This is a genomic window from Actinoallomurus spadix (assembly GCF_024055725.1).
GTDB classification, from domain to species: Bacteria; Actinomycetota; Actinomycetes; order Streptosporangiales; family Streptosporangiaceae; genus Actinoallomurus; species Actinoallomurus spadix.
Window position 1 is genome coordinate 57,054 of record NZ_JAMXMX010000015.1, and the last position, 114,628, is coordinate 171,681.

Consider the following 114,628-nt stretch of genomic DNA (forward strand, 5'->3'; position numbering starts at 1 on the left):
CGTCGACGGACCACTGGATGGAGTTCGGCGACCAGTCCACCGCGAAGGTGTGGAAGTCGTCGTAGAAGTGCGCGCCGCCCGGCAGGGTGTAGCCCGCGCCGATGCCGCCCGAGCCGGAGTAGCCCGGACCGTGGATGGTGCCGTGCACGGTGCCCGGTTCGGAGCCGATGTTCTCCATGATGTCGATCTCGCCGCTGTTGGGCCAGCCGACGCTGCCGATGTCGTTGCCGAGCATCCAGAAGGCGGGCCACATGCCCTGGCCGCGCGGGATCTTCATCCGGCTCTCGAAGTGGCCGTACGCCTGGGTGAAGGTGGCCGCCGTGGACAGGCGCGCGGACGTGTACTGGCAGGTGCCGTACCAGCAGTTGTAGTTGCCGGGGTTGTCCTTTCGCGCGGTGATGACCAGGTGACCCTGGCCGTCGAGCGCGGCGTTGTGCGTGCCGTTCGTGTAGTACTACCGCTCGTGGTTGTTGACGTTGTCGCCGGTCTCCGGGCGCCACTTGCCGGCGTCGACGGCCGCGCCGGCGGGCCCGTCGAAGTCGTCGGTGAAGGTGGCGGTCGCGGCGGCCGCGGCGGGGAGGATCGTGCCGTGGGTGCCGTTGCCGGCGACCACGGTCGCGGCGCTGCCGAGGCCGGCGAGCGCGAGGGCCGCGAGGAACAGGCGGCCGGTCCTACGTCGGCGGGGTGACGTGGACATGCTTCTCCTTTCGGGTCACAGGTGGGAACCCCGGTGCAGAGGGTCCGCTGCTGCCTCCCCCGAAGGCTTCTGACAGGAAGGCTTCCTGTCTGTAATGCGGACACTATGCTTCTTAAAACAAGGTGTCAATGAAGTCCTCGAGTGAGGACGCCCTGGTGGGGAGGCGCCTCGACCGTTGCATCGGCCGATGGGACGGGCACCCTTATGCGCGCCTTAACCGCTCCCTAAGACCGCCTGCGCCGCCGGGCGCCCCCGCATGATCGGCTCGGCTTGACGCCCCACGCCGATGGCGGTACCACCGAGCCATGTACGCCGAGGAACGCCAGCAGGAGATTCTCCAACGCACTCGCGAGGCCGGCCGGGTCGACGTCGTGACACTCGCGGAGGACTTCGGCGTCACGATGGAGACGATCCGCCGGGACCTCACCGTCCTCGAACGCGCCGGCGCGCTGCGCCGCGTGCACGGCGGCGCGATCCCGGTCGAGCGCCTGGGCTTCGAGCCCGCGCTCGCCGCCCGTGACGCGGTGCTGACCGCCGAGAAGGAGCGCATCGCCAAGGCCGCCCTCGCCGAGCTGCCCCAGGAAGGCTCGATCATCATCGACGCGGGCTCGACGACCGGGCGTCTCGTGCAGGTCCTGCCGAGCGACCGGGAGCTGACCGTCATCACCAACTCCCCGCCCCTGGCGACCGTCCTCGCCACCCGCTCCAACCTCAACGTGATCATGCTGGGCGGCCGTGTCCGCGGGCGCACCCTCGCCACGGTCGACGACTGGGCGATGCGGCCGCTGGACCGGCTCCGCGTCGACGTGGCGTTCATGGGGACGAACGGCTGCTCCGTCGAGGCCGGGCTCACCACGCCCGATCCGGCCGAGGCCGCGATGAAGGAGTCGATGATGAGGGCCGCGCGGCGCACGGTCGTCCTCGTCGACCACACGAAGGTCGGGAACGACTACCTCGCCCGGTTCGCCGCGCTGTCCGAGGTCAGCCTCCTGATCACGGACACCGGGCTGAACGCCGGACTGGCGGCCGACCTCGCCGCGGAAGGCCCCGAGGTCGTCCGCGTGTGAACCCTCGGGAAGAACCGTGAACGCCCCCGCCGTCGGCGGGGGCGTTCACGCGGCCTGATCAGGAGGAGAGCACGGCGGCGCGGGCCTCGGCGGCGTCGGCGGCGTCGAGGGCGCGCCGCGCCAGGTCCTCGCACGCGGCGCGGTCGTGCGCGGCGAGGCGGGCGCGTACGGCGGGCACGCTGCGCGCGCTCATCGACAGCTTCGTCACGCCCAGGCCCACCAGCACCGGGGCGAGGGCGGGGTCGGCGGCGGCCTCGCCGCACACCCCGACGGACCGTCCGCTGCGCCGGCCCGCCTCCGCGCAGGCGGCGATGAGCTGCAGCAGCGCCGGTTGCCACGGGTCGAGCAGGTCGGCGAGGGCGCCCGACTGCCGGTCGGCGGCGAGGGTGTACTGGCTGAGGTCGTTCGTTCCGATGCTGAGGAAGTCGGCGACCTGGAGGAGACGGTCGGCCCGCAGCGCGGCGGCCGGCACCTCCACCATCACGCCCGCGGTGCGCAGGCCGAACGCCCGGGCCCGTTCGACGAACGCGGCGGCCTCGACGGGCGTCGAGACCATGGGCGCCATGACCCAGACGTCCGCGGTCGCCTGCTCGGCGGCCCGCGCGACGGCCTCGAGCTGGGTGTCGAGGATCTCGGGCCGGTCCCGGGCGACGCGCAGGCCGCGCACGCCGAGTGCCGGGTTCGGCTCCTCGGGGAGGCCGAGGAACGGCAGCGGCTTGTCGGCGCCGGCGTCCAGCGTCCGTACGACGACGGTGCCCTCGGGGAACAGCGCGAACGCCTCGGCGTACGCGGCGACCTGCTCGTCCAGGCCCGGCGCGTCCTTGCGGCCGAGGAACAGGAACTCGGTGCGGAACAGCCCGACCCCGGCGACCCCGTCCAGGTCCGCACCCCGCAGGTCGGCCGCGGATCCGATGTTGACCATGAGGTCGACGGGATGGCCGTCCGCCGTACGGCCTGGACCGCGCCCGGCGGTGAGCCGGCTGCGCTCCTCGGCCGCCCGCGCGCGTACGCCGGCGGCCTCGTCGTCGCCGACGCCCGCGCGGACCTGGCCGCTCGTGCCGTCCACGGCGACCACCGTGCCCTCCGGGACCTCCAGGATCCCGGCGCAGCCGACCACGGCGGGCAACCCGAGCGCCCGCGCGAGGATGGCGGTGTGGCTGGTCGGCCCGCCGCGCTCGGTGACGAGGGCGAGGACGGTGCCCGTGTCGAGGCCGACCGTGTCGGCGGGCGCGAGGTCGTCGGCGACCAGGACGAACGGGTGCCCGGGGGACGGCAGGCCCGGCATCGGCCGGCCCAGCGCCGCGGCGATCGCCCGGTGCGCGATGTCGTCGAGGTCCGCGGCGCGTTCGCCGAGGTACCCGCCGAGGGAGGCGAGCAGCTCACGGTGCCGATCGAACGTGGACCGCAGGGCGTGCGCGGCGTCCTCCCCGGCCCGTACGCGCTCGGCCACCCCGTCCCGCAGGGTCGGGTCGGCGGCGATCATCGCCTGCGCGGACAGGATGTCCCGCGCCTCCCCGTCCGCGGCCTCGGAGCGGGCCCGCAGGTCGGCCTCGGCGGCCTCCAGGGCCCGTACGGCGTCGGCGAGTTCGCGTTCGGGGTCGGTGACGGGGCGAGGGTCCGGCAGGGCCGGCGGGGCCGCCATCCGCGCCACCGCCCCGGCGGACAGGCCGGGACCGACCCCGATGCCCTGCAGGGCCCGCGGCGGGGCGTCGAGGTCAGGCATCCGCCGGTTCCTCGGCGTCCAGGTCGCGGGCGAGCAGGGCGGCGAGGGCGTCGAGGGCCGCGTCGGCTCCCGGACCGTCCGCCTCGAGGGTCACCTCGGTGCCGTGCCCGACGCCGAGGGACAGTACCGCCAGCATGCTGGCGGCGGGCACGGCCGGGCCGTCGCCGACGCGGATGCGCACGGGCGTCTCCTGGTCGGCGGCGGCCTTGACGAACAGGGCCGCGGGCCTCGCGTGCAGGCCGGTGCGCGCGGCGACGGCCACGGTACGTGTGGGCATGTCCACTCCCTCGTCAGGGCTCGATGGTGACCTTGATGGCGACGCCACGGGACACGATGTCGATGCCCTCGAGGACGTCGGCCAGCGGCAGGTGGTGGGTGATCAGATCGGCGACGGGCACCGCGCCCGAGGCGATGAGATCGAGGGCGCGGGCGTTGTGGGCCGGGCTGGACCCGTTGGCGCCCACGATCGTCAGCTCCCGGTAGTGCACGAGGTTCGAGTCGCAGGAGATCACCGGGTTGTCCTTCGGCAGCCCGCCGAAGAAGCTGATCCGGCCCTGCCGCGCGGCCATCTGCAGCGCCTGCTCCTGCGCGGCGCCGGAGGCTGCGGCGGTGATGACGACGTCCGCGCCGCGGCCGTTCGTCAGCTTCAGCACCTGGTCGACGACGTCCGTGCCGGTGAGCGCGGCGTCGGGGTCGACTCGCTCGGCCGACATGGCCAGCCGTTCGGCGTTGAGGTCGACCAGGAAGACCCGCGCGGCGCCCCGGGAGCGGGCCAGCCGTACGTGCAGGCAGCCGATCGGCCCGGCGCCCATGACCACGACGTCGTCGCCCTCGCCCACGCGGGCGAGCTCCTGGCCGTTGAGCACGCAGGCGAGCGGCTCGGCCACGGACGCCTCGGCGAAGCCGACGCCGTCGGGGATGCGGTTCAGGCCGTCGACGGCGAGGACCTTGGCGGGCACGATCGTGTACTCGGCGAACCCGCCGTCGTAGTGATAGCCCATCGACTCCTGGTTCGGGCAGACGGTGCGGTGGCCCCGGCGGCACTCCTCGCACTGCCCGCACGGGATCGCCGCGATCACCTGCACCCGGTCGCCCGGGGCCCAGCCGGTCACACCCTCGCCGACCTCGGCGACCTCACCGGCGATCTCGTGCCCCATGACACGTGGCGGCCGGATGTGGTGGTGGCCGTGCTTGTAGATCTTGACGTCGGTGCCGCAGGTCGAGCAGTTGCGCACCCGGATCTTGACCTCTCCCGGGCCGGGGGATGGCTCGGGCGCCTCTTCGAGACGGATGTCCCCGGGCGCGTGGAAACGGGCGACCTTCACTGCGTGACCTCCTCTGCGTCCGGCTGCAACAGCCGGATGACCTCATCGACATCGGTGCTCTCCCGGAGGGCGCGGGCCTTGTCCGGGTCGAGCAGGATCTGGGCGAGCTCTGACAGCAACCGCACGTGCCCGTCGCCCTTCGCGGCGATGCCGACGCACAGGACGACGTGGTTGCCGTCCCAGTCGACTCCGCCGGGGAAGCGCAGGACGCACAGCGCGTCGTGGCGTACGGCGTCCTTGCCGGCGAGCGTGCCGTGCGGGATGGCGACGCCCTCGCCGACGTACGTCGAGATCGAGCGCTCGCGTTCCACCATGGCCTCGACGTACGTGGTGTCGACGGCGCCGACGTCGAGCAGCGTCCGCCCGCACTGGCGGATCGCGTCGTCGCGGTCGGCCGCCACCGCGTCGAGGCGTACGGCGGCGCGGTCGAGCAGGTCAGGCACTGATCTCGCTCCCGTCCTTGATCGCCTTGACGAGGCGGGTCACCGCCGGGTCGCCGATGAACACCTGGAACGTGATGATCGGTTTGTCCGGCGCGCCGGCCTTCGCCCGGGCGCCGAGGCCGGCGTGGCAGACCACGACGTCGGCGTCGGCGGGGATGTTGTTGACCGGGGTGTGCTCCACCGCGACCGCGTTCTTCTTCAGCTCCTTGCGGAGCTGGCTGGCGAGCATGACGCTGCTGCCCATGCCCGCGTCGCAGGCCACGACCAGCTTCTTGACGTCCTTGCCGTTCATTCGTCGTCACGCTCCCTGGGGTTCGGGGTGGGTGGTGGGCTGCGCCGTCTCCTGCGGCGTCTCGTTCACGGCTCCGTCATCGGCCTCGGCGTCGGCCTCCTTCTCGGCGAACCGCCCGAAGCCGAGGAGCAGGGAGCCGACGGCGAACGACACGCCCGCGGCGACCAGCACGCCCGCGAAGACGCCGAACCAGCCGCCCTTCGGGGTCTCCGCCGCGTACGCGAAGATGCTGCCCGGCGACGGCGTGGCGACCAGGCCGGCGCCGGTGATCATGAACGTTCCGATGCCCGCGGCGCCGCCCGCGATCGAGGCGAGGATCATACGGGGCTTCATCAGGATGTACGGGAAGTAGATCTCGTGGATCCCGCCGAGGAACTGGATGATGATCGCGGCGGGCACGCTGGGCCGCAGCGTCTTCGGCCCGAACAGCAGGTAGGCGACGAGAACGCCCAGGCCGGGGCCGGGGTTGGACTCCAGCATGAACAGGATCGACTTGCCGTGCCGGGCCGCCTCCGCGACACCGAGCGGGCCGAGCACGCCGTGGTTGACGGCGTTGTTGAGGAACAGCACCTTCGCGGGCTCGATCAGCACGGATGCGAAGGGCAGCAGGTGGTGGTTGATCAGCCACGTGACGCCGTGGCCGGCCGCGGTGGTGACGTTCCGCACGATGGGGGCGACGCCCCAGACCCCGAACAGGGCCGCGGCGCCGCCGATGATCCCGGCGGTGAAGTTGTCCACCAGCATCTCGAAGCCGGCCTTGGTCCGCTCGGCGGTGAACTCGTCGACCTTCTTCAGGACGTACGCCGCCAGCGGTCCGAGGATCATCGCGCCGAGGAACATCGGGATCTTGGCGCCGACGACGACGCCGACGGTCGCGACCGCGCCCACCACGGCGCCGCGCTGGCCGTGCACCATGCGCCCGCCGGTGTAACCGATGAGCACCGGGAGCAGCAGTGTGATGATCGGGTCGACGAGGGCCGCGAACTGCTTGTCCGGCAGCCAGCCGGTCGGGATGAACAGCGCGGTGATCAGGCCCCAGGCGATGAAGGCCCCGATGTTGGGCATCACCATCCCGGCCAGATATCCGCCCAGGCGCTGGATCTGGGCCTTGACGCCGGTACCGGTGACGGTGGGGGTGTACGCAGTGGCCATGTAGGGCCTCCTAGTGATCTGCGTGTGGATCAGGCGATGAGCGACCGGCCGAGGTCCGGACGCGTGTGGATGCGGACGATGTCGCGCCGGATGTCCTCCGGGCGCGGCATCCGGCTGGCGGGCAGGCCGACCGCTGCGGCCCCCCATGCCAGCCCTTCGGCCAGTGCCGGAGCCCCCCGTGCCCCGGCGGCCAGGAAACCGGCGAGCAGTGCGTCGCCCGCGCCGACGGTGCTGCGCGGCACGGCGACCGGCGCCTCGCCGATCGTGACTCCCTCCTCTTCGACCAGTACGGCGCCGTCCGCGCCGAGACTCGCGAGCACGGTCCCGGCGCCGCGGTCCCGCAGCTCTTCCGCCGCCTCGACGACGTCGCCGACGCTGTCGACCGGGCGTCCGACGGCCTCGGCCAGCTCCTCACGGTTGGGTTTGATGAGGAACGGCCTCGCCTCGACGGCGGCCAGGAGCGCCGGGCCGCTCGTGTCCACGGCGACCCGGACCCCGGCGGCGGTGAAGAACTCACACATCCGGGCGTAGATGCCGGTCGGCACGCCCGGTGGCACGCTGCCGCAGGTCACGACCCAGCTGGCACTCCCCATCTCGGCGAGCACCCGGTCGGCGACGGCGTCGAGCTCCTCGCGAGACAGGGGTTCGCCCGGCTCGTTGAGCTTGGTGACCACGCCGTCGGGTTCGACGACCGTGATGTTCGAACGGGTCCGGCCCGCGACCCGCACGGCGCCGAGCGGGATCCCGTCGGCCTCCAGGAGGTGGACGAGCTGGTCGCCGTCCGCCCCGCCGGCGGTCACCACCGCGACCGTCGGCACGTCGTTGGCCAGCAGCGCGCGGGAGACGTTCACTCCCTTGCCGCCCGGGTCGAGGCGCGCCGAGGTGGCACGGATCACGGTGCCGTGGACGAGGCGGTCCACCTCGATCGTGCGATCCAGGCTCGGATTGAGCGTCAGCGTGACGATCACGTGTTGGTTCACCGCCGTTTCGTCTGTGTTTCCATTTGTTTACGCCCAGATTCGTGGGCTCGTCAAGAGGTAAGCGGAAATAGGGACAGACGAAAAAGCCGCCTCCCTCCGTACGGAGGAAGGCGGCCGGGGACGGGTCCAAAAGCGGCGGCTACCAGTCGCCGGGCAGGGCGCCGCCGTACCAGCGCTCGATGAGCTGACGGGCGATCGAGACGCGACCGGGCAGCAGGACCTCCCCGGCCTCCGTCGCCGCCTTCAGCTCCTCACGGGTGTACCAGCGGGCACTGCGGATCTCCTCCTCGTCGACCCGCAGCTCCTGCCCGGGGTCCGCCGTCGCGAAGAAGCCGAGCATCAGGCTGCGCGGCAGCGGCCACGGCTGGCTGCCGAGGTACCGGCAGTCGCGCACGGTGACGCCGACCTCCTCGCGCACCTCACGGGCGACCGCCTGCTCCAGGGACTCCCCCGGCTCGACGAACCCGGCGAGGATCGACACGCGGTTCTCCGGCCACCGGACCCCGCTGGCCAGCAGGATCCGCTCCCCATCGTGCACCAACATGATCACGGCCGGGTCCGTACGCGGGAAGTGCTCCGACCCGTCCACCGTGCAGATCCGGGTGTGACCGGCCGACGCGAGGGTCGTCAGGGCCCCGCAGCGCGGGCAGTGGGTGTGCGTCGCGTGCCAGTTCTGCAGGCCGACCGCCTGGGTGAGCAGCCCGGCGTCCCGGTCGCTCAGCGCCGCCCCGGCCGTCCGCAGGTCCGCGGGCTCCGTGCCCTCGATCGCGGGCAGCGGAGCGGACACCGCGAAGTAGGCGACGCCGTCCCCGTCGGCGCCGAGCAGGTAGCGCTCGCCCTCCGGGGCCTCCTCGCGGCTCAGCAGGACGAGCGCGGGGCCCGGCCGGACCAGCGCCCTGCCCCGCTCGACCACCAGCACCCGGCTGCGCGGGTCGTCCCAGGCCGCCGCCAGCCAGGTCTCGTCACGGCGACGCTCGCCCAACCGGTCGAGCGTGCCGCGGGAGAGCGCCAGCCAGTCCAGCGACTCATAGGCTTCCGTCACGTCAGGCCCTTTCTCGGCTCGCGTCCACAGGTCTCCGGGCTCGCGTCTACAGGCTCGTGGCGAACTCGTCCAGGAGGTACGCGGCGGTCTCCGCGCCCTTGAGCAGCAGCGGCATGTCGACCTTCTCGTTCGGCGCGTGGATCTGGTCCTCGTCCAGCCCGACGCCGAGGAACACCAGCGGCGCCTCCAGGATGTCGGTCAGGTCGGCCTCCGGGCCGCTGCCGCCCTCCCGGGTGAACAGCACCTCGGTGCCGAACGCCTTCTCCATCGCGCGCTTGGCGGCCTGCACGCCCGGCGAGTCGATCGGCGAGAAGCACGGCCGGACCCCGGGCCCGGGGATGCGGACCTCAGCGCGGATACCCGGCGGGGTGCGCTCGGCGACGTACTTACGGACCGCCTCCTGCACCTGCTCGGGCTCCTGCCCGGCGACGAGCCGGAACGACACCTTGGCGTGCGCCTCACGCGGCACGATCGTCTTGCCGCCGGGGCCGGTGTGACCACCCCACATCCCGTTGATCTCCGCGGTCGGCCGCGCCCAGACACGCTCCAGGGTGGTGAATCCCTCCTCGCCGTACGCCGCGCCGCTCTCACCGGCCGTCTCGAGCCACTTGCCCTCGTCGAAGGGGAACTTGGCGAACATCGCCCGCTCGTCCTCGGTCAGCTCCACGACCCCGTCGTAGAAGCCGTCGAGCGTCACGCGGCCCCGCTCGTCGTGCAGACCGGCGAGCAGCTCCGCCATGGCGTGCAGCGGGTTGGGCACCGCGCCGCCGAACGAGCCGGAGTGCAGGTCGATCGACGGGCCGTACAGCGAGATGTCCGCCTCGGTCAGCCCCCGCATGCCGGTGCACATCGACGGCACGTCCGCGGCCCACATCGTCGTGTCGCTGACGACGATCACGTCGCAGGCCAGCCGGTCCCTGTTGGCGCGCAGCAGGTCGGCGAAGTGCGGCGAACCGGACTCCTCCTCACCCTCGATCAGCATCTTCACGGTGACCGGCGGGGCGGTGCGGCCGCTCGCCGCGAGGTACGCCCGCAGCCCGAGCGTGTGGAAGAACACCTGGCCCTTGTCGTCGGACGCGCCGCGGCCGATGAGCTGCTCACCCTTCTCGAACGGCGTGAACGGCGCGGTCTCCCACTCGTCGAGGGGCTCGACCGGCTGGACGTCATGGTGCCCGTACACAACTACCTTCGGCGCGGCCGGATCCTCGGCCGGCCACTCGGCGAACACCGCCGGCAGCCCGTCGGTCTCCCAGATCTCCACGGTCGGGAAGCCGGTCTCGCGCAGGTGGGCGGCGAGCCACTCCGCGGAGCGCCGCACGTCATCGCGCCGCCCTGGATCGCCGGAGATCGACGGAATGGCCAGCCACTCCTTCAGCGCGTCGAAGAACCCGCTCGCGTTGGCATCGATGTAGTCGCGTACGTCCATGAGCAGCCTTCTCGCAGGGGAAACATCCTCTGGCACTCTAGTCCGATGACCGTGCTCATCGATCGCCCCCTCTGGCCGGCCCGTGGTCGGCTCTGGTCGCACATGGTCAGCGACACGTCGTACGAGGAGCTGCACGCGTTCGCCGACCGGCTGGGCGTGCCGCGCCGTGCGTTCGACCGGGACCACTACGACGTGCCGGCGGAGGTGTACGACGCGGCCGTCGCCCTGGGCGCGGCACCGGTCGGCTCCCAGGAGCTGGTCGCCCGCCTGATCGCCGCGGGCCTCCGCCGTCGCAAACGGGCCCCGGCACCTCACGCGGTCATCAGCGCCGAGGATCGCCGTGCAGCACGGTCCGCGGCAGCGTCACCTGATGGCGGTCGCGCAGGACCACGGCGCGCCGTGAGCAACCACGATCCACGGCACTGACGGTCTATGAGCGGCCGAGGAGCATGAGTTCGGTCTCGAGGTTGTGGCGGGCGGCGGACTCCCAGCGGTCGCGGCCCGGGGCCGTACGGAACAGGGCCGGCGCGTCGAGCAGGGCGCGCAGGACGTCGGCGCGGCCCTGGCGGAACGCCTCGTCCGGGACCGCGGCGTACTCCTCGCGCACGGCGGCGGCGTACGCGGCGTAACGCTCCGGACCGGCGGCCAGGATCGCCAGGTCGGCGTCGTTCAGGACGGCGCCGTTGTGGTCCTCCGGGGCCGGGTCGTGCGCCGCGGTCATGCGGACCAGCCGGGCGACCTCCGCGATCGTCTCGGACGGCAGGTCGGTGTCGGCCAGCATCCGCTCGGCGAGGATCGCGCTGCGCTCCTCGTTGTCGGCGCGCAGCGGCTGGTACACCGCGTCGTGGAACCACGCCGCCAGGCGCACCGTCTCGGCGTCGTCGGCCTCCCCGGCCAGCTCGTCGACCCGGTCGAGGACCTCGGCGAGGTGCACGGCGTCGTGGTAGCGGCGATGCGGCTCCTCGTAGCGGCGGATCAGCTCGGCGCCGAGGATCTCCGGGCCGGGCCACCGGGTCAGCAGGCTCATCAGACGGCCCTCGCCGTCCAGCGCCCGCCGGTCTTGTCGATGGTGACGGGGTGGTCGAAGCACGCGCTGATCCGCTCGGTGGTCAGCACGTCGTCGGCGGTGCCGGAGGCCAGGACCTTCCCCTGGCGCAGCAGGATCGCGTGGGTGGTGCTGGCGGGCAGCTCCTCCAGGTGGTGCGTGACGAGGACGCTGGTCAGCGACGGCTGCGCGCGGCGGAGCTGGTCGATGGCGGTCAGCAGCTGCTCGCGGGCGGCGACGTCCAGGCCGGTGGCCGGCTCGTCGAGCAGGAGCAGGCGCGGCCGGGGCATGAGGGCGCGGGCGATGAGCGTGCGCCCGCGTTCGCCGTGCGAGAGGGTCGGCCAGCGGGCGTCGCGGCGGTGGTTCAGGCCGAGCAGGTCGATGAGCTCCTCGGCGTGGTCCATCTGCTCCGGGGTGGGTTTCCAGTGCGGGACCAGCTCGATCGAGCCGGTCGCGCCGGTGAGGACGACCTCGTGCACCGTGCGGCCGGACCGCAGCGGGTGGTGGGGGTTGACGTGGCCGATCCCGGCGCGCAGGTCGCGCACGTCGACCCGGCCGAGCCGGTGACCGAGGATCTCGACCTGCCCGCTCGTGGGGTGCTGGTAGGCGCCGACGAGGCTGAGCAGCGTGGACTTCCCGGCGCCGTTCGCACCGAGCAGCGCCCAGTGCTCGCCTTCGTGGACGGTGAGGGACACGTCGTCGAGCAATGCCCGGCCGTCCCGGACGAAGCGCACATCTTCCACACGGAGTACTGGAGTCATCGCCAGTCGAGCGTACGGCACCTCCCGGGCCCGCAGGGGCACGACCGCGGCGTGCGGGCTTGGGCGACACGCGCGGACCTGGGCGACACGCGCGGGCGCGGCTGTTGCGTCCGGAGGCCGGCCACGCCACTATGGTCACTTCAATAACTTAGGTAAGCCTAACCTGACCTCATCGGGGGATGTGTGCGGCTCTACATCGTCGCGGGCAAGCGGACCGACTCCGTCGCCCACGGCTTCCTGCCCGCGGCCGCCTCGCTCGGCCTCGACGTGACGCTGCTCACCGACCGGCCGTGGCCGGAGGAGACGGTCCAGTGCGACGTCACCGACCACCGGGCGATCATCGACGAGATCTCCCGGCGCGAGACCCCCGCGGCGATCTTCTCCAACAGCGACCACCTGCAGGCGCCCACCGCGCTGGCCGCCGCGTACTTCGGGCTGCCGGGCAAGGACTGGCGGGCCGCGCTGCGCGCCAAGAACAAGGCGCTCATGCGCCGCGCGCTGGGCGGCGTCTTCGCGGTCGAGCTCCGGCCCGGCCAGGAGTCCCCAGCCCTCGACGGCGCCCCGTACCCGCTGGTCGTCAAGCCTCGTGAGGGCGTCGCCAGCGAGGACGTCTTCCTCGTGCGGGACCCGGCCGAGCTCACCGCGCGCTGCCGCGAGATCTGGCGCCGGCGGCCGGGCGCCCTCGTCGTCGAGGAGTACCTTCCCGGTGACCTGCACACCCTCGAGACGCTGAACGGCCGCGTCCTCGGCTCGTTCCGCACGACGCTGTCCCCACCGCCGCACTTCGTCGAGGAGCGTCTCGACTGGGCGCCGCCGCCCTGCGCCGGCCAGGTCCTCGATGCGCTGGAGCGGCTCGGGGTCGGCTTCGGCGCCTGCCACACCGAGTACGTCGTGCACGAGGGCCGCGCGCGGATCATCGAGGTGAACTACCGGATCATCGGCGACCACTGCGACTTCCTGCTCGGCGAGCTCCTCGGCGTGCCGATCTTCGAGTGGGTCCTCCGCGCCCACCTGGGGGAACCGGTGCCGGAGCCGCCGCCCTCCGGCGGCCACGCGGCGGTCGACTCGGTCCTCGCGGACCGGTCCGGCACGCTGACCATCGCGCCGGAGCGCCAGGAGTTCACCGACGACAGTGTCCGCGTGGCGTACTGGCCGGTCCGTACGGCCGGGGACGTCATCGCGCTCACCCGAACGAACCGCGACTATCTCGGCACGATCCGCGCGGTCGGTCCCGGCGCGGCCCGTGTCGACGCCGCGATCCGGCGGTTCCGCGCGCGGCACCGCTGGGAGATCGCCCCGTGACCGGTGCGCCGGCGATCGCGTCCCCGCGGCTGCAGGAGGGGTACCTCGCCGCGCGGGTCCTGGACGCCCTGCTGCGCGAGGACTACGGCGGGCTGTCCCGCCACGCCGACGGGGACCGGCTTACGCTGCCCGGCGGCCGGGTCGTCGCGCTCACGTCCCGGGACGGCGGGTGCGGCCGGTATCCCGGCTTCCTCGCCGAGCGGGTCGTGGCCGGCGCCGTCGGGCTGGACGAGGTGCTCGCGGCCGTACGGGCGCTGGCCGACCCGCGCGACGACGTCGCGGCGTTCGACCGCGAGTGCCGGGAGACGCTGCGGGCGCTGCGCCTGTACGGGGCGGTGCGCCCGCGGCCGTCCGGTCCCACCCGGTACGACGCGCTCGCCGCCGCCCTGGACCACCCGGTCTATCCGACCGCGCGGTGCCGCCTCGGCCTGGACGAGCGCGACCTGCTGGCGTACGCGCCCGAGTTCGGGCCGTCGTTCCGGCTCGCGTGGACCGCCGTGCCCGGATCCCACCGCCACGGCGACCGCCCCGGCTGGTGGCCCGCCCCCGGCGACCTCGGACTGCCCGCCGGGCACGACGTGTTCCCCGTGCATCCGCTGACCGCCCGCCTCGTCCGCACCGTGCCGGGCCCGGCCGTGACCGTACGGCCGACGCTGTCGATGCGGACGGTCGCCGTCGACGCCCGCGAGCACCTGAAGCTCCCGCTGCCGACCAGCACGCTCGGCCTGCGCAACCGCAGGGTCATCGTGCCCGGCACGCTCGCCGACGGCGCGCTCGTCGAACGCCTGCTGCGCGCGATCGCGGACCGGGAACGCGCGCCGGTGCTGCTCGCCGACGAGCAGACGTACGGCCACGCGGACGACCCGCTGCTCGGATACCTCGTGCGCCGGCTGCCCGCCGACGGCGTCCCGGTCGCGGCGCTGCTCGCCCGGACGCCGGACGGACCGTACGTCATCGAGGAGCTGACCGACGACGTCGCGGAGTTCTTCGGGGCGTACCTCGCCGTCCTGTTCGACTGGAACGTCCTCCTGCTGGCGAGGTACGGCATCGCGCTGGAGGCCCACCAGCAGAACGTCTCGATCGTGCCCGGCGACCCGCCGCACCTGCTGATCAAGGACAACGACGGGGCGCTCATCGACCTGGGACGGCTCGCCCGCGTGCTGGGCCGGGCGCCGGACCCGGCGGAGTTCGCCGACCCGCGGCTCCTCACGACAGACCCGGAGGCCCTGGCCCGCGTGTTCGTCACGATCACCGTGCACCTGTGCGCCGGGGCGCTCGCCTTCGGGCTCGCCGAACGCGGCCTGCTCGACCTGGACACGGGACTGGGCCTCGTCCGCGACCGGCTCGCCGCCGCGCTCGACGCGTACGACGACGGCTTCCTGCGGGCGCGCACCCTCGACGCGGACCGCCTGCCCGTCAAGGCCATGGTCACCGCCGGAACGCTGGTCGACAAACAGCGCACCGGCGCCCAGGACATCAACAAGCACTACGGCCCGCCGGGCCCGAACTACCTCAAGAGGTCGACCACGTGACATCCCTCGCCCCCGCCGCGCCCTCCCTCGGAGGGCGGGTCGACCCGGACGCGGCCACGGCCCTCGCCCTGCTGAACTGCGCGGTGCGCGAACTCTGCGCGCCCGAGCAGCAGGTGCGGGTCGCCGGCGGGCACCTCGTGGCCCGCCTGCCCCGCGCCGGCGTCACGCTGCGCGCTCGCCTGCGCCGCCCTCCGCTGCTGAGCTTCCGCCTGGCCGGGCCGATCGAGGAACTCCGCGACCGCTGGACGGTCGTGGACTGGCGGCGGATCACCGCTCTGATCGCCGGCGAGCTGGAGCTGACGACCGGGGCGGCGAATCCCGAGTTCGCCGCGCAGGTGGCCGCCAGCCGCGACGCCATGGAGCTGATCGGCCGGCGCCGCCGGGCGGACGACGCGGACCCGTTCCTGGCGTCGGAACGCTCACTCGTCGCCGGGCACCGGTTCCACCCCTCCCCCAAGGCCCGGCAGGGCGCCGACTGGCCCGCGTACGCCCCGGAGCTCGGTGCCCGGTTCCCGCTGCGCTGGCTGGCCGTCCGGGCGGACGCGGTCGCCGAGGAGGGCGACGTCTCCGTCCTGGACCGGCTCGGCCCGCCCGTCCGCGCCGGGTACCGCGTCCTGCCCGCGCACCCGTGGCAGCTGGACCTGCTCCGCCCGGAGTCCGACGCGATCGTCGACCTGGGACCGTACGGCCCGGAGGCGGCCCCGACGTCCTCCGTCCGCACCGTGTACGTGCCGGACGCGTTCTTGAAGTTCAGCCTCGACGTCCGCATCACCAACTGCGTGCGCAAGAACGCCTGGTACGAGCTGTCCGGCGCGGTCGCGCTGACACGGGCGCTGCGGCCGGTGTTCGAGGAGCTGGCCGGTGACCTGCTCGCCGAACCCGGCTACCGGACCGTGTCCGTCGGCGGCACGCGCCTGCGCGAGGGCCTCGGCGTCATCGTCCGCGAGGGCGTCCGCGGCCTGCCCGGCACTCCCCTGCTGGCCGCCGCCATCGCCGATCCGGACGGCGACAGCCCGGCGGCCGTCTCCCGGCTCCTCGGTGACGACGCCACGCCCGAGCGGGTCCTGGCCTGGTGGGACGCCTACGCCGGGCACGTGGTGCCGCCGGTCCTGCACGCCTACCTGCGGCACGGCGTCGTCCTCGAACCGCACCTGCAGAACGTCCTCATCGCCGTCGACGACGAGGGCACGCCGGTGCGCGCGGTGTTCCGGGACCTGGAGGGCACCAAGCTGCTGCCCGGGCCGTGGACGGCGTTCCTCGCGGACCTGCCCGATCCGGTGGCGCGCGCCCTCACGCACGACCCGGAGCGCGGCTGGAACCGCGTCGTCTACTGCCTGTTCGTCAACCACCTGGCCGAGGTCGCCGCCGCCGTCGCGGACCGGTACCCCTTGCTCGAACCCGCGCTGTGGCGGATCGTCCGGCGGCACGTGGCCCGCTGCGCCGAGGAGACGCCGGCGGACACGGACGGCGCCGCGCGGCTGCGTGCCCTGCTGGCCGGGGTTCCGCTGCCGGCCAAGGCGAACCTGCGCACCCGGTGGGCGCGGGACCCCGACCGGCAGGCGGCCTACGTCCCGGTGCCCAACCCGCTCGCCGAGGATCTCGCGTGACCCGCCGGCCGTCCGAAGACGGCGCGCCGCCGGAGGCGGTGTGCGAGGCCCCGCCGGAAACAGGACGCGAGGCTCCGCCGGAAGCGGTGCGGGACGCCCTGCCGGAGGCGGTGCGGGAGCGCGCCCTGGCGGTGGCGCCGCCGGCCTACGTCTACGACCTGGCCGGGCTTCGGGCCCACGCCGCGGCCGTCCGGGCCGCGATCCCGGTGGAGCTCTACTACGCGGCGAAGGCCAACCCCGATCCGCGCCTGCTGGACGCGCTCGCGCCGCACGTCGACGGTGTCGAGGTCTCCTCCGGAGGCGAACTCGCCCATGTACGGGCGGTGCTGCCCGGGGTCCGGACGGCGTTCGGCGGTCCGGGCAAGACGGACGAGGAGCTGGCGGCGGCCGTCGGCGGCCGCCCGCCGGTCCACCGGCTGCACGTGGAGAGCCCGCATGAGCTGCGGCGTCTCGCCGCGCTACGCCGGGAGACGGACGTGCTGTTGCGGATCAACCTGCCGGTCGCGATCAGCGGCGCCGCCCTGCGGATGAGCGGCCCGTTCGGCATGGACTCCGAAGCCCTCGGCGCCTGCCTGGACCTCCTGGAGCGGGCGCCCTGGATCCGGCTGCGCGGCCTGCACGCGCACCTGGCGTCCGGACTGGCCGCCGGGCCGCTGCTGGAGGTCGCCGCCCAGGTCCTGGGCTGGGCGCGGACCTGGATGGAGGGGCCGGAGGAGGTCACCCTGGGCGGCGGCATGGCCGTCGACTACCGCGGCCCCGGCGCCCGTTTCGACTGGGCGGCGTACGGCGCGGGGCTGGCGTCGCTGCGCCGGCCCGGGGAGACGCTGCGGATCGAGCCCGGCCGCGCGCTGACCGCGTACTGCGGGTGGTACGTCACGGACGTACTGGACGTGAAGCGGTCGCACGGCGAGTGGTACGCGGTGCTGCGCGGTGGCACCCACCACCTGCGCACCCCGGTGACGAAGGGCCACGACCAGCCGTTCACCGTGCTGCGCTCGGGGGGCGGCGGGCCGGTGGCGAGCGGTCCGGTGACGCTGGTCGGGCAGTTGTGCACGCCGAAGGACGTGTTCGCCCGGCAGGTGCCGGTCGACCGCCTCGCCGTCGGTGACGTGGTGGCCTTCGCCCTCGCCGGCGCGTACGCCTGGAACATCTCCCACCACGATTTCCTCATGCACCCGAAACCGGCCTTCGCCTACGTCGACCATTGATCTCGGCGGAGATATCCTCGGAGGATATCGAGCCCCCCGGCATTCAACGATGCTCGTCGTTTCAGGGGGCGATATGCGGTCGATATGCCTGTGCATGATCGTGAAAGACGAGGCGAAGGTCATCGAACGCTGCCTTCGCTCCGTACGCGACCTCATCGACTATTGGGTCATCTCCGACACCGGGTCGACCGACGGGACGCAAGAACTGATCCGGGAAGCGCTCGCCGGAATCCCAGGCGAGCTACTTCAGGAAGAATGGGTCGACTTCGGGCACAACCGCACGCTGAACATCAAGCAGGCGTTCGGCAAGGCCGACTATCTGCTCCTCATCGACGCGGACATGGTCGTACGGCGAGACGGCGACCTTCCGGAACTGACCGCCGATTCCTACATGGTGCGTCATTCCGGCGAAATGGAGTACCGCATCAAGCGACTCGTCAGAGGTGACATCGCATGGCGCTACGTCGGCTCGACGCACGAGTACCTGACGACCGACGACCGGGACCACGCCGTCAACCTCGACGCCCTGATCATCGACCATTTCGCCGACGGTGGTTCGCGCGGCGACAAGTTCGAGCGGGACGCGCGCCTGCTCCGCGCGGAGCTCGACCGGGATCCCGGCAATTCGCGGGCAGTCTTCTACCTCGCGCAGACGATGCGTGATCTCGGGGACGTGCGGGAGGCGCTCGACCTCTACGAACGGCGCGCGCGGATGGGCGACTGGCCGGAGGAGGTCTACTACTCCCTGTTCCAGACCGGCGTCCTCCGGGCCGAGCTAGACGACTGGCCCGGGGCCATGGACGCCCTCGTCCGAGCGTGGGAGTTCCGGCCGCAGCGACTGGAGGCGTGCTACGAACTGGCCTCGCGCCTGCGCCAGATGGACCGCCACCATGCGGCGTACGCCTTCGCCCGCGCCGGCCTGGATCGCCGCGAGCCCGACGACTGGCTGTTCGTCCAGCCGTGGGTCTACCGCTGGGGGCTGCTGTTCGAGTACTCCATCGCGGCGTACTGGGTGGGCGACCCGCGGGGCTCACTGGACGCGTGCGACCGCCTGCTGGCCATGCCGGAGCTCCCCGACGCCTTCAGGGAGCAGACCCGCGTCAACCGCGAGTTCGCCGTCCGCGCCCTCGCCCGGACGCGCCACCCGGCGTAGTGACCACCCGGACGCACCACCGGGCGTAGTGACCACCCCGGACCGGCCGACGGGACGACGGCCGCCTGCGCCGGGGATTCCGCGACGATAATGTCGCCAATGGCCGGGCTTCAGGCCGGCGCCGGATCGGAGCGGCCGTCTTTATCCTGCGCACCGGAAGCGTCGACGTGGACGACGACTTTCACACTGACACACGCTCCCCCGTTGCCACTCCAACTGCTGGTGCGCCACTGCGCCCTTAGCACTTCTGCCGTTACCATTCAATCTCCAAGCATGGACTCGGCTACCCAGAAGGCGACCAAAATGGCGCGCAGGCAAATGTCATCGCATATGACGCATCTTCGACTTGATCGTAACATGTCCTTATTTCGCGCCACCCGAATCACGCCAAGCGGCTGTCCGTAACAAGAGAACGACCCGCGTACATCCATCCGGATGCACGCGGGTCGGCGGCGAACTGCCATGGGAGCCTAGGCGATGATCAGGTAGATATCGCAGTTGGCGCGTATGTACTTGCCACCGGAGATCGTCGCGGGGTGGGCATCTCCCAGGACACGCCGGTAGCGGGCGAGCGTGTCGGTGAAGCGGGCCTCCGCCTCGGCGTCCTCTCCCAGCGCGCGGAGGTCGAGAGCGAGGTTCAGAGCGCACGCGAGCGTGGTCGGGTGGTCGTCACCGCCCGACTGGCGCGCGTGTTCCAGCGTCTCGACGTCCCGCTGCCGTGCCGTCTCCGCGTCGCCCATCGCGAAGATGTCGCTCGCCAGGTTGATGGCGCACGCCAGGCTCCGCGGGTGCCCCAGCCCCAGCTGCCGGACTAGATCCGAGAGGATCTCCTCATTCAGTTCGCGGGCCTTGGTCACCTGCCCCATGAGCCGCAGGGCGACCGCGAGATTCAGGCCGGCGGCCAGCGTGTTGGGATGCTCCGCGCCGTAGAGCCCGACGTACTGATCACGAACGGTGCGGCCGAGCTCGACCGCGCCGGCCAGATCCCCCGCCTGCCGCAGGCTGACGGTGTGGTTGAGCGCGGCCGCCACGGAGTCCGGCGAGCCGTCGCCGTACCGGGCGCGGCTCAGCTCCAGCGCCTGCGTGGACAACCGCAGCGCCTCGTCGTGGTCGCCGGCCCGGCGCTCCATCGCCGAAAGGGCGTTCAGGTTCTCGATCGTCCCCGGGTGACTGTCGCCGTACTTCATCCGCATCCGCTGGGTGATCTGGCGTTGGAGGTCCCGGGACTCCCGGAAGCGACCGAGCTCCATGCCGTCCACCGCCATGGCGGCCAACGCGCTGAAGGTGTTGAGGTGGTCTTCGCCGAGGACGCGGCTTCTGCGCCGGTGGGTGTCCTGGTCCAGTTCCTCGGCCTCCTTGGGCTGGCCGTTGAGCCGGAGGATCATGCCGAGGAAGAACGCGTGCTCGAGCGTGAACGGGTCATCCGGCCCGAACCGCCGCCGCGCCGCGGCGTACAGCTGCTGGTTGATCTCCAGGGCCTCGCCGAACTTGCCGAGGCAGCGCAGGTCCGCGCAGATGTACCCCTGCGCCTCGAGGGATCGCTCATGGTCGTCGCCGAGGTCGGCGACGAGGATCTCGCGCGCGTGCAGGTCGTGGCGGTACGCCTCCGAGTAGTGGCCGAGCGTGCGCAGCGCCTTGCCGAGCTTGAGTTCGGCGACCAGGGTCTGCTCGTGCCGCTCGCCCAGGCGTTCCGTCCAGACCTTGAAGGTGCGCCGGGCGAGGTCCTCGTATCCCTGGTAGTCGCCCCAGCGGTACAGGAAGTCGAACAGATTGATCACGAGCTGGTGCGCCCACGGATCGTCGCACTCGATGAGCCTGGTGAACTCGACGTGGGGCAGCAGGCTGGCGTACAGCGGCCACGTGTCGGGCGACTCCGGATCGTTCGGGTCGGAGTTGGCGAGCAGCATGTGCGCGCAGTGGCGTAGTTCGGCGGTCTCCTGCGGGGTGAGCTGGTCGAGGAGCACCCGTTGGACCAGTCGATGCAGCTGGACCGTGTTGTGCCGGTGACTGATCTTCGCGAGCGCGTACTGGTTGATCGCTCGCAGGGCGCGTCCCAGCCGGATCGGGTCCGCGAGGGTCCGGACGAGCTCCTCCGGGCCGTCGATGTGCCGTCCGCCGGACAGCAGCCTGCGGGAGATCGGCTCGGGCGCGAAGAACGCGCAGACCCGCAGGAGCTGCAGGGCCGCCGGGTCGGTCTCGTGGAGCCGTTCGAGGGAGACGTTCCAGGCGGCGGCGACCGGGACGGGATAGTCCGGCGGAGCGCCCTGCGCCATCAGCTCGCTCGCCTTCTCGGAGAAGAGCTCGAGGTACTCGCCGACCGGCATGCCGGTCTCGGCGAGCCAGACGGCGGCCTGCTCGATCGCCAGTGGAAGGTCGCCCAGCGCGCTCGCGAGCTCGCCGGCGGTCTTGTCGTCGAGGTCGGGATCGCGCATCCGCAGTAGTTCGGTGCTCTCCGCCCGGTCGAAGACGTCGACCTCGAGGGTGTGGGCGACGTGGGACCAGTGCGGATTACGGGAGGTCACCAGGACCTTGCCGGGGCCGTCCGTCGGGAAGAACTGGCGCACGCTGTCGAGATCCTCGGCGTTATCGAAGATCAGCAGCCAGTTGCGGTACGGCCGGCCGATCCTGAGCGCCTCCAGCGCGGCGGGCACCGCGACGTTGACCTCACCGGCCACGGGCAGGCCGAGCTGGGCGGCGAGCTCGGTCAGAGACTGCCTGACCTGCCCCGTGCCTTCGGCGGGCACCCACCAGATGAGGTCATAGTCGGTCGTGTGGCGGTAGACGTACTCAATGGCGAGCTGCGACTTGCCGACGCCGCCCATTCCGTGCAGCGCGTGCGGCAGCACCGCGGTGGTCCCCGCCCGCAGACGCTGATGCAGATCCGTGAGCAACTCTTCACGACCGGTGAAGTTGATGTTGCGCGGCGGAACATTGCCCCAGACCGGGGGAGGTTCGTTGGGATCACGTTCCTCGGCCGGTGGGACGGTGCGGACGGACACGCTGACTCCTGGGAAGGGGGCTATGGGTTCGGAAGCGAAAGACTCCTCAAGGGGAGTCGCGACCGCGACCTCATCACTCGGCAGCGCCATGGTGTCCTCACTGAGCATGTGGTTACGGTCAGTCATTAGATCATCACTCTCGGCTTCGGCGCGAGTCACCGGGTGCGTCGCACCGTTCTGGCCGAGTTTGCGCAGCTCGTCCCCAAGCCGGAGGGCCGGCCGGAGGTAGGGACCGCTCAGCGCCTGCAGCGCCTGGCGGACAGGATCGACGAACGCCGCCGAGCCTGCCGGGACGGCCGGGACCTTGGCCTCGCCGGGCCGGCGCAGCAGTTCGGGGAGCCGCCCCAGCACGTCGACCCGGTCGGCAAGGCAGTCCGCGAGGGCCAGCAGCACCTGAGCCGTCTCGGACCGGCGGCCGGCGGCGAGCAGCTCCGCCCGGACACCCGTGCGGAAGTCATGCGTCACGGTCACCGGCCCGGTGTCCAGCCGCCCGGCCCCGACCGGCCGGAGAAGACCACTGCCGATCACCTCTGACAGGTCCGAAGGCCGGGAGGACGGCAGCATGACGGCCTGGATGTGCCGCATCACGCGCAGGTGGAGGGGCACGGCCGCGAGGTAGACCGCGAGCCTGAAGGCGCTCGGCGAGGCCGCGGCGCGGAAGCGGCGTACGAGCTCGGACGGGTCGAGCGAGTCCGGCTTGTCCTCCGTCCCCCCGCCCGCCGGCCGGTGGTCCGGCCGGCAGAGCGCCACCGCGCCCCGCCACACGGAGGTCATTCCGCTGACGAAACGGGTCCAGCGATGGAGCTGGTCGGGCGTCATCTCGATGACCGGGACCGCCGGGCCCGCCGGGCCCGCCGAGTCGGCGCGGTAACGGTGATTGGACGCGGCGGGTTCCGGTGTCCGCAACACGTCCGGGACGGGGTTCAGGCCCGTACGACGCCATTGCCGCGCCGGGAGGGGATTGACGATGGCGACCGCGGCCGAGCGGGCCCACAGGGCCACGGCCCGCTGGCCGGCTCCGTTGTGCCAGGCTTCGCCGACACCATCGCTGAGCACGAGGAGGAGCCGCCGCCCGGTCTCTCCCAGCCTGCTCAGCACGGCGGGGGCGAGCCGGGGCCCGTCCGGGGCGGAGGCCCGCAGCTCCGGGTCGGGCGCGTCCGTGTCGAACCTGTACGTGCGGATGAGACGGAACGCGGCCGTCGACTCCAGGAGACCGACGAATTCGCGCAGCTGAGGACGGTGCAGATAGGCGAACCGGCTGTCGTCCATCACGATGTCGAGGTCGAGCCATCGCTCGCCGGCCGGGCGGCATTCCGGCAGCCACAGCCCGTCCTCGGCCGCGCGTTCGGCGGTCGCGATCTCATCGATCTCGACCTCACCGCGCCGGGACTCCGTGCGGCGCTTGAGCGGGCGTAGCGCCCGGGCCAGCCCCCTCTGGTCGAGCAGGTGGGAAGGCTCGCCGAAACCGGTGGCGGGGCCGTCGCTCACCACGAGCGGCGCCGGGCCCGCGGACAGGGCCGGGACGAGCGGTTCGCGTGCCCCTGGCGGGCCTCCGGGCAGGTCATCGCTCAGCGCGGATTCGTCCGGCGGCGGGAGCGGGTCGTGTTCCGCCGCGGACTGCGGGACCGGCGGGACGGCGGGGGCCTTCGCGGGCTTCTCGTCCGGCCCCGCGTCACCACGGCGCTGGGCGGCCGCCGCCTGCTGAGCCGCGAGCCACACGGCGTCGCCCACTTCCGACCAGGAGAGCCTGTAGGGGGGTGGACTGCTCTCGCCCCCCGGCAGCACGGAGTCGGCCGGTCGGGATGTCACTCAGGCACCGCCGACTGGCTCAAGCGTTTCCAGAGCAGGTCCAGCAGTCGTTCGCCCGGGTCGCCGGCGCGGTAGGCGCCCGAGGTCGCCAGGAAGACGGCGTTCAGCAACTGGTCGGCCGCGATCTCCGGCCGAGTGCGCCGGAGGGCGACGAATCGCCCGAGCAGCTCCTCCGTCTGCGCGTCCGCCGCCTCCGCGAGGTGGGCGGTCACCATGTCGACCAGTTGCTCCTCGGTCGGCGGCCGCAGCTCGAAGCGGATGCACCGGCGCAGGAACGCGGGCGGGAACTCGCGCTCGCCGTTGCTGGTGATGATGACGACGGGGAACGCGCGGCATCGGACGAGCCCGCGCTCGACCTCCGCGGTCGCATCGCCGTCGGCGGTGTGGACCCTGACTTCGGGCCACCGGCCGCGCACCCGGACGAGCTCGGGGATGGAGTATTCACCGTCTTCGAGGACGTCCAGGAGGTCGTTGGGGAGGTCGCCGTCTCCCTTGTCCAGCTCGTCGATCAGCAGGACCCGCGGCAGCTCGAAGGGCAACAGCGCGGTGCCGAGCGGACCGAGCTGGATGTACTCGCCGATCGTCGGCTCGTCCTCACCGCGGTGGCGGTTGACCGCGGCGTCCTGGGCGCGGCCGATGGCGTCGTAGTCGTACAGCCCCGACCGTCGCGTGCTCCGGCTGCTGATCGGCCACCGGAGCACGCGGCCGAGCTTCAGCTCGCGGCTGATCCGGTAGGCGAGGCTCGACTTGCCCACCCCGGGACGACCGGTCACCAGCAACGGCCGGCGGAGGTAGATCGCCGCGTTGACCGCGTCGGCCTCCTCGGGGTCCGCGTGACGCGAAGGGCCACCGGCGAGCCGGCCGAGTCGCCGGTCCGACTCTTCGGGTTCGTCCGGCGGTGGCGGCTGAACGGGCTCTCCGGTGAACGTCCGCCACGGGGGCGGCGGGGGCAGCACATCGCTCAGGCGCACGTCGTGCAGCGGACGGCCGGTGCCGCGGTAGATCCACCACGTGGGTGTCGGGGACAAGGGCGCGTCGCCGTGCGGTTGGCCGTGCTCGGCTGCTGGCCGTACGCCAGGTGACTGGTCGGCGCCCATGAAAGAGCGACCCCTTCTATCGCGTGAGTCGTTCCGGTAGGGGATAGGTTCGCTGCATGACAGGACTCGAATATCGACAACTGACGAGACGCCCTTGCATCAGCATCCCGCGACGCCATGTGATGCGCAAGCGGATGTGCTGATTTGGAACGCTCTATTCCGTGATTCAGAGCGGTCCTCATCACCGGCCGATCGCGTCAGGGAGGTTGTATCGGGCCGTCCACATCGAGGAAGTGCCCGTGATCATCCCAGAGAAGGGAGATGTGCAGGCCGTAGGCGGAGGTCGCGCCCTCCGCGATAATCGCGTCCTGCCGCAGCCGTTTGATCTCCGGCGGCAGGCGGCGGGCATTGATGGCGCCTATCGCGGCACCGAAATCGGCCGTAGAGTCCGAATCCCGACACCACAACACCACTGGCAGACCTGCGTGCAGCGCAGTTCTCAGCTGTGATCGACCGGGATCCACTTCCGGCGACGAGTCCAGGATACAGGCGACGGCCGCGGCTTGATCAAGATAAGCGCGGAGTTTTCGGGCGTCTCCGTTGAACTCCGGTGGCGTCGGATGGATTCGGCAGTCGTGACTGGGATCCGCGAGCATCCGGGACCTGCGACGCCAGGCATGGTGCCACGACGTTTTCGAAAGTCGATCCCGGCTGCGCACGACCACTTCGAACTCCGCACCGATCGGAATCGACTGATCGTCAAGGGGATCACGGAACCACTGGTCGACGTCGAGGTTGATGAGTTCGAACGGCAGCACGAACTCGATGGTCAGGGGGTCGTTGAACCGGCTCGCCCAGTCCGAGACGGCCTCCTGTATCAGGTCGGCCACGCGATCGCGGATGTCGTCGCCCCCGCAGCCCTCCACCGTTCCGGCCGGTTCGGGACGCCACTCGGCCGGGTGGCACTGCCTCCAGTGCGTGATGACGTACTTCCCCGGCCCCTCGGTCAGCGACGGCTCGATCATGACGATCAGATGCAGCGGAAGGCCGGCGGCGGGCCACCTGCGGTCGTCACGGAGCGCCTGGAGGGAGTCGGCCGCCTCCTCCGCTCCCACGGCGCGGAGCAGCTCCGTCTGGTGGGCGATCCACGCCCGGAGGTCCTCCGCCACGCCCTTGGCCTCGGGGGCCTGGGCGAAGAGCGTCGCGAACAGGAGATGCGGCGGCGTGCCGTCGGGCCGGGCGTTCGCGTCGAGCAGGATCGAGAACGCCTCCCACGCGTCATGCAGGTGGCCGGGAGGCGTCTGGGTCCCGCCGCAGGCGATGTAGAAGATCCGTGTCAGCTGCGGGATCGTACGGCCCTCCAGCAGCCGGCGGACGGCCGTGCAGTCGGCTGCGGGCAGGACCTCCTCGACCGGGCTGACCAGGCGCCGTACGAGGGCGGTGCCCGGCAGCTCCTTGGCGACGAAATCGAGGAAACGGACCATCGCCTTCAACGCGCCCGGCCGGTCCGCGCACGCCGCCACCACGTTGTAGAGGTGGATCTTGGGATAGTCCGAGTCCCGTACGTCCAGGGGGCCGTCCAGCTCGCGCCCGATGTGATCGACCATCGCGTCGCGGTACGACCGGTCGAGCAGCACGGGAATGCTTACCAGCGCCTCGGCGATCCGAGGCACATCGACGCCGGTCACGTCGAGCCGTTCCGCAGCCACGGGGCCGCGATCTCTCGTACCCGTCTCATGGGCAGTGAGTCGCCTTCGACGAAGGTGAGCACCTCGATCAGCTCTCGCACCCCTCCCGGGTGATCGTCACAGGTGCGGACCAGGCCGAGCAGGTGGAGCCGGGCCCGCGCGTCGTACCGGACCGTCGCCGCGATGTCGCGGCGGAGCTGACCGATGACCGAGGTCCGGCCGGCGTCATCGGCGAGCGAGGGAACCGCCTCCAGCGCACGGACCAGCGCGAGGACGTCCCCCTCTCCCGCCGGCGCCACCGCTCCTCCTACCGGCGCCACCGCTCCTCCCGCCGGCGCCACCGCTCCTCCCGCCGGCACCTCCGCGCCCGAGGCGCGCAGAGCGCGCACCTCGGCCAGCACGGCGTCGGCGTTGAGCTGGGCGGCGAGCGGGGCGAGACCCGCGTTCATCGTGGCGGCGCGCTGGAGGGCCGTGATGAACAGGTCGGGGAGCACATTGAGGGCATGCGCCGGATCGAGCCCGATCTGCTCGAAATAGGATTGGCCGGATACCGCGATATCCGGGTCGGCCAGCGGGCGGAGTTGCTCGCGGATATTTTCGACGAGCGCCTCTCGGACGGAGGAACGCCCCTCGCCGCCGTCATTCACCACGACGGGCGACATCTCGAATCGTTCCACGATGGCCCTGGTGACGTGCTCACGCCGATTCGCCGGAAGCGGTGCGACGAACGTTCCGATGGCCTCGTCCATCGCCTCCGCGAGCGCCCGACGTTCAGGTGGACCGAAAATCCTTTTTGAAACCACCCGCAAAGTGCGGTCTCCGAGGAGTTGAACGAGCCAGCCGACGATCGCTTCCGTGAGCACACTCCGATTGTGCATCAGAGTCACCCGGTTAAGACGAAAATGGTCCAGGAGCCGTCTTTCGTAACGGAGGTCCCGGGAGTCGCGACCCGCCCGTCATGGCCTCGGTGCGGCCGCGGCGAAGAATTTCGCCGAAGAATCGCGCCGGACCTCAGGCCGACCTGCGGGGCGAGAGCAGCAGGCCGACGATGGCCGGCGAAGTGGCCAGAATGCCGAGGTGGTGGGCGATCACGCCCGCGCTACGTCACCCGGCGTACGCCCCCGCCGGCCGGAGCCCGGACCCGTACCGTCCGGCGTCGTGAAAGCTTCACCGTTTTCATAGGCGCTGACCTGCGTGAACGCTGACAGAGACCGGACCCGGTTGACCCTCCGGGGACGCCGTCTCCACGATGACCGGCAGACGCACCTCGATCCGCCGGCGTGATCGGGGATCCTCCGCCCCCCTTCCGGTTCATCGACGCGGCAGTACAGCAGAGTCCCTCACGGAAAGGACGGAACATGCGCGACCTCCCCTGGCGTGCCGGCCGCTGGAAAGCGGCCATCGCCACGATGGCCGTCGCCTGCGCGGCCGTCACCGCCGGTCTGGTCACCGGCGACGCCCAGGCCGGCACGCTGTCCGGCAGCCTCTATCGCGACCCGAGCTCCCAGGTCGTCCGGTGGGTCCAGGCCAACTCGGGCGACGCGCGTACCCCTGTCATCCGTGACAAGGTCGCCAGTCAGCCACAGGCCCGCTGGCTGGCGGCGTTCGATCCCGGCACGGTGACCTCCGAGGTCGCCGGCGTGGTCAACGCCGCGAGCTCCGCGAACCAGATCCCCGTGCTGGCGGTGTACGAGATCCCCAATCGCGACTGCGGCGGCGCCAGCGCCGGCGGCGCCCCCGACTACACCCAGTACCAGCAGTGGGTCTCGGCGTTCGCCCAGGGGATGGGCGGTCGTACGGTCATCGTGATCCTGGAGACCGACGCGCTCGCCCTGCAGACCTGCCTGAGCGGTTCCGAGGTGGGGGCCCGTGACCAGGCGATCTCCCAGGCCGTACAGACGATCAAACGGGCCGATTCGAACGCCAAGGTGTACCTCGACGGCGGTCACTCGGCCTGGAACTCCGCCACCGAGCAGGGAAGCCGCCTCAAGGCCGCAGGCGTCCAGTACGCCGACGGGTTCTTCACCAACGTGTCGAACTTCCAGCCGCTGTCGAACGAGGCGGCGTACGGCCGGTCGATCATCTCCTACCTGCAGTCCCAGGGCATCTCCGGCAAGCACCAGATCATCGACACCAGCCGCAACGGCGGTTCCGTCGGCGCGCAGGGCGACTGGTGCGGCGACGACAACACCGACCACCGCATCGGCGCCTACCCGACCCTCGACACCGGCGACCAGAACGTCGACGGCTACCTGTGGATCAAACCGCCGGGTGAGGCCGACGGCTGCGCCTACCCGGCCGGGAACTTCGTTCCCGACCTCGCCTACAACCTCGCCAAGGACGCTCCCAACCCGCCGACCTCGCCCGGTCCGACACCGACGACCACACCGACCCCGCCTCCGGGCGGCCGTACCTGCACGGCGACCTACCAGACGACGAGCTCCTGGCAGGGAGGCTTCCAAGGCCAGATCTCCGTCACCGCCGGAAGCTCCGCGATCAGCGGCTGGAAGCTCACCATTCCGCTGCCCGGCGGCGTCTCGATCGGCCAGCTCTGGAACGGCACCCTGACCACCAGCGGTTCCACCGCCACCGTCACGAACGTGTCGTGGAACGGCACGCTCGCGGCCGGTGCCACCGCCCAGATCGGCTTCACCGCCACCGGCACCGCCTCCTCCCTCACCCCCGCCTGCACCGCATCGTGAACGGCGCGCGGGCCCGACTCGAAGCCCACGGCGGTGACGGTCGGGTCCGCGCCGCATCGAAGGCCCGCCAGGCGGGCCCGGCCCCGTACGCAGGGGGAAGCCGCTGGTGAGCGGCCCCGGTTCGGTTAGGGTCGAGAGAAAGACAGCGCGGATCCGGCCACTGCCCCGGACGTCTCGTGACGGCGGTCACCGGCGCTGCCCGGCGGTCCGCGACGGCACCAGATCCCCGCCGAGGGAGCCTGCCATGCTCTCAGAACAGTCCCGGCCCGTCGTCGCGGCGACGCTTCCGGTGGTCGCCGAGCACATCGGTGAGATCGCCCAGCGCTTCTACGAGCACATGTTCCGAGTGCATCCCGAGCTCCTGGACGGCACCTTCAACCGGGGGAACCAGGCCAGCGGGGAGCAGCAGCTCGCACTGGCCGGTTCGGTGGCGGCGTACGCCGGCAAGCTGCTGGAGACGCCGCAGCGGACGCCGGAGCACCTGCTGTCCCGGATCGCGCACAAGCACGCGTCGCTCGGTATCCGCCCCGATCAGTACCAGATCGTCAACGACCACCTGATGTGGGCGATCGCCGACGTCCTCGGGGAGACCGTCACCCCGCAGGTCGCCGCCGCCTGGAACGAGGTCTACTGGCTGATGGCCCACAGCCTCATCCACGAGGAGCGCGGCCTGTACGGCGCCCGCGGGGTCACGCCCGAGACCGTGTGGCGGCCGTGGGAGGTCGAGAAGAAGTTCCGGGAGACCCGGGACGTCGTCACCTTCGTGGTCAAGCGGATCGACGATCGCCTGGTGAAGACCTCACTGCCCGGTCAGTACGTCACGGTCCGGATGCGGATGCCGGACGGGATCCTCCAGCCGCGCCAGTACAGCCTGACGCGGGCCGATGACGGGTGCCATCGCCAGTTCTCGGTGAAGCGGATCCAGGCCGACGACGGTAGGCCGGCCGGCGAGATGTCGACGCTCCTGCACGATGCGGTGAACGTGGGCGACGTCCTGACGATGTCGCTCCCGTATGGGAACGTCGTGCTCGACGACTCCGGACGGCCCGTCGTCTTCGCCTCGGCGGGGATCGGGATCACCCCGATGGCCGGAATGCTCTCCCACCTGGAGAAGGCCGAGTCCAGGCTGCCCATCACGATGCTTCACGCCGATTATGAAGAGGCCACCTTTCCCCTGCGCCGCCAAGTGCTCAATGACATCGTGGAGCTGCCGCACGCGGAGCTGTACGTCTGGTACGAGAAGGGCGCGCACAGCATCGAACCGGTGAACGGCGTCTTCGCCGGGATCATGGACCTGTCCGTGGTCGACCTGCCGGGCAACGCGATCTACTACCTGTGCGGTCCGATGCCGTTCATGCGGGCGCTGCGGAGTGCGCTCCTCGCGCGGGGCGTCGTACCCGGCGACATCCACTACGAGGTCTTCGGCCCCGACCTCTGGCAGGCCGACCTGGACTGACCCGTACGCCGCCGGGGGTCGCGCGTCGCGGGACGGGGCGCTCAGGGCCGGGCGTCGTCGCCGAAGTCGGGTACGCCGGCGGACAGCAGGTGCTCCGCGCCGCCTTCGAGGGCCGTGGCCGTCTCGACGGAGCGCGGGAGCATGGTCTTCTCGTAGGCGCGGACGGCGTCGTCGACGGTGGCCGCGGTCGCGAGAGCGAGGGCGAGTTCGGCGGCGTCGAGCATGGCGAGGTTGACGCCGACGCCGAGTGGGGGCATGAGGTGGGCGGCGTCGCCGAGCAGGGTCACCGTCGGGCTGTGCTCCCAGGTGTGCGGGACCGGGAGGGCGAAGATCGGACGGTCGACGTACGGCCCGTCGTTGTCAGTGATCATCTGGCGCATGCGCGGTGACCAGTGGGCGTACTCGTCGAGGAGCAGGACGCGGATGCCGTCGGTGTCGTCGGCGGTCAGGCCGCTCGCGGTGATCCAGTCGACCGGGACCCGCCGGATGACGTAGACGCGAAGGCGGTCTCCGCCGTTCCGCTGGGCGAACAGGCCGCGCTCGCCGTCACCCGCGGCGGCGCTGCCCTGACCGACCAGCTCGGCGATACCGGGATGCCGGTCCTCGACCTCGGAGAACCACGCCTCCAGGAAGCTCACCCCGGTGTACGCGGGGACGGCGGGGGACACGGCCGGGCGTACGCGGGAGAAGGCGCCGTCGGCGCCGATGACCAGGTCGGCCTCGGCGGTGGTGCCGTCGGCGAAGTGCAACCGCCGCGGCCCGTCGGCGGGCCCGCTGATCGTGTCGAGGGCACGGCCCCAGCGCACGGTGCCCGGCTGCAGGGAGCCGAGCAGCAGGTCGCGCAGCCGACCGCGGTCGATCTCCGGTTTGAAGAGCTCGTCGGCCTCCGGGACGTGGTGGAACAGGATCGTACCGGTCGGGTCCAGCTGGCGCATCTCCTGCCCTTCGGGGCGGGCCAGCTCGAAGAACTCGTCGAGCAGGCCGGCCTCGCGCAGGGCGATCTGGCCGTTGTCGGCGTGCAGGTCGAGGGTGCCGCCCTGGTCGCGCGCGCCGGGGCCCGGGTCACGGTCGTAGACGGTGACGGCCAGGCCATGCCGCTGGAGGACGCGGGCGCAGGTCAGTCCGCCGGGTCCGGCGCCGATGATGCCGATCCGGGCGTGGGCGGGTGCCGGGGAGTTCATGGTCGTGTCTCCGATCAGGGAGGAACGGATGGGTTCCTGATGGCTCCAAGCAAAGCAGACCGAGTCGAAAAGTGCAACAAGTCAACTTTCATTCCGGTACTATTGGTTGATAGGTTCTTCCCATGACGACGCCCCCCGTCGGCCGCCGCGAACGCAAGAAGGCGGCCACCCGGCAAGCGATCGCCGACGCCGCACTGCGGCTCTTCCTGGAGCGCGGGTACGAGCAGGTGAGCGTCCGCGACATCGCCGACGCGGCCGACGTGGCGACCGCCACGGTGTTCAAGCACTTCCCCGGCAAGGAGGCGCTGGTCTTCGACGAGGAGGAGGCCAGGGAGTCCGAGCTGGTCGCCGCGGTACGGCGGCGCGCCGCCCGTCAGAGCGTCCTCGACGCCCTCCGGCAGCACGTCCTCGACACCTGGCTGCCCATCGCGGCGCATCCGCAGCGGGCCGAGTTCGTCGAGCTGGTGGAGTCCACGCCGGCCCTCCGCGCGTACGCCGAACGCATGTGGACCCGCCACACCGACGCCCTCGGCGCCGCCATCGCCGACGAGATCGGCGCCGACCACGACGACCTCGCGTGCGCGGCGCTCGCTCGATTCGTCCTCGAGATCCCGGCCCTCACCCGCGGCCGACAGGACCGCCGAGCCGCCGTCGACACGGTCTTCGACATCCTCGCCCACGGCTGGGGCTCGTCCGGCTGAGGGTCACCCGAGCAGGTGCGCCGACGCGCCCCCTCGGGGTGGACGCCTACGAGGAGGTACGGACGTCGCTCGTCGCCCGGCCCGCCGAACGGAACACGCGCGGGACCGGCCGGGGCCGAGGACCGGGCCGGGACGCGCTCATCCCCGGCGCTCGGCCGAGCCCTGCGATGGGGTCGTGGCGACCGGGGCCCACAGGCGATCGGCGTCACCGGCGGCGAGACTCCCCCGATAGACGTCGATCTTGTGGTCGATGAGCTCGAGGTTGTCCTGGAGCTCCGCCAGCTTGGCGACCACGTCGGCGCGATGGGCCTCCAGCAGGGCCAGCCGTTCCGCCTCGTTACCCGGACCGGCCGCGACCAGCTCGGCGTACCGGCGGATGCCCCTGATCGGCATCCCGGTGGCACGCAGCTTCGTGCAGATCACGATCCATTTGAGGTCGAGCTCGTGATAGCGGCGGCGGCCGCCGCTCGTACGGCCGACGGGACTGACGACCAGGCCGGCGCGCTCGTAGTACCGGAGGGTGTGCACGCTGACCCCGGTGCGCCGGGCCGCCTCGGCGATGGGCACGCCGTCGGCGGGCACGGCATAGTGCCCCCGCTTCGGGCCGGCGTGCGCCGGCTGCCTCTTGACTTCGAGCACGCTCTAAATCCTAGCGTCGCGGCCATGTCCACTCCTGATTCATCCCGAGGCGCCCCCACGATCCTGATCGTCGGAGCCGGGCGCGGGCTCGGGCACGCCCTGGCGGAACAGTTCTTCGCGAGGGACTGGAACGTCATCGGCACGGTCCGGCCCGGCTCGTCGCGCACCAGGCTCCATGATCTGGCCGAGACCGCCGGCGGCCGGGTGGAGATCGAGACCCTCGACATCAACGAGCCGCCGCAGATCACGGCCCTGCGCGACCGCCTGGCGGGCAGGGCTCTCGACATCCTGTTCGTCAACGCCGGGATCACCACGGCCGAGGAGCACGTCACGATCGGAGAGGTGACGACCGAGGAGTTCACGCGCGTGATGGTCACGAACGCGCTGAGTCCGATGCGCGTCATCGAGTCGCTCCAGGACCTGGTCCCGGCCACCGGCCTCATCGGTGCCATGTCGTCCGGGCAGGGCAGCATCGGCAACAACGAGACCGGGATGCGGGAGGTCTACCGCGGCAGCAAGGCGGCGCTGAACATGTTCATGCGGAGCTTCGCGGCCCGGCAGCCCGACCCGCCACGAACGATGCTGGTCATGGCGCCCGGATGGATCCGCACGGACCTGGGCGGGCCGGACGCGCCGTTCACCATCGAGGAGACCATCCCCCGGCTGGTCGACGTCATGCTCGCCCAGAAGGGGACCCCCGGCCTGCGGTTCCTCGACCGCTTCGGCCGACCCGTCCCCTGGTGACCCGCACCCGGCCGGTGCGGTCCTCCCGACAGGCCCGGCCGCCCATGCGGCTCAAGGTCTGGTCGCGAACGTCCAGCGGTTGACGGCGAGCGCGTCGGGGCGGTCTGGTTCGGGGAGCGGGCCACGCCCGTAGCGGCGGGTGAAGTCGAACGCGGTGTGGACCGACACGTCCCAGCCCCGGGTGGCCAGATCGGCGGCGGAGTCGGGTCGCGGCTCCAGGTCGAACATGGCGAGGAGGTCGATGCCGGTCCGTTTCGCCACCGAGTAGATCGGGCTCTCGCGGACGGCCGTCGACTCGGGGCCGAGCTTGACCTCGTAGGCCAGCGCGCTCCCGTGCGGGCTCAGCGCGTCCACCGTCCCGATGAGGGAGCGCTCGGCGGCCGGGGGCAGGTAGAGCAGCAGGCCCTCGGCGATCCAGGCGGTGGCCACGGCGGGGTCGAAGCCCGCGCCGGTCAGCGCCCCGGTCCAGTCGTCACGTAGATCGGCCGCGACCGTGACGCGCTCGGTCTTCGGCGCGGCACCCAGCTCGCCCAGCACCCGATCCTTGAACGCCAGGACACCCTCCTGGTCGAGCTCGAAGACCCTGCGGCCGGGCGGCCAGTCGAGGCGGTACGCCCGCGTGTCGAGACCGGCTCCGAACAGCACCACCTGCCGGGCCCCCGCGTCCACCCGCCGCAGGACGAAGTCGTCGAAGACCCGCGTCCGTAAGCCGAAGTAGCGCCCCAGCCGGCCCCACAACGGATCGACCTCGCCGTCCGGGACCTGCTGGGGACGCACGGGCCAATCGGCGGACGCCCGTGCCGCGCGCACGAAGTGCTCGGCGTAGACGTCCTGGGCCAGGGTGTCTCGGCGGTGCGTCTCGATCGCCCGCGCCGCGGCGACCATGAGGGCGGTCAGCCCGACGCCTTCCTCCACACCGGTGATGTCGGCCATGGGGTGCTCCTCTCCGGGCCCGCCGTGCGGCCGGCGTACTCGCCATCATGCCGCGAGGCGGCGGGCCGGGCCGGTGCCCGTCACGGGCATCGGCCCGGCGCCGGCCGCGCGCCGCGCGTCAGACCAAGGTGTCACCGACGGCGTGGACGCCTCTGGCGAGGAAGTAGTCCTCGATGGCGGTCCGCCACTCGCCCGCGGAGACCTGACCGGTCCCGTACGGGTCGAATGCCCGGAAGAGCGCCTCGACGTTCTCCTCCGGGAATCCGACGGCCCGCATGCCCCGCACGAAGTCGGCGTGCTGGACGTAGCCGTCATCGTCCCGGTCGCAGATCGCGGTGAGCGCGTCGGCGTACGGCCGGACGTTCACCTCGTAGCCGGTGGGCTCGTGGAACCGTGCGTACTCCTCGTAGGTCAGCTTCCCGTCGTGGTTCTCGTCGAGGGCGCCGGCCAGGCCCTCCCAGTAGCGCCGGCATCCCGCGTGGAACGCCTGCGCCTTGGCCGAGCCCTCCGGGACGTCCAGGGCCCGGGCGACCCGGTGCGCGAGCCTGTCGAAGTCGTCGGCCTCCAGGTAGCCGTTCGAGTCCGTGTCGAGCGCGTTGAACGCGGCCTTGATCCGATCCAGCCGTGCATCCATCGGGGGAACCTCCAGGGAAGGCGTGATGCCGCGATGCGGACGGTGACACCGTAACCACCTATAGTGATCGAACACAGCCTTCCCGGATGGAGCGGCCGACATCGGCCATCGCCGCCGTACACCCCGCGGCGCGCCCCTCACCTCCGGGCAGCGGAACCACTCCCGGGCAGCGGGACCGCCGCCGCCCCTCGCGTCGGTCGTGGTCAGCGGTAGAAGACGGCGACGCCACCGTGGTGGGAGCATGCGCCCTGATGGTGGGCGGCGTACGAGTAGGTGCCGTCATTGCAGCGCGCCGTCGCGCCGGCCGGATGGCCGGGCGGCTTGGGGGCCGCCACGGGCCGCTTCGGCCGGCTCGGCGCCCGATGCGGCTTCGGCGGGTGCGGCCGGTGGGCAGGGATTCGGCCGGTGCCCGCGTGGGCCGTCGGAGTCGACGAGCCCTCCGGTGTCGAAGACGGCGGGGGCGGGAGGACCGCGGAGGGCGAGTCGGCCGGTGTCGTGGACGTGCCGGCCCAGGCGGAGGGCGTGGCCGCCCCGCCGGCGTCGGTCGCGGTCGTGCGGCATCCGCCGAGCAGCAGTGCCGCGCCGAGGATCAGGGCCGGTGTCCGATGGCGCATCGCCGTCTCCCGTCGTAGAGGACGCGAGTTGGACGGCCGCATACCGGGGTGGGTTGCCACAAACTCGGGTGGTGGCGACATACGGCCAATCGCGCGCGATACGTAACGCGGGGAACCGGTGAGCGCGCGTCAGGCGGTGGCCGAGACGTCGCGGTAGTACTGGATCTTCCCGCGAAGGTGTTTCCGCTGGGCGAGCAGCGTCTCGATCTGCCGGTCGATGCGCTCGTCGTGCGCCTCGAGGAGGGCGATGCGCTCACCGAGCGTCGCGTCGCCGCCCCGGGACAACTCGGCGTAGCGCCGCATCTCCGCGATCGGCATCCCGGTGTCCCGGAGGCAGCGCAGGATGCCGAGGAAGCCCAGGTCATCGGCGCTGAAACGGCGCCGTCCCGCGGCCGTACGGTCGATCCGGTCGAGCAGGCCGATCTTCTCGTAGTAGCGGAGCGTGTCGATGCTGAAGCCGGTCTTCTCCGCCGTCTGGGCCGGTGAATAGAACGTCACATCGTCGATGATCACACCTGGAGCGCGCTCCAGGTCAAGCTCCAGGAGTCGCCACCGGCTTGACCTGGAGCGCGCTCCAGATCGCAGAGTGTGTCGCGTCCCGATCAACCCCACGACAGGACGCGATCATGCGGCAACGGACACTCGCCGACGGAACGGCCGTCAGCGCGCTCTGCCTCGGCGCCATGTGGTTCGGCACCCGGACCGACGAGAAGACGGCGTACGCCATCCTCGACCGGTTCGTCGAGACCGGCGGCACCCTCATCGACACCGCCGACAACTACGCCTTCTGGGCCGGCGCCGGCGGGGAGAGCGAGACGGTGCTCGGCCGCTGGCTGGCCGACCGTGGCGCGCGCGACCAGGTGGTGCTCAGCACCAAAGTGGGCGCGCAGCCGACCGTCCCGGGCACGACCTGGCGGGAGAGCGGCGAGGGACTGTCGGGGCGCGAGCCCGCCGGTCAGGCGGTGGGGATCCGGTCGAGGAGGTCGGCGAGGCCGTCGGCGTCGAGGAGGTCGGCGGGACGGATCGTCCGGTTCGCCGCGACGTAGTGGAACGCGGCGCTGACCTTCTCGACCGGCACGCCGGCGAGCTGGGCCCAGGCGATGCGGTACGCGGCGAGCTGCACCGCCACGACCCGCGCCTCGTCACCGGCCGGCGGCCGGCCGGTCTTCCAGTCGACGACCTCGTACCCTCCGTCGCCGGTACGGAAGACCGCGTCCATCCGGCCACGGATCAGCCGGTCGCCGATCATCGTCTCGAACGGCACCTCGACCTCGTGGGGTTCGCGGTCGGCCCAGGCGCTGCGTTCGAACGCCACCCGCAGCGTGTCCAGCTCGTCGTCGCCTCCGGCGTCCTCGTCGGAGGCGCCGGGCAGGTCGTCGAGGTCGAGCAGCCGCTGCTGGCCCCAGCGGGACTCCAGCCAGCGGTGGAACGCGGTGCCGCGCCGGGCGTACGGGGCCGGGGGCCGGGGCAGCGGCCGGCGGATCTGGCGGGCCAGCGCCGCCGGGTCGCGGGCCAGGGTGACCAGGGAGGACACCGACAGGTGGGCGGGCAGGTCCACCGCCAGGCCGTCGGCGCCGCGGGCGCGGTCGCGTTCGGCCAGGAGCAGCTCCACGTCGCGGGCCCAGGCGGCGGCCCGGCGGCGGTCGCGCGGGGTTAGCGGGAGGTAGCCGAGCCGGACCCGGCCCTGCATGGCGTCCTCGACCATCCGGGCGCCCTCGGCCACCGCGTCGTACCGTTCGCCCTCGGGCAGGGCCGGCCAGGACGCGGTGTCCTGCTCGGCGAGCAGCGGGTTCTCCTCGTCCAGGGGCTCGTCGGCCCAGTAGCCGACCTGGCCGGCGCCGGCCTCGCACGCCTCCCGGATCTCCTCCAGGAACGGCGACGGCCGCAGCGGGCGGCTTGCGGTGCCCCAGCGGTACCCCGTCGTGATCAGCAGGTGGCGGGCCCGGGTGACCGCGACGTACGCCAGGCGGCGCTCCTCGCGCAGGTCGCGTTCGGCGGTGGCGGCGTTGAACGCCTCGACGTCGTCCTTCTGCAGGCCGATCAGCGGCGGCAGGTCCGCGCGGTCGCCGCGCAGCGGGTACGGCAGGACGCGGGCGTTCTCCGTCCAGCGGGAGGAGTTCTGCGGCTTGGCGGGGAAGACCGAGCCGGAGTTCGGGGTCTCGGTCCTCGTCGGGTTCCACACCAGGCCCGGGATGGCCACGACGTCCCACTCCAGGCCCTTGGCGGCGTGCACGGTCAGCAGCTTGACGCTGTTGGTCTCCCCGACCCGGCCCGCCTCCAGGCCGAACTCCTCCGTCTCGGCGGCCTTCAGGTAGGCGAGGAACGCGCTCAGCGTCGGGTCCTCCGCGTCGCCCGCGAAGGACGCCGCCGCGTCGACGAACGCGTCCAGGTCGGCGCGGGCGGTCACCGGGTCCAGGCCCGGCCGGGAGGCGACCTCGATGTCCAGGCCGAGGGTGCGTTCCACCTCCGTCACCAGGTCGGGCAGCGGCAGGCCGACGTGGCGGCGCAGGACGCGCAGCTCGTCGCGGAGGCGTTCGAGCCGGGCGTACCCCTCCGGGCTGAAGTTCTCCGCCGGGCCCAGGTCGTCGAGGGCGTCGACGAGGCTGCCGTGCTCGTCGTTCAGCTCCTGGACGACCTGCCGGAGCGGGTCGGCGGTCGTCGTCTCCGGCTCCTCGAAGGGGTCGGCCGGGTCCGGGTCCGCCGCGGGACCGGCGTCGGGGTGCAGGTCACGCGCTCCCTCGCGGGCGAGTTCGCGGGCACGGCGGCCGAGGGAGACCAGGTCGCGGGGGCCCAGGCGCCAGCGCGGCCCGGTGAGCAGCCGGGCCAGCGAGGCGCCGGCCGTCGGGTCGTGCACGACCCGGAGGGTCGCGACGACGTCCTGCACCTCCGGGACGGTGAGCAGCCCGCCGAGGCCCACCACCTCGACCGGGACGCCGCGCGCCTCCAGCGCCGCCCGGATCAGCGGGAACTGCGCCCGCTTACGGGCCAGGACGGCGACGTCGGACGGCTGCAGGCCGGGGCCGTGCCGGCTGGTCTTCTCCCACGGCTCCCCGTCGGGCGCGAGGTCCTTCGGCTGCCGCAGGAGGCCGGCGATGCGGTGGGCGAGCCGCTCGGCCTCGTCCTCGACCGTGTCGAGCAGCGCGCACTCGACCCGCCCGCGGCCCTGCTGCGCGGCGCCGGGCCACAGCCGGGGGACGTCCTTCGCCTCCTCCCGCAGCTCGCCCTGGATGCGGGCGGCCGCGTCGAGGACGCGTTCGCCGTTGCGGAAGCTCGTCGACAGCTGCCGCATCGGCGCGGGACGCTCGCCGTGCGGGAAGTCACGGACGAAGCCGAGGAGGTTCCCCGCGCTCGCGCCCCGCCAGCCGTAGATCGACTGGCACGGGTCGCCGACGGCCGTGACCGGGTGGCCGCCGCCGAACAGCGACTTCAGCAGCACGAGCTGCGCGTGGCTGGTGTCCTGGTACTCGTCCAGGAGCACGGCGGCATAGCGCGAACGCTCGATCTGGCCGACCTCCGGATGCTCGGCGGCGATCCGCGCGGCGAGCGCCATCTGGTCGCCGTGGTCGAGGACCTCCCGCCTCGCCTTCGCCCGCTGGTACGCCTCGACCAGCGGCAGCAGCTGCTCGCGCGTCGCCTGGGCGTCGGTGACGCGGCCCTGATGCTTCTTGGTGGGCTTCTTGACCTCCGCGACCCGCTCGCGCAGCCAGGCGCCGACCCTGCGCACGTCCTCGGGGGTGCGCAGGTGCTCCGCCAGCTCCCCCGACAGCCCGATCACGGCCTTCGTTACGGTGTCGGGTCCCCAGTCGACGGCGTCCATCGGCCCGTCGTACGCGTCGACGACCCGCGCCGCGATCTGCCAGGCCACCGCCGGGGTGACCAGCCGCATCGTCGGCTCCAGCGCCGCCCGCAGCGCGTGGTCCCCGAAGAGCCGCGCGGCGTACGCGTGGTACGTCGAGACCGTCGGCTCACCGTCGAGGATCTCCGGGTCGATGAGGTCGTCGTGCTCACGGAGCTGGTCGAGCCGCCGGCGTACGCGCTCGGCCAGCTCGGCCGCGGCCTTGCGGGTGAACGTCAGGCCCAGCACCCGCTCGGGCCGGATCAGGCCGTTCGCGACCAGCCACACGACGCGGGCCGCCATCGTCTCGCTCTTGCCGGACCCCGCCCCCGCGATGACCGCCATCGGCGCGAGCGGCGCCTCGATCACGGCGGCCTGGTCCGGCGTCGGCTCAGGAACCCCGAGCCGCTGCGCCAGCTCCTGCGGACTGATCACGGCGTCCCCTCGTCGTACGGGACGGTCACGGCGCGCCCGTCCGCGGGACGGTCACGGCGCCACCTGGCCGCCATCGTCATGTGCCGGGCAGGACCCGCGTACGGGGCAGGTCCGGCAGTGGTTGTCGTCGCGGCGCGCCTCGAACACCGGGCTCGCCATGCCCTCGGCGACGCGGTCGACGAGTCTACGCGGCCACTGCGGATCCTCGTCCGCCGACGGAGGCGGCTGCGTCTGGACGCGCACCCGCGCGGTCAGGGACGCCTTGCCGACCTGGATGAGCTCCGCGCCGCCCGGCTCGATCAGGCCCTTGTCGGCGAACGCGCCCAGCATCACGGCGAGCTGGTACACGCCGAGCTGCGGGTGGCGGGCGAGATCCTCGTCGGGCACCTTGGTGCCGGAGGTCTTGATGTCGACGATCCAGGCGCGGCCGTCGTCGTCGCGCTCCGCGCGGTCGATCCGGCCGCGGATCGTGACCCGGCCCAGATCGATGCTGAACGGCTCCTCGATCGACACCAGCTCGCGGGCGTCGGCGCGCCGGTGCCAGTCCAGGAACTTCTCGATCATCCCCTGGGCCTGTTCGCGCTGCTTGTCGGAGTACCAGGCGCTGCGGAAGTCCAGGTCGTCCCAGATCTCGTCGAGCCGCTTGTCGATGTCGGCGTCGCTCACGCCCTCGTCGGTGGCGACGAGCTCGGCCACCGCGTGGATGACCCGGCCCATCGTCGCGAACTCCCCCGCGCCGCCGTCCTCCGCGCCGACGCAGGAGGCCAGCAGCCAGCGCAGCCCGCACTTCTCGAACGTCTCGACCTGGGACGGCGACAGCACCAGCGTCTCGTCCTCCCGGAACGCCGGTCCGGGGTCGGACAGCTCCGTCAGGGGGTACCAGTCGCGCGGGTCGGCGCCCTGGACCCCGGCGCGGGCGAGCCGGGCCAGGTGCCCGGCCGCGGCCCGGCGCAGCGGCACGGGGGTCTTCGGGTCGGCGACGGCCGAGCGCAGGTCGGCGACGAGGGCGCGCAGGGACAGCCACCGGGTCCGCTCGTCGAGCTGGGCGTGCTCGGCCTCGTCGGGGACCAGCTCGCGCAGGAACCGCGACGGCCGGTCCTCGGCGTCCTCCCCGCCGACCGCGGTCACGACGAGCCGCTTCCTGGCCCGCGTCACGGCGACGTAGAACAGCCGCCGCTCCTCCTCCAGCATCTTCGCCGCCAGCGACGCGCCTGCCTCCACCCCGGTGGCTCCGCCCCACCGCCCCCCCTTATCGAGGTCGACGACGCCGGTCGCGGCCTCGATCAGCTCCTCGCTGCCCAGCAGCGAGCCACGCAGCCGCAGGTCGGGCCAGAGGCCCTCCTGCACGCCCGCGACGACGACCAGGTCCCATTCAAGGCCCTTGGACCGGTGCGCGGTGAGGATCCGCACCGCCTCCCCCTGCGGCGCCTGCTCGGCGAGGGTGTCACCGGGGATCTCCTGCGAGGCCAGGTCGTCCAGGAACACCTCCGGGCCCGCCTGCGGCAGCCGGTCGGTGAACCGCGCCGCCATGTCGAACAGCGCGACGACCGCGTCGAGGTCCCGGTCGGCCGCCGCGCCCCGGGCCCCGCCGCGGACGCTCTGCTCCAGGAGCCGGTCGGCCAGACCACTTTCCTGCCACACCGCCCACAGGACCTCCTCGGCCCCGCCACCACCCTGGACGGTCTCCCGCGCCAGGGCGATCAGCCTGGCGACGCGCTCCGCCGGTTCGCGGACCTTCGGGTGGATCAGCACCAGCTCACGCGGGTCGTTCAGCGCCCGTACGAGCAGTCCCTCGCCCTTCTCGTCCCCCGACAGCGTCGCCAGGTCGCGCAGCGCGCGGCGGAGCCGGCGCAGGCCGAGGGCGTCCGCGCCGCCCAGCGGGCCCAGCACGAGCTCCTCGGCGGCCTCCTCGTCGAGCAGGGCGGGCCGCAGCGCCGCCCGCAGCAGCACGATGAACGGCCGGGCGCCCGGCTCGTTCACCAGCGGCACCTCGTCACCCGCCACGACCACGGGCACGCCCGCGGCGGCCAGCGCGCGGCGCAGCGGCGGCACCTGCCGCACCGCGGACCGTACGAGCACCGCCATCCGCGACCAGGGGACGTTCTCCAGCAGATGGGCGCGGCGCAGCTCGTCGGCGACCAGCGCGGCCTCCTGGTTCGCGCTGTCGGCCTCGACGACCCGGACCGCCCGCGCGTCCGCGCCGTCGTCGTCGGCCGCCTCCACCGGCAGCAGCTCCCGATGCCGCCCCGCCAGCGCGCCGAGCGGCAGCCGGGCCGCGACCCGGCGGGACGCCTCCAGGATCACCGGGCCCATCCGCCGGCACGTCCGCAGTGAGACGATCGGCGCCTCCTCGCCCGTCACCGTACGGAACCGCTCGGGGAACTCCAGGATCCCGCGCACGTCCGCGCCCCGGAACCCGTAGATCGACTGGTCCGGATCACCCACGACGATCAGGTCCCGCCCGCCCCCGGCCAGCTGCTGGAGGAGGTACTCCTGGGCGGGGTCGGTGTCCTGGTACTCGTCGACCAGCACGACGTCGTACGCGGCGCGCTCCCGCCGTCGTACGTCCTCGTCCGTGAGCAGCCCGGCGGCGGCCCGGATCAGCTCCGCGTAGTCATAGGCGACGATCGGATCGACGTCGAAGCGCTGTTCGTACCGGTCCAGGAACCGTCCGGCGGCGTACCAGTCGTCCCGGTGGTGCCCGCGGCCCAGCGTCACCAGGTCATCGGGCCCGAGACCGCGCTCGACGGCCCGCAGGATGAAGTCCCGCAGCTCCTCGGCGAACCCCCGCGTCTTCAACGTCTCGTGCAGCCGCGACGGCCAGTCCCGCGCGCCGTCCGCGACCTCACCGTGGACCAGCCGGCGGACCTCCAGGAGGTGCTCCGGGCCCGACAGCAGCCGCGGCGGCTCCTCGCCGTCCAGGACCGCCTCGCGGCGCAGCAGCGCGTACGCGTACGAGTGGAACGTCAGGGCCAGCGGCGTCCGGGTGGTACGCCGCAGCCGGCCGGTGATGCGCTGCCGCAACTCCCCCGCGGCCTTCCGGCCGAACGTCAGGACCAGCACCCGCTCCGGGTCGACACCGCGGTTCTCGATCCGGTCCACGACCGTCTCGGCGATCGTCGTCGTCTTGCCCGTCCCCGGCCCGGCCAGCACGAGCAGCGGCCCGCCCGCGTGCGCGACGACCCGCCGCTGGTGCTCGTCGAGCACCGGCGGCGGCGCCTGGGCGGAACCGGCGCGCCGGACGAGACGGTAGGACGCTGATGACACATATGTGATTGCAGCAGATCATCGGGGGTGATCGTGACAGGGTTGCGCCATGTCGCCGATGTGGCAGCCGTCCATCACCGCCGCAGACCCCGATTCCAGGGCCGGAATCACGGCGGAACACGCGGACGTTCGGGGGAGGCGCCGATGATCGTGCTGGCCGTGACGGTCCTCGCGCTGGCCTGGTACGTCCTGTGCTGGCTCAGCCTGCTGTGGAGCGGCGCCCGGCGGGCCGTCGACCGGCTGTCACCGTACACCCGGTGGCTGCACGCCTGGATCCTGTCGGCCCCCGCGACGTTCACCTATGTCGCGATCTTCACCGCGTTCACGCTCGTCCAGCGGACGACGCCGCCCCACCTCATCGACGTGCTCACCCGCGTCAACAGCACCAACCTCGTCCGCCTGCACCGCGCGCCGCTCGCGGTGCTGGCCGACAGCGCCCTGTGGGTCGCGGACCGCGGCTCGGGCCTCACCCTGTACATCCTCGCGTTCGTCACCGTCGTCGCCTGGGCCGAACGGCGGTACGGCCCGCCCCGCATGATCGTCATCTTCCTCTCCGGCCACGTCCTCGGCACCCTGCTCACCGCGCTGGTCGAACTCCACGCCATCGAATCGGGCCGGGCGTCCTACCACCTCGCGCGCACCACCGACGTCGGAGTGAGCTACATGATGGTCGCCGGATGCGTCGCGGCGGTCCTGCTCATGCGCGGCTGGTGGCTCGCGGCCGGCATCACGGCGCTCGCCGTCGGCGTGGTCTGGCCGGTGATCTCCAACCACACCATCTGGGCCCTCGGTCACCTGCTGGCCGCCCTGTGCGGACTGGTCGTCGCCGCCCTCACGCGGTACCTCGGCGGAATCAGAACACCCCGTGACCTGCGCCCGTGCCTGGAGTGAGCCCGAGCCCGGTCCAGGCGATGGTGATCATTCGACGGCTGTCCGGAGTCAGCGTGCCGTCGTCGGCGCCGTAGACGCTCTATGCCGTCACCGTGGGCGCTTCGCCGTCGGCAGTGACGCTGCAATGTCCGTGATGCCTTGATGGAAGGCAACACCGGCGGCAGCGCGAGGCTGGAACCAGGCTCTGCGCAGTTACGTCTCAGAGGCGGATTGATCCCCGTTTCATAGACTTTTCCGGGAGTGGCCGGTGGCCGGTTCGAAGAAGATCCCTCGTCCCTCCGGACGTATCAGCCGTGGCAAGGCGATCGCCGCCGCAGTGGTGCTCCTGGTCGTCGCGGTGCCGACGCTCAACGGCTTCTTCGGGTCGTTCGAGCGCACCACCGGAGGCGAGGTGGCGGTCGTCCGCAACGGCGGGATGCTCGACAACAACAAGATCCGTCAGATCATCGACCCCGGGTCCGGGATGACCTGGATCGGGTGGTGGTCGCACGTCCACAAGTACCCCGCGCAGCAACGGTTCTACACGATCACCTCCGACTCCGGGCGCGGCGAGCGCGCCGGCGTGGACGTCGTGACGGTACCGAGCAGCGACGGCGTCAACATGGGCATCGAGGGCACGCTTTACTTCAACCTGAACCTCGACCACGCGACGCTGCGGAGATTCGACGACAGGTTCGGGACGCGGAAGTTCACCGGCGCGGACGGCAAGACGCGGTACGCCTATGACGGTGATGGGGGATGGTCCGGGTTCCTGGACCAGATCGTCCGGCCCGTCATCGAGAACGACCTGCGCACCCAGATCAACAGCTTCCGCTGCGCGGAGCTGGTCTCCTCCTGCGCGCTCGTGCAGAACAACGCGGGCGGTAAGCAGCAGCAGACGTCGCTGAAGGTCCAGAGCAACAACGCCAACATCGCCAAGGTGCAGAACGCCATCAACACTAGCCTCGAACAGGATCTGCAGCAGACCCTCGGGCTCCCCTTCCTGACGAACCTGCACTTCAACCTGGCCCGCATCACGCTGCCGGAGCAGGTGCAGCAGGCCGTGGACAGCGCCCAGGCGGCGTTCGCGAAGGTCACGGAGTCGCAGGCTCAGGTCGCGCAGGCCCGCGCCGAGGCGGAGGCCAACCGCGCCCGGCAGGAGGGCTACAACAAGTGCCCGACGTGCGCCGACATCGAGAAGCTGAAGGCGCTGCCCAAGGGCATCACGGTATACGCCCCGGGCAGCGACCGGGTGGCGCTCCCGACCCGATAGGAGATCCCGATGCGCGTCCTCACGCTCCCGCTCGCACTCCTCGTCGCGGCCGCGCTCGCCGTCCTCCTCGTCGCCGTGCTCAGCCGCTCCGGCCGGGCGGAACCGCCGCGCTGGGAGGCCGCCACGGAGTTGCGGGACGGCGTGACGATCGTGCTCGTACGGCAGGTCGCCGACGGGCGGGAGCTGGGCCGTCAGGTCGTCACCGAGCTACCGGCAGACGCCCCGGACTGGGAAACGCGCTACCACGAGGCGATGGCCGCCGCCCGATCCCGGGCGGCGGCCCTCCGCACCGAAGCAGACTGACCAGAAAAGCGCCTTGCGCAACCGCGAAGCAAAGTCGCGGACAGCTGCCTGGCACCTCCTCGCGTTAACGCCCTTCGAACCACCAGCCCGCCGCCGGTCCGCTGCACTCACGTCGCCGGCCCGAAGCCTCCGCGCCGCTGCCGGCCCGGCGTGCTCATGGTGGTGCTGCTGGTCGGTCTCGTTGTGGAGGTGGTCAGCCGGTCTCGGCCGCTTCGCCGGTCCAGCGGGCGAGGCGCATGTCGACGCGGTCGCCGCGCAGCGGCGTGCCCTCGGCCCGGTAGTGCTGCAGGGCTCGCCGCTCATGGCACTGCGGGGGCGAGCCGTCCGCCCGAATGACGCGCCACCAGGGCACGCCGCCGCCCCACAACGCCATCACCCGGCCGACCTGACGGGGTCCGCCCTCGCCGAGGTACTCGGCGATGTCCCCGTACGCCATGACGCGGCCCGGCGGGATCCGTTCGACGACGTCGAGAACACGTTCGGCGTAATCCGTCGGGTCACCCCGCATGGTCGTCCTCCGAACCTCGGCGGATGCGTACGCGCCGGATGTACAGCACGGTGGTCGTCAGTGCGCCGGCGAACCCGAACAGCGCGGCGACGCCCACCCAGCCGCCCAGGATGACGAGGCCCGGGGGGTGGCGTTCGACCTGGATCGGCCGCATCGGCCCGTCGTCGAAGCGGCCGGTCTTGCCGGCCGCGGTGAGCCGGTAGCCCTCCAGCCGGTCGGCGGCGGCCAGCGCCGCCGGGGCGTTGACCTCGCCGAAGCCCACCTTCTCGTCGTATCCGGCGGCCGGACGGCCCTTGGCGCTCGCGGTGATCGCCTGGGCGACCAGCGCGGGGGCCATGTTGCGATGGCGGGCGCGGATCAGGGCGACGACCCCCGAGACGAGCGCGCCGGCCTGGCTCGTGCCCTCACCGATCCAGTAGCTGTCGCCCGGTCCGGCGCCGACGACGTCCGCGCCCGGCGCTGCGATCTGGACGCTCGCGTTGCGGTCGGAGAACTTCGCCGCGACGCCCCGGCGCGTCACCGCGGCGACCGCGATGACACCGGGGAAGGCGGCCGGATAGGACAGCCGGGTCAGGCCGTCCTTGTCGACCTTCTTGTCGCCGTCGTTGCCCGCCGAGGCGACCACCACCACGCCCTTGGAGATGGCGTACGCGATGGCGGCGCGCTCTTCGCGGCCGGCGCTCGGCCCGCCGAGGGACATGTTGATCACGTCGGCGCCGTGGTCCGCCGCGTAGCGGACGGCCTTCGGCAGCGCCGAGCGGTACTCCGCCGTGGTGCGGAACGACTTGTAGCCCTTCTCCCCCGGGTCGGCGATCATCCGCAGGGACAGCAGGCGCGCCTCGGGCGCCACGCCGATCACGCCGTCGCCCGCGCCGTGCCCGTGCCCGGCGATCAGGGAGCCCATCCACGTGCCGTGGAGGCGGCCCGGGTCGTGAGCGACCGTGCGGATGAAGTCGGGGCCCGTGGTCACCACGCCGGACAGGTCGCGGTGCGATCCGTCGATTCCGGTGTCGAGGACGGCGACGGTGACGCCCTTGCCCTTGGTCGTGCGCCACGCCTGCGGGGCTCCGAGGGCGTCGAGCACCCACTGCTCCCGGTCGCGTACGGTGTCGGCCCGCGCGGCGGTGCCCGGCAGCGCCGGCAGCAGGGCGACCGTCAGCGCCAGGCCCGCCGTCAGGACGCGCCTCAGCACTTCCACTCCCGCTTCTCGGAGCAGTCGGGCTGGACCGGGAGCGCGAGGGCGCCGGCGATGTTCCGGCCGACCTCGGGGGCGAGCTGGAACCAGCCGCCGTGCGGTTTGCGCACGGCGGAGGAGGGACGGCCGTCCGTCTGCCCGGCCACGGTCATCACGACGTACGGGCCGGCGCGGTCGGCGGTGGCGAGCTGCCGCGTGGACTCGGCGAACCGGGCGGCGATGGTCTGCGGGAACGCCAGGGGGCGCAGGAACGGGCCGGCCGCGCCGGGATCCGTGGGCGCCAGGGACTCTCCGGCCAGGCTCGCGGAGCGCTCGTCGGGCAGGGCGGCGAGGCCCACGGTCAGGATGATGCCCTGGGTCTGGTCGACGTAGGTCGCCCGGAGCAGCGCCCGGCAGCCGTAACGGGAGAGGACGGCCGCGGGGACGGGGTCGATGCCGGTGCCGCAGCCCCTCTCGGGGGCGATGCCGACCAGCGCGGCGTGCTCGATTCCGCCCTGTTCGGAGGTGTACGGGACGGAGTCAGGGAAGATCTTCTCGGCGGGCCAGGTGCGCCAGCGGTCCCGGACCTCCTCGCCCGCCGCGCGGTAGAGCTCCCACGCGGTCGGCTTGCGGTGGAACTCCCAATAGACCCTGGCGGTCGACAGGGCACCGACCGCCAGGTAACCGACGGTCGTCACGATGGCCACCCCGAGCCACAGGCGACGACGCGCGTACCAGGGCACGGGCTCTGGTGGTGGCTCCTCTGGTGGGTCCCACGCCCCCCATCCGCCGGGCCCGGTCGTCGGCCAGCTCGGATCGGAGGTTCGCGCCATATCTGACAAGGTTACTGGGCGATCCGCCGCCGCCGGTGAGAACCGGGACAGGGGTGAATCTCTGTGACGCAGAGAGGCTCCGGGGTGCGTCACCCCGGAGCCTCTCACCGTCGTGGCGGGAGCTTTCGTCCGTCGTGTCGGCGCCTGGGCCGGTGCGTACGTCGGCGCCGTCACCGGCCGAGGACGTCCGTCAGTACGCCGGCTTGTCGGGCTCGATCTGGTTGATCCAGGCCAGCACGCCGCCGCCGAGGTGCGCGGCGTCGGAGAACCCGGCGTTCTTGACGATCGCGAGGCACTCGGCGCTGCGGGCGCCGGACTTGCAGTGCAGCACGACGCGCTTGTCCTGCGGCAGCCGCTCCAGAGCAGCGCCGGACAGGAACTCGCCCTTCGGGATCAGCGTGGCGCCGGGGATGTTCACGATCTCGTACTCGTTGGGCTCCCGGACGTCGACGAGGAAGATGTCGCCGTTGTCCAGCAGGTCCTTGAGCTCGGTCGCGGTGATCGTGGAGTCCTTGGTCGCGTCCGCGGCCTCCTCGGAGATCGCGCCGCAGAACGCCTCGTAGTCGTCGAGGAGCTCGGTGATCGTGGGGTTCTTACCGCACAGCGGGCACTCGGGGTCCTTGCGGACCTTGACGCTGCGGTAGTTCATCTCGAGGGCGTCGTAGATCATCAGGCGTCCGACGAGCGGCTCGCCGATGCCCGCGATCAGCTTGATCGCCTCGTTGACCTGGATGGAGCCGATCGACGCGCAGAGCACGCCGAGGACGCCGCCCTCGGCGCAGGACGGCACCATGCCGGGCGGCGGCGGCTCGGGGTAGAGGCAGCGGTAGCAGGGGCCGTGCTCGGCCCAGAACACCGACGCCTGGCCGTCGAAGCGGTAGATCGAGCCCCAGACGTACGGCTTGCCCAGCAGCACGGCGGCGTCGTTGACCATGTAGCGGGTGGCGAAGTTGTCGGTGCCGTCGACGATCAGGTCGTAGCCGCTGAAGATGTCCATGACGTTGTCGTTGGACAGCGCCTCGTTGTGGACGATGACGTCGATCAGCGGGTTGATCTCGCGGACCGACGCGGCGGCCGACTCGGCCTTCGGCCGGCCCACGTCGGACTGGCCGTGGATGATCTGGCGCTGCAGGTTGGATTCGTCGACGACGTCGAAGTCGATGATGCCGAGGGTGCCCACGCCGGCGGCGGCGAGGTAGAGCAGGGCCGGTGAGCCGAGCCCGCCCGCACCCACGCACAGCACCTTGGCGTTCTTCAGCCGCTTCTGTCCGTCCATCCCGACGTCCGGGATGATCAGGTGGCGCGAGTAGCGCCTGACCTCGTCGACGGAGAGCTCGCTGGCGGGCTCTACCAGTGGTGGCAACGACACGGTTGTCTCCTGCGCGTGCTGGAATTGTGATGCGGACGCCGTCGTCCTGGACTTCACAACTCTGTCACGCGCCCCCGCATTCCCGCTCCTGGGCCCGTCGAGCCGGTCGTCAGCCCGCGGCGGTGTCGGGCAGGCGCAGGCGGGCGTCCTCGAGCAGCGCGCGGAACTCTCGCGCGACGGTCTCGGGGCGCTCCATCTGCGCGACGTGGCCGACGTCGGGCAGGACGACCACGCGGGAGCGCTTGAACACCCGGCCGGCGCGGGCTGCCATCCGCGGGTCGACGAGCCGGTCGTGCCGGCCATAGATGACGAGGGTGGGCGCGGTGACGCGCGCGGCGTAGCGCCAGAGGGAGCGTCGCATGTACGCGGTGACGATGCCGCGCGACGACGCGATGAGCGCCTCGGCGTTGTGGGTCAGCCCGTCCCTGCGGCGGACATCCTCGACGAGCTCCATGACCCGGTCGGGGTGCAGGCCGGTCGGGTCCGCGAAGCACATCTCCAGGGTGCCCTGGACGCGTTGTTCGGCGGGCAGCGCGGCCAGCCGCCGGACCGCCCAGGGGCCGATGCCGGGCATGGTGGTGGCAAGGATGCGCGCCGGCCCGTACCTGGGCCGCAGGTCGGGCAGGGCCGGGGAGATCAGTGTGAGGGAGCGCACCAGGTCGGGGCGGGTGCCCGCGAGCCGGGTGGCGATGGCTCCGCCGAGGGAGTTGCCGAACAGGTGGACCGGTCCCCGGCCGCGCTTCTCGATGAGCCGCGCGACGATGATCGTGTGGGCGTCGACGGAGTAGTCGTGGTCCGGTGGAGGCGGGGAGTACCCGAATCCGGGCAGGTCGACGGCTTCGCCGGCGAGCTCGCCGGACAGCAGGCCCATGAGGTCGGTCCAGTTGGCCGAGGAGCCGGCGAGGCCGTGTACGAACAGCGCCGGGTCGGTGTCCTCACGGGAGGGTGACGCCGTGCGCACGAAGACCTCGCGGTCGCCCAGCCGGACCGCCTCGCCCGGCCATTGCGGAATCGGTGTGCTCATCCTGCTCGCGGCGTGGGGCCTCCGGCCGGATGGTCGGAGAGGAGCCGCCGCTGCCTCCTCTCTGCTGTACCGAACGCGGTTCCACGATAACCGCGTGGGCGCGCGCCCCGTCGACCGGGCATGATCCCGCGCGTCCGCCTTGACCTGATCTTGAGGGACGCGGGGCCCCGCACCGTCTCGGTGCGGGGCCCCGCGTGGATGCCGATCGGTCGGTCAGCGCGCCGCTTCGGGGCGCGGACGGCGGTCGTCGTGGCGGACCGCGCCGGCGCGGCCGCCGGGGCGGGACCCGCCCGGCGCGCCGCCGGAACGGGGCTCCCGGCGCGGCCGGTGGGTGTCCCGGCGTTCGCCGTCGCGGTGCTCGGGACGCCCCTCGCGGCGCTCGGCCGGGCGCCCGGAACGGTGCTCGCCGTCGAAACGGCCGTCCTGACGCGCCTCTCCGCGGCCCTCGAAGCGGCCGCCGGGACGCCGGTCGCGACGGCCGCCCGGACGCGGCCCGCGACGCGGCGCACGCGGCTCGGGCTCGGGCGGGACCGGGATACCGCTCGGCGGCTGCGCCCCGGTGATGCGGACGAGGGCGTCGTCACCGGCGGTGACCTTCGACCGCAGCGCGCGAACACCGGCGCGGCGCATCATCCGCTCGGTGTTGCGCACCTCGTTGTGGGCGACCAGCGTGGCGACGGTGCCGCGCTCGCCCGCCCGCGCGGTGCGGCCGGCGCGGTGGAGGTAGTCCTTGTGGTCGGCGGCCGGGTCGACGTGCACGACCAGGCTGACGTCGTCGACGTGGATGCCGCGGGCGGCCACGTCGGTGGCGATCAGCACCCCGACCTTGCCCTCGCGGAACTCGGCGAGGGTGCGGGTCCGGGCGGCCTGGGTCTTGCCGCCGTGCAGCGCGCCGGCGCGGACGCCGACGCGGGCGAGCTTCTTGGCCAGCGCGTCCACGCCGTGCTTGGTGCGGACGAACATGATCGTGCGGCCTTCGCGGCCGGCGACCTCGGCGATGACGTCCTGCTTGTCGGCGCGGTCGACGATGAACAGGTGGTGGTCCATGGTCTCCACCGGCGCGGCGGCCGGGGCGATCGAGTGGGTCACCGGGTCGTGCAGGTAGCGGCGGACGAGCTTGTCGACGTCGCCGTCGAGGGTGGCGGAGAACAGCAGCCGCTGGCCGTCGCCGGGGATCTGGTCGAGGAGCCGGGAGACCGCGGGGAGGAAGCCCAGGTCGCACATGTGGTCGGCCTCGTCGAGGACCGTGATCCGCACGTCCGCGAGCGAGCACTCGCCGCGCTCGATCAGATCGGTCAGCCGCCCGGGGGTGGCGACCAGCACGTCGACACCGCGGCGGAGCGCCTGGATCTGCTTGCTCATCGACATGCCGCCGACGACGATCTTGGTGTGCAGCCCGAGGCTGCGGCCCAGGGGGCCGAGGGCGTCCTGGACCTGCATGGCCAGTTCGCGGGTGGGGACGAGGATGAGCGCGCGGGGCCGCGTCGGGGCGGCCTGCTCGCCGGCGAGCCCGGCCAGCAGCGGCAGACCGAACGCGAGCGTCTTGCCCGATCCGGTCTGGCCGCGTCCGAGCACGTCACGCCCGGCGATGGCGTCGGGGACGCAGGCGACCTGGATGGGGAACGGCGCGGTGATGCCGCGGCGTTCGAGCGCCGACACGAGGGGGGTCGGCAGGCCGAGTTCAGCGAAAGTGGACAAGGTCGAAGGACCGTCAGTCAAGAAAGAACCTCTCGGAAATGGCCCGCCTCGAGAGGTGCCGCGAGGGTGGGGAACCCGCGGACTCTTAGCCGGCCGTAGGCGCGAGCGCGCCTGTACAGGAATCACTGAGCTTACAGGGGCGTCCAACGCGCCAGAGGGGATCTTCATTCCCGGCCGGGCGGGCGCGTTTCCGCCGAGCCCGTCAGGCGGTCTTGCGGGCGCCGCTCTTCGTCTTGGCCTTGGTGTCCGTGGTCTTCTTCGTGGCGGCGGTCTTCGCCTCGGGCTTGCCGCCACCGCGGCCGCCCGTGCCCCGGCCGCCCTTCGCCGCGCCGTCCTTGTGGGCCCGGGTGCCGTCCTTCGCGGAGCCGGCGGCCTTGCGGGTCTCCCCGTCGCCGCGTTCCGTACGGCCCTTCTTGGCCGCCTCGACGCTCGCCCGCAGCGCGCTGAGCAGGTCGGCGCCGGCCGGGGCCTCCTCGGCCGCCTCCGGCGTGACGACCTCCCGGCCCTCGACCTTGGCCTGGATGACCGCCTCCAGTGCCTCGCGGTACTCGTCCTTGTACTCGCCCGGGTCGAAGTCGCCCGTCATCGTGTCGATGAGCGAGGACGCCATCTGCAGCTCCTGGGGGCGGACGTCGACGTCCTCGTCCATGAACGGGAAGTCCGCCTCGCGCACCTCGTCCGGCCACAGCATCGTCTCGAGGACGAACACGCCGTCCCGTACGCGCAGGGTCCCGAGCGACTCGCGCTGCCGGAGCGCGACCTTGACCACGGCGACCTTGTCAGAGTCCTCGAGGGCGTCGCGCAGCAGGACGTACGGCTTGACGCCCTGGGCGTCCGGTTCGAGGTAGTAGGTCTTGGCGAAGTAGATCGGGTCGACCTGGTCCTCCGGCGTGAACTGCAGGACGTCGATGCGGCGGCTGGTCGACAGCGGCAGGTCGGCGAAGTCCTCGTCGGTGAGGACGACCGTGTCCCCGGTCGGCAGTTCGTACCCCTTGGCGATGTCGGAGTACGGCACCTCCTCGCCGTCGACGGTGCAGACGCGCTTGTACTTGATCCGGCCGCCGTCCTCACGGTGGACCTGATGGAACGCCACGTCACGCTGCTCGGTGGCGGAGTAGAGCTTCACCGGGATCGTGACGAGCCCGAACGAGATCGCGCCCTTCCAGATGCTGCGCATGGGGTGTCCCTACCCTCCGACCTGCCGATCTACCTGCGAGGCCGTCCGAAATGCGATAACTCGAATGTATGCGCAGGTCGCGGTGGGGCGAAGTGTCCCCCGGGTGAGCGGGCCGTACGCGCCGCACCACGGACGGACCCTGGCTCGGCCATGGGACCGTGCCGGACCGGTGAAACCACCGGGCTCCCGGGCGTCAGAAGGGAGCGGCATGGGCAGAAATGATCGTATGGGTGACCCCATGCCCTCTGATGTCCAGCCGATGCTCGCGACCCCGGGCGGGCTGCCGGACGACGCCGACCGCTGGGGCCTGGAGCTCAAGTGGGACGGCGTTCGCGCGATGGTGTACGTCTCCGGCGGGCGGGTCCGGGCGGCCGGCCGCCGCGGCCTGGACGCGACCCACCGCTATCCGGAGCTGCAGGTCCTCGCGGACCTCCTGCCCGGTCAGGCGGCGGTCGTCGACGGCGAGGTGGTGGCCTTCGACGAGCGCGGCCTGCCCAGTTTCCAGCGCCTGCAGCACCGGATGCACGTGGAGCACCCGGATCCGATGCTGGCCCGCCGCGTTCCGGTGCACTTCATCGCGTTCGACCTGCTGTATCTGGACGGCTACCTGCTGTACGACCTGCCGTACCGCGACCGGCGGGCGCTGCTGGACGAGCTGGAGCTGGCCGCCGGGCCCGTCGAGGCCCCGCCGTACCTGCCGGGCACGGCCGTGGACCAGGTCGACGAGCTGCTCGCGTACACCAGGGAGCAGGGCCTGGAGGGCCTGATCGCCAAGCGGCTCGACTCGCCGTACCGGCCCGGCCGGCGCGTTGATCACTGGCGGAAGATCAAGAACTTCCGTACGCAGGAGGTCGTCATCGGCGGCTGGAAGCCCGGGCAGGGCCGCCGGGAGGGCGGGGTCGGGTCCCTACTGCTCGGCGTCTACGACGACGGCGGCCTGCGCTTCGTCGGGCACGTCGGCACCGGGTTCACGGACGCGGCGCTGGACGACCTCCACAAGATCATCACTCCGTTGGAGCGATCCACCAGCCCGTACGCCACGGAGATCCCGCGCGAGTACGCCCGCGCCGCGCACTGGGTGGAGCCCTGGCTCGTCGGCGAGGTGGAGTTCGCCCGCTGGACCCTGGACGGGATGCTGCTGCACGCCTCCTGGCGGGGGCTCCGCCCCGACGTCGACCCCGGAGAGGTCCGCGCCGAGCCGTAGCCCGTACACGGCCGGCCGGTGGTTGAAAGCGGCGCTGCCGGGGAGATGGCCCGTGAGCAGGCCGAGCCCCCCGAGGAGAGCCGGTGAGCGACACCAAGACGAGCGTCCGGGTCGACGGCGTCCAGCTGACGCTGTCCAACCTCGACAAGGTCATGTACCCCCGGCATGGCTTCACGAAGGGCGAGGTCATCGACTACTACGCGCGGATCGCCCCGGTGCTCCTCCCCCACCTGAAGGACCGGCCGGCGACGCGCCTGCGCTACCCCGACGGCGTGGAGGGGCAGACGTTCTTCGAGAAGAACGCGCCCTCCCACACTCCCGCGTGGGTGCGCACCGCCTGCCTGCCGACGCCCGGCGGGAGCCGCGACGCGGTGAACTTCGTGATCATCGACGGGCTGCCGGCCCTGGTCTGGTGCGCGAATCTGGCCGCGCTCGAACTCCACGTGCCGCAGTGGCGGGTCGGCCCCCGGGGCGCGCAGCGTGAGCCGGACCTGCTGGTCTTCGACCTCGACCCCGGCCCGCCCGCCACGGTCGAGGAGGCCCGCGAGGTCGCCTGCCTGCTGCGCGACCTGCTCGCGGCGGACGGGCTGCGGTCGTTCCCGAAGACGAGCGGCAAGAAGGGCCTGCACCTGTACGTCCCGGTCAAGGAGACCTCCGACCGGCACACGTCCGCCTACGCCAAGGAGGCTGCGCGCAGGCTCGAGCGGGAACACCCGGACCTGGTGGTCAGCCGGATGGAGAAGAGGCTGCGCTCCGGCAAGGTCTTCGTCGACTGGAGCCAGAACAACCGGCACAAGACCACGGTCGCGCCGTACTCTTTGCGAGCCGCCGAAGAGCCCTCCGTCTCCACGCCGGTGACGTGGGACGAAGTGGACTCCGGCGCGGCGTTGTGGTTCGGACCGGACGAGGTGCGCGAGCGCGTCGAGCGGCACGGGGACCTTCTGGAGCCGCTGCTGACGCTGCGTCAGAAGCTGCCGTGAAGGCCCGCCGCGCGTACACGAAGCTGTCCGGTGCGTCACCATTACTCGGAGGGACCACAATCGTGGGCGGTGGTCACGGCGCCGGAACGTCGCCGTGAGCGCCGGTGGAGGTGACACGCGCACGGCGCGTGGAATGGGGAAGGATGATCAGGTGACGGACGACGCGCAGGACAGGCGCTATGACGTCGTCGTGCTGGGCGGAGGCTCCGGCAAGAACATCGCCGCCGACCTGGCGCGGGCGGGCCGTTCGGTCGCGCTCGTAGAGGACCGCCTGGTCGGCGGGGAGTGCCCGTATTTCGCGTGCATGCCGTCCAAGACGCTGCTGCACTCGGCGCGGCTCGGTGAGACGTGGGAGCACGCGGTCGCGCGCCGCGACGAGGTGACCCGTCACCTCGACGACGCGGCCACCGCCGCCCAGATGGCCGAGGCCGGTGTGACCGTCGTGCGCGGCCGCGGCCGGGTCGTACGGCCCGGCGTGGTCGAGGTCGAGGGCGCCGAGTACGGCTACACCGACCTGGTGGTGGCCACCGGCAGCGAGCCGGTACGGCCCTCGGTCGAGGGCATCGACGAGGTGCCCACCTGGACCAGTGACGAGGCCCTGACGCGGCCCGACCTGCCGCGCCGGCTGATCGTGCTCGGCGGCGGCGCGGTCGGCTGCGAGCTGACCCAGATCTACGCGGCGTTCGGCTCGCACGTCACTTTGGTCGAGCCGGCCGAGCGGCTGCTGTCGGCCGAGGCCCCGTTCGCAGGCGAGACGCTCGCCGACGCGCTGCGGAGGATGGGCGCCGACCTGCGGCTCGGCGTGGCTGCGACGCGCGCGGAGCGCACCGAGACGGGGCTGCGCCTGGTGCTGTCCGACGGCAACCACATCGATGCGGACCGGATCCTCATCGCGGCGGGCCGGCGCCCGCGTGTCGCGGACCTGGGGCTGGAGACGATCGGCGTCCGCGTCGACCCGGAGCGCGGCATCGCCGTCGACGCCACCTGCCACGCCGCCATGGCCTCGGAGGCCACCGACGGCACCCACGTGTGGGCGGCCGGGGACGTGACCGGCGTCGCGCCGTACACCCACACCGCGAACTACCAGGCCGCGGTGGTGGTCTCCAACGTCCTGGGCAAGCGCCGGGAGGCGGACTACCGCGCGATCCCCCGTGCCGTCTACACGACGCCCTCGGTGTACGCGGTGGGCGTCTCCCCACTGGCCGCGAGCGGGCTGGAACTGATCGCGGCGGGGTACGACCTGTCCGGGACCGCCCGTGCCGCCGTGGAGGACGACGACCGCGGCCGGGTGGAGCTGTACGCCGACCGGGCCCGGGGCGTTCTCGTGGGCGCCGCCGCGGTCGGGCTCTACGCTGAGGAATGGATGAGCGAGATCACGTTGGCGATCCGGGCCGAGACGCCGCTTCGGATCCTCACCGATGTGGTCCACGCCTTCCCGACGTACGGTGAGGCCTTCGAACCGGTCCTGCGCGAACTGGCCGAGCAGCTCTGAGACTCTCTTGGGGGAGAGACGCCATGCCCGATGACGAGATCGAATTGAGCCTCGAGGCTCCCGAGGCCGACGCCGCCGAGCAGCACGTGGCGGTGCGCGACGCCGAGGGCCCGTGGCCCACCACGTTCCCGGTCGAGGTCAACGAGGCCGACGCCGCGGAGCAGAGGTACGAGATCGACCTCGACGAGGACGACTACCGGTGACCCGCGTGGGACGCCGCTCACGCGCACGGGGACACCGCCGTCACGCCGGCGTCGCCGGGTTCCCCCGGGCCGGGGTTACCCGGTCGTAGGATGGTAGCCCTCAGCGCGCGCGGCGCCTCGGCGTCGCCCGGACAGGTGATCGGAGAACTCACGTGACCGCAACCCCGGACGCCCGCCCCCGGGGCACGAGGCTCCCGCGGCTGGCCCGCCGCCGCCAGTTGCTGGGCGCCGCCCAGGAGGTGTTCGTCGCGCAGGGCTACCACGCCGCCGCGATGGACGAGATCGCCGAACGCGCAGGCGTCAGCAAGCCCGTGCTGTACCAGCACTTCCCGGGCAAGCTCGAGCTGTACCTCGCGCTGCTGGACGAGCACGCCGAAGGGCTCGTCCAGCGGCTGCGCGGCGCGCTGGCCTCGACGCCGGACAACAAGCTGCGCGTGCAGCGGACCATCGAGGCGTTCTACGACTTCGTGGCCGGGGAGGGCGAGGCGTACCGCCTGGTCTTCGAGTCCGACCTGCGCAACGTCGCCGCCGTTCGCGCCCGGGTGGACCGCACGAACCAGCTGTGCGCCGAGATGATCGCGCAGGTCATCCAGGAGGACACCGGCGTCTCCAGCGACGAGGCGCACCTCCTGGGCATGGGGCTGGTCGGCATGGCCGAGGTCAGCGCGCGCTACTGGCTGTCGCAGCGCGGCGAGATCACCAAGGACCAGGCCGAGCACCTCATCGCGCGGCTGCAGTGGCGCGGCATCGGCGGTTTCCCGCGCACCACCTGACCTCCGCGCTCCCCTCCACCGCCCCGTCCGTGCACCGGTCCGTGCGATAGTGCCGGTAAGTCGGATCCAGCCGACCTGAGGTACGCCAGGGGCGGTCCCGCCACCGCCCCGCGACGGAGGGAAGAACGTGCAGGTACGGATCGGTGTGCAGTCGGTGCCCAAGGAGCTCGTCGTCGAGACCTCGCTGTCCGCCGACGAGGTGGAGCACGCGGTGCACGACGCGGTGGCCGAAGAAGGCGGTGTCTTCATGCTCCGCAGCAGGGACGGCGCCCGGGTGGTCGTGCCGGCGGACAAGCTCGCCTACGTCGAGATCGCCGAGTCGGAGTCCCGGAGCGTCGGCTTCGGCTCCTACTGACCCCTCCCGAAGATTCGTTCCGACTTTTTCCAAAAATTGGAATGAGTCCTTCGGAGGGGGGCATACAGACCGCGCGAATCCGAAGCGCCGGATCCGGTCCGGCAGGAGGTGGTCTGAGAAATGCTGATGACAATAATCTGGTTCATCATTATCGGTGCCATCATCGGGGCTGTCGCGCGTCTGGTCGTGCCCGGCCCGAACCCGATGGGCATCGCTCTGACGATCCTGATCGGAATCGTCGGCGCGGTGATCGGCGGTGTCATCGCGAACGCGCTCGGGGCCGGCAGCATCATCGCCTTCATCATTTCGGTCCTGGTGGCCGCCGCCGGTGTCGCGCTGATCAGCCGCGGCAAATGGGGCTCGCGTCGCGGCGTGTTCTGATCGGCCCGCCACGGACCCGTCCACACGAAACCTGACCTGACCCCCGGTGAGGCCCCCGCTCCTGAGCGGGGGCCTCACCGCGTGTCCAGGGCCGGTACGAGGCCACCCCCGGACCACGGCTCGTATGGGTTACGCACCCGGACCCGGGGCGCGTACGGAGGGTCCGCGCCCCGGACCGGGGCGCGTGTAGGGCCGCGGACCCGCGCCGGGGTCAGGAGTGGGTGGGCGCCGGCGCCACCGTCTTCGTCCCGGTCCCGGGGCGGGATGCCTTGGCCGTCGCCACGAACTCCGGACGGACGTACGTGCCCAGCTTCGCGTACGGCACGTCGAACGCCCGGCCGACGTCGGCGTGCGGGCAGCCCAGGTCGATCCAGTTACGGATCGTGAACGTGATCCCGGTCACGGTCGGGGAGATCTCGAGCCCGCGGCCCAGGTCACGGCCGGTCAGAGGGCGACCGGGGGCGCAGACGGCGCCGTTGCCCTGCGGATCGAGAACCCTCGCGAGGCCGTGTGCCCCTGCCGCCGTCCGCGCGGCGGGAAGCAGCAGGTCCGCGGTCCCCAGCGCCCGGCCCGTCGCCAGGTCCAGGATCACGGTGAATTGCGAGCTGGCGGGGATCTGCCGGTTCGCGTCACTGCTGTCGGCGAACGTGTACGTCACGGAGAGCAGTTTCGGGCCGCCGAGCCCCACCGCCGCGGCGGATTCCAGTGTGCCGGTCGGCGCGCTGCCCGCCTGGGCCGGCTGCATGACGAACGCGGTCTTGAACTCGGCGAGGGTCTTGTCGACCGGCGTCCGGAGGGCCTTGTTGATCTTGGCCTGCACCGTCTGGTCCTTCAGTCCGCTCACCTGGACGTACCGCGTGATCATGGTGCGCCCGCGGCGGAGCGTCCTGCTGGAGGCCGCGACGTTCACGGTGAGCGGCTGCGCGGCGGCCGCCGGGCGCGTCCGCCTGGCCGCCGGGTGCCCGCCCCCTCCCCGGGAGACGACGACGGCGGTCCCGGCCGATCCGACGACGACGGCGCCGGCGATCGCCACCGCCGCCTTGGCACCGGCGCTCGAGAGGAGGCCCTTCGCCGCACCCTGGGCCGCGGCGTGTCCGGCACCGCCCGCCGCGTGCGCCCCACCACCGCCGGCCCCGGCGGCTCCGCCACCGGCTCCCGTGGCCCCGCTGCCGGCCGTGGCCCCCGTTCCGCCGGCGCCACCGCCCGCCGCGCCGCTCGCGGCGGCACCGCTCCCCGCCACCGAACCACCGCCGCCACCCGCGGCGCCGCCGGCGGCGATGCCACCGGCCGGCGCGCCCGAGCCGCTCGCCAGGATCGCCGCGAGGGGGAACAGCGCGGCCAGCCCGGCAGCCGCCTCGGCCAGCCGCCGCCAACCGTCGGATTCCCAGTCCGGCCCGTAGGCGTCCGTGGCCACGTTCTCCAGCTCGGTCACGAACGCCGCCGCACCGACCGGCCGTTCGGCGGGATGCTTGGCCATCCCCCGGGCGACCAGGCCGCGTACCGCGTCCGGGAGCTCGTGGAGGGGGACCCGCGCGTTGGTGTGCTGGATCCGGTAGGTCTGGGGCGTGTCTCCCTGGAAGGGAGTATGACCGGTAACACACTCGAAGAAGACGCAGGTCGCCGCGTACACGTCGGTGGCCGGGGCCGCGGGCGCGCCCTGCCACTGCTCCGGCGCCATGTAGGGCGGCGTGCCCAGGATCTCCCCGCTCTGCCCGGATCGCAGCGCGATGCCGAAGTCGATCAGCTTGCTCTGGCCGCCGGCCTGCACCAGGACGTTCTGGGGCTTGTAGTCGCGGTGTACGACGCCGCGCTCGTGCGCGGTCCCCAGCCCGAGGAGGGAGCCCTTGAGCACCGCCAGGGCCGCCTGCGGTTCGAGGGGTGCGTCCCGGTCGAGGAGTTCGCGCAGCGCGATGCCGTCGACCGCCTCCATCACGATCGCCGCGCCGTCGCCGGACTCGACGAAGTCGTACAGGCGCGCGATGTGCGGGCTGTCGAGCTGCCGCAGTATCCGCGCCTCGGCCCGGAAGCCACCGACGAACCGCTGATCGGCGAGGAGGTCGGCGGTCAGGTATTTGACCGCCACATGCGCGCCGGACGCGTCATGCCGGGCGAGCACGACCCGTCCGAAGCCGCCCTTGCCAAGCTCACGCACTTCCGAGTAGCCGGGAAGCGCCCAATCGCCCAACTTCGTCCTCCTCCGTCAAGAGGGGGAAAGTACTGGATACGCACGGTTACTGGAAGCAACGCCACGCGCCATCTGCGATCGACGTCAGTCGCGCAGGACGACGGCCCGCATCCGCGCCTGGTGACGGTCGACGATCCGGCCGAACATCGCCGCCACGCCCTCCTCGCCGAACAGCGCCCCCACCTCGGGATTCTGCTCCGCGAGCGCGTGGGCCTGGCTCAGCGCCTCACCCACGAGGCGCCGGGCCCACAGCCCCAGCCGGGACGCCAGCCGGGCGTCGTTCTCCGCCGCCGCGCGCAACCGCTCGGTCAGAATCTCCGCGTGGCCGGAATCGGCCAAGGATTCGTGGACCACCGCACGTGTGCCGGGATCGGCCTTCTCCACGGCCTCACGGTAGAGGTCGGCCAGGATGGAGTCGGCGACGTACACCTTGGTCAGCGCCTCCATCGCGTCGGCGGGCCGCGCACGCTCGTGGAACGCGCTGATCGCGTCCTGGTAGGGCCGCATCGCCTCGTACGGGTCCGCACCGGCCTCGATCAGCCGGTCGCGCAGCAGCTCGAACTGGGCGAACGCCCCGGTCGCCAGGCCGGCGAGCACGACCTTGTCCTCGTAGGAGGCCGCCCGGCCCGCGTCCGCCGCCCGCTGCTCGAACGCGGTCAACCGAACGCACGCCAGCAGTCCGTAGAGGGCGTGTGGCCGGGCGGAAAAAGGGGGTACGGCCGAAGACATGAAATGAAATCGTACGCCGAAGCGTTGGACTAGGACGGCAGGGGCTTTTGAATCCCGCCCCGGCCAGCTACACTGCGTGTCGAACTGTGACCGGTCGCTGCAGAGCGCGACCCCATACCCGGTCACACCCTAGGAAGATTTTGTCGGCTGGTCCCTCCCGCGCGAAGGCGCGATCGCATGCGACGACCGGCGGGTGCCGCAGAGCCCTGCCGGAGACGGCGCATGAGGCGCAACCGCGAGACGGCTCGCCGCGCCACCGGTCACGGTGCGCACGCGGCGTTGAGCGGACCCGCACACTGGAGGCTGAAGGCCCTGACGACGTTTCATGAGCTCGGGATTGTCCCCGAAATAGCAGACGCCCTCGAAACAGAGGGCATTGTCGAACCGTTCCCGATCCAGCTGCTCGCGATTCCCATCGGTCTCGGCGGGCACGACATCATCGGTCAGGCACGCACGGGCACCGGCAAGACCCTGGCCTTCGGCATTCCGCTGCTGCAGCGCATCGAGCACGGCGGGAAGAAGCCGCAGGCCCTGGTCATCGTGCCGACGCGTGAGCTGGCCGTCCAGGTCACCGACGACCTGACCACCGCCGGCGGCAAGCTCGGCAGCCGGGTCCTTTCGGTGTACGGCGGCCGCGCGTACGAGCCGCAGATCGACGCCCTCAAGAACGGCGTCGAGGTCGTCGTCGGCACGCCCGGGCGACTGCTCGACCTGGTCAAGCAGAAGTACCTCGACCTGTCCCAGGTCTCGGTGCTCGTCCTGGACGAGGCCGACCGCATGCTCGACCTCGGCTTCCTGCCCGACATCGAGCGTCTCGTCGCCAAGGTGCCCGAGCGGCGTCAGACGATGCTGTTCTCGGCCACCATGCCCGGCGAGATCGTCGCGCTGTCGCGCAAGTACCTCACCCGGCCGACGAACGTACGGGCCGAGTCGCACGATGAGTCCGAGACCACTCCGCAGGTCACGCAGCACGTCTTCCAGGCACACCAGATGGACAAGCCCGAGCTGCTCGCCCGGGTCCTGCAGGCGCGCGACCGCGGCCTGACCATGGTGTTCTGCCAGACCAAGCGGGCCTGCGACCGGGTCGCCGAGGACCTCACCCGGCGTGGCTTCGCCGCCGCCGCCGTGCACGGGGACCTCGGGCAGGGGCAGCGGGAGCGCGCCCTGCGAGCCTTCCGGTCCGGCAAGATCGACGTGCTCGTCGCCACGGACGTGGCGGCGCGCGGCCTCGACGTCGACGACGTCACCCACGTCGTCAACTACGAGTGCCCGGACGCCGCCGACACCTACGTGCACCGCATCGGCCGTACCGGCCGCGCGGGCAAGGAGGGCATCGCGGTCACGCTCGTCGACTGGGCGGATCTGCAGCGCTGGAAGCTGATCAACACCGCGCTCGGCCTGGACTTTGCCGAGCCGGTCGAGACCTACTCCACCTCCGAGCACCTGTACGAGGTGCTGGACATCCCGTCCGACATCACCGGCGTCCTGCCGAAGGCGCAGCGGGACCGGGCCGGGCTGGAGGCCGAAGAGGTCGAGGACATCGGCGAGACCGGTCGCAGCCGGTCGCACGGCCGCCAGGAGGAGCCGCGCCGCCCGGCACGGCAGCGGACCCGCTCCCGGCAGCGCACGCGCAGCGGGCACCCCGTCGACGGCGACGCGGTCACGGCGGAGGAGACGGCCCGGCGGCACACGCGCCGGAAGGCGGAGCCGGCGACGCACCCCGCCGAGCCCGCGCCGACCTTCGCCGAGGTGACGGCGCAGGCGCCCGAGGTCGCCACCGACGCGCAGGAGGCTCCTACGGCCACGCAGGAGGCCCCTGCGACCACGCAGGAGGCTCCTACGACCACGCAGGAGGCTCCTACGACCACGCAGGAGGTCCCTGCGACCACGCAGGAGGCCATGGCTCCCGCACGCCGTACGCGCCGGCGCGCCGTGGAGACGGGGGACACCGTGTCGGCGACCGAGGCGAGCACCGAGGTGGTCGAGACGGTCGAGGCGGAGAAGGCTCCCGCGGCGTTCGACACGGACGACGCGGTGCCCGAGGCGCCGGCGGCACGGCCCGAGCCCGCCACGGCCCCCGTGGTGATCAGCCCGGCGGGCATCCCGATGGTGCAGTTCCTGCCGCCGCCGATCGACGTGACGGACGAGGTGCCGGAGTACGTCGAGCCGGTACGCCCGGCGGCCAGGAAGAAGCGCCGTACGCGCGGCGGAGCGCGCGAGTCCGTCTGACGGACGACCGAAGGAGGGGCGTGATCACGATCACGCCCCTTATTCATGTTCCGGCCCCGGCGCGGGGCGGATCCGTCGGTCCGCCCTCCGATCCGGGGCTCAGTCGCCGCCTTCGAGCCGTGAGATCCGGTAGTCGTCGAAGTCGACGACCGTCTGACCACCGTGCGCTCCGCTGCCGCGCATCACCACGAGACCCGTCTGCCCGACCGCCAACGGATCCTGTCCGTCCATGGCCTCGGCGGTGAGCCGGCCGTTCACCCAGAGGCGGAGGCGGACTTTCGCCCCCTGAGGCTCACACTGGATCATCAAGTGATTCGTGCTCGGCGAGCCGCCCCCGGCGACCGTGTCCCGATAGCCCCGGACCCGCGGAACCATGGCCAGCGTCCATGAGCCGGCTCTGGTCACCTCGCGGATGAAGGCTTCGTGGCCGTCCGGCCGCACCAGGAAGACGTAGCCGTCGAGGATCCGGTAGTCCGGCCCTCGGCACCCCAGGCCCATCGCGCCGTCGCCGGGTCCGGCCACGACGGCCGCGTCGACGTCCGCCTCCAGGCGGGAAGGCAGGTCCTGCGACGGGTACGGCGCGGGCTTCGAATCGTTGTCCGCCCGGCCCTCGGCCGTCATCCGGTAGCGACCCGCGACATAGGACGTGTACCTGTCGCGGTCCCAGGTCGGGGCGTCGGGCAAGAAGCTGCTGGTGTAGACGGGGACGGTCCTCGTCGCCCCTCCGAACGGCATCAGCGCGACGACCGCACCGATCGCGACGGCGGCCCCGGCGGTGGCCGCGGCGATCCAGGCGATACGCCGGGTCCTGAGGCGGTGCCGCCCCTCGTCTCCTTCCCGCGCCGGTCCGGCCGGCTCCGTACCCGCGGGCGCCCCCGTCGCGAGGAGGGTGGCGCCCGGATCGGCCGCGGCACCGGGTGACGCCTGCCCGGTCGCCTGCTCCGGCCGGGGCGCGGTCGCCGCCGGGCCGGTGCTCGGCCGACCGGACGAAAGCTCGGGAAGCCGCCCGGCCGACCGGTCCCCGGCACCCGCGTCGCCCGACGACCGCGCCGCGTCACCCGACGGCGGCACTCGGTCGGCCGGTGGCCGCGCCGGATCGGCTCGCACGTGCCCTGTCAGGCCGGACAGCAGTTCCCGTGCCGACGGGCGCCGCGCCGGGTCCTTGTCGAGCGCCCGCTCCACCAGCGGCCGTACCGCCTCGTCCAGACCGTCGAGCGACGGCTCCTCGTGCATGATCCGGTAAAGCACGGCCGGCAGTTCTCCGCCGGAGAACGGTGTGCCGCCCGTACCGGCGAAGGCCACCACGGCGCCCCAGGCGAAGATGTCGGACGCCGTCGTCGCGCGCTTCCCCTGGATGACCTCCGGGGCCATGTAGGCCGGGGTGCCGACGAGCTGCCCCGGCCGAGTCGCCTCGGTCACGCTGTCGAGGGCACGCGCGATGCCGAAGTCGATGACCCGGGGGCCCATCGGGGCCAGCAGCACGTTCGCGGGCTTGAGGTCTCGGTGCACGATCCCCGCACCGTGGATCGCGCCCAGAGCCGTCGCCACTCCGACCGCCAGATGGTCGAGGCTCGCTCCGCGCAGCGGCCCCGACTCCCGTACGAACGCGGCGAGGTCGGGCCCGGCCAGGTACTCGGTGACGATGTAGAGCGGCTCCTCGTCGGTCCGGGCGTCGATCACCGGAGCGGTGCAGAACCGGCGGACCCGGCGGGCGGCCTCCACCTCGCGGCGGAACCGATGACGGAAGGTGGGATCCTGCGCGAAGTCGACGTTGATCACCTTGACCGCCACGCGCTCGCCGGAGGCGGACTCGGCGAGGTACACCGTGCCCATCCCGCCGTGGCCGATCACCCCGAGCAGGCGGTACGGCCCCAGCTCCGCCGGATCGGTGGTGGGCAGCGGGCCGATCCGGTCGTCCGCCGACATCCTCTTCAGGCCCCCGTATCACCTCACAGCACAACGATCATGCAGACTAACGGAGACGGAGGTGCGGGCCGACGGAAACGGAGGCGTTCCTCAGCCGGCGGTGGACAGGCCGGTCTGACGGAGCCGCAGGGCGCAGCGCGGCCGGTCGGTGATGAGGACGGTCACCCGCTCGTCGCCGAGGAACCGCCGCATCCGTGACTCGTCGTTGACCGTCCAGACCATGGCCGGAATCCCCAGCCGGCCGCACATCCGCAGCACGGTGGCCCGCGCCAGCCGGCGGTGGACGGCGAGCCAGTCGGCGCCGCACTCGCGCATGCGGCGCAGCGGGTACAGCTCCTGAATCCGGGTCGGGGCCTTCATCAGCCACGAGACCTCGCGGAGGCTGCGCCCCAGCGACAGAGCGGCGGTCACCTGCGGGAACTCCCGTTTGATCCGGGCGATCGAGGAGTCCTCCAGCGTCGTCGCGACGAAGCCCTCCGGACCAAGGGTGTCGAGGGCGAGCGTGATGATCTCCGCCTCGTCGCCGACCTCCTTGAGGTCGAGGTGCCCCTTCATGCGGCCCGCGATCAGGGACATGACGTCGTGGACGCGCGGCACGCGCAGACCCGCGGCGGCGCACAGCTCCTCATAGGTCAGGCCCGCCACGGGGCGGTTCGCGACGCGTTGGTCGTGGAAGACGACGAACTCTCCGTCACAGGTGCGGCGGATGTCGAACTCGACGTACTCCGCGCCCGTCGTCAAAGCGCTCTCGTACGCCTCCCAGGTGGCGGCCCGGGCGACCTCGGATCCGCCCTTGTGGGCGGAGACGGCAGCCGTCATGCCTTGAGGGTACCTTCGCGAACCCCAGCGGATCACCAGCCAAATCGCTAAGATGGTGTCGATATTGGCATGTGCAAGTAAGCTCCTGCCAGTGAGTACGCCCCGGTTCCTCAGTCTGCCTCCCGGCGTTCGCCGCACGGACATCAACACCTCGCGCGGCACGTTCGCCGTGCTCGAGGCGCTCCCGGGCTCCGGCGTCTGCGAGCGGGGACCCGCACTGCTGGTGCCCGGCTTCACCGGCAGCAAAGAGGACTTCATCGCGGTGCTGCAGACCCTCGCGGGCGGCGGGCGCCGCGTCGTCGCGCTCGACATGCGCGGCCAGCACGAGACTCCCGGCCCGGACGATCCGGCGGCCTACACCTGCGCCGAGCTCGGCGCGGACATCGCCGCCGTCATGGAGCACTTCGACGACCAGGTGCACCTCGTCGGGCACTCCTTCGGCGGTCTCGTGACCCGCGAGGCGGTGATGACCGACCCCGCTCTGCCGGCGTCGTACACGCTGATGAGCTCGGGGCCGGCCGCGATCGGAGGGTCACGCGAGGTCGAGGCCCGCGTCCTGCTCGCCGCGCTGCCCAAGGTCGGGCTGGAACACCTGTGGGCGACCCGGATCGAGCCCGAGGTGATCACCAAGGGCGTCGCTCCGGAGATCGTGTCGTTCCTGCACCGGCGGATGTTCATGAACTCCCCCGCGGGCCTGATGGCCATGGCCCGCGAGGTCCTGTCCAGCCCGGACCGGGTGGACGACCTCGCCAAGGTCACCGAGGACGCCGACCTCCCCGTGCTCGTCCTGTACGGCGAGAACGACGACGGCTGGGAGCCCTCCGAACAGGCCGCCATGGCCGAACGCCTGAACGCCCGCAAGGTGGTCATCCCCGGCGCGGCCCACTCTCCCGCCGTCGAGGCGCCGGAGACCACCGCGAGCGCGCTGACCTCGTTCTGGAACGACGCCGAACGCGCCTGACCGCCCCCGGCCGGGACCCGTCGCGGAAAGCTCCGAGACACGCTTTGAGACAACAAACGACTGGCGTCTCATGTAACTGAGCACTTACCATGACGGCATGGAAGCGACCGTCCAGCCTCCCCAGAGCGTGACCTGGCAGGTGCACATCGACCGGTCGATGTGGGTCGGCGGGGTCCGCGGCCTCATGCTGCAGGCGCTGCACCCGATCGCCATGCGCGGAGTCTGGCAGAACAGCGATTTTCAGAACGACCCGATCGGCCGGCTCCAGCGCACGGCCGACTTCGTCGGCGTGGTCACCTGGGGGACACCCGAAGAGGCCGACCGCATCGGCCGCCGGGTCAGGGACATCCACCGGGCGCTGCGGATCAAGGACCCGGACACCGGGCGCGTCCACCGCGTCGACGACCCTGAACTCCTGCTGTGGGTGCACTGCGCGGAGGTCTCCTCCTACCTGGAGGTCGCGCGCCGCTCCGGGCTGCGGCTCACCGACCGGCAGGCCGACCGCTACCTCGCCGAGCAGCGCCGCAGCGCCACCTACGTCGGCCTGCACGAGGAGGACGTGCCGGGCAGCCTGGCGGAGATGAGGGCGTTCTTCGCGGAGATGCGCCCGCGGCTGAAGGTCACCCCGGAGGCCCGCTCCACCGTACGCTTCCTGCTGTGGCCGAGGCTGCCCGAAGAGATGCGCTGGCTGTCGGCCGGCAAGCCGATGTACGTTCCGTTCGGCGCGCTCTGCTACTACTCCCTCCCCGGCTGGGCCCGGCGGATGTACGGCATCCTGCCCGAGGTCCCGGGCCCGGTCGTGACGGCGGCGCTCAGGTCCTTCCGCCTGGCGGCCAACGCCCTCCCGGAGAAGGTCCACGATCTGACGTTCCAGCAGGCGACCAAGGACATGCTCGAAGGCGCCCGGCAGCGGCTCGCCGCCGAGGGCTATGACCTCGGCAAGGGCCTGCAAGGCCTGCGTGACCCCCGCCGCTGGCCGCGAGCCGCCGCCTGAGCCTCCTGCGCGTCCGCGAGCGTTACCAGGTCCTGACGGCCTGCTCCCGGATCGTACGATCGAGGCCGTGCGCGGCCGCCGGCCGACCCCGCCACCGGCGAACCACGGGACGGCCACCGCCCGACCCGGCCGTCGACCTGCCGTGGGCGGCTACTGGCCGACCCGGCCGTCGACGCGCTCGCGCAGGAGGTCGGCGTGGCCGTTGTGCCGGGCGTACTCCTCGATCATGTGCACCAGCAGCTCCCGCAGTGCGATGGGACCGTGGCCGGTGTCGCCGGTGACGCCGAGATCAGGGGCCTCCTCCACGAACCGCTCGGCGAACGCCACCTCGTCCCGCCAGGTTCGCCACGCCTCCGCGACGACCTCCGGGTCCGGGACCGCGCCGTTGAAGGCGCCGTCGCGGTCCGCCTCGGACCGGTAGTGCGGCGGCGCGTCCTGCCCGGCCATCACCCGCCGGAACCAGCTCCGCTCGACGTCCGCCAGGTGACGCACCAGGCCCAGCAGCGACAGATTCGAGGGCGGCACCGAGCGGCGGGCCAGGTCCGCGGCGTCGAGACCGGCGCACTTCAGCTCGAGGGTGAGGCGCTGGTCGCGCAGGTAGCCGACGAGCGTGGCGCGCTCTCCCTCGAACGAGCCCTCCGTCCGGGGATCCTCGTCCGGATGGAGGAACATGTCCGACCACCCGAAACGTCGGGCAGGCCGCTCCCCCGCGTCGTCGTCGGAAGGCTGTTCCGCAAGATTCGTCATACTCCGAGGATTCCGGATCGGTGTCCGGCCCGCGACTCCTTTGCCGACCGGACGGAGCGCGGTCCGCGACCGGCCGTCACTCCGCCAGGCCGGACCAGGGGTCGCGGGCGGGGGCGGCGGCGCGCCCCTCGGGGCAGTGCCGCGCGTAGTCGCACCAGGCGCAGAGCGCGCCGGGACGGGGCGGGAACCGCTCGTCGAAGGGCGCGTGACGGCGCTCCGGCGGCAGGATCCGGGCGTCGACCGGCCGCGCGTGCGCGCGGTACCACTCGTCCGCCTCGCCGCACTCCTCGGCGATCTGCTCGGCGCGGCGGAGGTGCCGGTCGAGGGAGTCGTCGGTGTGCTCCCATACCGCGACCTCGCCGGTCGGCAGATGGTGGAGTTCGACGAGGCGGCACCGGGTCCGCATCATCCGGTGGGCCGAGGCGGCGTACAGCGCGAGCGCCAGAGAGGCGCGGGCGTCGTCGGAGGTGAGCGGCCGGCGACCGGTCTTGTAGTCGACGACCACGAGTTCGTCACCGCGCCGGTCCAGCCGGTCCACCCGCCCCTGGACGGTGATCAGATGCGTCTTCATCGAGACCGTGCGCTCGACGCCGACCGGCTCGTCCGCCGGGTCGAGCCCGGCGGTGTAGCGCAGGACCATCTCCCGCGCGCGGTGGCGCCACTCGGTGGACTGCGTGTCGTCCCGGAAGCCGTCGGTCAGCCAGCCCCGGTCGAGCAGCCGGCCGGCCGCCTCGACGGTGCGTTCCTCGACGGGCAGCCGCCACCAGCCGGCCAGGGCGTTGTGGACGCTGGCCCCGACGCTGTTGTGCGCCCACGGCGGACCCTTGTCCGGCCGGGGCCGGTCGAGGTAGGTCATCCGGTACCGGCGTGGGCAGTCCAGCCAGGTGTTCAGCCGGGAGGGCGTGCAGGGGTAGAGCCGCCTCGGCATCCCCTCGAACCCGAGTTGCTCGGCCGCCATCGCGTCAGTCCTCGGAGCTCGGCTCCTGCGCGAGCGCGAACCAGCTCTCCCACTGGGCGTCCTCGTCGCCGACGGTGGTCTCCTCGCCCTGGCCGGGCAGCACCCGCGTGTCCTTGGGCAGCGGGCCGAGCAGCGACCCGATGGAGTTCAGCTGGTCCTGCAGGTCGTGGTACTCGTCGCCGACCCGGCCCGGCCGCCCCTTGTGCAGGGTGTCGCCGGAGAACAGCACGCCGAGCTGCTCGCTGTAGAGGCAGATGCTGCCGGGCGTGTGCCCGGGCGTGTGCATGACCTCCAGCTGCGCGCCGCCGATCTCGAAGACGCCGCCGTCCTCGATGTCGATGTCCGGCGTGAGGTCCTTCATGAACTCCGAGTCCTCGTCCTTCTTGGCGAGGGCGCGGAAGTACTGACGCCACAGCAGCCGGTCCCGCGAGTGCAGCCCGATCGGCGCCGGGTCGTCCTCGTCGGCCTCGGCGATCTCCAGGACCGCGCCGAGGTGGTGATCGCGGCCGTCGGTGCAGATGACGGCCATCACCTCACGCTCGCCGATCTCCTTGAGGATCGCCTCGGGGTCGTTGGCGGGATCGATCACGATCACCGCGTCGTCGTCCCCGACGATGTAGGTGTTGCTCTCGATGTCGTACTCGGTGTCGTCGACCGTGACCTTGCCCGACGTCACCACTTTGTCGATACGCGCGTCCACATTGGAACCTTACCGACTTCCCACGCCTGACGCGCAGCATGCGGGCCCATCCGGTCGCCGGGACCACCACCGGACCAGGCCGGTGGGACGAGAACGGCGAAACACGCGTGAAACAGGCCTGTCCTACCCTCCCGACCGGACATACGCCGCGAAGGAGCCGATCTGTGTACGTTTCAGCCGAGGACCGCTGATGGGCGAGGTGATCTGGCTCGGCGTGCTGCTCGGCGTCGGCGCGGCCCTGTCCGTCGGCCCCATCTTCGTCACCATCCTGAACGAGGCCGCCACCCGCGGCTTCGGCGCCGCGTTCCGCGTGATCCTCGGCTCCGCGACCGCCGACGTCGTCCTGCTGCTACCGGCGCTGGCCTTCGCCTGGGTCATCGCGGCCGTCGCCCGGGCCGCCTTCTGGGTGGGCCTCGCCGGCGCGGCCTTCTTCCTCTGGCTGGCCATCGGCGCCGTACGGGACGCCGTACGCCTGTGGCGTGCGGAGACGGCCCCGCGCGCCGGGGGATGGGCGTTCTGGAAGGGCGTGGCCGGCAACCTCGCCAACCCGCTGACGTGGACGTTCTGGCTCGCCACCGGTACGCCCGCGATGCTCCGCGCCGAGCATCTCGCCGGCCCGGCCGGCCTGGGCGCCTTCACCGTGACCTGGTTCGTGGTCGCCTCCGGCCTGGAGGCGGTCATCGCCCTGGTGGTGGCCCGCTCCGGCCGTCGCATCGGCCACCGGGGGCAGGGCGCCTTCACCGCCCTGTCCGGCGTCGTCTTCGTGGCCCTGGCCGGCCTGATGCTGGCCCGCTCCGCCGCCCTCTGAGCCGTGGCGGCGGTTTCGCCGCCGTCATGGCCACGTTGCCGCCGGTGTTGACGGGACGATGACCGATTCGCCGGGCCTGTTACGGCAACGCCGACGTCAAGGTGCTCGAATGCGCGGAATTCAGCCGGCCGGGGCGCGGTCCGGTCTGGCGCCGGTGGCCTGGGACAGGAGGGCCTCGTAGGACTCGGGGGCCGTCGTCTCCGCGCCGAGACGGTGGCCGGTGAGGGCGCCGTGGTCGTCGCTCGCGCCGGTCGTGACCAGGCCCAGGTCGGCCGCGAGTCCGCGCAGGTGGGCGCGGTCGGCCGCGGTGTGGTCCGGGTGGTCGGTCTCGACGCCGGCGAGGCCCGCGCCGGCGAGTCGCGCGATCTCCTCGTCGGTGAACACGTAACCGCGCCGGGACGCGCGGGGATGGGCGAGCACGGGTACGCCCCCGGCCGCGCGGACCAGCCCCACCGCGACGACGGCGTCCAGGGCGTACCGGTCGACGTACGCGCGGCCGCCCGCGCCGATCCACTCCGGTGTGAACGCCGCTTCCACGCTCGTCACCACTCCGGCCTCGACCATGGCGCGGGCGATGTGCGGCCGGCCGGGGACGGACTCTCCGGTGATCCGCTGGACCGCCTCCCACGTGACGGGCGCGCCGAGCCGGCCGAGGCGCTCGACCATGCCGCGCGCCCGGTGGGCACGGTCGTCGCGGATGCGCCGCCGCTCGGCCGCCAGCGCGGGCTCGCCCGGGTCGAACAGGTACGCCAGCAGGTGGAGGCTGCGGCCGCCGAGGCGGCAGGACAACTCCATGCCGCGGACGAGCGTCATGCCGGGCGGCAGCGCGCGTACGGCCTCGGGATGGCCGCCGACGGTGTCGTGGTCGGTCAGGGCCAGGACGCCGACGCCCGCGGCGTGGGCGCGGCGGACGACGTCGGCGGGCGGCTGGGTGCCGTCCGACACGGAGCTGTGGGAGTGCAGGTCGATGCGCACGGTCCGATCATGCACCCAGCCGGGGGCACGCCGCCCCGTACGGCAGGTCGAGGTCGGCCTCGCGCAGGTCGCTCAGGCGGAGGTCCTCCAGCATCAGCGTGCCGGCCGGGGCGGGCCAGAGCACGGCCCACAGCCAGTTGCCGCGCGCCTCGCCGGCGAACGCGGCCGTGTCGCTGCCGGGCACGGCCCACAGCGGCAGCGGGTGCCCGTCGATGTGCACCTTGGCGTCGGGCGCCGAGGTCCCGAAGCCGTCTCCGGGGTCGGGACCGGGCAGCCCGGCGTACGACGCGCCGAGGCCGATACCGGGCTCCTCGGCGATGAGGACGAGGTCGGCGGGACCGCCGACCGGCGACGGGCCGGACAGGGCGACGGCGACGGCCCGGCCTCCGCTGCGTTCGTCGCCCGCGTCGGCGAAGCCGGTGACGAGCCAGCCGAGCGGCAGTGGCCAGGGCACCCACACCGGAACCCGCGCGGTCGCGCGGACGACCTCGAGTCCCTCCGCGCAGGGCCGCCGCGGCGGGCGCAGCGGGCAGACCTCGCCGTGAACCGTGCAGGTCCAGGCGCTCGACCAGGCGTTCGGCGGGGTCACGGGCCCGCGGCACCGCGGGCAGATGGGCGCGGCCCTCATGATCAATCACGCTCCCGCCGCCCCGAGGGGGTCAGTCGCGGTTTCCGGGTGTCCTAAAAGACTATTCGGGGGCCTCAAACTTCTTCGCGCGCCGCAGTCCCGCGGCGCGGCCCTTCGCGGCGATCACCAGGGCCATCTTCCGGGACGCCTCGTCGATCATCTCGTCGCCGAGCATCGCCGCACCCCGGCCCCGCACCCTGGTCGCGTGGTCGTGCGCGTCGAGGATCAGCTCGGCGTGGTCGTAGTCGTCCTGAGACGGGGAGAAGACCTCGTTGCAGGCCTCGATCTGGGCCGGATGCAGCACCCACTTGCCGTCGAAGCCGAGCGCGGCGCTGCGCCGCGCAGCCCGCGTGAACGCCGCCACGTCGCGGACGTTGAAGTACGGCCCGTCGATGGCCTGCAGGTCACGGGCCCGGGCGGCGATCAGGATGCGCATCAGGATGTGGTGGTACGCGTCGCCCTCGGTATAGCCGGGCGGCTGCTCGCCCACGACCAGCGTCTTCATGTTGAGCGACGCCATGAGGTCGCCCGGACCGAAGATCAGCGCCTCCAGGCGGGGCGACGCGGCGGCGATCTCGTCGATGTGGGTGAGCCCCCGCGCGTCCTCGATCTGCGCCTCGATCCCGATGCGGCCCACGGGCAGGCCGGTCGCCCGCTCGATCTGGGTGAGCAGGACGTCCAGCCAGACGACGTCGCCGGGCGAGGTGACCTTCGGCAGCATCAGGCAGTCCAGGTCCGCGCCCGCGCCCTCCACCACCTCGATCACGTCGCGGTAGGCGAATCCGGTCGTCGCGTCGTTGATCCGCACGACGCGGACCCGGTCGCCCCAGCCTCCGTCACGCAGGGCCGCCACGGCGTTCGCCCGCGCCTCCGCCTTGGCCGATCGCGCGACGGCGTCCTCCAGGTCGAGGAAGAACTCATCGACCGGCAGCCCCCGCGCCTTCTCGATGAACCGCGGGTTGCTGGCGGGCACGGCGAGGGTGCTCCGGCGGGCGCGCATCGGCATGCTCCCGGATGTTATCGGCCGCCCACCCGCCGACCGGCAGGCGCTCACCCGCTCCCGCCGGCCCACCGGCCCGCAGCCCCGGAGGCGCTCACCTCCTGCCGCCGGCCCACCGGCCCGGAGGCGCTCGCCCCTCCCCCCGCCTGGGTCCGGGTTCTGACCGGGTGGCCGACACCGCTCCTGGGGAACGCCTGACCAGGTCTCTCCCGTACCGTCAGAAAGCCGGGAGGCCCACCGGTTTCACCGGTAGGACACCTCGCCGCCACGGCGATGACGCCGGCCACGGGTTTCCTCCATCCCGCCCCCACCTTCCGGGGAGCGGGATGGAGAAGGACGATGAAGCAGAACGCAAGGCGCGCGGTCACGACCGGGGCGGTCCTCAGCGCCCTCGTGGCGCTCACCGCGGGCGCGGCGAACGCCTCGGGGGGCGTCGACCGCTGGGCGTCGGTGCCCGCCACCGCCAAGGCGACCGGGGTCACGGCGCCGAACGCGCTCTCGCCCGGCCTGGCGGAGCGCGCCGTCGCGCAGGGCTCCGACCGGATCGAGAACCCCGCCGGGGACGCGGCGTACTACGGCTACCACGCGGACGGCCCGCTGCTGCCGCAGCCCGGTGCCACGCAGTCCTCCGGGCACAACGTCGAGGCCACCAAGTCCGAGCCGGACAAGAACACCTACCTGCGGCTCCGTGGCCTGCACGGCGCCGACCCGGCGTACGACTACGGCACGCACTTCCTGTTCCAGGGGCACGAGCACGGCCCCGGCCAGATCACCCGGATCAACCTGGACGCCGACGCCGCGCACCGCGTGACGCTGCTGGCCACGAAGACCACCGACGGCACGGACCTGCCCGCCTTCGACGGGTCGACGTGGAACCCGTTCGCCAAGAAGCTCCTGCTCACCTCCGAGGAGGGCGCGAAGGGCGGCGTCTGGCAGAGCGACCCCGACGTCGGCGCCAAGGTCCAGGACATCTCGAACCTCCTCGGGCGCGGCGGGTACGAGGGCATCCAGACCGACTCGGCGGGGAACCTGTGGATCGTCGAGGACGCCGGTGGCGCGACCCCCTCGGGGACCTCCGCCAAGCTGCCCAACAGCTTCGTCTACCGGTTCGTGCCCAGGGACAAGGGCGACCTGGCCAAGGGCGGCACGCTGCAGGCCCTGCAGGTGATCTCCCGGCGCAACGGGCAGCCGATCGGCTTCACGCCCGTCGACGCGGCGCACCCGGCCGGCGCGGTGTTCTCCGACGACACCAAGGACCTGCACACGTACGGCACCGTCTTCGAGACCCGCTGGGTGACGCTCCACCAGGGTGACGCCTCGAGCACGCCGTTCGACGCGAACGCCCTGGCCAAGGCGGCGAAGGCGACACCGTTCAAGCGGCCGGAGAACGGCGTGTTCCGCCCGGGCGCCGACTTCCGTGAGTTCTTCTTCAGCGAGACCGGTGACACGAACGCGACGAGCAAGGCCAACGGCGCGTACGGCGGCTGGGGCGGGATCTACCGGCTCACCCAGACCGACCCGGCCGCCGACCACGGCAAACTGACGATCTTCTACAACGGCGACCAGGAGCACACCGGGCTGGACAACATCGCGTTCGTCGACCGGGACCACGTCGCCGTGGTCGAGGACGCCGGTGACACGCTGCACTCCCAGCGCGGAGCGTTCGACTCGGCCTACCTGTTCGACCTGAACACCGACTACGCCAAGGGCCGGCAGCCCGTACGGTTCCTGGCGGAGGGCCGCGACCCGTCGGCGACGATCGACTCGGCCTGGTCGGCGCTGGGCAACGGGTTCCAGAACGACGGCGACAACGAGATCACCGGGATCCACGTCTCCGACGGCGACCCGACCGTCGCCGGGCTCCTCGGGGAGAAGAGGCCCCGCCCGTTCCACGGCGACTGGCGGATCTTCTGGACCCAGCAGCACGGCGACAACACCACCTGGGAGATCACTCAGGACTAGTCCGCGGCGGAGCGCAGGGCGCGGGACCCGCCGGACGGCGGGTCCCGCGTCGCGTGCCCGCCGTGAAAAGGTGGGGTTCATGAGCGATCCCACCACCGCGCTCGTCGAAGAGGCCACCCGGCGGTCGGGGCTGATCTGGCTGGCCCTGCCCGACCTTCCCCAGCCGCGCGCCGCCTGGCACCTCTGGCACGACGGGGCCGCTTACGTCGTGACCGGCGGCATCGAACAGCCGCTGCCGGGCCTGCCGGAGGCCGAGCGCGTCACCGTCACGGTCCGCAGCAAGGACAAGGGGGGCCGCATCGTCTCCTGGGTCGCCGCGGTGAGCGAGGCCAAGCCGCACTCGGAGGAGTGGGAGGCGGTGGTCCCGCTGCTGGCCAAGGAGCGCCTGAACGCCCCCGACGGCGAGGCGCAGACCGAACGCTGGGCGGACGAGGCGTACGTCATGCGGCTGACGCCGACCGGCGAGGTCGTCGAGGCGCCCGGGGAGATGCCCGCCGACTACGCCGCCGTACGCCCCGTGCCCAGCCCCGCGACCTCCGCCGGCCGGCCGCCGTTCATGGTCGGCGGCCGGCGCCGCCCCTCCGACCGCTGACGCCGTCCTCCGGGCGGGACGTCAGTGCCCGGAGCGGGCGATGAACGGCCGCATGGTCTGCTCGTCTCCGGTCGCGCCCACCGCCCACATCCCGCCGCCGGGAATAGGCGCCAGCGCCGCGATGGACGCCTGCCCCGGCGCGGGGAGCGGCGCGGGCGTCCAGCCGTCGCCGGTCCAGCGCCGCGCGTAGGCCTCGTACTCGACGTCCAGGGGCGACCAGGTGTCGCCGGCCGCCAGGACCGTACGACCGTCGGCCGCGACGTCGTGCAGGTCGCCGCGTTCCTCCGGCGCGTGGGTGTCGGCCCACGCGGTCCCGTCCCAGTGCAACAGCAGTGGACGGCGTATGTCGTTCCCGTCCGGAACGCGCCGGCCTATGACGGCGAGCCAGACGTCGTCACTCGCGACCGCCCGGACGCGGACGGCGTTCTTCCGCCACATGGTGTTCGCGGGCTCGGCGAACCGTTTCCAGCCGTGACCGTTCCAGTGCAGGAGCAGCAGCCGTTCGGCGTGGGTCTCGTAGCCGGTGTGGTCCGTGCCCGCGACCCAGACGTCCTGCGGTCCCCGCGCGTCGACGCCGCTGATGTCGAAATCGTCACCGAGCGCGGGAAGCGGGACGAGGCGCCACCGTGAGCCGTCCCAGTGCTGGACGAAGCCGTGATCCTTTCCTGTCGTGCCGTTCCACGCCGTTCCGGACAGCCAGACGTCGTCCGCGCCGACGGCCTTGATTCCGGTGAGGTCGGCGCCGTCCGTGCCGGGGATCGAGACGGGTGAGGTCCGTGCCCAGGTCCGGCCGTCCCAGTGCAGGACGCCGCAGTCCGCCGCCGCCCACACGTTCCCCGGCCCCGACGCGCTGACCGAGGTGAGGCGCCCCGAGTCGGGGATCGGCGCCTGACTCCATGACGCGCCGTCCCAGTGCAGGGCCAGCGACGGGAGACCGTGGTCATCGCATTGGTCGGCCTGGACGGCGGCCCGCATCCGGCCGGTGGCGGCGGACGACCCCTCCGCCGTGGCGGCGGCCGCCTTGCCGGTGACGGTGAAGCCCACGGCCCAGGCGTCGTCACGGGCCACCGCCGTGACCCCGACCAGGTTGGCCCGGCCCTGGACCGGTACGTCGTCGAGGCGCCATGGCGGCGAGGTCGCCGCCTCGGCCGCCGGGGACGCCGCCCCTGCCACGGTGGCATGCCGCAACGGGTCGCCCGACGCGACCGGTACGACCGCCGTCAGCGCGGCCGACATGATCGCCATGACGGCCACGGCGCTCCATCGAACGGACATGAGGGAATTCCTCTCTCGTAGGTGGTCCGTGTGCTCTTCCACGCCGCTACCGGCTCCCCGGCCGGTCGACGAGCTTCACGACGGGCCGGAGCCGTGAGCTCACGAGGGCCCCCGCCGGCGGGACACGGTAGTTCGCCGGGTCACCGGCCCACCGGTCCCAGGCCCTGCGCTTGGCCGGGGACAGGCCCGCCGGCGGCTGCGGGCGCTGCTTCTGGACGCCGTCGCTGACCAGCCGCCCGCCCAGGTACCGGTAGGTCCGCGGATCGAAGAGGATCTCCTCCGTGTGGGGAAGGGACAGGCCGACGGCGGGCTCCCCCACTGCGTCCGCGGCCCTGTCGGCGCGGACGCCGGGCAGTGTGGCCAGCGCCCGGTACAGAGCGGACTGCACCTTCGGTGGTGCTCCCAGCGGGGAGTTCCACAGCAGTTCGGCGGCGCCCGCGAACGCCCGCTCGTCGGCCGAGGCGGGGCCGCCCGGGGGAAGGCCCGGTGCGTCGCGGAGGGCGGCCAGCATCGCGCGTGGCTCGGTCGGCAGCCCGGCGAGCCGGCGCCACGCGCCCAGCGGCGTGGAGATCTCCGGCTCGGGGGTCGCGGGGCCGCCGACGACGATCCGCCCACCGACCCGGCTCGCGTCCTGCCGGCCGTCGAGCCGCTGCCAGCCCTCGCCGCGATAGACCGGCTCCTTCCTCTTGGGGTCGTAGCCGGCGAACCGGTAGTAGACCCACTGGCTCGGCCGGGGGGTCAGGGCCGGCTCTCGTTCCGCGCCGCTCGCGGCCTTGGAGAGGACCTCCTGCGCGGCGCTCAGGCGGATCGACGGCCGCGTCGCCGGGTCACCCGATCCGCCGCTCCCGACGGTCACCACGGCGACCGTGGCCGCCACCGCGCCCAGCGCGACGCCGGCGGCCCAGAACGGCGCGGCCCGCCGCGTACGGGGGCGTGTCCCGCGGGCGACGCGTTCGCGGCCGGCGGCGAGCACCGAGGGCGCGGGCCGGGGCTCGGTGAACATCCGTTTCACGAGTTCGAGCTCCTCCATCAGTTCTCCTTCGCGGGATTCACGTCACCGAGGGCCTTGCGCAGTTGACGCCTGGCCCGGTTGAGGCGGGAGCCGACGGTCCCGGTGGGGACGCCGAGGGCCTCGGCGACCTCCTGGTAGCCGAGACCGCCCAGCGCGGTCAGGAACAGCACGTCCCGGTCGGCCTGGGACAGTTCCCTGATGGCGTTCGCCAGCCGCGGTCCGGCCCGCTGGGCCGCCACCCGGGTTGTGACGCCGTCCTCGTCGCCGTCGGCCGCCCGCTCGGCACCGACCCGGGACATCGCCTTGAGCCGCCGGCCCTCACTGCGCCGGTGCCGGGACACGGTCTTGGTGGCGATCCCGAACAGCCAGGGCTTGACGGAACCGCGGTCGGGATCGAACGACGACCTCTTGCGGAACGCGACGAGGAACACGTCGGCGGTCAGGTCGTCGGCGTGCTCACGCCCCAGGCGCCCGGCGATGTACCGGTGGACGTCCTCGGCGTAGCGGTCGTAGAGGACGGTGAACCACTCGGGGTCGTCCCGCCCGAGGAGAACGGTCTGCTGTTTCAACAGGCATCGGCTTCCTTCGAAGGTTGCGGTCACCTGGTACTCGCCCGCAGCCGAGATTCTCTTCATCTCGCGCGCACGTCATCTCGCGCACACGTCGCGGCGGCTCGGAATCCTCGGCGCGGTCACCGGACGGACCGGCGCGTTCGCGTTCGCCGGCCGCTTGACCGGGTTCGCGGCCCGCCCCGGTGCCGCGTGCCCGTGGCCCGCCGGGGGCCGCTGCCTCCCCGACGGGTGCGCGCCATCTGCCGGCTCCCAGGGAATAGATCGGCCTTTACCTGGAGACAGGACGCGTATAGATAGCCTTCGACCTATGACCGGAACGCCGTCGCGCGTGTTCATCGCGCGCCTGGCGGGAATCGCGGTGTTCGACCCCGCCGGGGACCAGATCGGCCGGGCGCGGGACGTCGTCGTCGCGCTCCGCCCGCCGCCGCGGCCGCCGCGGGTGCTCGGCCTCGTGGTCGAGGTTCCGCCGCATCGTCTCGTCTTCCTGCCGATCACGCGGGTGACGAACATCGACGCCGGCGCGGTGATCTTCGATGGCCGGATCAACATGCGCCGGTTCGAGAAACGCGAGTCCGAGACCCTGGCGATCGGCGAGCTGCTCGACCGGACCGTCGAGCTGAAGGAGACCGGCGAGAAGGCGATCGTGCTCGACCTGGGCATGGAGCAGACCCGGACCCGCGACTGGCTGATCATGAAGGTGGCGGTGCGCCGCGTCGAGCATCCGAACGGCCGGGGCTCCCGGCTGGGCCTGCGGCGGCGGCGCGGTGAGACGTTCGTCACCGACTGGGACCAGGTCAGCGGCCTGACGATGGTCGAGGAGAAGCAGGGCGCCGCGAACCTCATCGCCGCGTTCGAGCAGATGCGCGCCCCCGACCTGGCGAACGTCGTGCACGAGCTGTCGGCGAAACGGCGCGCCGAGGTCGCCGCCGCGCTCGACGACCGGCGCCTCGCCGACGTCCTGGAGGAACTGCCGGAGGACGACCAGGTGGAGATCCTCGGTGAGCTGGGCGTCGACCGGGCCGCCGACGTGCTGGAGGAGATGGGCCCGGACGACGCGGCCGACCTGCTCGGCGAGCTGCCGGCGGAGCAGCGCGAGCAGTTGCTCGCGCTGATGCAGCCGGAGGAGGCCGCGCCGGTGCGCCGGCTGCTGACCTACGCCGACAACAGCGCGGGCGGCATGATGACCACCGATCCGGTGATCGTGTCGCCGGACGCGACCGTCGCGGAGGCCCTGGCACTGATCCGCAACGCCGACCTGAACCCCGCGCTGGCCGCGCAGGTGTACGTCTGCCGCCCGCCGACCGCCACGCCCACCGGCCGCTACCTCGGCACCGTGCACTTCCAGCGGCTGCTCCGCGAACCCCCGCCGACGCTGGTCAGCGCCATCTGCGACACCGAACTGGACCCGCTGCGGCCGTCGCGCTCGCTGGAGGCGGTCGCCAGCTATCTCGCGACGTACAACCTCGTGTCCGTTCCGATCGTCGACGAGGGCGGGCACCTGCTCGGCACCGTCACCGTCGACGACGTCCTCGATCACCTGCTGCCCGACGACTGGCGGGAGAGCGTCATGGACCCGCCGGTGGAGGAGGCCGACGAAGAGGAGGAGGCGCTGCGCCGCGCCGCCGAAGAGGACAGGGTGCCGCGCGGCGCGGCGGCATCGGGTGACGGGAGGCGGCCGTGAGCACCGCGCTCGGCCGGAACCGCGACGAGCAGCGGTTCGGGCGTCTCGACCAGCCGCGGGAGTACCGCCGTACGATCTCGCCGCGGCTGTACTACGACCCGGAGGCGTTCGGCCAGTTCTCCGAGCGGATCGCGCGGTTCCTCGGCACGGCGCGGTTCCTCGTCTACATGACGGCGTTCATCGTGCTCTGGCTCGGCTGGAACACCTTCGCCCCCGCGTTCCTGCGCTGGGATCCGTACCCGTTCATCTTCCTGACCCTGATGCTGTCACTGCAGGCGTCGTACGCCGCGCCGCTGATCCTGCTCGCGCAGAACCGGCAGGACGACCGCGACCGCGTGCAGTACGAGCAGGACCGCGCCCGCAACGAGCGGAGCGTCTCCGATACCGAGTACCTCACCCGGGAGATCGCGAGCCTGCGGATGGCGATGAACGAGGTCGCCACCCGCGACTGGATCCGCGACGAGCTGGCGCACCTGCTCAAAGAGCTCGACGGGCGCCGTCCCGGGCATGAGTGGCGCGACCACCGGTCGTCCGGTCCCGGCGAGCTGGGTTCGCCCGCCGACTGACCGGTAAATAACATGGGGGCATGGCCTCCCCCACGATCGAGCAGGTGACCGCGGCACTCGCGACGGTGAACGACCCGGAGATCCGCCGTCCGATCACCGAGCTCGACATGATCAAGGGCGTCGACGTGGCCGCCGACGGCTCCGTGACGGTCGGCGTGTACCTCACGGTCGCCGGCTGCCCGCTCCGCGACACGATCACGCGCGACGTCACCGCCGCCGTCTCCAAGATCCCCGGCGTCACCGGCGTACGCGTCGACCTGGACGTGATGAGCGAGGAGCAGCGTTCCGCCCTGCAGACGAAACTCCGCGGCGGGCAGGCTCCGAAGGAGATCCCCTTCGCCAAGCCGAACTCCCTGACCCGCGTGTACGCCGTGGCGAGCGGCAAGGGCGGCGTCGGAAAGTCCTCCGTGACGGTGAACCTCGCGGCCGCCATGGCCGCGCAGGGCCGCAAGGTGGGCGTCGTCGACGCCGACATCTACGGCCACTCCGTCCCCCGTATGCTCGGGGTGACCGGCCGGCCTACCCAGGTCGAGCAGATGATCATGCCGCCGAACTCCCACGGCGTGAAGGTCATCTCGATCGGCATGTTCACCGAGGGCAACGCGCCGGTCGTGTGGCGCGGCCCGATGCTGCACCGCGCGCTGCAGCAGTTCCTCGCCGACGTCTACTGGGGCGACCTGGACGTCCTGCTGATGGACCTGCCGCCCGGCACCGGCGACATCGCCATCTCGGTTGCCCAGCTGCTGCCCGCGGCGGAGATCCTCGTCGTGACCACGCCGCAGCAGGCCGCCGCCGAGGTCGCCGAGCGCGCGGGCGCGATCTCCGCGCAGACGCACCAGACCGTCGCCGGCGTGATCGAGAACATGTCCTACCTGCCCTGCCCGCACTGCGGCGAGCCGGTCGACGTGTTCGGCTCCGGCGGCGGGCAGACCGTCGCCGACGCGCTGACCCGGACGCTCGGCACGTCGGTGCCGCTGCTCGGCCAGGTCCCGATCGACGTGCGCCTGCGGGAGGGCGGCGACGCCGGCCTGCCGATCGTGCTCGACGACCCGGACGGCCCGGCGGCCAAGGAGCTGCGGGCCATCGCCGACCGGCTCTCGGGCCGGGCGAAGAGCCTGCGCGGCCGGCAGCTTGGGCTCAGCCCGAACCGCGCGTGACCGATTCTTAGTCCGCGTCTTCGCTTGACCGGCCGTGCGGGCGTGATTACGTGTGCCCATGGCACTTCGTTCCGCTCGTACGGCCGTCCTGGCCTTAGCGGTCGTGGCCGCCGGCTGCTCGACCGGCGGGCACGGGCGCGTCGCCGCGCCGCCTGCCGTGTCACCATCCGCTCCGGCGGCCGGCGGCGGCACGGTCTCCGCCACCCCGTCGCCCGGCTCGTCCGACGAGCTGCGGGTGATCCGGCCGCGCGGCACCCCGTCGCCCCGCCCGTACGGCCGGTGGGGCCGTCCCGTCCTGTACGACGACTTCGGCGGGGCCCGGCTGGACCCGCGTAAGTGGCAGGTCTACGACGCGCCGAACGCCCGCTCCCATCCGGGTTCGCCCGCCGGCGTGCACGTGGCGGACGGGCGCCTGCGGCTCGTCGGCGGGCTGTACGGCGGCCGGGACCAGTCCGCGGGCGTCGTCTCGCGCCTGGCCCAGACGTACGGCCGCTGGGAGGCGCGCATCCGGGCCGACCGCGGCAGCGGGTACTCCGCGACCGCCTTCCTGTGGCCGACGCGGCTCGGGTCACCGGAGTGGGCGGAGATCGACTTCGCCGAGATCATCGACGGCACCCGGCGTACGGGCGGGCTGTTCATCCACCACGGCGCGCAGGACCGGCAGCTGAGCAAGATCGCCCGCGTCGACTTCACCCGCTGGCACACGGTGGCCGTGGACTGGCTGCCGGCGAAGCTGAGGTTCTGGGTGGACGGCGAGGTCGTCTGGGACTACCAGGGGCCGTACGTCCCGAAGCAGGCGGACATGCACCTCAACCTGCGGAACGAGACGGCGGACGGGTTCCACCGGATGGCGAGCACGCCGCAGCGCGTCACCATGGAGGTCGACTGGGTGCGGGTGTTCCGCGCGCCCGCGGGCCGCCGCTGACGCCCCGGGAGCGTCCGCCCACCGCGGGTCACGGCCGTGGAGTGAGGTGGCCGCCGGGTCAGGTGGCCTCGGGGTCGTACGGCGGGCGCTCGCCGTACGGCAGGACCGAGTCGTCGCGCGCGGGCTCCCGCACGTCGAGGTCGTCGAGGTCGTCCAGCAGGTGCTTGGTCACGAACCGGCGCGGATTCAGGTCGGCGAGGTCGAAGTCCGCGAACTCCGGGCCCAGCCCCTCCTGCAGGTCCTGCTTGGCGCTGTTGGCCATCGTGCGCAGTTGCCGCAGGGCCCGCCCCGCCTGGGCCGCGACCCTGGGGAGCTGGTCCGGGCCGAAGATGATGATGGCCAGTACCACGAGGACCGCGCCCTCACCGAACCCTACGCCGAACACCAGTCCTCCATACGGTGGCCGCGGCTCGTCAGCGGAGCCGCGGATCCCAGCTTAACCGCGCCGGGATCCGCGGTCTCCACTAGTTCCCGGCCGCGAGGGTCAGCTGGACGGTCCTGCTCTGCCCGCCACGGGTGTAGACGACCGGCACCGTGTCGCCGGGCGACTTGCTGCGGATCGCGACGATCAGCTCGTCGGCACCGCCGATCGACTTGCCGGCGAAGGACGTGATGACGTCGCCCGCCTTCAGCCCGGCCTTCTCCGCCGGGCCGCCCGGCGTGATCGCGCCGCCCTTGCACTGCGTCGCCGAGTTGCTGGTCGCGATGCGCGCGCCGCTGCCCTGGTAGGACATGTCCATGCAGGCGCCGATGATCGGGTGGGTGACCTTGCCGCCCTTGATCAGCTGCTCGGCGACCCGCTTGACCTGGTTGCTCGGGATCGCGAAGCCCAGGCCGATGCTGCCGCTCTGCTGCTTCTCGCCGCCGAGGGACTGGCCGCCGAGCGTGGCGATCGCGGAGTTGACCCCGATCACGCGGCCCTGGGAGTCGACCAGCGGGCCGCCGGAGTTGCCGGGGTTGATGGCCGCGTCGGTCTGCACGGCGCTGATGTAGGCGGCCTCGCCGCCCTCACCGCTCGTGGTGACCGGACGGTTGAGCGCGCTGACGATGCCGGTGGTCACCGTGCCGGCCAGGCCGAGCGGCGAGCCGATCGCGATGACCGGGTCACCGACGGCGAGCCCCGCGGAGTCGCCGAGGAGGAGCGCCGGGCGGCCGTCGAGCGTGGTGGGCTTGATCACGGCGATGTCGGAGTTGGGGTCGCGGCCCACGATGCTCGCCGAGGTCGTCTTGCCGTCGTTGAACACCACCTGCATCGTGCCGCCCTGGGCGGCCGGCGCGACCACGTGGTTGTTGGTGACGATGTAGCCGCCGTTGACGATGAAGCCGGTGCCCGCGCCGCCCTCGGTGGCGTTCGCCACCTTGATCATTACGACGCTGGGCACGACGCGCCCGGCGATCCCGGCGACGGATCCCGGAGCGCGGTTCTTGGCCCCGGTGGACGACCCACCGCCCAGGTCGACGGCCTTGGGACCGTTGTCACGGGTGGCGACCACGCCGATGCCCGCGCCCAGGGCACCGGCGATCAGCGCGACCATCACCGCGACGGCCACGAAGACCCCCATGACCGGCCCGGAGCGTTCGCCCGGCCGGGCGGCGGGCACGGGCGCCCAGTTGGGGGCGGTCCCGCCGGGGCCACCCGGCGGCGTGCCCCAGGCGTAGGGGACGGGGGACGGCTGCGGCTGGTCGTGCGGCGTGAAGATCGGCCGGGGCGGCCCCTGCTCTCCCGGCCCGCCGGCGTACCCGGGACCCGCGGCGCCCTGACCGGTGTACGCCGGACGGCCTTCCCCGGCGTATCCCGGACCGCTCTGCTCGTAGCCCGCGGCACCGCCCTGGCCACCTTGTCCCTGAACGCCTTGTCCCTGAACGCCTTGTCCCGGACGGCCCTGGTCGAAGCCCGCCGAGCCTCCCGCGCCCCCGGAGCCCGCGAATCCGGAGCCCCCCTGGCCCGGGTATCCGGGGCCGCCCTGCTCATAACCCGGCCCGCCCTGCTCGTAGCCCGGACGGCCGTTCCGCTCGGGCGGCGTCACCGGCCCGCCCTGACCGGGGACCGCGGCCGAGCCGTACGACCGGCCCTCCTCGCCGTACGAGGACGCTCCCGGGTCCGGCGGCGCCATGCCCTCATAGCGTGGTGGACCGGACACCAGCAGCTGGTCGGTCAAGCTCAGGGTGCCGTCCTCGTCCCCGGCGTGCGGCCCGCGCACCCGGCCGTCGTCCGGCGCGGACCCCCCGGGCGCGCGGCTGTCATCCGTCATGAACAAGCTCCTTGCGTACCGCGCATGAACTTTGCTTCAGCGTTCCACACTGCCGGGCAGGGCATGTGGCGAGCATAAGCGACCCGGGCCACCGGACCATTCGGGTCATCGCGTTACCTCACCCGTGGCCACATCCACCTGAACGCCCTACAAAACGCGATCCTCACCGATCAGTCAAACGGGTTGGCCCACGATGTCAGCCGGTCCAGCCCCCGGCCGATGCGGCCCCAGAATCCCGTGTCGCCGTGCGGCAACGCGGCCACGGCCTGGTCGACGACGGGCGGCGGCGCGTCCGCGAGAAGCGTGTAGACGTAGCCGCGGCCGGCCCACACCGCCCGCTGCTGGACGGTGTCGCGGAGGTAGACCGTCCGGCCGCCGCGCGTGGTCTTGTGCCAGCTCCGCACGCTGCTCGGGTCGAGCACACCGCGCTGGACGAACACCGAGACGACCGAGAGCCCGTCGGAGTAGCTGAGGTGCACGACCGGACCGCCCGCGTCCTGCTGCCGCGCGTCGTACAGGCTCAGGTGCCCCGGCAGGGCGGACTGCACCGGCCAGCCGCGATAGCGCAGCGCGCCCAGGTCGGCGCCGGCCAGCCGATGCGTCCAGGGCGCCTCGACGGTCTGCGGCGCGGAGGCCGCCACGAACATCGTCTTCGGCGCCGACGGCCGCATCTCGGTGAAGAAGGTGAGGTTGACCGCGCGGCCCTGCTGGTCGAGGAGCTCACGGCGGAGCATGAGGCCGGTCGAGCGGTCGATGTGGAACCGGCCGGCGGCGGTCCCGTCGGCGCGGCGCGCCTCGATGATCGTGGTGGTCCGGCCGCAGACCTGGCCCTCGCCGGCCTGGACGACGGCGTAGTTGCGGGCGAGCAGGTCGAGCATCGTCGGGGTGTACCCCGTCAGGCCGCCCCGGGCCTGCTGCGAGTCGTCGGCCTCGAACATCTGGCCGCCCTGCTCCGCGGTGGTGCTCTGCACCCGCATCCGGGTGCCCTGCCCGGGCACGTGGGCGACGTTGACCAGCGATGTGGTCGACATGCCGCTGCGGCTCCAGGACGTGATGTACTGCACACCCTCGTACGCGGTGTCGCGCGCGGCCCCCTCCGCGCCCCGCAGCAGCCGCAGGGCCTCCGGGTCGGACCGCAGCCGCGCGCCGCTGGCGGTGTCGCCGGTGGTCACGAACCACAGCATCAGCAGCGCCGTGGCGAGGCCGCCCGCCAGCCACGACTGGTGCGAGGTCCGGCCGCTCACGGGTGATCGCCGGCCGTGACCTCGGGCCGCGGGTCGGTCAGCGGGACGTCCCCGGAGGTCAGGGCGTGCTCGACGGCGAACTGCTCGACGGACGGCGTGACGCGCGGCAGCGAGCCGGGGTCGGCTCCCGCGGCGAACGCCGCCGAGCCGACGCCCAGCACCGCCAGCGTGGCCGCGCCCGCGATGAGGTAGCGCCCGCGCGGCAGCCGGCGCCGGGCGGCGGCCGCGCGGCGGGGACGATTGTCGGACGGCCGGGTCCGGGCGGCGACGTCGCCGGGCCGCGCGACGGCCGGGGGGCGGGCCTGACCGGGCAGCCGGGGGACGGGTGGCGGAAGGGGGTCCCCCGGCTCGCCCATGGCCTCCAGACGGCGCAGGAGGCCCTCGGAGGGCATCGTGTCGTTCAGCGCCCGCAGGCGCTTCTTCAGGCAGCGCAGCGCCTCGGCCTCGGCGCGGCACTCCGCGCAGGCGGCGAGGTGACGGTGCGCCTTCTCGCGTTCGTGGTGCCCGAGCTCGCCGTCGACCAGCGCGGTGAGCCGCTCTCCCAGATGACCGCCGCTCATCCGGCCTCCCCGGTCGCCCGGGGCGCGGGGCCTCCGCTCCGCCCGCTCATGAGGCCTCCTCGGCCGGCGGCTCCAGGCCGGACGGCCCGGAGGAGGCGGCGGCGCGGCGCGGGCCGCGGTGCTCCAGCGCCGCGCGCAACTGGGCGCGGCCGCGGTGGATCCGGCTGCGGACGGTGCCGATCTTCACGCCGAGGGTCGCGGCGATCTCCTCGTACGACAGGCCCTCGATGTCGCACAGGACCACGGCGGCGCGGTAGTCGGGCGCGAGCGCGTCGAGGGCCGCCTGGACGTCGGCGTCGAGCTTCTTGTCGAAGTACGCCTGGGCGGGGCTGGGCTCCGGCCCGTGCAGGCGCTCGGCCGCGTCGTCGGCCAGCCCCTCGAACCGGATGCGCTGGCGCCGCCGCGCCTGGTCGAGGAAGAGGTTCGTGGTGATCCGGTGCAGCCAGCCCTCGAACGTGCCGGGCTGGTAGTTGGCCAGGGAACGGAAGACCCGGACGAAGACCTCCTGGGTGAGGTCCTCGGCGTCGTGGGGGTTGCCGGTGAGCCGGAAGGCCAGTCGGTAGACGCGCGCGGAGTGCTCCCGCACGATCTCGTCCCACGTCGGAGGAGTCCAGGCGATGCCGGGGTCGTGCACCGACACTCCCCTTTCACGTACGAGTTCTGCCACCGACATACTGCCCCGTTTCTTCCTTCCCGCCTAGCGGTAGCCACGCCCTCTGAAGAACGTGACGGTACGCGGCGGAGTTCCCCCTCCGTACTAGTGTTTGCCGTGCAGGCTCATGCGTCCCAAGGAGGAAGTCATCGACGCGGTGAAGGCCACCCTGGCCTACGTGGAGCAATACCTCCCGGAGGACGAGCCGCTGCGCGAGGCCCGGCAGCGCGGCATCGACGTCGGGGCCACCCCGATCGGCGCGGCGGGCGGCGCGGCCCTGCGGTTCCTCGCCGCCGCGATCAGCGCGCGCACGGTCGTGGAGATCGGCTCCGGCTGTGGCGTGTCCGGCATCTGGCTGCTGCGCGGGATGCGTTCCGACGGCGTGCTCACGAGTGTGGACGTCGAGCCGGAGAACCAGCGGCTGGCCCGCGAGGCGTACGCCGCCGCCGGGTTCCCGACCTCACGGGCCCGTATGATCGCGGGCCGCGCCCTGGACGTGCTGCCGCGTCTCACGGACGGCGCGTACGACATGGTGTTCTGCGACGCGGTCAAGCAGGAGTACCCCGACTATCTCGGCGAGGCGGTGCGGCTGCTGCGGCCCGGCGGCGTCGTCGCGTTCGACAACGCGCTGTGGCACGACCGGGTCGCCGACCCGGCGAACCGGGATTCCGACACGGTGGCGATCCGCAACCTCGGCCGCATGGTCCGCGACGACGACCGTCTCGTCCCGCTGCTCCTGCCGATCGGAGACGGTCTCCTCGTCGCCGTCAAGAGCCGGTGAGCTCCTCCCTCCTGTGATCGCGGTACGGGCGCGGGTCTCGGGGCAGGGGGTGGTCTCGGCCTGCGGGACGCTGGTGCTCCTCCTGGTGGCCGTGGCGTTCGCCGTCAGTGGCGCGCTGGACCTGCCCGCCGTGGGCGGTGTCGTGGCCCTGCTCGTCGGCGTGGCGGGGATCGCGCTGTTCGGCGCCCGTCTCATGGCGATCGCCGGGCGGACGGTCAGCGGGCGGCCGGTGCTGGAGGTGGACGAGCGCGGGGTGTGCCTGCCGGCGGCCTGGCCGTGGTCGCGTGGCCGGGACCGCCGGCTCTCCTGGCCGGAGGTGGCCTCGGTGGTGGTCTGGAACGAGACGCTTCCGCGCGGGCGGACGCGCTCGTTGCCGCGTGTCGCCTTCCTTCCCGTCGCGGCGCGGGCGGCGGAGTCGGGGGCCGAGCCGGGCGTGGAGTTGCTGGCGCTGCGCCTGGAGGACGTGCCCGGAACCGCGACGCTGCACTGGTCGGCGGCGTTGCCGCCGCGCGCGACGGTTCCGCTGGAGGCGGTCCTGGATGAGGTCCGCCGGCTCGGCGGCGTCCCCGTCGTGGACGCCAGGTCGTCCTGAGAATTCCGGCACTGTTTTTCCTGTTTTGCCATTAATTAAGCTGCTTTAGCTAACAAGCGGCGACATACCACCCCCGCGCGCGACGTAGGCAGCTCACCCCTTTGCAGGGTTCCTGCGAGGAAAGACCACGACAACATGCTTTCTGCTGCCCTTTCGGCAATCCCCCCGACAGTAAGGCCGAAGATGGACACCAGAAGAACGTTGCATTTTGCGGCTTTTCTCCCGCAAGCGCGGGAGGTCTCATGACCGAGCGGAGCGAGGGCATCAGTAAGCACCGCACCCTGGTCATGAGGCCGACGAAGGAGGTCTCATGACCGCCACCGCGCCCGGCCTCGACGCCCCCGCTCCGGCGTCCGGCGCGTACGACGTCGCCATCGTCGGGCTCGGCTACGTCGGACTGCCGACCGCCCTGGCCTTCCACGCCGCCGGCGCCCGGGTGCTGGGCATCGACGCGAGCCCCGAACGCCTCGCCAGGATCCGGGAGCGCCGCGTCGACCTGCTGGCTTCCGACCACGCCCGTCTGGCGACGGCGCTGGACGACAACGCCTTCTCCCTCGTCACCGACCCCTCGTACGCCTCCTGGGCCCGCGCCGTGGTGATCTGCGTGCCGACGCCGGTCACCGCCCACCTGACCCCGGACCTGTCCGCGCTGGACCGGGCCTGCGCGTCCGCGGTCCTGCACGCGGTGCCCGGGCAGGTCGTCATCCTCACCTCCACCAGCTACGTCGGCTGCACGGACGACCTGCTCGCCGGGCCGCTGCGGCGGCGCGGGCTCCAGGTGGGCCGGGACGTCTTCGTCGCCTTCAGCCCGGAGCGGATCGACCCCGGCAACGACCGGTACGCCCACGAGGTCGTCCCCCGGGTCGTCGGCGGGGCCACCCCGCAGTGCACGGCCGAGGCGGTCAAGGTCCTCGCCCACTGCACCGGCAACCTGCACGAGGTGTCCTCCGCGGGCGCCGCCGAGATGACCAAACTGTTCGAGAACACGTTCCGGGCCGTCAACATCGCCCTGGCCAACGAGGTCGCGGAGATCAGCCGGACCCTCGGCCTGGACGTCATGGAGGTCATCACCGCGGCGGCGACCAAGCCGTACGGCTTCATGCCGTTCTTCCCGGGGCCGGGGGCCGGCGGGCACTGCATCCCCTGCGACCCCCACTACCTGCTCTGGCAGCTGCGCAAGACGCGGCTCCCGACCCCCGTCGTCAGCCAGGCCATGTCCGCGATCGCCGAGCGTCCCCGGCGGGTCGTCGACCGCGTCCGCGAGGTCCTGTCCGAGGCCGGGCTGGGCCTGGCCGGCGCGCGGATCCTCCTGCTCGGCGTGAGCTACAAGCCGGACGTCGAGGACGTCCGCGAGTCCCCCGCCCTGGAGATCATCGAGGGCCTGCTGGCCGCCGGTGCCCAGGTCGCCTACCACGACCCCCTCGTACCGGAGATCCGGCTGCCGGAGGGGCGCGTCCTCGGCAGCGTGGACCCGCCCGGCGGCGAGGCCGACCTCGTCATCGCGCACACCACGCACCGGGCCCTGGACCTGTCCTGGCTACCCGAGGACCAGCTCGTCCTGGACGCGACGTACCGCCTCACCGGCGCCGGCCACCGCGTCCCCCTCTGACACCCGCCCCCCGCCGCGTCGAAGGGCGGCGGCGGCGCCGAGCCCGAGCACGGCGCCGTCCCGCCCCGTCATGCCCATCGAGCACGAGGAGACTCTTCGTGAGCACGCCACCCCTTCCGGGGGACCGAGCCCGGCCCGGGCGGCTCGCGTCCTTCGGGGCGTTCGCCGGCGTCACGGTCATCTGCCTGGTCATCGCCTGGCACGTCGGGATCAAGGTCGCGTTCCTGCGCGGTGACCCGTTCACCCCGACGTACACGATCGCGGTCAGCGGCTACGTGCTGAGCCGGTTCCTGCTGGCGGCGTTCTACCGGCCGCCGCGCGACGCGGGGATCACGCCCACGGTCGCGATCATCGTTCCCGCCTTCAACGAGGGCGAGGCGGTGGTCCGCACGATCGACTCCTGCATGGCGCTGGACTACCCGCGCGACCGGCTGGAACTGGTCGTCGTCAACGACGGGTCCAGCGACGACACGTGGGAGCACATGGTGCGCGCGGCCGCCGCCCATCCCCCGGGATCGGTGCGGTGCGTCGACCTCGGGAGCAACCAGGGCAAGCGCGCGGCCATGGCCGCCGGGATCCGCGCGACGTCGGCGGAGATCCTCGTCTTCGTCGACTCGGACTCCATGCCGGCGCCGAACGCCGTCCGCAGGCTCGTCCAGGGCTTCGCCGACCCGAAGGTCGGCGCGATCTCCGGCCTCACCTACGCGCGCAACGCCGACGCGAACACGCTCACGCGCATGCAGGCCGCGCGGTACTACGTCTCGTTCCAGCTCCTCAAGAGCGCCGAGTCCGTCCTGGGCGCGGTGACCTGCTGCTCCGGCTGCTTCGCCGCCTACCGCCGCGCGGCCGTCGAACCGCTGCTCGACGCCTGGGAGCACCAGCGGTTCCTCGGCGTGGAGTGCACGTACGGCGACGACCGGGCGCTGACCAACCGGATCATCAAGTCCGGCTGGATCACGCGGTACGACGCGCGCGCCGAGGCGTGGACCGACGTCCCGGACGCCTACCGGAAGTTCTTCCGGCAGCAGCTGCGCTGGAAGAAGTCCTGGAGCCGGGAGGGGCCGCTCCTGCTGTCGCACGTCTGGCGGAGCCGTACCCGCGCGCTGCCGTCGGTCGCCGTGCAGACGTGCGCCGGGCTGCTCAGCCCCATCGTCATCTTCCTCACGGTCATCCGGGCCGTCGTGGAGGGGCACTCGCCGCTGATCTATTTCCTCGGCCTGTATCTCGTCTCGATGGCGTACGCGTTCGTCTACCGGCTGTTGCGCAATGACGGCCTGTGGCTCTACGCCTTCATCGGAACGTTCTTCTACATCACCTTCTCCCCACAGTTGTTGTGGGCGATCGCCCGCATTCGCGACGGGAAATGGGGCACCCGTTCCGTCGACCGGCGGCGGCCCCCGGCGTACCGGATCACCCCGTCCCCGCGGACGGTGCAGGATGGCTGAGCCGACCCGGCTCGGACGAGTGGGCGCCGTCGTCAACGGCACGCTGTTCGTCGGCGCCCTCGCCCTCGTGCTCGTCGTGTGGGTCGCGATGAGCCGGCCGTTCGACCCGCCGCGGCAGGCCCCGCCGCCGGTCCACCTCGACGCGGTGACCGCGCGGACCGCCGCCGGCCTGCCCGGCTACCCCGGCTCGGTGGTCGTGCTGACGTACCACGCGGTGTCCGACGCCGACCACGCCGGCAGCACGCTGACCCGGCGGCTGTTCGGCGAGCACCTGGCCGCGCTGGCCGCCGCGGGCTACCGCACGGTCCGGCTCGCCGACGTCGAACGGCTCATCGCGCACCAGCCCGTACGGCTGCCGCCGAAGGCGCTGCTGCTGACGTTCGACGACGGGACGCTGAGCGACTGGACGACGGTCGACCCGGTGCTGGAGCGCTACCACTTCACCGCGGCCGCCTTCCTCACGACCTCGAAGATGGTGGCCGCCGGAACACCGTCGTACTACCTGTCGACCCGGCAACTGCGGGCGCTGCGCGCGACCGGCCGCTGGGAGTTCGGCTCGCACACGCACGCGCTGCACGAGCAGGTGCCGGTGCCGGGCGACCTGGCCCCGGCGCTCGTCAACCGGATCCTCGTCCACGGGAGGCAGGAGTCGCCGGAGGCGTGGCGGTCCCGGGTGCGCGCCGACCTGGCCAGGAGCCAGAAGTTCTTCCGGCGCGCCTTCGGACGGCCCGCGAGCGCGTTCTCGTACCCCTTCGGCGACACCGGCGGCATGGGCGACGCCCCCGCGCTGGCGCGGGAACTGCCCGGCCTGCTGCGCGACGCCGGGTTCGGCGTCGCCTTCGTCGGCGAGAACGTCCCGACGGAGCACGTCAACGCGGTCAGCGCACAGTCGCCCCGCTGGACGCTGGACCGCATCGGCGTCCGTGCGACGACGTCGGTCTCGGACCTGCTGGAGATGGTTCGCGGGGCGGTACCGGTCGCGCCGCCGCACGACCTGGCCGCCCTGTCCTGGATCGGCGACCTGGCCGACTGCGCCCACCGGCCCGGCGTCCTCTCCGTGCGCAGCGACGGCTACGGCACCTGCCTGCTCGGCGAGGTCAACACCAGCCAGTGGGTGGACTACACGGTGCGCACCCGCATCACCGGCGTGAACCGCCACGCCGCCGCCGTGATCGCCGTACGGGACGGCGCGGGCGCGGGCCACCGCGGCCGGCTCGAGGTCGTCGTCGGTGAGGGCTCGATCGTCGTCCGCGAGCAGGTCGGCGACGCGGCACGGGTCGTGCTCGCCAGAGCCGTCCTCCCGGCGAGCCGCGCCGGGAGGACCGTGCTCATCCGGGTGCACCGCGACACCGCGGACGTCTCCGTCGACGGGCGCCGGCTGCGGGCGGCCTTCGACCGGCGCCTCCACGAAGGCGGGACCAAGTTCGGCATCGCCGCCGAAGGCGGCCGCCGGACCGTCGTCTACTCCCGTCCGACCCTGACCCCGGACACCCGGCGCAAGAGATGAGAGAAGGACCGATGCACCACACCCCTCCCCCGGCGGCGGCGCGCCTCGCGGCGCTGTTCGCCCTGCTGTGCGCGGCGCTCGCCGTGCCCGGCGTGAGCGGCGGCACCGCCCACGCCGCGATCGGCACCGTCGTCACCCTCGGCTTCGACGACGGCGTCAAGGACCAGTTCACCAACGCCCGCCCGCTCCTGCAGGCCCACCACATGCACGGGACCTTCTACATCAACAGCGGGCAGACGAACCTCACGAACTACATGACGCAGGCCGACATCGCGGCCCTCGCCTCCGACGGCGACGAGATCGGCGGCCACACCGTCGACCACGCCGACCTGACCACCCTGTCCTCCGACGACGCCGAGCGCGAGGTCTGCAACGACCGGGTGACCCTGCTCGGCTGGGGGTTCGCGGTCAAGAACTTCGCCTACCCGTACGGCTCGGAGAACGACGCCGCCGAGCAGATCGCCCGCGACTGCGGCTACAACAGCGCCCGCTCCGTCGGCGGCGTCGTGTCGCCCGGCTCCTGCGACGGCTGCGGCTACGCCGAGACCATCCCGCCGGCCGACAAGTACAACATGCAGACACCCGACTCGATCAAGGCCGACACGAGCCTGTCCGCGCTGAAGAGCCTGGTCACGAACGCCGAACGGCACGGCGGCGGCTGGGTGCAGCTCGTCTTCCACCACGTCTGCGACGCCTGCACGGACACCTACTCGGTCAGCCCCAGCACGCTCTCGGACTTCCTCGACTGGCTCGCCCCCCGTTCGCTGATCGGCACGACGGTCAAGACGGTCGACCAGGTGATCGGCGGCGCGCAGCAGCCGCCCGTCAACGGCCCGCCGCTGAACCCGCCGACCCACGGCAACCTCGTGCAGAACCCCTCGCTGGAGTCGGCCTCGAACGGGCTGCCGGCCTGCTTCCAGTACGGCGGGTACGGCACGAACACCTACACCTGGACCCGGTCCACCGACGCGCACACCGGCTCGTACTCCCAGCAGCTCGACGTCACGGCGCTGTCCAGCGGGGACCGCAAGCTCGTCACCAAACAGGACGCGAACACCTGCGCCCCCGTCGCGACGCCGGGCCACGTCTACAACGCCTCCGCCTGGTACAAGGGCAGCTGGGCACCGGACGTGCAGGTCAAGCTGACGCTGTACTACCGGACGAGCGCGGGCACCTGGGCGTACTGGACGAGCGGCCCGGCCCTGCCCGCGACGGGCACCTGGACGAAGACCCCCGCCTTCACGACCCCGGCCGTCCCCGCCGGCGCGACCGGCCTGTCCGTCGGCGTCTCCCTCGCGGGCGTCGGCACCATCTACACCGACGACTACGACATCACCGACCCGGCGAACCCATGACCACGAACAGAAGAGTGCTCGCGGAGCTGAGCCTGGGATTCGGGCTGCTGGCGCTCGTGGCCGGCCTCGCGGTCGACGTGCTGTCCCCGCCGGGCAAGGCCGACACCGAGAAGGCCCGCACCGTCGTCACCAACGCGATGCTGCAGGCCGCGCGGACCGACAACCACTGCACGCGCGGCCGGGTCGCGCTGACCTTCGACGACGGCCCGGACATCTACACGCCGCAGATCCTGAAGGTCCTGCGCGCGTACGGAGTACGGGCGACCTTCTTCGTCATGGGCCAGAAGGCGGCCGCCCGGCCGGAACAGATCAGGGCGGAGGTGGCGGACGGTCACCTGGTGGAGAACCACAGCTGGAACCACCCGCACATGGCCGACCTCGACCAGGCGCAGATCGACTGGCAGCTGACCGCGACGCAGCGGGCGGTCACGGCGGCGGGCGCGCCGGCTCCGACACTGTTCCGCCCGCCGTTCGGCAACACGAACACCACGGTCGACGGGGAGGCGAAGCTCATCGGGCTGCGGGTGATCCGCTGGTCGATCGACACCGACGACTGGCGGGGCCGCGAGCCGGGTGACATCGCCGCGTCCGTCCTCGACCAGGTGGTGCCGGGTTCCGTCGTGCTCATGCACGACGGCGTCCGCCAGTCCGCCGCCACCGTCCAGGCGCTGCCCACGGTGATCCGCGGGCTGCGGGCCCGCGGGTTCTGCACCGCCCTCGCCACCGACTGACCGGGAAGGACGCGTCGATGCATCGGCAGAACGGGCGGAGCCGGACCGGGGTCCGGACCGCGCTGGTCCTCGCCGTGGTCGCGGTGCTCGCCGCGGGCGGCTGGGCGGTACGGGCCCGGCCGCGCCCGGCGATGTTCGCGCCGCGGCTGTCCGGCCCGGACCGGCTCGTCACGAACGAGTTCGCGCACTGGAACCCGCAGACGCCCGGCACCCGCCTCTCCCGGGACTGGGACGTCAGCAGCGGCTCGCTGTTCGTCCACCGGGGCGTCGCCTGGTCGGGGGTTCCGGACGCCTCCGCCCCGGACGCGGGCTCGACCCGGGGCACGGGATCGAGCGTGTTCCGGATGACCACGCGCCGCCGGGACTTCGAGAACGTGGCGGTGTCCCTGCGGCTGCGGAACCTGGGCCTGACCACCGCCGGGCGGGCGGCCGCGTCGGAGATCGACGGCGTGCACGTCTTCCTGCGCTGGCAGAGCCCGGAGAAGCTGTACGTGGTCTCGCTGAACCGCCGGGACGGCCTCATGGTGGTCAAGAAGAAGCTGCCCGGCGGCAACGCCAACGGCGGCACGTACTACACGCTGGGTCAGGCCCGCTACGCCGTGCCGTACGGCCGCTGGCAGGTGTTCCGCGTCCGGATCGGGACGTCCGGCGGCGGACTGGTGACGATCACGGTCACGCGGGACGGCCGCGAGGTGCTGTCGGCGACCGACGACGGCACCGAGGGAGCCGCGATCCTGAACCCCGGCGCGGTCGGCCTGCGCGGGGACAACTGCGACTTCGAGTTCACCGGCTTCCGCGTCACCCGGACCTGACCCGTCTCAGGGGCGCAGCCAGCGCAGCAAGAGGCGGACGCCGTAGCCGGTCCCGCCGCGGGTGACCTCGGCGTCATCGGAGCCGGCGCGGGCCGGCCCGGCGATGTCGAGGTGCGCCCACGCACGCCGGCCGGTGAACTCCCGCAGGAACAGCGCCGCGACGATCGAGCCCGCGCGGAAGCCGCCGCGCCCGGCGTTCGCGAGGTCCGCGACGTCGGAGTCGAGGGCCTGGCGGTAGTCGTCGGTGAGCGGCATGCGCCACAGCGGCTCCCCGGCTCCGGCTCCGGCGCCGAGCAGCGCGGCGGCGAGGGCGTCCTCGGTCGCGTACAGCGCGGCGTACCGCTGGCCGAGCGCGACCTTGGCCGCTCCGGTGAGCGTGGCGACGTCCACCAGGACGTCCGGGTCGAGTTCGGCGTCGGCGTAGGCGAGGGCGTCGGCCAGGACGAGGCGCCCCTCCGCGTCGGTGTTGAGGACCTCCGAGGTGATGCCGCCGTAGTGCCGGATGACGTCCCCGGGGCGCATCGCGGATCCGGACGGGAGGTTCTCGGCCGCCGCGATCAGCCCGGTGACCCGGACCGGCACGCGCAGCGCCCGCAGCGCGGTCATCACGCCGATGACGGCCGCGCCGCCCGCCATGTCGGTCTTCATGGCCTGCATGCTCGCGTTCGGCTTCAGCGACAGGCCGCCGGAGTCGAACGTGATGCCCTTGCCGACGAGCACGACGTGCCGGTCGGCCGGGCCCGTCTCCGGTTCGTACGCCAGCTCGATCAGGCGCGGCGGGCGCGCCGACCCGGAGCCGACGGCCACGATTCCGCCGAAGCCCCCGGCGCGCAGTTCCTCCTCGTCGCGGACGCGGACGGTCAGCCCAGAGTCGGCGGCGAGCCGCCCGGCCTGCTCGGCCAGCCATCGCGGGGTCTTCTCCAGCGACGGCGTGTTGACCAGGTCGCGGGCGGCCGCCACGGCGCGGGCGACGACGGCGCCGTGTTCGACGGCGGCACCGGCCGCGCGCTCGACCTCGATGAGCAGGGTGATGGTCTCCGCGGCCGGCCTCTTCGGCGGGCCGCCGACGCGGAAGTCGTAGGAGGCCAGCAGCAGGCCCTCCGCGAACGCCGCGAGCCCCTCGTCGCCGGCGCCGGACGGCACGGCGACGGCGACGTTCGCGTGGCCCCGCCCGCGTCTCGCGACGGCCGCGCCCGCCCGGCGCAGTGCCGACGGGGAGCCGTCCCCGACGCCGTACAGCAGCAGGTCGGTGAGGCCGTCACCCAGCCGGCACGGAGCGCCGACGAGCTCTCCCGGACCGCCCTTCGCCTCCTCGTGGGCGAGCAGGTCGGCCGCGCCCAGCGGGAACACACCGGCCACCTCGTCGGCGTAGAACGGGTCGATCTCGGGACCGGACCGGACCGGCACCGCGATGACCTCGGCGGTCGTGGCGATGTCCCGGATCGTGCCGTGGACGGTGCGAAGCTGGGTGGGAACCGGCAAGGGCCTCTCCTTCGGGAACAGCCCCGTACGAGGCGCGGGGGACGGTCCCGTACGGACAGCGAGGCCCCGGCGGACGAACGCCGGGGCCCTCGCGGAATCTCAATGATCGGGGTGACGTCGGGTCAGCCCACGACGCCCTTCAGCGCGTCCCCGAGCTCGCCTGCCTCATCCGCCGACAGTTCGACAACGAGCCGCCCGCCGCCTTCCAGCGGGACACGCATGACGATTCCGCGCCCCTCCTTGGTAACTTCGAGCGGACCATCGCCTGTCCGCGGCTTCATCGCCGCCATGCGTGCATCCCCTTCCTGCCTAGGGCCGCGTGGGGCCGCCGGGCTTCTTTGGCCGCTGACCCGTCTGCCGCATCAAGTCAACTGGTGGTGGTCCATTATCCCGTTTTCCGGGCGCTAAGTGGTAACGATCAGCTTCGAGATCATGCTGAGACCTGGCAACGGGCCGTCCCGGTGGTGTCCGGCGCTCCCGGTTCCCGGGCCGGTCGTCCCCCCCCTCCACCGTCCATTTTCTCTCTCGTGCGGCGGCGCGGCTCTTGCCCCCGGCCTCCGGGTTCGCCGAAGGTTGCCCTGGAGGATCGGACGGACCGAACCAGGGCAAAGGAGCCTGAACGTGTCGGAGAGCGTGCTGTACGACCTCGCGGACGGGGTCGCGACCATCGGCCTGAACCGCCCGGACGCGATGAACTCGCTGACCACGGAGACCAAGGAGGCGTTGCGCGCGGCGGTGGAACGGGCCCGCGACGACTCCGCCGTACGCGCGGTGATCCTGACCGGTAGCGGCCGTGCCTTCAGCGCCGGGCAGGACCTGCGGGAGCACGCCGCCAACCTGGAGGCGGGCCGCGGCCTGGCCGGCGCGATCGCCGGCCACTACAACCCGATCGTCCTGGCCCTCGCCGCCATGCCCAAGCCGGTGATCGCCGCGATCAACGGCGTCGCGGCGGGCGCGGGCCTCTCCTTCGCCCTGGCCTGCGACCTCCGCATCGCGTCGGAGAAGGCGTCGTTCGCGACGGCGTTCACCCGGATCGGGCTGGCCCCCGACAGCGGCCTGTCGTGGACGCTGCAGCGCCTCGTCGGCCGGGCCAAGGCCACGGAGCTGCTGCTGCTCGCCGAGCCGCTCCGCGCGCCCGAGGCCCTGGAACTCGGCCTCGTCAACCGCGTCGTGCCCGCCGACCGGCTCGACGCGGAGGCGCGCGAACTCGCCCGGCGGCTCGCCGCCGGGCCCACGGTCGCGTACGGCGCGGTGAAGGCCGCCCTGGACCACGCGGCCACCTCCGACCTGGCCGGGGCGCTCGCCAAGGAGGCGGAGCTGCAGGACGCCTGCGCCGCGACCGCCGACCACGCGGCCGCCACCAAGGCCTTCCTGAAGAAGGAGGAACCCGTCTTCGAAGGCCGCTGAGCCGCCTCGGCGCACCGGCCGCTGAGGCGCCTCGCCGTACAGGTCGCTCAGGCGCCTCGCCGTACAGGTCGCTCAGGCGCCTCGCCGTACAGGTCGCTGAGGCGCCTCGCCGTACGGGTCGCTGAGGCGCCTCCGCGGCTCCGGCGGGTGCGGACCCGCCCCGGGATGATCAGCGCGAACGCCGGAGTGCCGGTCGCCCGGCGAGCCGAACGCCCCTTAGCCTCGGCACGTGACCGAACGCGAATGGCTGTCCACCGAGGACTGGTACGCCTCCCTGCCCAGCGTCTACCTCGCGGCGGGCGGGCTGATCACCGACAGCTCCGGACGGGTCCTGCTCGTCAAGCCGAGCTACCGCCCCTACTGGCTCTTCCCCGGCGGCGTGGTCGAGACCAACGAGGCCCCGCACCTCGGCTGCGAACGCGAGGTCTCGGAGGAGGTCGGGCTGCGCGTGAGCGCGGGACGCCTGCTCGTCTCCGACTGGGTGCCGGCCGACGACGAGCGCCCGCGCGCGAACGTGTACTTCCTGTTCGACTGCGGCACGTACGACGCGGACGTGCCGATCCGGCTGCAGGAGGAAGAGCTCGTGGACTACGCGTTCGTGACGCCCGACGAGGGCGTGGGCATGCTCTCCTCGGCCTCCGCCGCCCGCCTCCCCGCGGCCCTGCAGGCCCGCGCGGCCGGCACGACGCGGTACCTCGCCGGATCCAGGCCCCTTGACGCGGACGTCGCGCGATGACGGCCCGCGAGAACGAGGTGTGGACCTGACAGTGTCCCTTACATACCCTTGACCGGCACGCCTGTCGATCAAGGGAGTGTCCATTGGCAACGCCGTCAGCGGTACCCGACATCCTGTCGCCCGAATTCGCCGCGGACCCGTACCCGTACTACCGGACGATGCTCGAAGAATTTCCGCTGATGAGGCAGGAGTCGAGCGGCGGCTACGTCATCTCGCGCCACGAGGACGTCCAGCGCGCCTTCCGGGACCCCGTCTTCACCACCGACAACTACGCGTGGCAACTCGAGCCCGTGCACGGGCGGACCATTCTGCAGATGAGCGGCCGGGAGCACGCCGTGCACCGCGCGCTGGTGGCACCGGCGTTCCGCGGAAATGAACTCCAGGAGAGATTCCTGCCGGTCATCGAGCGCAACTCCCGCGAACTCATCGAGCAATTCGCCACCCGGGGAACCGTCGACCTGGTGGCGGACTTCTCGACGCGTTTCCCCATCAACGTCATCGCCGACATGCTCGGCCTCGACAAGGCGGACCACGACCGGTTCCACCGGTGGTACACCTCGATCATCGCCGTCTTCGGGAACCTGGCCGGCGACCCGGAGGTCGCGGCGGACGGCGAGCGGACCCGCCGCGAACTCGGCGAGTACCTCATCCCGATCATCCAGGAGCGCCGGGCGAACCCGGGGGACGACCTGCTGTCGACGCTCTGCGCCGCCGAGATCGACAGCACCAGGATGACCGACGACGACATCCGGGCCTTCTGCAGCCTGCTGCTCGCCGCGGGCGGCGAGACCACCGACCGGGCCGTCTCCGCGCTGTTCCGCAACCTCCTCGACCACCCCGACCAGCTCGCCGCCGTACGCCGCGACCGCACGCTCATCCCGAAGGCGTTCGCCGAGACGCTCCGCTACACCCCGCCGGTCCACATGGTGATCCGCCAGGTGGCCGAGGACGTCACCCTCAGCGGCGGTACCGTGCCCGCCGGCGGCACCGTCGTCTGCGCGGTCGGCGCCGCGAACCGCGACCCGCGGCGTTTCTCGCGTCCGGACGAGTTCGACGTCTTCCGCGACGACCTGACGGCGTCGACCGCGTTCTCCGCGGCGGCCGACCACCTGGCCTTCGCGCTCGGGCGTCACTTCTGCGTGGGCGCCCTGCTGGCCAAGACGGAGGTCGAGGTGGCGGCGAACCAGTTGCTCGACGCCATGGACGACATCGCGTTCCGGGACGGCGCGGCGCCACCCGAGCAGGGGGTGTTCACCCGAGGCCTCGTGACGCTGCCCCTGACATTCCGGCCGGCGGCCGCCGGCGCCTCCCCCGCGGTGGGGGTCCCGGCCGTTCCCGCCTGATCGCCTGGAGACCTACACCGGGGTGAACCCGACCGGCAGGCCGACCAGGCCGCGCATCCAGACGGACGGTGACCACTCCAGGTCCTCCGGGTCCACCGCCAGCAGCAGGTCCGGCAGCCGGTCGAGGAGCACCTCGACGGCGGCCTGGCAGATCACCTCGGCGAGCTCCGGTGCCGGGTACGTGCACCGGTGCTCGCCGTAGCTGAACGACATCATCGCCTGGTTGCCGAGTGCGGGGGTGTCGGAGGCGGGCCGTACCCGCGGGTCGCCGTTGGCCGCCGCCAGCCCCAGGACGAGCAGGTCGCCGGCGTCGATCTGCTGCCCGCCGAGGAGGACGGGCCGGGCGGCCCACCGGCCCAGGTAGTTCTGCGTCGGCGTGTCCTCCCACAGCACCTCGTTGAGCGCGTGGCCGACGCTGCGGCGGCCGCCCGCGAGGTTCAGGGAGAACCGGTCGTCGGTCAGCATCAGCCGGATGGTGTTGCCGATCCAGTACGCCATCGGCTGCTGGGCGGCGGTCATCACCAGGACGAGGTCCGCGATGAGCTCTTCTTCCGTCAGGTTCGCCGGATCGTTCAGCATGCGCGTCACGAAATCCGGGCCCGGCTGCTCGCGCCGGTGCGCCACCAGCCGTTCCATGGTCGCGCAGATGCCCTGGTAGGCGTCGAGCGCGCCCTCGTCGCCGTTGACCGTGGTCATCATGTCCCGCAGCAGACCCGGGGTCTCCTCCTCGGGCATGCCGAAGATCCCCGCGAGGGCGAGCAGCGGCAGCGGATGCGCGTACTCGGCCATGAGTTCGGCCTCGCCCCGGCCGGCGAACGCGTCGATCAGGTCGTCCGCGATCCTCTCGGACCGGAGCCGAAGGTCGAACTGGTCGACGGCGAACAGGCCGTTGCTGATGGCACCGGCACGGCGCCGGTGCTCGTCGCCTTCGGCGAACAACGTGGAGGGCTGGTAACCGACGAAGGGCCGCAACGGCCAGTCCGGCGGGATGTCGTCCCACTGGTTCCAGCGGCGGCAGTCGCGGGCGAAGACCTCCGGGTGGCTCAGGACGTGATGGACCTCCCGATAGCCGATCACGAACCAGGCGGGGACATCCCCCTCGAGCAGGACGGGAACGACCGGGCCGTGCTCCTGCCGCATCTCGCGGTACAGCTCCGAGGGATTCCGCAGGAACCTCGGCCCGTACAACGGCAGGACGTCGGCGTGGGCGGGACAGCCGCCCGATGGGGCGGAGGCGGCGGGCACAGGTTCGGTCATGGCCTTCTTCCGCGAAGGTCAGGATCCGCCGGCGGCACGCGCCGGCGGAACATCACGGCTGGTGTCCGGGAGACTACGCGATCAAGATCCCCCAAGTGGGCAGAATCGGGTGCGAACTCGCCAAAAACGCGGTGACGCTCCGCGGAGCCGGTCACCGATCGACGGTCACCTCGAACAACCGCTGCAGCAGAGCGTGCAGCGCGGTCCGCTCATCGCCGGTCAGCCCGTCGAACATCTCCCGCTCGATGGCCTCGCCCGCGTGGCGCAGGGTCTCGAACGTGGCGTGGCCCTCCGCGGTGAGCCTGATCGCGTGACGGCGCCGGTCGGCGGGATCCCGCGTCCGCTCTATCAGGCCCCTGCGCTCCAGGAGGTCGACCACCGAGACGGCGTTGCGCGGATCCACACCGATCAGCTCGGCGAGGTGCTGCTGGTGCGTGACCTTCACGTTCTCCAAGGTGATCAGGGCACCGTAGTGATGCGGCGTCATGCCGTGCTCGGCCAGCATGCGCGCCCATCGCCGCCGCGACTCGCCGCCGAGCCGGGTCAGCAGGTAGCCCGTATCGGCGCGGAGCTCAGGCGGCGTGACCGGACCACTCTTCGCGAGTTCGTGGCTTTTGTCCGCCATGCCGATGATCATACGCTCTTGAGGACATTCATCATGATGGTCATAGTTCATGGCGATCGATAGGAGACAACGACATGCCGACGCGTTACGGTCTGCACTGACCACCTGACGAATCAGCCTTGAAGAACGCGGAGCGGACGATGGCCCCTCACCCCCCGCCGCCACCCGTCACAGGCCGACCCGCCACCGGCCGGTACGGCGGCATCGGACTGCTGCTCGCCCTCCCCGCCGCTCTCCTGACGATCGTCTGCCTGGTCGTGCCGACCGGCCAGACGATCGTGCGCAGCCTCCAGGAGTCGCGGCTCTTCGGCCGATCCCACGGTTTCGCCGGCCTCGACAATTACCTCACCCTGCTCAAGCAGGGCGACTTCTGGCACACGCTCGGCTTCTGCGTCCTGCTCGCCATCGTCCCGGTCATCGTCGCCGTACTGATCGGCCCCGCCCTGGCCGCGGCCCTGGACCAGGCTGGCACCTGGCCACGGAGGACCGGCCGCGTCCTGCTGTCCCTGCCGCTCGTCGTGTTCTCCCCGGCGGCCGTCGCCCTCGCCTGGCAGATGGGACAGACCGGCGCCGGCGGGAGCGGCGTCGCGAAGGTCTTCGGCCGGATCGACAGCCCCGGCAAGGCGTTCGGCGTCGTCCCGCTGATCACGGGCGCGGCGACGTTCGGCGTGGTGTGCGGCCTCGCGCTGCTGGTGTTCCTGCCGGTCCTGCGCGGCCGCCGCGAAGGACGGCGGGCCGCCCCGGCCATGGTCGCGGTCGCGTCGGTCGTCGCGCTCGCGGTGCTCGCGACGTGCGTGCAGGCGTTCACCTTCCCGACGGTGCTGGGCGGCGCGCGGCGCGCGACCACCCCCGTCGGCCTGGAGTACACCCTGACCTTCCGCATGGGCGATCTGGGCGTCGGTTCCGCCCAGGCCACCATCGTCGGCCTGATCCTGGCGGTCCTCGGCGTCGCCGCGACCCTCATCGCGATCAGGACGGGCCTGGGCGTCGAACTCGCTCCGGCACCCCCGCGCGGAGCACCGGAACCCGGCCGGCGACCGGACCCCGGCCGCGCGGTGCTCGGACTGCTGGCCGCGGTGGTCGTCCTGATCTTCGCCGTCCTGGCCTCCTGGCCCTGGCTCTCCGCGCTGTTCTCCGGCGGGTACGGCGGCCGGGCCCCCGCGTCCCCGGCCCGGCTGTACCTGAACACCTGGCTCCCGCCGCTGCTGGGTGCCCTCGTCTCCGTCGGCGCCGCGTTCCTGGCGGCACTGGGCATCGGCGGCCTCCGCCCGCTCGGCCGCCGCAGCGAGTGGCTCCTCCTGCCGTCCGCCCCGTGGCTGTTCGTGGGCATCGGCCCGCTCGCCGTCGCCGACTACCAGAACGAGCGAGACCTCCACCTCCTCGGGAAGTTCCCCTCCCTGATCTCACCGATCCTCGTCAGCGTCCCCGCGCTGCTCATCCTGACGCTCTTCTGCCGGAGACACGCGGCACGATGGCGGGCTCGGCGCGCCGCCGGCGCTCCGGCCGCACCGGCGTTCTTCGCGACGGTCGTGGTCCCGGCACTGCCCCTGGCCGGCCTGCTCGTCGGCGCCGTCACGCTGATCGGCGGGCAGGGCCTGCTGTGGCCGTTCCTGACCGGTGACCGTCCCGGCACCCGGACGGCGCCGATCGAGCTCATCCTCCAGATCCAGCAGACGTTCCGCGTGAACGCGAACGTCGGCCTCACCACGCCGGTCGTCGTGGTCGTCCTGGCCCTCATCGCGCTCGCCGCGCTGCAGATCCTCTACCTGGACCGGCTCGTCATCACGACCGGCCCGGACGAGGACGCCGGAGGCATGGCCCGGTTCGTCCCGCCCGCAGGCGTGTCCCGCTTCGCCCCGCCCGCGGGACCGCCCGTCCCGGCCCCGCCGTACGGCGGCGGCCCGGGCCTCCCACCGCCCTCCGGCCCGGCGTTCCCGTTCCCGCCGCCGGCCCCGCCCGCTCCTGGGGGACGGAGGACGAGCGACGACGAGATCCCGGCCGCCGCGCCAGAGGATCCGGCACCGGCGGACACGCCCGCCGCCGACCCGCCGCGGCGCCAGGACGACTGAGGCGGCTCGCCGCATGGAGCGCTGAGGCGACCCGCAAGGAGCGCTGAGGCGACCCGCACGGCCCGGTGGGCGGCGCGGAGCCCGGCGGTGCGCCTTTCCACCGGGACGGTGGCGCCTCATGCCGAAGGGCGGGACTTCCGGCCTGCCTGATGACTCCGCAGGAGGGGCAGGAAGAGTTCGTCGACGATCGACTGGATGCGCGCGGGCTCCAGCGGCTTGAGGTCCATGAGCATGTCGTGCCGCACCAGGTCGAACGGCATGGCGAGCACCCCGGCGGGAATGCGCGCCAGGTCGATCTCGCCGCGGTGGTGGGCGCGCTGGTAGATGGCCCGTTCGTGCGGGGGCGGCCGGTCGCCCATGACCTTGTCGCGGATCTGCGCGGGGGTCAGGCCGCTGTCGGCCCGCAGCCCCGAGAAGGCGGCGGCCGCGGCGATGGCGAAGAAGCCGGCGAGGGCCTCGCTCAGGGCCGTCAGCTGGGCGAGCAGGTCGCCGCGCAGGGCGCCGGTGTCGGGGACCGGGACCGGGTTGGCGTTCCGGTGATGCTCGAGCGCGGCGAGCACGAGCTGGTCCTTGTTGGCCCAGCGGCGGTAGAGCACGGCCTCGCTGGTGCGAGCGCGTACGGCGATCGACTCCATCGTCAGGCGGGCGTATCCGGCCTCGACCAGCTCGTCCCACGCGGCGGAGAGCAGGGCGGACTCGAGCTGCTTGCCGTGCCGGCGACGGCGGACGGGTTCGGACGCCTCGGTGACCACCACCTCACGATAGAAAGGCTTTCCTTTCTTGGCAACCATCCCTACGCTGACAAGAAAGGGATTCCTCTCTATCGCTGGGGATGAGATGACGGAGACGACGGACAAGAAGCCGACGCCGCGAGTGCGGAACGCGCCGACGGTGCTGATCGCCGGCGCCGGCCCGACCGGGCTGACGCTGGCCTGCGAGCTCGCCCGCAGCGGCGTCTCCTTCCGGCTGATCGAGGCCGCTCCCGGCCCGCGCCCCGGATCGCGCGGCAAGGGTGTCCAGCCGCGCACCCTCGAGGTGTTCGACGATCTCGGCATCGTCGACCGCGTGATCGCCAACGGCCGGATGGCGATGCCGATCCGTTCGACGGCGCCCGATGGCCAGGTGACGCGGACCGGCGCCGAGACGTCGCGGAACCGCCCCGACATCCCGTATCCGGCGAGCCTGATCACACCCGAATGGCGGACCGAGGAAGCGTTGCGGCTGAGGCTGGCCGAGCTCGGCGGTGCGGTCGAGTTCGGCACCGCGCTCAGCGGCTTCGAGCAGTCGGACGAGGGCGTCACGGCGGTGGTCGTCAAGGGCGGCGAGGCCGAGACGGTCACCGCGCGCCGGCTGGTCGGCTGCGACGGCGGCCACAGCATCGTCCGCAAGCGGGCCGGCATCGGCTTCGCGGGCGAGACCCGCGAGGAGGTGCGGATGATCGTCGCCGATGTCGAGGTCGACGGCCTCGATCGCGACGCCTGGCACATGTGGCGGCATGAGGAGGGCCTCGTCAGCCTCTGCCCGCTGCCCTCGACCGGCCTCTTCCAGTACCAGGCCGTCCTCGCGCCGGGACAGGATCCCGAGCTCGGCCGCGCGAATCTGCAGGCGATCCTCGATCGGCGGAGCGGCCGCACCGGCATCCGCCTCCACGGGCCGGAGTGGTCGTCGCTGTGGCGCGCCAACGTCCGCCTCGCCGACCGCTACCGCGAGGGTCGCGTGTTCCTCGCCGGCGACGCGGCGCACATCCACTCGCCCGCCGGCGGCCAGGGGATGAACACCGGCATCCAGGACGCGCACAACCTCGGCTGGAAGCTCGCGGCGGTCGCGAAGGGCGCCTCGCCGGCGCTGCTCGACACCTACGAGGCCGAGCGGCGACCGGTCGCGGCCGGCGTGCTCGCGCTCTCGAACGCGCGACTCGCGCAGGCGATCGAGCAGAAGGCCTTCCCCGCCCGCCGCGACGCGAACACCACGCAGTTGAACGTGGGCTATCGCGGCTCCACCCTGGCGCACGACGACCGCGACGAGACCGCCCCGCTCCGCGCCGGCGACCGCGCCCCCGATGCGACCGGGCTGATGACTGTGGAAGGCGAACGCCGGCTGTTCGACCTGACGCGCGGCGGGCGCTTCACGTTGCTGGCCTTCGGGGACGCGCCCGCGCTCGCAGCCCCTCCACTCGGCCTCAGGACGCTCCGCGTCGTCGGACGGCCGGCCGGCCCCGGCGACGTCGCCGACACCGGAGGCCATCTCGCCGGCGCCTACGGCGCGACCGGCCGCACCCTCGTACTGATCCGTCCCGACGGCCATGTCGCGCTGATCTCCGACGCCGGTGACGCCTCGGCGGTGTCGCGCCATCTCGCCGCGATCGGCTGAGGCGCGGCCCCACCCGCGCGGCGGCTCCCCCGGTGATCCGCGCGCCCCGCGTCGGGCGCCGGTCAGGCGCCGGGGCGGGGGCGGTCGTGGCGGGAGGCGGGTCCGAACTCCTGCTCGAGGCGGAGCAGGAGCGTGCCGAGCAGGGCGTTCAGCCGGTCGAGCTCGTCCGCGTCGAGGGCGCCGCCGAACAGGCGATGCTCCTCCACCGTGCGCCGGGCCGTGGCGGCACTCCAGAGGCGGTGGCCCTCGTCCGTCAGCCGGACCGGGCGGCTCCGGCCGTCCGTGGCGGGGGCGGGCTCGACGAGGCCGGCCCGGGTGAGGCGGTCGACGCGGACGCTGATCGTGCCGGAGGTCAGGCCGAGCGCGTCGGCCAGTTGCCGGGGCGTGCGCTCGTACGGAGGACCGGAACGCCGCAGGACCGAGAGGGCGGCCCAGTCGCCGACGGTGATCGACTCGCGGTCGGCCGCCCGCTCGAGGATCCGCTCGAAAAGCCGGGCGATCCGGCCGATCCGCTGGCGGGCGGCCTCCACGCCCGGATCCACTCCGGAGGGCATCTGCCCGATCCACTGGGGCAGCTCGGCGCCGACCGAGTCGGGGAGCGCCTCCCCGGGTTCTGCGGCCACTGGACACATCCTTGAGTCTCAAGATACTTTGCCTTGAGTTTCAAGGTATCCGATGCGAAGGATCGAGCGTGCCCGATATTCAGCACGACCCGCGCGTGTGGTTCATCACCGGCACCAGCACCGGTCTCGGACGGGCGATCGCCGACGCCGCGCTGGCCCGCGGTGAGCGTGTCGTCGCCACGGCGCGGGATCCGCAGAGCGTCAAGGACCTCGCCGAGCGGGCGCCCGGGCTCGTCCGCGCGGTCGCGCTCGACGTCACCGACCCCGCCCAGGTGACGGCCGCGGTCGGCACCGCGATCGAGGAGTTCGGCCGGATCGACGTGCTGGTCAACAACGCCGGCCACGGGCTGATCGGCGCGCTGGAGGAGTTGTCCGACGAGCAGATCGACGCGGTGCTCGCCACGAACGTGCTCGGCGTCATCGGCGTGACCCGCGCCGTACTGCCGCACATGCGGGCGCGGCGGCGGGGCCACATCGTGCAGATGTCCTCGGTCGGGGGCGCGGTCGGCAACCCCGGCCACGCCATCTACGCGACGTCCAAGTTCGCGCTGGAGGGGATGTCCGAAGCGCTGGCCGGCGAGGTCGGACCGCTGGGCATCCGGGTGACCATCGTCGAGCCCGGTCCGTTCCGTACGGACTTCGCCGGCCGGTCCATGCGGTTCGCCGACCCGATCGACGACTACCGCGACACCCCGGCCGGGGCCCTCCGGGGACGCTTCTCCGCCCAGGACGGCACCCAGCCGAACGACCCGGCCAAGGCCGCCGAAGCGATCATCAAGGCGGTGGACGACGACGACTCGCCGCTGCGCCTGCCGCTCGGCCCGGAGGCGGTCGAGCGGATCCGGCAGAAGCTGCGGCGTCAGCTCGCCGACCTGGACGCCTGGGAGCAGGTGTCGCTCGACACGCGGTACTGACCGTTCGGCATGCGGTACTGATCATTCGCCGGGCGGCCTGATCAGCGGAAGTCACCGGCGTGGCGGGCGGCCCACTCGGCGTAGGTGTGCGGCGCCCGCCCGATGAGGCCGGCCGGGGCGGGCGACACCTCGGCCATCTCTTTCGACTCCGCGCGCATCGCGATCAGGGCGTCGGCGATCTCGCGGGGCATGTGCGCGGACATGGCGGCGCGGAAGTCGTCCGGGGACAGCCCCTCGAAGCGCAGCTCGCGGCCCAGCACCTCGCCGAGCACCGCGACCCGCTGCGGGTCGGTGAGTGCCTCGGGCCCGGTCAGCAGGTACGTCCGGCCGGCGTGACCGTCGTCGAGCAGCGCGCGGGCGGCGACGGCGGCGATGTCGCGCTCGTCGATCGGCGCGGAGGCCGCGTCGTCCCCGAGCCAGCGGACGACGCCGGTGGCACGGATCTGCGGGGCCCAGTTCCGGTCGTTGCTCATGAACGCGCTGGGCCGCAGGATCGTCCACGGCAGCCCGGACTCCGTCACGGCCCGCTCGATGGCCTCGTGACGGCGCCCGATCGCGTTCGGCCGCGCGTACGCCACCGCGGAGGCGGACATCAGCACGACCTGCCGGAGCCCGGCCCGCCTCGCGGCGGCGAGGAACCCCTCCATGGCGCCGGACAGCGGGAAGAGGAATGCCCGCTCGGCCCCGCGCAGCGCGGCGGGCAGGGTCTCCGGCTCGGTCAGGTCCCCCCGCACGACCTCGACGCCGTCCGGCAGCCCGGCCTCGTCCGGCCGGCGGGTCATCGCCCGTACCCCGGCGCCCTCTGCCAGCAGTCGCTCGACCACCTGACGGCCGACGTTCCCGGTCGCTCCGGTCACGAGGATCACGGCCGGCTCCCTTCGGATGTCCGTAACGCTCCGGAGTCACCACCATAGGCACCTGGCCTCGAGAGCGGCCATGGCCGGCCTCGGGCCTGCGGGTGGCCGGGTGGGGGCAGCCCTACCGCGGAACTCCAGAGCGCGCCAGTGCGGCCGGAACCGGTTCCGAGTTGGCTTGAACCATGACACAGACGACTGCGCCGGCACCGGTCGCCCATGCGGACGCGCTCGTGAAGACGTACGGCTCCGGAGACAACGCGGTGGCCGCGTTGCGCGGCGTCTCGGCAGCGTTCGCCCGTGGCCAGTTCACCGCGATCATGGGCCCGTCCGGATCGGGCAAGTCGACGTTCCTGCACTGCCTCGCCGGGCTGGACACCGTCTCATCGGGCGCGGTCGTCATCGACGGAGTCGACATCACCACGCTGTCACGGTCCCGGCTGACGAGGCTGCGCGGCGCGAAGCTCGGCTTCGTCTTCCAGTCCTTCAACCTGCTCCCGATGCTGACCGCCGAGGAGAACATCCGGCTCACCGCGCGGATGGCCGGCCGGCGCGTGGACCGGGAGTGGTTCCGCACCCTCGTCGACGCGCTCGGGCTGCGGGACCGGCTCGGGCACCGGCCCGCCGAGCTCTCCGGCGGGCAGCAGCAGCGGGTCGCGGTCGCGCGGGCGCTCCTGACCCGGCCGGAGGTGGTGTTCGCCGACGAGCCGACCGGCAACCTCGACTCCTCCGCGGGCGGTGAGGTGCTGCGGTTCCTGCGCGCCGCCGTCGACACGTACGGCCAGACCGTCGTGATGGTGACGCACGACCCGCTCGCCGCGTCGTACGCCGACCGGGTGCTCTTCCTCGCGGACGGCCGGATCGTGCACGAACTCGCCGGCCCTACCATCGACGCCGTGCACGGCGTCATGCGGCGGATGGAGGCCTGAGCATGTGGCTGATCGCACGCCGGTCGTTCGCCCAGGACTGGGCGCGGCTGACCGCGACGGTGCTCGCCGTGCTGTTCTCGGTGGGACTGATGTCGGGATCGCTGCAGTTCGCGCTGCGGGCGCAGTCGGCCGTGTCCGGGTCGGACGCCAGCGAGTACGCCAGGGCCGACGTGCTCGTGCAGCCGCCCGGCGCCGACCCGGAGGACACGTTCGCCGTTCCCCGGGGTGAGGTGCGGCCCGGCTCGATCGCCTCCGTACCCGGCGTGGCGGCCGTCGCCGGGGACGCCGCCGTACCCGTCACGATCGTCGGCGCGCACGGCAGGCCGGTGCCGTCCCCGGCGGGCGCGGTGACGACCTTCCGCCCCTGGATCTCCGACGCGCGCCTGAGCGCCTACCACCTCGTGGCCGGCCGTGCCCCGGCCGCCGACGACGAGGTGGCCGTCGTACGGCACGTCGCGAACGCCGGGCGGCTGCGGACGGGGACCACGACGACGCTGCTGCTGCCGAAGACGTCGAGCAGGGTACGGATCGTCGGCGTCGTCACGGTCCAGGGCCGGGGATCGGTCGCGTCCGGCGACCTGATCCTGGGCACGCCCGCCGCCGTGCACGACGCGACCGGCCTTGCCGCGGGCGCGTGGCAGAGCCTGTGGGTGAAGGCGGCATCGGGGGTCCGGGCCGGAGAACTGCGAAGCCGGCTCGCCGCGCCGATGCGCCCGGCCGTCGTCCGCACGGCCGCCGACCTGCGGCACCGTCAGGCGGCCGAGCTGCAGGGCGTGGGCGCGTCCGTGGGCGGGGCGATCGGCATGCTCGCCTCCGTGGCGGTGTTCACCGGCCTGTTCGTGGTCGCGAACGCCTTCGGCACGATGGTCCGCCAGCGGACCCGGCGGCTGGCCCTCCTCGCGGCGATCGGCGCCCGGCCCCGGCAGATCAGGCGGCTCGTCCGCCTGGAGGCGCTCGTCCTCGCCGTGATCGCGTCGGCGGGCGGGCTCCTCGTCGGGTACGGCGTCTCGGACGTCCTCACCCGGCTGTTCGCCCAGGACGGTTTCGACATCTCCGCCGGTGAGGTCGACTTCGGCTGGATCGCGCTGGCCTTCCCCTTCGCGGCGGGCGTCGTCACCACGCAACTGGCGGCCTGGCGGCCCGCCCGCCGGGCGTCGAAGGTCGCGCCGATCGAGGCGCTGCGGTCCGCCACGGCGGAGGACAAGGGCCGCAAGTGGCCCCGGATCGTGGGCGCCATCGCCGTCTTCGGCGCGTCCTGGATGTTCTTCGGCCCGGTGTTCGCGGTGGCGAACGACCCGACGTCCGTCGGCGCCGACCGGACCGTGGGGATCACCATGCTCATCCTCCTCGGGTCCATGGTGTGCGTCGCCGGGCTGGCCGTGCTCGCGCCCTTCTTCGTCGGCCCGCTCGGCGGCCTGGTCGGCCGGCTCGGCATGCTCGTCAGCGGAGAGGCGGGCCGGCTCGCCCGCGCGACCATCACCCGCAGCCCGCGCCGCGTCTCCTCCGCCGCCGCCTCCCTCATGCTCGGCGTCGCGCTGGTCGCCGCGACCGGGCTGCTCATCACCTCCGTCCGCGAGCGGTCCCACGCCGCCGGCGCGCAGACCCTCGCCGCCGACCACGTCATCGCGGCGAACGGCCGTACGTCCGGCGGGACCGCTCCGCTGCCCGGCGACACGGCGGCCCGCGCCGCGCGCGCCCCCGGCGTCACCACGGCGGTCGCGCTCACGCAGACCGAGGTACGGCTCGTGTCACCGAAGATCAAGGCGTTCGACGGCGACCCCGGCACGCCGATCATGCTGACCGTCACCGGCGCGTCCGACGTACGGCCGGTGCTGCGCCTCGGCGGCCACCTCCCCGCGCTGCGGCCCGGTGAGATCGGCGTCGCGTCGGCCCTGTCGAAGGCGTACGGCCTGCGCCCGGGCCGCCGGATCGTCGTGCACGGCGCACGCGGCGACGTGACGCTCACCGTGGCCGGCCGGTACCACGACCCGTCGCACCTGTTCGCCGACGAGGCCCTCGTCGCCCCGGCCAC

The 114,628-nt window shown here is 72.6% G+C and carries 106 protein-coding genes (2 of these 106 only partly in view); 49 read left to right on the plus strand and 57 right to left on the minus strand.

Going from position 1 to position 114,628, the window contains the following annotated elements; translation table 11 throughout:
- Together NE235_RS22555 and NE235_RS22560 are read right to left on the minus strand one after the other, a co-directional pair.
- Positions 1-406, minus strand: the 5' portion of a protein-coding gene (locus tag NE235_RS22555; RefSeq protein ID WP_289849050.1) for a ricin-type beta-trefoil lectin domain protein. Its footprint begins 575 nt before the window's first position; only the first 406 of its 981 coding nucleotides appear in the window; it begins with the start codon at positions 404-406; its stop codon lies beyond the left edge, outside the window.
- 48 nt (positions 407-454) lie between these two features.
- Positions 455-697, minus strand: coding sequence for a hypothetical protein (locus NE235_RS22560; protein WP_252806158.1), 243 nt, complete (start codon positions 695-697; stop codon positions 455-457).
- A 305-nt stretch (positions 698-1,002) separates the two neighbouring features.
- On the opposite strand from NE235_RS22560, the gene NE235_RS22565 reads away from it, so the two are divergent.
- Positions 1,003-1,764 (plus strand): DeoR/GlpR family DNA-binding transcription regulator, encoded by a 762-nt coding sequence (locus tag NE235_RS22565; protein ID WP_252806160.1) that lies wholly within the window; start codon positions 1,003-1,005, stop codon positions 1,762-1,764.
- Between the two features lie 58 nt (positions 1,765-1,822).
- On the opposite strand, the gene ptsP is transcribed toward NE235_RS22565, so the two are convergent.
- From ptsP to NE235_RS22610, 9 genes are all read right to left on the minus strand, one after another.
- Positions 1,823-3,487, minus strand: coding sequence for a phosphoenolpyruvate--protein phosphotransferase (gene ptsP, locus NE235_RS22570; protein ID WP_252806162.1), 1,665 nt, complete (start codon positions 3,485-3,487; stop codon positions 1,823-1,825).
- A complete protein-coding gene (locus tag NE235_RS22575) occupies positions 3,480-3,764 on the minus strand; it encodes an HPr family phosphocarrier protein (RefSeq protein WP_252806164.1) in 285 nt (94 codons plus the stop codon). Before NE235_RS22575 ends, ptsP begins: the two co-directional genes overlap by 8 nt.
- A gap of 13 nt (positions 3,765-3,777) precedes the next feature.
- Positions 3,778-4,812 carry a zinc-dependent dehydrogenase gene (locus NE235_RS38300; RefSeq protein WP_252806166.1) on the minus strand — a complete coding sequence of 345 codons (1,035 nt, stop codon included), beginning with the start codon at positions 4,810-4,812 and terminating at the stop codon, positions 3,778-3,780.
- Positions 4,809-5,255, minus strand: coding sequence for a PTS sugar transporter subunit IIA (locus NE235_RS22585; protein ID WP_252806168.1), 447 nt, complete (start codon positions 5,253-5,255; stop codon positions 4,809-4,811). The genes NE235_RS38300 and NE235_RS22585 overlap by 4 nt, the downstream gene beginning before the upstream one ends.
- A complete protein-coding gene (locus tag NE235_RS22590; RefSeq protein WP_252806170.1) occupies positions 5,248-5,547 on the minus strand; it encodes a PTS lactose transporter subunit IIB in 300 nt (99 codons plus the stop codon). Before NE235_RS22590 ends, NE235_RS22585 begins: the two co-directional genes overlap by 8 nt.
- A gap of 6 nt (positions 5,548-5,553) precedes the next feature.
- Entirely contained in the window at positions 5,554-6,699 is a 1,146-nt protein-coding gene (gene mtlA / locus NE235_RS22595) for a PTS mannitol transporter subunit IICB (RefSeq protein WP_252806173.1), read from the minus strand.
- A gap of 29 nt (positions 6,700-6,728) precedes the next feature.
- A complete protein-coding gene (gene pfkB, locus NE235_RS22600) occupies positions 6,729-7,679 on the minus strand; it encodes a 1-phosphofructokinase (protein ID WP_252806175.1) in 951 nt (316 codons plus the stop codon).
- Between the two features lie 139 nt (positions 7,680-7,818).
- Positions 7,819-8,721: an NAD(+) diphosphatase gene (gene nudC / locus NE235_RS22605; RefSeq protein WP_252806176.1), complete on the minus strand. Its 903-nt coding sequence runs from the start codon at positions 8,719-8,721 to the stop codon at positions 7,819-7,821.
- 46 nt (positions 8,722-8,767) lie between these two features.
- Positions 8,768-10,147, minus strand: a complete 1,380-nt coding sequence (locus NE235_RS22610) for a dipeptidase (protein ID WP_252806178.1) — start codon at positions 10,145-10,147, stop codon at positions 8,768-8,770.
- A 45-nt stretch (positions 10,148-10,192) separates the two neighbouring features.
- Here NE235_RS22610 and NE235_RS22615 point away from each other — a divergent pair, with 45 nt between their 5' ends.
- Positions 10,193-10,573, plus strand: a complete 381-nt coding sequence (locus NE235_RS22615) for a DUF4031 domain-containing protein (protein WP_308206131.1) — start codon at positions 10,193-10,195, stop codon at positions 10,571-10,573.
- Between the two features lie 4 nt (positions 10,574-10,577).
- On the opposite strand, the gene NE235_RS22620 is transcribed toward NE235_RS22615, so the two are convergent.
- Together NE235_RS22620 and NE235_RS22625 are read right to left on the minus strand one after the other, a co-directional pair.
- Positions 10,578-11,174, minus strand: coding sequence for an HD domain-containing protein (locus NE235_RS22620; RefSeq protein ID WP_252806180.1), 597 nt, complete (start codon positions 11,172-11,174; stop codon positions 10,578-10,580).
- Positions 11,174-11,953, minus strand: a complete 780-nt coding sequence (locus tag NE235_RS22625; RefSeq protein WP_252806181.1) for an ABC transporter ATP-binding protein — start codon at positions 11,951-11,953, stop codon at positions 11,174-11,176. Before NE235_RS22625 ends, NE235_RS22620 begins: the two co-directional genes overlap by 1 nt.
- Positions 11,954-12,136: 183 nt before the next feature.
- Between NE235_RS22625 and NE235_RS22630 the strand changes: the two genes are divergently transcribed.
- The 5 genes from NE235_RS22630 to NE235_RS22650 all read left to right on the plus strand — a co-directional run bounded on the left by NE235_RS22630 (position 12,137) and on the right by NE235_RS22650 (position 18,755).
- Positions 12,137-13,255 (plus strand): ATP-grasp domain-containing protein, encoded by a 1,119-nt coding sequence (locus NE235_RS22630; RefSeq protein WP_252806183.1) that lies wholly within the window; start codon positions 12,137-12,139, stop codon positions 13,253-13,255.
- Positions 13,252-14,787, plus strand: coding sequence for an IucA/IucC family protein (locus NE235_RS22635; RefSeq protein WP_252806185.1), 1,536 nt, complete (start codon positions 13,252-13,254; stop codon positions 14,785-14,787). The genes NE235_RS22630 and NE235_RS22635 overlap by 4 nt, the downstream gene beginning before the upstream one ends.
- Positions 14,784-16,394, plus strand: coding sequence for an IucA/IucC family protein (locus NE235_RS22640; RefSeq protein ID WP_252806187.1), 1,611 nt, complete (start codon positions 14,784-14,786; stop codon positions 16,392-16,394). The genes NE235_RS22635 and NE235_RS22640 overlap by 4 nt, the downstream gene beginning before the upstream one ends.
- A complete protein-coding gene (locus tag NE235_RS22645) occupies positions 16,391-17,602 on the plus strand; it encodes a type III PLP-dependent enzyme domain-containing protein (protein WP_252806189.1) in 1,212 nt (403 codons plus the stop codon). Before NE235_RS22640 ends, NE235_RS22645 begins: the two co-directional genes overlap by 4 nt.
- Before the next feature lie 94 nt (positions 17,603-17,696).
- A complete protein-coding gene (locus NE235_RS22650; protein WP_252806191.1) occupies positions 17,697-18,755 on the plus strand; it encodes a glycosyltransferase in 1,059 nt (352 codons plus the stop codon).
- A gap of 470 nt (positions 18,756-19,225) precedes the next feature.
- Here NE235_RS22650 and fxsT read toward each other — a convergent pair whose 3' ends face one another.
- The 4 genes from fxsT to NE235_RS22670 all read right to left on the minus strand — a co-directional run bounded on the left by fxsT (position 19,226) and on the right by NE235_RS22670 (position 26,782).
- Positions 19,226-23,485 (minus strand): FxSxx-COOH system tetratricopeptide repeat protein, encoded by a 4,260-nt coding sequence (gene fxsT, locus NE235_RS22655; protein ID WP_252806193.1) that lies wholly within the window; start codon positions 23,483-23,485, stop codon positions 19,226-19,228.
- A 74-nt stretch (positions 23,486-23,559) separates the two neighbouring features.
- Positions 23,560-24,591 carry an AAA family ATPase gene (locus NE235_RS22660; RefSeq protein ID WP_252806195.1) on the minus strand — a complete coding sequence of 344 codons (1,032 nt, stop codon included), beginning with the start codon at positions 24,589-24,591 and terminating at the stop codon, positions 23,560-23,562.
- Between the two features lie 266 nt (positions 24,592-24,857).
- Positions 24,858-26,309 (minus strand): VMAP-C domain-containing protein, encoded by a 1,452-nt coding sequence (locus NE235_RS22665; protein WP_252806197.1) that lies wholly within the window; start codon positions 26,307-26,309, stop codon positions 24,858-24,860.
- A complete protein-coding gene (locus NE235_RS22670; protein ID WP_252806199.1) occupies positions 26,285-26,782 on the minus strand; it encodes an effector-associated domain 2-containing protein in 498 nt (165 codons plus the stop codon). The genes NE235_RS22665 and NE235_RS22670 overlap by 25 nt, the downstream gene beginning before the upstream one ends.
- Before the next feature lie 9 nt (positions 26,783-26,791).
- Between NE235_RS22670 and NE235_RS22675 the strand changes: the two genes are divergently transcribed.
- From NE235_RS22675 to NE235_RS22685, 3 genes are all read left to right on the plus strand, one after another.
- On the plus strand, positions 26,792-27,085 hold the full coding sequence (locus NE235_RS22675; protein WP_252806201.1) for a hypothetical protein: 294 nt from the start codon (positions 26,792-26,794) through the stop codon (positions 27,083-27,085).
- Between the two features lie 561 nt (positions 27,086-27,646).
- Entirely contained in the window at positions 27,647-28,990 is a 1,344-nt protein-coding gene (locus NE235_RS22680) for a glycoside hydrolase family 6 protein (protein WP_252806203.1), read from the plus strand.
- A 244-nt stretch (positions 28,991-29,234) separates the two neighbouring features.
- Positions 29,235-30,446: a globin domain-containing protein gene (locus NE235_RS22685; protein WP_252806205.1), complete on the plus strand. Its 1,212-nt coding sequence runs from the start codon at positions 29,235-29,237 to the stop codon at positions 30,444-30,446.
- Between the two features lie 41 nt (positions 30,447-30,487).
- Here the strand turns inward: NE235_RS22685 and NE235_RS22690 are convergent, their stop codons facing one another.
- Positions 30,488-31,627 (minus strand): FAD-dependent oxidoreductase, encoded by a 1,140-nt coding sequence (locus NE235_RS22690; RefSeq protein ID WP_252806207.1) that lies wholly within the window; start codon positions 31,625-31,627, stop codon positions 30,488-30,490.
- Between the two features lie 122 nt (positions 31,628-31,749).
- Here NE235_RS22690 and NE235_RS22695 point away from each other — a divergent pair, with 122 nt between their 5' ends.
- Positions 31,750-32,328 carry a TetR/AcrR family transcriptional regulator gene (locus NE235_RS22695; RefSeq protein WP_252806209.1) on the plus strand — a complete coding sequence of 193 codons (579 nt, stop codon included), beginning with the start codon at positions 31,750-31,752 and terminating at the stop codon, positions 32,326-32,328.
- Between the two features lie 138 nt (positions 32,329-32,466).
- On the opposite strand, the gene NE235_RS22700 is transcribed toward NE235_RS22695, so the two are convergent.
- Positions 32,467-32,967 carry a MerR family transcriptional regulator gene (locus tag NE235_RS22700; protein WP_308206132.1) on the minus strand — a complete coding sequence of 167 codons (501 nt, stop codon included), beginning with the start codon at positions 32,965-32,967 and terminating at the stop codon, positions 32,467-32,469.
- Between the two features lie 24 nt (positions 32,968-32,991).
- On the opposite strand from NE235_RS22700, the gene NE235_RS22705 reads away from it, so the two are divergent.
- Positions 32,992-33,711, plus strand: coding sequence for an SDR family NAD(P)-dependent oxidoreductase (locus tag NE235_RS22705; RefSeq protein ID WP_252806212.1), 720 nt, complete (start codon positions 32,992-32,994; stop codon positions 33,709-33,711).
- 51 nt (positions 33,712-33,762) lie between these two features.
- Here NE235_RS22705 and NE235_RS22710 read toward each other — a convergent pair whose 3' ends face one another.
- From NE235_RS22710 to NE235_RS22725, 4 genes are all read right to left on the minus strand, one after another.
- Positions 33,763-34,644, minus strand: a complete 882-nt coding sequence (locus tag NE235_RS22710) for a class I SAM-dependent methyltransferase (protein WP_252806214.1) — start codon at positions 34,642-34,644, stop codon at positions 33,763-33,765.
- 118 nt (positions 34,645-34,762) lie between these two features.
- Entirely contained in the window at positions 34,763-35,278 is a 516-nt protein-coding gene (locus NE235_RS22715; RefSeq protein ID WP_252806216.1) for an EF-hand domain-containing protein, read from the minus strand.
- A gap of 203 nt (positions 35,279-35,481) precedes the next feature.
- On the minus strand, positions 35,482-35,892 hold the full coding sequence (locus NE235_RS22720; protein ID WP_252806219.1) for a DUF3761 domain-containing protein: 411 nt from the start codon (positions 35,890-35,892) through the stop codon (positions 35,482-35,484).
- A 129-nt stretch (positions 35,893-36,021) separates the two neighbouring features.
- Positions 36,022-36,390, minus strand: a complete 369-nt coding sequence (locus NE235_RS22725; RefSeq protein ID WP_252806221.1) for a MerR family transcriptional regulator — start codon at positions 36,388-36,390, stop codon at positions 36,022-36,024.
- A 128-nt stretch (positions 36,391-36,518) separates the two neighbouring features.
- Here NE235_RS22725 and NE235_RS22730 point away from each other — a divergent pair, with 128 nt between their 5' ends.
- On the plus strand, positions 36,519-36,938 hold the full coding sequence (locus NE235_RS22730; RefSeq protein WP_308206133.1) for an aldo/keto reductase: 420 nt from the start codon (positions 36,519-36,521) through the stop codon (positions 36,936-36,938).
- Here NE235_RS22730 and NE235_RS22735 read toward each other — a convergent pair.
- Both NE235_RS22735 and NE235_RS22740 read right to left on the minus strand, forming a co-directional pair.
- Positions 36,848-40,162, minus strand: coding sequence for an ATP-dependent helicase (locus NE235_RS22735; RefSeq protein ID WP_252806223.1), 3,315 nt, complete (start codon positions 40,160-40,162; stop codon positions 36,848-36,850). The genes NE235_RS22730 and NE235_RS22735 overlap by 91 nt on opposite strands.
- Positions 40,163-40,213: 51 nt before the next feature.
- Positions 40,214-43,429 (minus strand): ATP-dependent helicase, encoded by a 3,216-nt coding sequence (locus NE235_RS22740; protein ID WP_252806225.1) that lies wholly within the window; start codon positions 43,427-43,429, stop codon positions 40,214-40,216.
- A 144-nt stretch (positions 43,430-43,573) separates the two neighbouring features.
- Here NE235_RS22740 and NE235_RS22745 point away from each other — a divergent pair, with 144 nt between their 5' ends.
- The 3 genes from NE235_RS22745 (at position 43,574) to NE235_RS22755 (ending at position 45,875) form a co-directional block, all read left to right on the plus strand.
- Complete coding sequence (locus NE235_RS22745) at positions 43,574-44,320, plus strand: rhomboid-like protein (RefSeq protein WP_252806227.1); 747 nt, start codon at positions 43,574-43,576, stop codon at positions 44,318-44,320.
- A gap of 247 nt (positions 44,321-44,567) precedes the next feature.
- Entirely contained in the window at positions 44,568-45,572 is a 1,005-nt protein-coding gene (locus NE235_RS22750; protein WP_252806229.1) for an SPFH domain-containing protein, read from the plus strand.
- Between the two features lie 9 nt (positions 45,573-45,581).
- Positions 45,582-45,875 (plus strand): hypothetical protein, encoded by a 294-nt coding sequence (locus NE235_RS22755; protein ID WP_252806231.1) that lies wholly within the window; start codon positions 45,582-45,584, stop codon positions 45,873-45,875.
- Positions 45,876-46,068: 193 nt separating this feature from the next.
- Here NE235_RS22755 and NE235_RS22760 read toward each other — a convergent pair whose 3' ends face one another.
- The 7 genes from NE235_RS22760 to ku form a co-directional block, all read right to left on the minus strand.
- Positions 46,069-46,383: an MGMT family protein gene (locus NE235_RS22760; RefSeq protein WP_252806233.1), complete on the minus strand. Its 315-nt coding sequence runs from the start codon at positions 46,381-46,383 to the stop codon at positions 46,069-46,071.
- Positions 46,373-47,581, minus strand: a complete 1,209-nt coding sequence (locus NE235_RS22765; RefSeq protein WP_252806235.1) for a S8 family serine peptidase — start codon at positions 47,579-47,581, stop codon at positions 46,373-46,375. The genes NE235_RS22760 and NE235_RS22765 overlap by 11 nt, the downstream gene beginning before the upstream one ends.
- Positions 47,569-48,255: a hypothetical protein gene (locus tag NE235_RS22770; protein WP_252806237.1), complete on the minus strand. Its 687-nt coding sequence runs from the start codon at positions 48,253-48,255 to the stop codon at positions 47,569-47,571. The genes NE235_RS22765 and NE235_RS22770 overlap by 13 nt, the downstream gene beginning before the upstream one ends.
- A gap of 325 nt (positions 48,256-48,580) precedes the next feature.
- Complete coding sequence (gene moeZ / locus NE235_RS22775) at positions 48,581-49,759, minus strand: adenylyltransferase/sulfurtransferase MoeZ (protein WP_252806239.1); 1,179 nt, start codon at positions 49,757-49,759, stop codon at positions 48,581-48,583.
- Between the two features lie 109 nt (positions 49,760-49,868).
- Positions 49,869-50,783, minus strand: a complete 915-nt coding sequence (locus NE235_RS22780) for an alpha/beta fold hydrolase (protein WP_252806241.1) — start codon at positions 50,781-50,783, stop codon at positions 49,869-49,871.
- Between the two features lie 213 nt (positions 50,784-50,996).
- Entirely contained in the window at positions 50,997-52,481 is a 1,485-nt protein-coding gene (locus NE235_RS22785; protein ID WP_252806243.1) for a DEAD/DEAH box helicase, read from the minus strand.
- A 202-nt stretch (positions 52,482-52,683) separates the two neighbouring features.
- On the minus strand, positions 52,684-53,658 hold the full coding sequence (gene ku, locus NE235_RS22790) for a non-homologous end joining protein Ku (RefSeq protein ID WP_252806245.1): 975 nt from the start codon (positions 53,656-53,658) through the stop codon (positions 52,684-52,686).
- Positions 53,659-53,896: 238 nt separating this feature from the next.
- On the opposite strand from ku, the gene ligD (NE235_RS22795) reads away from it, so the two are divergent.
- The 7 genes from ligD (NE235_RS22795) (at position 53,897) to NE235_RS22825 (ending at position 59,046) form a co-directional block, all read left to right on the plus strand.
- Positions 53,897-54,862, plus strand: coding sequence for a non-homologous end-joining DNA ligase (gene ligD, locus NE235_RS22795; protein ID WP_252806247.1), 966 nt, complete (start codon positions 53,897-53,899; stop codon positions 54,860-54,862).
- 83 nt (positions 54,863-54,945) lie between these two features.
- Positions 54,946-55,842: a non-homologous end-joining DNA ligase gene (ligD, locus tag NE235_RS22800; RefSeq protein ID WP_252806250.1), complete on the plus strand. Its 897-nt coding sequence runs from the start codon at positions 54,946-54,948 to the stop codon at positions 55,840-55,842.
- A 151-nt stretch (positions 55,843-55,993) separates the two neighbouring features.
- Entirely contained in the window at positions 55,994-57,334 is a 1,341-nt protein-coding gene (locus NE235_RS22805) for a dihydrolipoyl dehydrogenase family protein (protein WP_252806252.1), read from the plus strand.
- Between the two features lie 23 nt (positions 57,335-57,357).
- A complete protein-coding gene (locus NE235_RS22810; RefSeq protein ID WP_252806254.1) occupies positions 57,358-57,537 on the plus strand; it encodes a hypothetical protein in 180 nt (59 codons plus the stop codon).
- A 152-nt stretch (positions 57,538-57,689) separates the two neighbouring features.
- Positions 57,690-58,310, plus strand: coding sequence for a TetR/AcrR family transcriptional regulator (locus tag NE235_RS22815; protein WP_252806256.1), 621 nt, complete (start codon positions 57,690-57,692; stop codon positions 58,308-58,310).
- 127 nt (positions 58,311-58,437) lie between these two features.
- Positions 58,438-58,665, plus strand: coding sequence for a DUF3107 domain-containing protein (locus NE235_RS22820; protein WP_252806259.1), 228 nt, complete (start codon positions 58,438-58,440; stop codon positions 58,663-58,665).
- Positions 58,666-58,785: 120 nt separating this feature from the next.
- On the plus strand, positions 58,786-59,046 hold the full coding sequence (locus NE235_RS22825) for a GlsB/YeaQ/YmgE family stress response membrane protein (protein WP_252806260.1): 261 nt from the start codon (positions 58,786-58,788) through the stop codon (positions 59,044-59,046).
- A gap of 211 nt (positions 59,047-59,257) precedes the next feature.
- On the opposite strand, the gene NE235_RS22830 is transcribed toward NE235_RS22825, so the two are convergent.
- Positions 59,258-61,231: a serine/threonine-protein kinase gene (locus tag NE235_RS22830; protein ID WP_252806262.1), complete on the minus strand. Its 1,974-nt coding sequence runs from the start codon at positions 61,229-61,231 to the stop codon at positions 59,258-59,260.
- A gap of 84 nt (positions 61,232-61,315) precedes the next feature.
- Positions 61,316-61,960 (minus strand): ferritin-like fold-containing protein, encoded by a 645-nt coding sequence (locus tag NE235_RS22835; protein WP_252806264.1) that lies wholly within the window; start codon positions 61,958-61,960, stop codon positions 61,316-61,318.
- A gap of 222 nt (positions 61,961-62,182) precedes the next feature.
- On the opposite strand from NE235_RS22835, the gene NE235_RS22840 reads away from it, so the two are divergent.
- Positions 62,183-64,189, plus strand: a complete 2,007-nt coding sequence (locus NE235_RS22840; RefSeq protein WP_289849035.1) for a DEAD/DEAH box helicase — start codon at positions 62,183-62,185, stop codon at positions 64,187-64,189.
- A 99-nt stretch (positions 64,190-64,288) separates the two neighbouring features.
- Here the strand turns inward: NE235_RS22840 and NE235_RS22845 are convergent, their stop codons facing one another.
- Both NE235_RS22845 and NE235_RS22850 read right to left on the minus strand, forming a co-directional pair.
- Entirely contained in the window at positions 64,289-66,115 is a 1,827-nt protein-coding gene (locus tag NE235_RS22845; RefSeq protein ID WP_252806266.1) for a serine/threonine-protein kinase, read from the minus strand.
- Between the two features lie 90 nt (positions 66,116-66,205).
- On the minus strand, positions 66,206-66,934 hold the full coding sequence (locus NE235_RS22850; RefSeq protein WP_252806268.1) for a glycerophosphodiester phosphodiesterase: 729 nt from the start codon (positions 66,932-66,934) through the stop codon (positions 66,206-66,208).
- Between the two features lie 91 nt (positions 66,935-67,025).
- Here NE235_RS22850 and NE235_RS22855 point away from each other — a divergent pair, with 91 nt between their 5' ends.
- Together NE235_RS22855 and NE235_RS22860 are read left to right on the plus strand one after the other, a co-directional pair.
- The gene (locus tag NE235_RS22855; RefSeq protein ID WP_252806270.1) at positions 67,026-67,895 is read left to right on the plus strand and encodes an alpha/beta fold hydrolase; all 870 of its coding nucleotides are present in this window, start codon (positions 67,026-67,028) and stop codon (positions 67,893-67,895) included.
- A 97-nt stretch (positions 67,896-67,992) separates the two neighbouring features.
- Positions 67,993-68,889, plus strand: coding sequence for an oxygenase MpaB family protein (locus NE235_RS22860; protein ID WP_252806271.1), 897 nt, complete (start codon positions 67,993-67,995; stop codon positions 68,887-68,889).
- 150 nt (positions 68,890-69,039) lie between these two features.
- On the opposite strand, the gene NE235_RS22865 is transcribed toward NE235_RS22860, so the two are convergent.
- The 3 genes from NE235_RS22865 to NE235_RS22875 form a co-directional block, all read right to left on the minus strand.
- Positions 69,040-69,561 (minus strand): DinB family protein, encoded by a 522-nt coding sequence (locus tag NE235_RS22865; protein WP_252806273.1) that lies wholly within the window; start codon positions 69,559-69,561, stop codon positions 69,040-69,042.
- Positions 69,562-69,712: 151 nt separating this feature from the next.
- Positions 69,713-70,594, minus strand: a complete 882-nt coding sequence (locus NE235_RS22870; protein ID WP_252806275.1) for a RecB family exonuclease — start codon at positions 70,592-70,594, stop codon at positions 69,713-69,715.
- Between the two features lie 4 nt (positions 70,595-70,598).
- A complete protein-coding gene (locus NE235_RS22875; RefSeq protein ID WP_252806277.1) occupies positions 70,599-71,294 on the minus strand; it encodes an MBL fold metallo-hydrolase in 696 nt (231 codons plus the stop codon).
- Positions 71,295-71,484: 190 nt separating this feature from the next.
- On the opposite strand from NE235_RS22875, the gene NE235_RS22880 reads away from it, so the two are divergent.
- Positions 71,485-72,102: a LysE family translocator gene (locus NE235_RS22880; RefSeq protein ID WP_252806279.1), complete on the plus strand. Its 618-nt coding sequence runs from the start codon at positions 71,485-71,487 to the stop codon at positions 72,100-72,102.
- Between the two features lie 120 nt (positions 72,103-72,222).
- Here NE235_RS22880 and NE235_RS22885 read toward each other — a convergent pair whose 3' ends face one another.
- The 3 genes from NE235_RS22885 to NE235_RS22895 all read right to left on the minus strand — a co-directional run bounded on the left by NE235_RS22885 (position 72,223) and on the right by NE235_RS22895 (position 74,705).
- Positions 72,223-73,077, minus strand: coding sequence for a PHP domain-containing protein (locus NE235_RS22885; protein WP_252806281.1), 855 nt, complete (start codon positions 73,075-73,077; stop codon positions 72,223-72,225).
- 7 nt (positions 73,078-73,084) lie between these two features.
- Positions 73,085-73,705, minus strand: coding sequence for a DUF6758 family protein (locus NE235_RS22890; RefSeq protein WP_252806284.1), 621 nt, complete (start codon positions 73,703-73,705; stop codon positions 73,085-73,087).
- Between the two features lie 61 nt (positions 73,706-73,766).
- Positions 73,767-74,705 (minus strand): HpcH/HpaI aldolase/citrate lyase family protein, encoded by a 939-nt coding sequence (locus NE235_RS22895; protein WP_252806381.1) that lies wholly within the window; start codon positions 74,703-74,705, stop codon positions 73,767-73,769.
- A gap of 339 nt (positions 74,706-75,044) precedes the next feature.
- Between NE235_RS22895 and NE235_RS22900 the strand changes: the two genes are divergently transcribed.
- Both NE235_RS22900 and NE235_RS22905 read left to right on the plus strand, forming a co-directional pair.
- On the plus strand, positions 75,045-76,667 hold the full coding sequence (locus tag NE235_RS22900) for an alkaline phosphatase PhoX (RefSeq protein ID WP_252806286.1): 1,623 nt from the start codon (positions 75,045-75,047) through the stop codon (positions 76,665-76,667).
- Between the two features lie 79 nt (positions 76,668-76,746).
- Positions 76,747-77,259 (plus strand): hypothetical protein, encoded by a 513-nt coding sequence (locus NE235_RS22905; RefSeq protein ID WP_252806287.1) that lies wholly within the window; start codon positions 76,747-76,749, stop codon positions 77,257-77,259.
- A 21-nt stretch (positions 77,260-77,280) separates the two neighbouring features.
- Here the strand turns inward: NE235_RS22905 and NE235_RS22910 are convergent, their stop codons facing one another.
- From NE235_RS22910 to NE235_RS22920, 3 genes are read right to left on the minus strand one after another with little or no spacing between them, the layout of a single operon-like run.
- A complete protein-coding gene (locus NE235_RS22910; RefSeq protein WP_252806289.1) occupies positions 77,281-78,534 on the minus strand; it encodes a beta propeller repeat protein in 1,254 nt (417 codons plus the stop codon).
- 46 nt (positions 78,535-78,580) lie between these two features.
- A complete protein-coding gene (locus NE235_RS22915; protein ID WP_252806291.1) occupies positions 78,581-79,564 on the minus strand; it encodes a CU044_5270 family protein in 984 nt (327 codons plus the stop codon).
- Complete coding sequence (locus NE235_RS22920) at positions 79,564-80,115, minus strand: RNA polymerase sigma factor (RefSeq protein WP_252806293.1); 552 nt, start codon at positions 80,113-80,115, stop codon at positions 79,564-79,566. The genes NE235_RS22915 and NE235_RS22920 overlap by 1 nt, the downstream gene beginning before the upstream one ends.
- A gap of 310 nt (positions 80,116-80,425) precedes the next feature.
- Between NE235_RS22920 and NE235_RS22925 the strand changes: the two genes are divergently transcribed.
- From NE235_RS22925 to NE235_RS22940, 4 genes are read left to right on the plus strand one after another with little or no spacing between them, the layout of a single operon-like run.
- Positions 80,426-81,799 carry a magnesium transporter MgtE N-terminal domain-containing protein gene (locus NE235_RS22925; protein WP_252806295.1) on the plus strand — a complete coding sequence of 458 codons (1,374 nt, stop codon included), beginning with the start codon at positions 80,426-80,428 and terminating at the stop codon, positions 81,797-81,799.
- Positions 81,796-82,365, plus strand: coding sequence for a DUF1003 domain-containing protein (locus NE235_RS22930; RefSeq protein ID WP_252806297.1), 570 nt, complete (start codon positions 81,796-81,798; stop codon positions 82,363-82,365). Before NE235_RS22925 ends, NE235_RS22930 begins: the two co-directional genes overlap by 4 nt.
- Positions 82,366-82,385: 20 nt before the next feature.
- Positions 82,386-83,522, plus strand: a complete 1,137-nt coding sequence (locus NE235_RS22935) for an Mrp/NBP35 family ATP-binding protein (RefSeq protein WP_252806299.1) — start codon at positions 82,386-82,388, stop codon at positions 83,520-83,522.
- A gap of 58 nt (positions 83,523-83,580) precedes the next feature.
- Entirely contained in the window at positions 83,581-84,447 is an 867-nt protein-coding gene (locus tag NE235_RS22940) for a glycoside hydrolase family 16 protein (RefSeq protein WP_252806302.1), read from the plus strand.
- Between the two features lie 58 nt (positions 84,448-84,505).
- On the opposite strand, the gene NE235_RS22945 is transcribed toward NE235_RS22940, so the two are convergent.
- From NE235_RS22945 to sigE, 5 genes are all read right to left on the minus strand, one after another.
- Entirely contained in the window at positions 84,506-84,832 is a 327-nt protein-coding gene (locus tag NE235_RS22945; RefSeq protein ID WP_252806304.1) for a sec-independent translocase, read from the minus strand.
- A 79-nt stretch (positions 84,833-84,911) separates the two neighbouring features.
- Positions 84,912-86,699, minus strand: coding sequence for a S1C family serine protease (locus NE235_RS22950; protein WP_252806305.1), 1,788 nt, complete (start codon positions 86,697-86,699; stop codon positions 84,912-84,914).
- Between the two features lie 170 nt (positions 86,700-86,869).
- The gene (locus tag NE235_RS22955) at positions 86,870-87,943 is read right to left on the minus strand and encodes a sigma-E factor regulatory protein RseB domain-containing protein (RefSeq protein ID WP_252806307.1); all 1,074 of its coding nucleotides are present in this window, start codon (positions 87,941-87,943) and stop codon (positions 86,870-86,872) included.
- Complete coding sequence (locus NE235_RS22960; RefSeq protein WP_252806309.1) at positions 87,940-88,503, minus strand: zf-HC2 domain-containing protein; 564 nt, start codon at positions 88,501-88,503, stop codon at positions 87,940-87,942. The genes NE235_RS22955 and NE235_RS22960 overlap by 4 nt, the downstream gene beginning before the upstream one ends.
- Positions 88,504-88,549: 46 nt before the next feature.
- Positions 88,550-89,176, minus strand: a complete 627-nt coding sequence (gene sigE, locus NE235_RS22965) for an RNA polymerase sigma factor SigE (RefSeq protein WP_252806311.1) — start codon at positions 89,174-89,176, stop codon at positions 88,550-88,552.
- 106 nt (positions 89,177-89,282) lie between these two features.
- On the opposite strand from sigE, the gene NE235_RS22970 reads away from it, so the two are divergent.
- From NE235_RS22970 to NE235_RS23005, 8 genes are all read left to right on the plus strand, one after another.
- Entirely contained in the window at positions 89,283-89,936 is a 654-nt protein-coding gene (locus NE235_RS22970; protein WP_252806313.1) for an O-methyltransferase, read from the plus strand.
- 13 nt (positions 89,937-89,949) lie between these two features.
- Positions 89,950-90,528 carry a hypothetical protein gene (locus NE235_RS22975; protein WP_252806315.1) on the plus strand — a complete coding sequence of 193 codons (579 nt, stop codon included), beginning with the start codon at positions 89,950-89,952 and terminating at the stop codon, positions 90,526-90,528.
- A 310-nt stretch (positions 90,529-90,838) separates the two neighbouring features.
- Positions 90,839-92,137, plus strand: a complete 1,299-nt coding sequence (locus NE235_RS22980; protein ID WP_252806317.1) for a nucleotide sugar dehydrogenase — start codon at positions 90,839-90,841, stop codon at positions 92,135-92,137.
- A 98-nt stretch (positions 92,138-92,235) separates the two neighbouring features.
- Positions 92,236-93,582, plus strand: a complete 1,347-nt coding sequence (locus NE235_RS22985) for a glycosyltransferase (protein ID WP_252806319.1) — start codon at positions 92,236-92,238, stop codon at positions 93,580-93,582.
- Complete coding sequence (locus NE235_RS22990; protein ID WP_252806321.1) at positions 93,575-95,089, plus strand: polysaccharide deacetylase family protein; 1,515 nt, start codon at positions 93,575-93,577, stop codon at positions 95,087-95,089. The genes NE235_RS22985 and NE235_RS22990 overlap by 8 nt, the downstream gene beginning before the upstream one ends.
- An 11-nt stretch (positions 95,090-95,100) precedes the next feature.
- Positions 95,101-96,444 (plus strand): polysaccharide deacetylase family protein, encoded by a 1,344-nt coding sequence (locus NE235_RS22995; RefSeq protein ID WP_252806324.1) that lies wholly within the window; start codon positions 95,101-95,103, stop codon positions 96,442-96,444.
- Complete coding sequence (locus NE235_RS23000; protein WP_252806325.1) at positions 96,441-97,175, plus strand: polysaccharide deacetylase family protein; 735 nt, start codon at positions 96,441-96,443, stop codon at positions 97,173-97,175. Before NE235_RS22995 ends, NE235_RS23000 begins: the two co-directional genes overlap by 4 nt.
- A 17-nt stretch (positions 97,176-97,192) precedes the next feature.
- A complete protein-coding gene (locus NE235_RS23005) occupies positions 97,193-97,987 on the plus strand; it encodes a hypothetical protein (RefSeq protein ID WP_252806327.1) in 795 nt (264 codons plus the stop codon).
- 6 nt (positions 97,988-97,993) lie between these two features.
- Here the strand turns inward: NE235_RS23005 and NE235_RS23010 are convergent, their stop codons facing one another.
- Positions 97,994-99,469, minus strand: coding sequence for a leucyl aminopeptidase (locus tag NE235_RS23010; RefSeq protein ID WP_252806329.1), 1,476 nt, complete (start codon positions 99,467-99,469; stop codon positions 97,994-97,996).
- A gap of 122 nt (positions 99,470-99,591) precedes the next feature.
- Positions 99,592-99,759 (minus strand): DUF3117 domain-containing protein, encoded by a 168-nt coding sequence (locus NE235_RS23015; RefSeq protein ID WP_141954058.1) that lies wholly within the window; start codon positions 99,757-99,759, stop codon positions 99,592-99,594.
- A 331-nt stretch (positions 99,760-100,090) separates the two neighbouring features.
- Between NE235_RS23015 and NE235_RS23020 the strand changes: the two genes are divergently transcribed.
- The 3 genes from NE235_RS23020 to NE235_RS23030 all read left to right on the plus strand — a co-directional run bounded on the left by NE235_RS23020 (position 100,091) and on the right by NE235_RS23030 (position 102,955).
- Positions 100,091-100,876 carry an enoyl-CoA hydratase-related protein gene (locus NE235_RS23020; protein ID WP_252806331.1) on the plus strand — a complete coding sequence of 262 codons (786 nt, stop codon included), beginning with the start codon at positions 100,091-100,093 and terminating at the stop codon, positions 100,874-100,876.
- Between the two features lie 229 nt (positions 100,877-101,105).
- Positions 101,106-101,612 carry an NUDIX domain-containing protein gene (locus NE235_RS23025; RefSeq protein ID WP_252806333.1) on the plus strand — a complete coding sequence of 169 codons (507 nt, stop codon included), beginning with the start codon at positions 101,106-101,108 and terminating at the stop codon, positions 101,610-101,612.
- Between the two features lie 83 nt (positions 101,613-101,695).
- A complete protein-coding gene (locus NE235_RS23030; RefSeq protein ID WP_252806335.1) occupies positions 101,696-102,955 on the plus strand; it encodes a cytochrome P450 in 1,260 nt (419 codons plus the stop codon).
- Positions 102,956-102,967: 12 nt separating this feature from the next.
- Here NE235_RS23030 and NE235_RS23035 read toward each other — a convergent pair whose 3' ends face one another.
- Positions 102,968-104,212, minus strand: a complete 1,245-nt coding sequence (locus tag NE235_RS23035) for a cytochrome P450 (protein WP_252806337.1) — start codon at positions 104,210-104,212, stop codon at positions 102,968-102,970.
- 151 nt (positions 104,213-104,363) lie between these two features.
- Entirely contained in the window at positions 104,364-104,837 is a 474-nt protein-coding gene (locus NE235_RS23040; protein WP_252806339.1) for a MarR family winged helix-turn-helix transcriptional regulator, read from the minus strand.
- Between the two features lie 140 nt (positions 104,838-104,977).
- On the opposite strand from NE235_RS23040, the gene NE235_RS23045 reads away from it, so the two are divergent.
- Positions 104,978-106,906: a hypothetical protein gene (locus NE235_RS23045; protein ID WP_252806341.1), complete on the plus strand. Its 1,929-nt coding sequence runs from the start codon at positions 104,978-104,980 to the stop codon at positions 106,904-106,906.
- 116 nt (positions 106,907-107,022) lie between these two features.
- Here the strand turns inward: NE235_RS23045 and NE235_RS23050 are convergent, their stop codons facing one another.
- The gene (locus tag NE235_RS23050; protein ID WP_252806343.1) at positions 107,023-107,658 is read right to left on the minus strand and encodes a TetR/AcrR family transcriptional regulator; all 636 of its coding nucleotides are present in this window, start codon (positions 107,656-107,658) and stop codon (positions 107,023-107,025) included.
- A gap of 28 nt (positions 107,659-107,686) precedes the next feature.
- On the opposite strand from NE235_RS23050, the gene NE235_RS23055 reads away from it, so the two are divergent.
- Complete coding sequence (locus NE235_RS23055; protein ID WP_252806345.1) at positions 107,687-109,276, plus strand: FAD-dependent oxidoreductase; 1,590 nt, start codon at positions 107,687-107,689, stop codon at positions 109,274-109,276.
- 62 nt (positions 109,277-109,338) lie between these two features.
- On the opposite strand, the gene NE235_RS23060 is transcribed toward NE235_RS23055, so the two are convergent.
- Positions 109,339-109,899, minus strand: a complete 561-nt coding sequence (locus NE235_RS23060) for a MarR family winged helix-turn-helix transcriptional regulator (protein ID WP_252806347.1) — start codon at positions 109,897-109,899, stop codon at positions 109,339-109,341.
- A 68-nt stretch (positions 109,900-109,967) separates the two neighbouring features.
- Here NE235_RS23060 and NE235_RS23065 point away from each other — a divergent pair, with 68 nt between their 5' ends.
- Entirely contained in the window at positions 109,968-110,813 is an 846-nt protein-coding gene (locus NE235_RS23065; protein WP_252806349.1) for an SDR family oxidoreductase, read from the plus strand.
- A 41-nt stretch (positions 110,814-110,854) separates the two neighbouring features.
- Here NE235_RS23065 and NE235_RS23070 read toward each other — a convergent pair whose 3' ends face one another.
- Entirely contained in the window at positions 110,855-111,679 is an 825-nt protein-coding gene (locus tag NE235_RS23070; RefSeq protein ID WP_252806351.1) for an SDR family oxidoreductase, read from the minus strand.
- 173 nt (positions 111,680-111,852) lie between these two features.
- Here NE235_RS23070 and NE235_RS23075 point away from each other — a divergent pair, with 173 nt between their 5' ends.
- Complete coding sequence (locus tag NE235_RS23075) at positions 111,853-112,596, plus strand: ABC transporter ATP-binding protein (protein WP_252806353.1); 744 nt, start codon at positions 111,853-111,855, stop codon at positions 112,594-112,596.
- A 2-nt stretch (positions 112,597-112,598) separates the two neighbouring features.
- Positions 112,599-114,628 carry the 5' portion of an FtsX-like permease family protein gene (locus NE235_RS23080; protein WP_252806354.1) on the plus strand. It continues 550 nt past the right edge of the window, so 2,030 of the gene's 2,580 nt are visible here — the first part of the coding sequence; it begins with the start codon at positions 112,599-112,601; its stop codon lies off the right edge, out of view.

Coding starts and splice junctions, on each gene's coding strand:
- NE235_RS22560 (WP_252806158.1), bottom strand. CDS start 697: ATGTCCACGTCACCCCGCCGACGTAGGACCGGCCGCCTGTTCCTCGCG.
- NE235_RS22565 (WP_252806160.1), top strand. CDS start 1,003: ATGTACGCCGAGGAACGCCAGCAGGAGATTCTCCAACGCACTCGCGAG.
- ptsP (WP_252806162.1), bottom strand. CDS start 3,487: ATGCCTGACCTCGACGCCCCGCCGCGGGCCCTGCAGGGCATCGGGGTC.
- NE235_RS22575 (WP_252806164.1), bottom strand. CDS start 3,764: ATGCCCACACGTACCGTGGCCGTCGCCGCGCGCACCGGCCTGCACGCG.
- NE235_RS22590 (WP_252806170.1), bottom strand. CDS start 5,547: ATGAACGGCAAGGACGTCAAGAAGCTGGTCGTGGCCTGCGACGCGGGC.
- mtlA (WP_252806173.1), bottom strand. CDS start 6,699: ATGGCCACTGCGTACACCCCCACCGTCACCGGTACCGGCGTCAAGGCC.
- NE235_RS22610 (WP_252806178.1), bottom strand. CDS start 10,147: ATGGACGTACGCGACTACATCGATGCCAACGCGAGCGGGTTCTTCGAC.
- NE235_RS22615 (WP_308206131.1), top strand. CDS start 10,193: ATGACCGTGCTCATCGATCGCCCCCTCTGGCCGGCCCGTGGTCGGCTC.
- NE235_RS22620 (WP_252806180.1), bottom strand. CDS start 11,174: ATGAGCCTGCTGACCCGGTGGCCCGGCCCGGAGATCCTCGGCGCCGAG.
- NE235_RS22625 (WP_252806181.1), bottom strand. CDS start 11,953: ATGACTCCAGTACTCCGTGTGGAAGATGTGCGCTTCGTCCGGGACGGC.
- NE235_RS22650 (WP_252806191.1), top strand. CDS start 17,697: ATGATCGTGAAAGACGAGGCGAAGGTCATCGAACGCTGCCTTCGCTCC.
- NE235_RS22675 (WP_252806201.1), top strand. CDS start 26,792: ATGCGCCGGATCGAGCCCGATCTGCTCGAAATAGGATTGGCCGGATAC.
- NE235_RS22680 (WP_252806203.1), top strand. CDS start 27,647: ATGCGCGACCTCCCCTGGCGTGCCGGCCGCTGGAAAGCGGCCATCGCC.
- NE235_RS22685 (WP_252806205.1), top strand. CDS start 29,235: ATGCTCTCAGAACAGTCCCGGCCCGTCGTCGCGGCGACGCTTCCGGTG.
- NE235_RS22690 (WP_252806207.1), bottom strand. CDS start 31,627: ATGAACTCCCCGGCACCCGCCCACGCCCGGATCGGCATCATCGGCGCC.
- NE235_RS22695 (WP_252806209.1), top strand. CDS start 31,750: ATGACGACGCCCCCCGTCGGCCGCCGCGAACGCAAGAAGGCGGCCACC.
- NE235_RS22705 (WP_252806212.1), top strand. CDS start 32,992: ATGTCCACTCCTGATTCATCCCGAGGCGCCCCCACGATCCTGATCGTC.
- NE235_RS22710 (WP_252806214.1), bottom strand. CDS start 34,644: ATGGCCGACATCACCGGTGTGGAGGAAGGCGTCGGGCTGACCGCCCTC.
- NE235_RS22715 (WP_252806216.1), bottom strand. CDS start 35,278: ATGGATGCACGGCTGGATCGGATCAAGGCCGCGTTCAACGCGCTCGAC.
- NE235_RS22720 (WP_252806219.1), bottom strand. CDS start 35,892: ATGCGCCATCGGACACCGGCCCTGATCCTCGGCGCGGCACTGCTGCTC.
- NE235_RS22730 (WP_308206133.1), top strand. CDS start 36,519: ATGCGGCAACGGACACTCGCCGACGGAACGGCCGTCAGCGCGCTCTGC.
- NE235_RS22745 (WP_252806227.1), top strand. CDS start 43,574: ATGATCGTGCTGGCCGTGACGGTCCTCGCGCTGGCCTGGTACGTCCTG.
- NE235_RS22755 (WP_252806231.1), top strand. CDS start 45,582: ATGCGCGTCCTCACGCTCCCGCTCGCACTCCTCGTCGCGGCCGCGCTC.
- NE235_RS22760 (WP_252806233.1), bottom strand. CDS start 46,383: ATGCGGGGTGACCCGACGGATTACGCCGAACGTGTTCTCGACGTCGTC.
- NE235_RS22780 (WP_252806241.1), bottom strand. CDS start 50,783: ATGAGCACACCGATTCCGCAATGGCCGGGCGAGGCGGTCCGGCTGGGC.
- ku (WP_252806245.1), bottom strand. CDS start 53,658: ATGCGCAGCATCTGGAAGGGCGCGATCTCGTTCGGGCTCGTCACGATC.
- ligD (WP_252806247.1), top strand. CDS start 53,897: ATGCCCTCTGATGTCCAGCCGATGCTCGCGACCCCGGGCGGGCTGCCG.
- NE235_RS22810 (WP_252806254.1), top strand. CDS start 57,358: ATGCCCGATGACGAGATCGAATTGAGCCTCGAGGCTCCCGAGGCCGAC.
- NE235_RS22825 (WP_252806260.1), top strand. CDS start 58,786: ATGCTGATGACAATAATCTGGTTCATCATTATCGGTGCCATCATCGGG.
- NE235_RS22835 (WP_252806264.1), bottom strand. CDS start 61,960: ATGTCTTCGGCCGTACCCCCTTTTTCCGCCCGGCCACACGCCCTCTAC.
- NE235_RS22840 (WP_289849035.1), top strand. CDS start 62,183: ATGAGGCGCAACCGCGAGACGGCTCGCCGCGCCACCGGTCACGGTGCG.
- NE235_RS22845 (WP_252806266.1), bottom strand. CDS start 66,115: ATGTCGGCGGACGACCGGATCGGCCCGCTGCCCACCACCGATCCGGCG.
- NE235_RS22850 (WP_252806268.1), bottom strand. CDS start 66,934: ATGACGGCTGCCGTCTCCGCCCACAAGGGCGGATCCGAGGTCGCCCGG.
- NE235_RS22860 (WP_252806271.1), top strand. CDS start 67,993: ATGGAAGCGACCGTCCAGCCTCCCCAGAGCGTGACCTGGCAGGTGCAC.
- NE235_RS22865 (WP_252806273.1), bottom strand. CDS start 69,561: ATGTTCCTCCATCCGGACGAGGATCCCCGGACGGAGGGCTCGTTCGAG.
- NE235_RS22870 (WP_252806275.1), bottom strand. CDS start 70,594: ATGGCGGCCGAGCAACTCGGGTTCGAGGGGATGCCGAGGCGGCTCTAC.
- NE235_RS22880 (WP_252806279.1), top strand. CDS start 71,485: ATGGGCGAGGTGATCTGGCTCGGCGTGCTGCTCGGCGTCGGCGCGGCC.
- NE235_RS22890 (WP_252806284.1), bottom strand. CDS start 73,705: ATGAGGGCCGCGCCCATCTGCCCGCGGTGCCGCGGGCCCGTGACCCCG.
- NE235_RS22895 (WP_252806381.1), bottom strand. CDS start 74,705: ATGCGCGCCCGCCGGAGCACCCTCGCCGTGCCCGCCAGCAACCCGCGG.
- NE235_RS22900 (WP_252806286.1), top strand. CDS start 75,045: ATGAAGCAGAACGCAAGGCGCGCGGTCACGACCGGGGCGGTCCTCAGC.
- NE235_RS22905 (WP_252806287.1), top strand. CDS start 76,747: ATGAGCGATCCCACCACCGCGCTCGTCGAAGAGGCCACCCGGCGGTCG.
- NE235_RS22910 (WP_252806289.1), bottom strand. CDS start 78,534: ATGTCCGTTCGATGGAGCGCCGTGGCCGTCATGGCGATCATGTCGGCC.
- NE235_RS22915 (WP_252806291.1), bottom strand. CDS start 79,564: ATGGAGGAGCTCGAACTCGTGAAACGGATGTTCACCGAGCCCCGGCCC.
- NE235_RS22925 (WP_252806295.1), top strand. CDS start 80,426: ATGACCGGAACGCCGTCGCGCGTGTTCATCGCGCGCCTGGCGGGAATC.
- NE235_RS22935 (WP_252806299.1), top strand. CDS start 82,386: ATGGCCTCCCCCACGATCGAGCAGGTGACCGCGGCACTCGCGACGGTG.
- NE235_RS22940 (WP_252806302.1), top strand. CDS start 83,581: ATGGCACTTCGTTCCGCTCGTACGGCCGTCCTGGCCTTAGCGGTCGTG.
- NE235_RS22950 (WP_252806305.1), bottom strand. CDS start 86,699: ATGACGGATGACAGCCGCGCGCCCGGGGGGTCCGCGCCGGACGACGGC.
- NE235_RS22960 (WP_252806309.1), bottom strand. CDS start 88,503: ATGAGCGGCGGTCATCTGGGAGAGCGGCTCACCGCGCTGGTCGACGGC.
- sigE (WP_252806311.1), bottom strand. CDS start 89,176: ATGTCGGTGGCAGAACTCGTACGTGAAAGGGGAGTGTCGGTGCACGAC.
- NE235_RS22970 (WP_252806313.1), top strand. CDS start 89,283: ATGCGTCCCAAGGAGGAAGTCATCGACGCGGTGAAGGCCACCCTGGCC.
- NE235_RS22980 (WP_252806317.1), top strand. CDS start 90,839: ATGACCGCCACCGCGCCCGGCCTCGACGCCCCCGCTCCGGCGTCCGGC.
- NE235_RS22990 (WP_252806321.1), top strand. CDS start 93,575: ATGGCTGAGCCGACCCGGCTCGGACGAGTGGGCGCCGTCGTCAACGGC.
- NE235_RS22995 (WP_252806324.1), top strand. CDS start 95,101: ATGCACCACACCCCTCCCCCGGCGGCGGCGCGCCTCGCGGCGCTGTTC.
- NE235_RS23000 (WP_252806325.1), top strand. CDS start 96,441: ATGACCACGAACAGAAGAGTGCTCGCGGAGCTGAGCCTGGGATTCGGG.
- NE235_RS23005 (WP_252806327.1), top strand. CDS start 97,193: ATGCATCGGCAGAACGGGCGGAGCCGGACCGGGGTCCGGACCGCGCTG.
- NE235_RS23015 (WP_141954058.1), bottom strand. CDS start 99,759: ATGGCGGCGATGAAGCCGCGGACAGGCGATGGTCCGCTCGAAGTTACC.
- NE235_RS23035 (WP_252806337.1), bottom strand. CDS start 104,212: ATGACCGAACCTGTGCCCGCCGCCTCCGCCCCATCGGGCGGCTGTCCC.
- NE235_RS23040 (WP_252806339.1), bottom strand. CDS start 104,837: ATGGCGGACAAAAGCCACGAACTCGCGAAGAGTGGTCCGGTCACGCCG.
- NE235_RS23045 (WP_252806341.1), top strand. CDS start 104,978: ATGGCCCCTCACCCCCCGCCGCCACCCGTCACAGGCCGACCCGCCACC.
- NE235_RS23075 (WP_252806353.1), top strand. CDS start 111,853: ATGACACAGACGACTGCGCCGGCACCGGTCGCCCATGCGGACGCGCTC.